Genomic DNA, 115,343 nt, shown 5'->3' on the forward strand with positions numbered 1-115,343 from the left:
CCTGCGAGTGCCCACACAGATTGTCTGATAAATTGTTAAAGAGCGGTGCGACGCGGCGCTCGGCCTGCTGTCGCGAGGTGGCGTATATTACGCTTTCCTCCTTCAGAGTCAAACACTTTTTTCAGCGTTTTTCTCCGGCGGGGTGAATCACTTCACGCCCTGCTGAGCCGTCTGCGTTGCCGCTTTGCCGTCTCAGTGGTGGCGCATTATAGGGAGTTAATTCTGGCTGACAAGGGTTTATTGCAAAAAAATGATCGTTCGGCCTAAATTTCACCACTACGCGTTATTTTGCGGCAATTTGCCTGGTAACTGTGCGAAATCCTGGGCAAAACGCGTGACTTTCTCCCAGTCGGTGTATTCAACTTCCTTCGATGTATCCGTTTCGCCGCCGGTCATACGCATAATGAACTGAATCATGATGCGATCGAACCAGCGATAGCGTGGATAGCGCAGCGCACCGGCAAACACCGCACAGCGATCCGGCTGCCACGGTGACTGCGCCAGGAACTTACGCGTATAGGCATTGGTTTCCGGCGTGCACTTATCGGCTTTGCGCGCAGTAAGATTGACGCTGAAAAAGCCGCTGACGCGCTGCTGCAGTGCCGCTTTATGTTGCGTGACGAATTTCATCAGCTCGGGCTGGAAATGACCATAGCGGATCGAGGCGCCAATCAGCACGCGATCATACTGTGCCCACTCCACCTGCGGTGCCTGCGCCAGATCCAGCACATCGCACAGCTGCTGCGGTGTCAGCGTGCGGGCAATACGCGCCGCGATTTCACGGGTTTGCCCGTCACGGCTGGAATAAAGAATTAACGCTTTCATCACTCATTCCTGTTTTATTATTCGCGCCAGAAGGTGGGCGTGAACAGCACCAGCAGCGTGAACACTTCAAGGCGTCCAAACAGCATGGTGGAGATTAAAATCCACTTGGCGACATCATTCATCGACGTGAAGTTATCTGCCACCACACCCAGACCCGGGCCAAGGTTATTCAGCGTCGCCGCCACCGCGGCGAAGGCCGAGAAGTCATCCACGCCGGTGGCGATAATCGCCAGCATGCTGACCAGAAACACCAGCGCGTAAGCCGAGAAAAAGCCCCACACCGCTTCGAGAATACGTTCCGGCAGCGCACGGTTCCCCAGTTTAATGGTATAGACCGCATTGGGATGCACCAGGCGTTTCAGTTCGCGCGACCCCTGCTTGCACAGCAGCAGAATACGAATCACCTTCAGACCACCGCCGGTCGAACCCGCCATACCGCCGATAAAGGCTGAACACAGCAGCAGTACCGGCAGGAACAGCGGCCAGCGCGCAATACTGTCGGTGGTAAAGCCCGCCGTCGTCGCCATCGATACCACCTGGAAAAACGCCTGATTGAGGGTTTGCCAGCCGCTGGAATAGACATTATGGAACCACAGCACCAGGGTACAAATCAGCACCAGCGTCAGCTGCACGCCAATGAACATGCGGAATTCCGGATCGCGCCAGTAAACTTTCAGGTTTCGCCCGCTGAGCAACGAGAAGTGCAGGCCGTAGTTACAGCCGGAGATCAGCAGGAAAATCGCCACGATGGTATTAATAGTCGGGCTATTGAAGTAGCCGATGCTGGCATCATGGGTTGAAAAACCGCCGATAGCGATGGTCGAGAAGCTGTGGCCGATAGCATCAAACATCGGCATGCCCGCCAGCCACAGCGCCAGCGCACAGGCCACCGTTAGCAGCACATAAATCAGCCACAGGGTTTTAGCCGTTTCGGCAATACGCGGGCGCATTTTGTTATCTTTCAGCGGTCCCGGCATCTCGGCGCGGTACAGCTGCATGCCGCCGACGCCGAGAATCGGCAGAATGGCCACCGCCAGCACGATGATCCCCATACCGCCGAGCCACTGCAGCATCTGACGATAGAACAGAATCGCTTTGGGCAGCGAGTCGAGCCCTACTAACGTAGTGGCACCGGTGGTGGTTAAGCCAGAGAACGATTCGAAGAAGGCGTCGGTCACTGACAGATGTGGCTGCTCGGCGAAGATAAACGGCATTGCCCCCACGCTGCCCAGCACGGTCCAGAACAGCACTACAATCAGAAAGCCTTCACGCGGTTTCAGCTCACTTTTTTGTTTGCGGTTGGGCCACCACAGCAGCGAACCGATGACGATCGCCATCATAAACGTCTGACTGAACGCGCGCCCGGCACCGTCGCGATAAATCAGGGCCACTAAGCCAGGCAGGATCATGGTTACCGAGAACAGAATCACCAGCAGGCCCACGATGCGGGTAATGGCGCGAAAATGCATTCAGCCGTTTCCTTTAAACAGATGCGGTTAGTTGTCCAGCGGGATCAGCGCCAAAGCGCCCCGGCTGTAATCAGAAAGGTTTTGCCTGAAGCCATCAATCTGCGGATGGGGCAACGCCAGACGTAGCGTAATGCGATCCTGATAATGGCTCTGTTCAATGCTGCCGTCAAAACGCTGCAGCAGGCGCTCTATATCGCTCAGCTGCGCATAGTCACACTGTAGGGTAAAACGTTGCATCGGCACTTTGCGCTGGCGCGCCAGCAGCTTCAGCCCCTGCTGCACGCCGCCACCGTAGGCTTTCACTAGCCCGCCGGTGCCCAGCATGATACCGCCATAATAGCGCACCACCACGGCGGTGATCTCGCCCACGCCGCTGCCCATCAGCTGCGCCAGCATCGGCTTACCGGCCGTGCCGGAGGGTTCGCCATCGTCAGAAAACCCCAGCTGTTGTGAATCATCGGGCGCGCCCGCCACCCAGGCCCAGCAGTGATGCCGCGCGGTCGGGTGTTCGTGCTTTACCTGCTGCACAAAGGCGCGCGCAGCGGCCACCCCATCGGTATGCGCCAGCAGGGTAATAAAGCGGCTCTTTTTGATGGTCTCCTCGCTGAGACTGACGGCCTCAGCGGGAATGTCGTAAGCGTCCATCAGGCCAGATGCAAGTCACGCGTCATGTTTTCGATGCGGCTGGCGTGAATCACCACATTATCCTCGATACGAATGCCCCCGTACGGCTTCAGGGCATCAATCGCCTGCCAGTCAAAGTGCTGACTGAACTTACCGCTGCGCAGCGGCGCCAGCAGTGAATCGATAATATAGAAGCCCGGTTCAATGGTCAGCACCATGCCCGGCTGCAGCACCCGCGTACAGCGCAGGTAAGGATACTGTGATGGCGCCGCCAGATGCGTGCCGCTGTCGTCCTGCATAAACCCGGCAACGTCGTGCACCTGCAGGCCCAGCGGATGGCCGAGACCGTGCGGCATGAAGGGGCCGGTGAGGTTTTCCGCCACCAGCGTCTCTTCGCTCAGCCCCTGCACCAGTTCAAACTTCAGCAGCAGACGCGCGATACGCTGATGCATTTGCAGATGGTAATCGGTATAGCGCACGCCGGCTTTCAGCGTGGCAATCAGCGCCAGCTCTTCTTTATTCATCGCAGCAACCATTTCCGCGTAGCGCGTTTTGCTCTGCGCCGCGTAGCTGCGCGTCAGGTCTGCCGCATAGCCAAGATACTCTGCGCCGGCATCTATCAGGAAGCTGTGACGTTTCGCCGGCGGCTGATGGTCAAGCCGGGTGTAGTGCAACACCGCAGCATGTTCATTCAGCGCGATGATATTGCCATACGGTACATCAATGTCACGGTGGCCGGTGGCGGTCAGATAGGCAAGATTGATATCAAACTCGCTCATGCCGGAGAAGAACGCCTCTTTCGCTGCGCGATGGCCTGCCACCGCCAGCTTCTGCGCTTCGCGCATACAGGCCAGCTCGTAATCGGTTTTGATGCTGCGATGATAATGCAGGAAGTCGATGACGCCCTGAGGATTGATCCCCTCGCTGCGGATGCCCAGCTGGGTGGCGCGGGACGGTACCGGCCCGATATAGGCCACATTGTCGCGCTGTGCCGGCAAAAGCTGAGCGATATCGTCAGCGTTTTTCAGGCCGATGACCTCGACATCCTGGGTCCAGAAGCTGTCCGGCAGTGGCTCGACGTTGTGCCAGTAATCGACCGGCGAGTAGAACCACAGTTTGGGTTTATTCACGCCATCGATCCACAGCCAGCAGTTGGGCACCTGGGTCACTGGCACCCAGGCTTTAAACTGGGGATTCACCTTAAATGGATAGTCATGATCGTCAAGAAATACGGTCAGCAACTCGCCTGAATGAATCAGCATGGCGTCCAGCTTAAAGCGCGCCAGCACCTGTTGCGCACGCTGCTGCAGCGTTGAGATATGCGCGTGATACAGGGTTTTCAGTGAATCCATGGACTTGTCTCCGATGTCGCGAAAGTGGCGGCAGTGTAGCACAGCCGCGCGGGGGATGCCGTGCTGCGCGCGCTGTGATCGCCGTATCAAATAAGCAAACTCTCGTTTGCAAAAAATTAACATGACACCCACACTCCTGATCATCTGGTATGACCAGATCACCTTTCGCGTTTCAGGAGACGGACATGCTCTACCAAGGCGATACCCTTTCAGTGCACTGGCTTGACGATGGCATCGCCGAGCTGGTTTTTGATGCGCCCGGTTCGGTGAACAAACTTGATACCAAAACCGTCGCCGCCTTAGGCGAGGCGCTGAGCGTACTGGAGCAGCAAAGCACGCTGCGCGGCCTGCTGCTCTCTTCCGCCAAACCGGCGTTTATTGTCGGGGCGGATATCACAGAATTCCTGTCGCTGTTTGATGCGCCCGCTGAGCAGCTCAGCCAGTGGCTGACATTCGCCAACAGCATCTTTAATCGTCTGGAAGATTTGCCGGTGCCAACCATCGCCGCCATTGACGGCTACGCGCTGGGCGGGGGCTGCGAGTGTGTGCTGGCGACCGACTTCCGCGTGGCAACGCCCACCGCGCGCATTGGCCTGCCGGAAACCAAACTCGGCATTATGCCGGGCTTCGGCGGCAGCGTGCGTCTGCCGCGCCTGCTCGGTGCCGACAGCGCGCTGGAGATCATCGCCGCCGGCAAAGATATTGATGGCCCGGGCGCGCTGAAGCTCGGTCTGGTGGATGCGGTGGTCAGCAGCGAGAAGCTGCGCAGCGCGGCGCTGACCATGCTGCAGGATGCCATAGCACAGGGCAGCTGGCAGGCGCGTCGTGCGCCGAAGCTGGCACCGCTTAAGCTCAGTCCGATTGAAGCCGCGATGAGTTTTACCCTCGCCAAAAGCATGGTGCAGCAAACCGCCGGTAAACACTATCCGGCTCCGATCGCCGCGGTGCGAACCATCGAAGCGGCAGCGGGCTTAGGTCGTGATGATGCGCTGAAGCTGGAAACCGCTGCCTTTGTGCCGCTGGCGCAGAGCGATGTGGCACGTGCGCTGGTCGGCATCTTCCTCAATGACCAGTACGTAAAAGGCCTGGCGAAGAAACACAGCAGCGCGGCCGGCACGCCAGAGCAGGCGGCGGTACTGGGCGCAGGCATCATGGGCGGCGGCATCGCCTGGCAGTCGGCCTGGAAAGGCGTGCCGGTGAAGATGAAAGATATTAATCCGCAGGCGCTGACGCTGGGCATGAATGAAGCCAGCAAGCTGCTTAACAAGCAGCTGGAGCGCGGCAAAATCGACGGCACGAAGCTGGCGAGTGTGCTGGCGAGCATTCAGCCGACGCTGGATTACAGCGGCTTTGATCGCGCCGATGTGGTGGTCGAAGCGGTGGTCGAGAATCCGCAAATCAAAGCTAAAGTGCTGGCTGAAACCGAGCAGCAGCTGCGGGATGATGCCGTGCTGGCCTCGAATACCTCCACCATTCCAATCAGCCAGCTGGCGCAGGCACTGCAGCGTCCGCAAAATTTCTGCGGCATGCACTTCTTTAATCCGGTGCCGCGTATGCCGCTGGTCGAAGTGATTCGCGGTGCGCAAACCTCTGAAGCCACCATCAGCAAAGTGGTGGCGTGGGCCAGCAAGATGGGCAAAACGCCGATTGTGGTGAATGACTGCCCCGGCTTCTTTGTGAACCGCGTGCTGTTCCCCTACTTTGCCGCCTTCAGCCTGCTACTGCGCGACGGCGCGGACTTCCGCCAGATCGATAAAGTGATGGAGAAGCAGTTTGGCTGGCCGATGGGGCCGGCGTGGCTGCTGGACGTGGTGGGCATTGATACCGCGCATCATGCACAACAGGTGATGGCGCAGGGCTTCCCGTCGCGGATGCAGAAAGATTACCGCGATGCCATTGATGTGCTGTTTGAAGCCAAACGCTACGGCCAGAAAAATGGCCAGGGCTTTTACCGCTGGGAACAGGATAAAAAAGGCAAAGCGCAGAAGCGCGCCGATGTGGAGGTCGATGCGCTGCTGGAGCCGGTATGTGAACCGAAGCGGGTATTCAGTGATGAAGAGATCGCCAACCGCATGATGCTGCCGATGCTCAACGAAGTGGTGCGCTGCCTCGAAGAAAACATCATCGCTTCCCCCGCCGAGGCAGATATGGCGCTGGTATATGGCTTAGGCTTCCCGCCGTTCCGCGGTGGCGCGTTCCGCTATATGGACACGCTGGGCATCAGCAATGTCGTCGATCAGGCTAAACGCTACCTCGCGCTCGGCCCACTGTACGCGCTGCCTGAGCTGCTGGTTCAGAAAGCCCACCAGCATCAGAGCTGGTATCCCGTCGCTCAACCGATTGACGCAGCGGCGCTGCAAACTGCCTGAGGTAATGAACATGGAAAACGTAGTGATTGTTGATGCCGTGCGCACGCCGATGGGCCGTTCCAAAGGCGGCGCCTTTCGCCAGGTGCGCGCTGAGGATCTCTCCGCCCATCTGATGCGCGAACTCCTCAGCCGCAATCCGGCCGTCGATGCCGCCGCGCTGGATGACATTATCTGGGGCTGCGTGCAGCAGACGCTGGAACAGGGCTTTAATATCGCCCGCAACGCCGCGCTGCTGGCGGAGATCCCGCATCGCGTGCCGGCCAGCACCGTCAATCGCCTGTGCGGCTCGTCCATGCAGGCGCTGCACGACGCGGCGCGCGCGATTATGGTCGGCGATGCCCACAGCTGTCTGATTGGCGGTGTGGAACATATGGGCCACGTACCGATGAACCACGGCGTGGATTTTCATCCCGGCCTGGGGCGCACCGTGGCGAAAGCGGCGGGCATGATGGGGCTGACCGCCGAGATGCTGGCGCGCATGCACCACATCAGCCGTGAACAGCAGGACGCCTTCGCGCTGCGTTCACACCAGCGCGCTGCGGCCGCCACTCAGCGCGGTGATTTCAAACGCGAAATCGTGCCGACCTACGGCCACGATGCCGATGGTGTGCTGAAACGCTATGACAGCGACGAAGTGATTCGCGAGGACACCAGCTTTGAAGGCTTAGCCGCGCTGCGTCCGGCGTTCGATCCGGTCAACGGCACGGTTACCGCCGGCAGTTCGTCGGCGCTGTCCGACGGCGCGGCCGCCATGCTGATCATGAGCGAAAGCCGCGCGCGCGAACTGGGGCTGTCGCCGCGCGCACGCATCCGCAGCATGGCGGTGGTTGGCTGCGATCCGTCGATCATGGGTTACGGTCCGGTACCGGCCAGTAAGCTGGCGCTGAAGCGCGCCGGGCTGAGCGTGCAGGATATCGATCTGTTCGAACTCAATGAAGCCTTCGCCGCGCAGACGCTGCCGTGCCTGAAAGATTTAGGGCTGCTGGAGCAGCTGGATGAGAAAGTGAACCTTAACGGCGGCGCAATCGCACTCGGGCATCCGCTGGGATGTTCCGGCGCGCGTATCAGCACCACGTTGCTGAATCTGATGGAGCGTCGCGATGCACAGTTTGGTCTGGCAACCATGTGCATTGGCTTAGGCCAGGGCATCGCGACGGTATTTGAACGGGTTTAATACGTTGACCACTACACTTGCACGTGTTCCCGCCCAACCGGGCGGGCTTTTTTTTGCAGCGGCACGTGCATGCGCACCGTGTCACGCATCAGATAAAGGCAAACGCATCGCCATACATCTGCGCTTCTAACGCACCACGCTCGGCACAGAAGCGCTCGCGGGCAATTTTTGCCATCTCAAACCGGCCGGCAATGTAGATATCGTGTCCGCTCAGGCTGGCATAATCCTGCATCACCGCGGTCAGCACCGTGCCGCTGCGCCCCTGCCAGTCCTCCGCCGGCTGCTCCACCACCGGAATCACTTTCAGGTTCGGATGCTTCACCGCCAGCGCATTGAGCTCATCCAGATCGTACAGATGTCTCAGCTCGCGGCCGCCCCAGTAGATAGCGATATCGCGATCCGGCTGCTGCGCCAGCGCGGTCAGCAGAATCGAACGCGCATAGGAGAAGCCGGTGCCGCCGGCAATCAGCACAATCGGCCGCGCGCTGTCTTCACGCAGCCAGGCGTCGCCGTGCGGCATATCCACGGTGATCTGCCGATCGTTTTTGATGCGATCCATCACCGCCATGGCGTACAGGTTCAGCTCTGAGGCACCAATGTGCAGCTCAATGATGTCCTTTTCCATTGGCGTCGATGCCAGCGAAAACGGGCGCTTGTCGCGCTCATCCATCACCACCATCAGATACTGGCCGGCGCGGAAGCTAAAATCTGCCGCCGGAATTAACCGCACGCGGTAAACCGTGTCCGTAATTGCTTCAACCGAAGTCACTTTGCAGCTTAACGTCGTCATAGGTGCCCTTTTTTATGGTTCTCAGCCGCCATCAGCGCTTCGGCGGCTCGGCAAAGATCGCTAACTCATCCCAGATTGCATCAATACGCGCCGTAACCGCAGGATCTTTCACAATCGGCGTCCCCCATTCACGCTGGGTTTCACCCGGCCACTTGTTGGTGGCATCCAGTCCCATCTTCGAGCCAAGTCCGGAAACCGGCGAAGCGAAGTCGAGATAGTCAATTGGCGTGTTTTCTACCAGTACCGTATCGCGCGCCGGATCCATCCGCGTGGTGATGGCCCAAATCACGTCGTTCCAGTCACGCGCGTTGACGTCATCGTCACACACAATCACAAACTTGGTGTACATAAACTGGCGCAGGAACGACCACACGCCGAACATCACGCGCTTGGCGTGACCGGCATACTGTTTTTTAATCGTCACTACCGCGAGGCGATAAGAGCAGCCTTCCGGCGGCAGATAGAAATCCACAATCTCCGGGAACTGTTTGATCAGAATCGGCACCAGCACTTCGTTCAGCGCCACGCCCAGTACCGCGGGCTCATCCGGCGGACGGCCGGTGTAGGTGGAGTGGTAAATCGGGTTGCGCCGCTGGGTTACGTGCGTCACGGTAAATACCGGGAAGCTGTCTACTTCATTGTAGTAGCCGGTGTGATCGCCGTACGGCCCTTCTGGCGCCATGTCGCCCGGTTCGATGTAGCCTTCCAGCACGATTTCGGCGCTGGCCGGCACTTCCAGATCGTTCGAGACGCACTTCACCACCTCGGTTTTGTTGCCGCGCAGCAGACCGGCAAACGCATATTCCGATAGCGTATCCGGCACCGGCGTCACCGCGCCAAGAATGGTGGCCGGATCGGCGCCCAGCGCTACCGCCACCGGGAAGCGTTCACCGGGATGCGCTTTGCACCACTCCTGGAAATCCAGCGCGCCACCGCGATGCGACAGCCAGCGCATGATCACCCGATTTTTACCAATCACCTGCTGACGATAAATGCCGAGGTTCTGCCGCTCTTTGTGCGGTCCACGCGAGACGGTTAATCCCCAGGTAATCAGCGGCGCCGCATCGCCCGGCCAGCATTTCATGACCGGGATGCGCGCCAGGTCGACCTCGTCACCGCTGAAAATCTCTTCCTGACACGGCGCATTACGCAGCCGTTTGGTCGGCATGTTCAGCACCTGTTTGAACTGCGGCATCTTATCGAACAGATCGCGAAACCCTTTCGGCGGCTCCGGCTCTTTCAGAAACGCCAGCAGCTTACCCACCTCGCGCAGCGCGCTGACCTCTTCCTGGCCCATACCCATTGCCACGCGCTTCGGCGTGCCAAACAGGTTGCACAGCACCGGCATGCTGTAGCCCTTCGGGTTTTCGAACAGCAGCGCCGGGCCACCGGCCCGCAGCGTGCGGTCGGCGATTTCGGTCATCTCGAGGACAGGATCGATCTCCTGAGTGATGCGCTTTAACTCGCCGCGCTGTTCCAGCAGCGCGAGAAAGTCTCGTAAATCCTGATATTTCATGCGGCGTTAGTCTTCCGGCCAGAGTGAAGCGTCATTATAAGTTTGTTCACGCCAGCGTGTTTGAGTTTCTGCGTCAGGCGGGCTGACAGGAAAACGGCACCAGCGACTGCAGGGCCAGCACATCGTGATAAGCGGCAATCGCTTCACCGTGACGGAACACTTTGAAATCTTCACCGCGCGCGCTGTAGTAGCGCAGACGGTTCTCACTGACGTGCAGGAAGCTGGCTTCCCGCAGCGCAATCACCGACTCCTGCGGATTCACCGCGCAGAATTCGGCCAGACGCTCATCACGGGTTTCGCCCATGTGGCCGCTGACGTGCGCATCAAGATAGTGAGGATTGATTTGCACCGGGAACAGCCCCAGCGCAGGCAGCACCACGCTGCTGCGTACCGGCATATCATTGGTGGTGCGAATCGACGGCGTCGCCACGTTGCAGCCCGCGCTCCAGCCAACGTAAGGGACGTCGCGCTCGCGCACTGCGCGCTGAATCGCCACGATCAGCCCCTGCTCGTGCAGCATCTGGTTCAGCAGCCAGGTATTGCCGCCGCTCACCAGAATCAGCTCCGCCTGCTCAATGGCCGCAACTGGTGTCTCGAACTCATGTACCGTGCGCACCGGAATGCCCAGTGACTGAGACAACGCCTGCGCACGCTGGGCGTGATCGTCACGAATAATGGCGTAGGGCACCAGCACCGCCGAGGTGATACCGCGCTGGGCAATCATCGCGTGAAGTTGCGGATGCGCATAGCTCAGCAGCGGCGCATCGTCGGCCACTTTGCCATTACTCAGTAAAAACAGTTCCATCAGCCCGTCCTTTTTCTTCGTCTAATGGGTTGGCAGTCTGATACAGATGATCGCCAGACGTCAATTTTCTTGCTGAAAAGCGTTAGTTCGCCGCACCAATCGGAAAATTCGTAGAGATTTTTCTTGTGTGACCGGGTTTCCGGCCGCCGATGCGCTATAACTCTGACAACAGGTTTGTTATTCTTAGCGTCCATTATTTGGGAGCAGTTATGGAATCCTGGTACTTACTCTATTGCAAACGTGGTCAGCTGTTGCGCGCGAAGGAGCATCTTGAGCGGCAGGAGGTGAATTGCCTCAGCCCGATGATCGCTCTGGAGAAGATTGTGCGCGGCAAACGCACCACCGTGAGTGAGCCGCTGTTTCCCAACTATCTGTTTATTGAGTTCGATCCGGAAGCGATTCACACCACCACCATCAGCAGCACGCGCGGCGTCAGCCACTTTGTGCGCTTTGGTGCCATGCCCGCGACGGTGCCGTATGAAGTGATCGAAGCGCTGCAAACTGATGCGCCGCAGATCCTGCTGGATCCGGAAACGCCGCAGGTCGGTGATGAAGTGCTGATCACCGACGGCACCTTTGAAGGGCTGCGCGCTATTTTTGCCGAGCCCGATGGTGAAACCCGCTCAATCCTGCTGCTTAACCTGCTGAATAAACAGGTGATGCGCAGCGTGGACAACAAGCAGTTCCGTAAGGTTTAAGCCAGCATGAATAGCTGACGTGCGTTGTGGTCGACGCGTGCCGCCAGTGCGTCTGGCTGTTCACCACGCCAGTGCGCCACCTGCTGAACGATATGCGGCAGAAAGCAGGGTTCGTTACGGCGCGAGGTCGGACGCGGACGCATATCGCGCGGCAGCAGATAGGGCGCGTCCGTCTCCAGCAGCAGACGATCTGCCGGAATCAGCGGCAGCATGTCACGCAGTGCCATTCCGCGCCGTTCATCGCACACCCAGCCGGTAATGCCCACCGATAAACCCAGCGCCAGGCAGGCTTCCAGCTCGTCACGCGTGCCGGTAAAACAGTGCACCACCGCGCCTACCAGTTTCGGCAGCCACGGCTGCAGCACCGCCAGAAAACGTTCGTGCGCCTCACGACAGTGTAAAAACACCGGCAGCTGCAGTTCCGCCGCCAGCTGGAGCTGCGCATCAAACGCGTACTCCTGCTGCTCGTGCGCGGAAAGATTCCGGTTGAAGTCGAGTCCGCATTCACCAATCGCGACCACCTGCTCGCTGTCAGCCAGGCGGCGCAGCGTACTGGCAGTTTCCGCCGACCACTCGCTGGCATGATGCGGGTGCACGCCGGCGGTCGACCAGCAGTAGCCCGCGTGCCGGGTCGCCAGCTGACGCGCCTGCTGGCTCTCCAGGGCATTGGTGCCGGTGATTAACAGGCCGGTGACGCCTGCTTCGCGCGCGCGTTTTACCACCTGATCGCGATCTTTTGCGAATTGCGTGCTGGTCAGGTTTACACCGATATCAAACATGTTTGCTCCCCATTCCGTCTTAAAGCGACGGATAGAAAAACCGCCCGGCAGGCGGGCGGTTAAGATTCATCATCACCCCATCAGCGGGATGCCCTGCATAAAAGACATCAGGCGTCGGGGTTCTGTTCCTCATCGTCTGCCGCCTGACGTCCTTTACCCACATAGTAGCGGGAGAAGAATACGCCGACTTCAAACAGGCAGTACATCGGAATAGCGAGCAAAGTTTGCGAGAAAACGTCCGGCGGTGTGAGCAACATCCCAACCACGAACGCGCCGACCAGAATATACGGCCGTTTCTTTTTCAGATCGTCCGGGCTGGTAATGCCGGTCCAGCACAGCAGCACGATGGCAATCGGCACCTCAAACGCCACGCCAAACGCCATGAACAGCGTCATGACAAAGTCGAGGTAGTTGGTGATGTCCGTGGCGATGGTGACGCCCTGCGGCGCGGTTTTGGCGAAGAAGCCAAATGCCAGCGGGAACACAATAAAGTAGGCAAAGGCCACGCCGACATAAAACAGCAGCGTACTGGAGAACAGCAGCGGCATCACCAGACGGCGCTCATGGCGATACAGCGCGGGGGCGACAAACGCCCAGACCTGATAAAGAATCACCGGCACCGCAAGAAACACCGACACAATGATGGTCAGTTTGATCGGCGTAAAGAACGGTGAGGCCACGTCGGTGGCGATCATGCTGGCGCCGGCGGGCATCTGGCTAATCAGCGGCGCTGCCACCGCGTGATAGATGTCGTTGGCGAAGTAAACCAGACACAGGAAGATAACAAACACCGCGATGATGCAGTTCAGCAGACGCTTGCGCAGCTCAATCAGATGGCTGATGAGCGGTTGGGTATCTTCAACGGCCATGTTTATCGTTCATCTTTTACGGGAGGAGTGGTCGTGGTCGCAGGCGCGACGGAATCGCTGTGGCTGGTGGCTGGTGCAGGCTGCGGCGCCTGCGCCGGGGCGCTGGCCTGATGTGCCGCGCTGGCCGGCGTCACAACGCTGTGCGGCTCAGCGGGCTGCGGTGCGGCAGCGGGCTGTGGCGCAGCAGCGGGCGGCTGATGAATGGTGTTGGCTTCATCTTCCGCTTTTTCGATATCGATGCTCTGCTGCACCGAGCGCTTCATGGAGTCCGCGGTTTTACGCAGCTCTTCCATGGATTGCTTCAGCTCCGGCGACAGCGTGCCGCGTCCTGCCTCTTCGACCTTTTTCAGGCTGTCCTGCAGCTCCTGCAGTTTCAGCTCCTGCGCCAGTTCGTTCTGCACATTAGCAGCCAGCGAGCGAATGGCTCGGATCCAGCCAACGACGGTTTTCACCGCAACCGGTAAGCGCTGCGGGCCCAGAACAATCAGCCCGATCACGAACACCAATACCAGTTCACTAAAACCAATATCGAACACAGTTTTACCTTACTTGTCCCGGGCGTCGTCTTTGCTCGCCGGGGTGTGCTGTTTGTCTGCCAGTTTGGCGTTGAAGTCAGCGTCCTGCTCTTTCGGTTGATCCTTTTTCTCGTCTTCATCGCTCATGGCTTTTTTGAAGCCGCGAATGGAAGAGCCTAAATCCGAACCCAGGTTACGAAGCTTATTGGTACCGAACAGAAGTACAACAATGACGGCAATGATTAACAATTGCCAAATACTGATACCGCCCATGAGATATGCCTCTAATATTCTGTGAAAAACGGTTAACTGTAACGCACAGAAAGTCCGTTTTTACCCGGACTTAAGCCTGCGACATTACGCGATTTGCACCAGGCAGACAATCAGTTTGTCTTGCGCCAGCCGATGAGCCAGGTGACGATGCCGGCGGCCATTAACAGCGCCGGGAAGAAGTCCCAGTCAGGCCGGCTCAACAGCACGGCGGTGCCACTTAATAACAGTGTAGCCCCGACGCCAAACAGATAACGTGCCTGATGATGACGGGTGCGCTGCGCGTTCAAATCGGTGACGAGTTTATCGACACTGTGCTGCAATAACTTGTGCTGGCGCATACTGTCGTAAAAAAGCTCCGGCAGCTCCGGCAGTTTCTCCGCCCAGAACGGCGCCTTCTCTTTCACCGCCCGCAGGATGGCCGGAATGCCGATCTGATCCTTAATCCAGTCCTCCAGGAACGGCTTGGCGGTTTTCCACAGATCGAGCTGCGGATAGAGCTGACGACCAATGCCCTCGATGTACAGCAGGGTTTTCTGCAGCAGCACCAGCTGCGGCTGCACTTCCATATTGAAACGGCGCGCGGTGTTGAACAGATTGAGCAGCACGTGACCAAAGGAGATTTCCGCCAGCGGCTTTTCGAAAATCGGCTCGCACACGGTGCGAATCGCGAACTCAAAATCTTCCACGTTGGTATCCGGCGGTACCCAGCCCGAGTCGACGTGCAGCTCGGCCACTTTGCGGTAGTCGCGGTTGAAGAAGGCGATGAAGTTTTCCGCCAGGTAGCGCTTATCTTCTTTGTTCAGCGAGCCAACGATGCCGCAGTCAATGCCGATATACTGCGGATCTTCCGGATGCTCGTAGCTGACGAAGATGTTGCCGGGATGCATATCGGCGTGGAAGAAGCTGTCGCGGAACACTTGGGTGAAGAACACCTGCACGCCGCGTTCGGCCAGCAGCTTCATGTTGACGCCGTGCTGCTCCAGCGTGGCGACGTCGGAGATAGGAATGCCGTAAATGCGCTCCATCACCAGCATGGTTTCGCTGCAGTAGTCGGAAAACACTTCCGGCACGTACAGCATGCGGCTCTGGTCAAAGTTGCGGCGCAGCTGAATCGCATTGGCAGCTTCACGCAGCAGATTGAGTTCATCAATCAGCGTTTTTTCGTAGTCGCGCACCACTTCCATCGGACGCAGACGGCGACCGTCCGGCAGCAGACGTGGCACCCAGCGCGCCAGGCGGTAAATCAGCTTCATGTCAGCTTTGATCACCGGCAGGATATCCGGGCGAATCACTTTGATCACCACTTCGCGGCCGTTGGATTTCAGCGTCGCGGTATGCACCTGGGCGATCGAAGCCGATGCCAGCGGTTTGATATCAAAGTCGTCGAACCAGGTTTCCACCGGGCCGCCAATCGAACGCTCAATCTGCGCTTTGGCTTTCACGCCGTCGAACGGCGCCACGCGGTCCTGCAGAATCGCCAGCTCATCGGCAATTTTCGGCGGGAACAGGTCGCGCCGCGTCGAGAGCATCTGACCGAACTTGATCCAAACCGGACCGAGCTGCTCCATGGCCAGACGCAGACGGATGCCCATCTCGGCTTCTTTGTGCCGGTTGGGGATCCAGAAAACACAGCGCCGCCACAGCCGCAGCGGCAGCGTAATGCGCATATGCGGAATCAGTTCATCCAGCCCGTAGGTCAGAAAAACTTTGATAATGAAGTATAAGCGCCGAATTTCTCCCAGCGTCATTTCGCCTCCAGCTGTGCCAAACGCGCCTCAAACGCATTAAGCGCACGTTCCATCGCTTCTACCTCCTCACAAAACCACGCCTGCTCCAGCGCCCCCGGTGCCACGCGCCACTCTTCGGTCAGCACCTGCCCCAGATAATCCTGACGGCGGGTGACCTGCTGTTTAAGCTGGGCCAGCGCACGCTGAGCGGCCTGGCTGATGCCCTGTGCCGCAATGTCGCCCACCCACGGCGCGAGATATTCGGCCGGATCGAGTTCAGCCAGATCCATCAGCGCGGAGAATTGCTGTACCACCTGCAGATCGCCTTCCACGTCCAGCTCACCGCTGCGAATCAGGCTGGTCAGCTGCTGACGATCGCGCAGCTTAGGCAGCGTGCTGAAACGCAGGCTGACGCTGCAGTCGCTGCGGTCCTGCCAGTCACTCAGCACATCCAGCTGGTTTTCACTGAACACCAGCACCAGCGGAAAATCCAGCTCCTGCAGGCGCAGCAGCAGGACTTTCCCGGCCAGACGCTGGCGTGCGGTTTTCAGGCTGCGATCGCGGTACAACACACGGTTCAGGGCGGTCTCAAGACCGCCGGTGATGAGAGGGGTAAAAGTCATGATTAATCAGAACTTAAAGCCACGATGCAGCGCCACAATGCCGCCGGTCATGTTGTAGTAGCTGGTATTTTCAAAGCCAGCGTCGTTCATCATCGCCTTCAGGGTTTCCTGATCCGGATGCATACGAATCGACTCCGCCAGGTAGCGATAGCTCTCCGCGTCTTTTGCCACCAGCTGGCCGATGCGCGGCAGAATGTGGAAAGAGTAAGTGTCGTAGGCTTTGCTCAGCGGATCGAAAACCGGTTTAGAGAACTCCAGCACCAGCAGACGGCCGCCCGGCTTGAGCACGCGGAACATCGACGCCAGCGCCTTCTCTTTTTCGGTCACGTTACGCAGGCCGAAGGAGATGGTGATGCAGTCGAAATAGTTATCCGGGAACGGCAGCGCTTCTGCGTTAGCCTGCACGTAGCTGACGTTGCCGGTTACGCCGAGGTTGCGCAGCTTTTCGCGTCCCATCTTCAGCATTGAGCTGTTGATGTCCGCCAGCACCACCTGACCGGTTTCACCGACCAGGCGCGAGAATTTTGCCGTCAGATCGCCGGTACCGCCAGCCAGATCCAGGACGCGCTGACCGCGGCGCACGCCGCTGCTGTCGATGGTAAAACGCTTCCAGACGCGATGGATGCCGAACGACATCAGATCGTTCATCAGGTCATATTTCGCCGCGACGGAGTGAAACACGTCCGCGACTTTATCGGCCTTTTCACTTTTGGCGACGGTCTGAAAGCCAAAATGGGTAGTTTCCTGCTGTGATTCATCTGCCATCGGTTTTACCTGTTCCACAAACAATACTTCCCGAAGTGTATCAGAGTCGGGCGATCCGAGCACGCCACCGGCGTGTTATTCGTTGATGCGGCGCAGGGATGCGGCGGAAGAATCTGCCGCATTTTCAGCGGGCTCGCTGTCATCGGCCCATGTATCATCCGCCGCGTCGGGCTGCGCCTGCTCTGCCAGCTGGGGGTTGATGGGCCGTTTGATCTCCACGCCAAGCGCACGAAACGACTCGCTTTGAGCGATCAGGTTGCCGCGCCCCTGCGCCAGCTTTTTCATCGCCAGCTGATAACTCTGCTGCGCTTTGTCGAGGCTATGCCCGATGCCGCTCATGTCATCGACAAACAGCCGCATCTTGTCGTACAAGCGCGCAGCGCGGTCGGCGATGCGCTGGGCATTACGGCTCTGATGCTCATAGCGCCACAGGTTGTTGATGGTGCGCAGCGCCACCAGCAGCGTGGTCGGGCTGACCAGCATAATGTTTTGCTGCAGCGCTTCGCTGATCAGCTCCGGCTGGCGGTCGATCGCCAGCAGAAACGCCGGTTCGACCGGAATAAACATCAGCACATAATCCAGCGAGCGTAAACCGGGCAATTGTTGATAATCTTTACGCCCCAGCAGCCGGATATGGCCGCGCACCGCGTTGATGTGCTCCTGAATCGCCTGTTCGCGCATCAGCTCATCGTCGGCGTTGAAGTAGCGCTCATAGGCAATCAGCGTCATTTTGGCGTCAATCACCACATCTTTACCCTGCGGCAGACGCACAATCACATCCGGTTGCATACGGCCCTGCTGCTCCAGCTGCACGCTGACCTGGGTCTGGTACTCGTATCCTTCGCGCAGGCCCGACGCCTCCAGCACCCGGCTGAGCACCACTTCGCCCCAGTTGCCCTGAATTTTATTGTCGCCCTTCAGCGCTTTGGTGAGGTTGATCGCTTCCTGCGCCATCTGCGCGTTGAGCTGCTGCAACTGACGAATCTCGTGCGCCAGCGTGTGGCGTTCACGCGCTTCCTGGCCGAAGCTGTCGTTGACCTGGCGGCGGAAGCCGTCCAGCTGTTCGCGCAACGGGCCGATCAGGCTGTTGAGGCTCTGCCGGTTCTGCTCGTCGACGCGTTTTCCGCTGTTTTCGAAGATTCGGTTGGCGAGGTTTTCAAACTGCGCACTCAGGCGCTGTTCGCTGTTGGTCAGCAGACGCTGCTTCTCCTCAGCGGCGAAACGCGTCTCTTCTAATCGAATGGTGACTTCCCGCAGTTCGGCTTCCTGCGCGCTGTTAACTTCCAGCTGATTGCGCAGCTCGCGGCTGAGCTGTTCACTCTCGGCCCGCCAGTAATCCAGCTGCTGCAGGCGCTCCTGCGCGCCGCTTAGCGTGCCGTGAAGCTGGCGCAGCTCCTGTTCGCGCTGTTGCAGTTGCTGTTGCAGCTGTTCCAGCTGCTGCTGCTGACGCTGCTGCGCCTGTTCCAGCAGGCGGCGTTCGGTGGTGAAGCTGGCGTGCTGATGGCCGGCGCGCAGCTGGGCAATAATCCAGCCAATGCCCAAACCGGCCAGCGCCAGCGCGCCGCTGATGATAAGTTGCTGATCCATAATCCCCCCGCGGATCGTCTCGCTGAGGAGAAGGTAGAGCGCCACTGTATGAATGTCCAGAACATTCATGGCAACCCGCGGATTTTATCGCGGGCGCGATAGGCACCGTCCGGGCAACTACAGGGCGCGTACGGTCAGGTCGCCCGCTTTCCAGGCGTCAATCAGGAAAAACGGCATCGGCAGCACCCATTCGCTGTCGCTTTTCACCTTCGCCGGATAGCACCAGCTGTTGCCGCCGTAAGTCAGCTCCACCTGCTGCTGGCCATTTTCGGCGTTGGCCACTTTGCCGGCCATGCTGGCGAAACCGGCATTGCTGCCGACGTGGAAGCTGTCGGTCTGCCAGCGAATCGGCGCATGCGCCGGCCACGGCTGCGCGTGGTGGAAGTGAAAGATATCGTCGTGATTGAGGATGCTGTCGCGCACCGTCGGCCACAGCGCTACCTTGAGGAAGTACTGGTCGGTAAAGCGCTCGCTGCCGTCATACTGCGCGATAAAGTCGCGCATCTGCTGCTCCACGTTGTGAAACACGCCGTGACAGCCGCCCCACATGCCGGCCAGTAACAGCTCGGTGTGCGAATAATAATCGCGCATGTGGTGGAACCAGAATGGCGAAGCCAGCCAGGCATCGACGGCCGCGACTTCGCGCTCTGACAGCAGCGAATCCGCATCCCGCACGATGTAGCGTTTTACGCTGGCATCGTCCATCACCAGAAAGCGCCACAGCGTAGGGAAAATGGTTTTCTCCTGCGACATATCCACCAGTTGGGTGTTTGGCTGGGTCAGGCGCTGCCACACGTGCTGCGGCACACTGTCGTCGAGATAGATGCGGCACATCCAGTCCGGATAGAGCTCGCGCGCCACCTCAACGTTTTTAATCAGGGTTTCGCAGTAGCGCGGCTGACCGCCATACAGGCTGAAGGAGATGATATTTTCTGCCGGATTGCTGCGGTTAATCGGCGCAGGTGCCGGTGCGGGAAAAGTCGCTTTCGCGCCCTGACTGAAACGCATGTCGGATTGGGTGAGCGATTCCAGGCCATAACGCGCCACTTCATCTTTCTTATCTAGCCAGCCACACACTTCCGTCAGGCCATCCAGCCAGGTTTCCGACGCCTGCGCGCGCTGCGCCGCCGGTGCCTGATAGATTTTCTGGTAAATCTTGTAGGATTTTTTATGTTCGCCGACGCGCATCAGCGTCAGCGCGTAGTCGCTGAGCACCTGCATCTGGTTAGGCATGACGCGCAGCACTTCTTCGCAGCACTGGCGCGCCAGAGGATAATCTGACGCGGCCATTGCCTGACGAAACCGCGCGGCGGCACTCTCAACGCGGGCCTGCATTGCAGCAGGGCGGCTGGTAAAACCCGGACGTGGGACAGAGATCGTTTTGCGCATAGGAAATTTCTCAGAATCGGCTGAAATTGCGCGCATTCTAATCAGGCAATTGCTGAGCTCCCTATAAGCCTGGTCTCGAAATCATTCCCTGACTGGCGCGCTAAAGTAAGCGACGCGCGGCATCCACCACAATTTTCACCGCATCGCTTTCTGTCTGCTTCATGGTGGCCGCATCCGGGATCTCTTTTTGCGTGCGATTCACGATGACGCCAGCCACCATGCCGGCACGCAGTCCCTGACTGGCGCACATGGTTAACAGTGTAGCGGATTCCATTTCATAGTTAAGTACGCCCATTTGCTGCCACTCTTTCATCGAGCCCTGGAAGCGGCTCACTACGCGTCCGGAGAAGGTGTCGTAGCGCTCCTGGCCAGGATAGAAGGTGTCTGACGAGGCGGTGACACCAATATGCGTGGTCGCACCGCAGGCTTCTGCCGCGGCCACCAGCGCGGTGGTGCAGGCGAAGTCAGCCACCGCCGGGAATTCCATCGGCGCAAAGTGCAGGCTGGCACCGTCCAGACGGACCGAGGCGGTGGTCACCAGCACATCGCCCACGTTGATGTGTGGCTGAATCGCGCCGGTGGTACCCACACGCAGGAAGGTACGCACGCCCAGCTGCGCCAGCTCTTCAACGGCGATAGAGGTGGACGGACCGCCAATACCGGTGGAACAGACAACCACCGGTTTGCCGTCGATCTCCGCCAGCCAGGTGGTGAATTCACGATGCGATGCGAGGTGCTGTGGATTCTCCATCAGCGCCGCGATTTTCTTCACGCGCTCCGGATCGCCAGGAACAATCGCCAGCGTGGCTCCTTTCAAATCGGCTTTGGTGATGCCAAGGTGGAAAACGTCAGACTGGGCCATATCAGACTCCTGGAAGATAAGGGGGAATAAGCGCGCCACTTTACGTCAGCGGCCCGGATAAATATGTGACTGAATTCACTATCAATAATGAAAGTTACATTGAACTAAAGATATTGTGTGACTCTAATCACATATTAACGGTCTGCTGCGCTGAATTGCTACAAGCGGTGCTGTGTAACCGTAAAAGGCAGTGTTAATAGAGAAGCAGACCAGGTTAACCATCCCCCGTACCCTACGCCAGCCTTGCCGTAAGGCCAGGCTATAGTTACGTGATTGCGCACTTGCTAGCACGGAGAGAACCATGAAAACCGAAGACAATATGGCACAAAAATCCGCCACCGACGGCTTTGCGCCAGCGGTGCAGCCCACCGCAGCCAGCACCATCATTACCGCCAGCGACGCCATTCACGCGGGCGAGACGTCCGTGCCGAGCCAGGGTGAGAACCTGCCGGCTTATTATGCTCGTCCGCAACAGTTTAGCGGCACGCTGCCGGTCGTGCTGGTGGTGCAGGAAATTTTCGGCGTGCACGAGCACATCCGCGATCTGTGCCGCCGTCTGGCACTGGAGGGCTATCTCGCCGTGGCGCCGGAGCTCTATTTCCGCGAAGGCGATCCCAACGATTACAACGATATCCCTACCCTGTTCAAAGAGCTGGTGAGCAAAGTGCCGGATTCGCAGGTACTGTCGGATCTCGACCACGTGGCCAACTGGGCGGCGCGCCACGGCGGCGATATCCGTCGTCTGGCGATCACTGGTTTCTGCTGGGGCGGTCGCATCAGCTGGCTGTTTGCCGCCCATAATCCGCAGGTGCGCGCCGCCGCCGCCTGGTACGGTCGTCTGGAGGGCGAGAAAACGCTGAAGCAGCAGAAACATCCTATTGATATTGCAGTGGATTTGAATGCACCGGTGCTGGGCCTGTACGGTGGCCAGGATGAAAGCATTCCACTGGAAAGTATCGATAAGATGCGCCAGGCCCTGCACGCGGCCAATGCCAAAGCCGAGATTGTGGTGTATCCGGAAGCTGGCCACGCCTTCAACGCCGACTATCGTCCGAGCTACCACGCCGATTCCGCACAGGATGGCTGGCAGCGCATGCTGGCGTGGTTTAAGCAGTATGGCGTCGCGCCGAACGCGGAATAAAAAAAGGGGCGCCAGCGCGCCCCAACTCAACAACACAACGTATTATCCTGTCATCCAACGGTTTCGGCGCGCAGCTTCTGCGCCGCTTTTACCATGTTGGCCAGCGCCTGACGCGTTTCACTCCAGCCGCGTGTTTTCAGGCCACAGTCCGGGTTCACCCACAGGCGCTGCTGCGGAATACTCTGTGCCGCTTTGCGCAGCAGATCTTCCATCCACTCCACGCTCGGTACGTTGGGTGAGTGGATGTCATACACGCCCGGCCCGATTTCATTGGGATATTCGAACGCTTTAAACGCATCCAGCAGATCCATATCAGAACGTGAGGTTTCGATAGTGATCACGTCGGCGTCCAGCGCGGCAATCGAATCCATGATGTCGTTGAACTCGCAATAACACATGTGGGTGTGAATCTGCGTCTCGTCCTGCGCCACCGCAGCGTTGAGGCGGAACGCGTCCACCGCCCAGCGCAGGTAGGCTGCCCAGTCAGACTGATGCAGCGGCAAGCCTTCACGCAGCGCCGGTTCGTCAATCTGAATGATGCCGATACCGGCTTTTTCCAGGTCCTGCACTTCGTCGCGCAGCGCCAGCGCAATCTGTTTTGCGATGGTTTCGCGCGTCACGTCTTCCCGCGGGAACGACCAGCACAGGATGGTGACCGGTCCGGTCAGCATGCCCTTCACCGGTTTGTCGGTCAGCGACTGCGCATACTTTGCCCACTCGACGGTAATCGGCTGCGGGCGGCTGACGTCACCAATGATCACCGGCGGCTTAACACAGCGCGAGCCGTAACTCTGTACCCAGCCGTTCTGCGTGAAAACAAAGCCGTCGAGGTTTTCGCCGAAGTACTCCACCATGTCGTTACGCTCGGCTTCGCCATGCACCAGCACGTCGAGCCCCAGACGCTCCTGCTCCGCAATCGCCTGCCGGATGTGTTCCGCGATACCGGTGCGGTAGTGGCCGCCGTCAATGTTGCCTTTTTTGAAGTCAAGGCGCAGGCCGCGGATCTCGGTGGTCTGCGGGAAAGAACCGATGGTGGTGGTAGGCCACGCCGGCAGGTTAAAGCGCTGACGCTGCGCCTGAGCACGCACGGTGTAGCTGCTGTTGCGCTCAGTGTCTCTGGCCTGGATTTGCGCCAGACGCTGCGCCACGGCGGGGTTGTGCACGCGAGCAGAGTTTGCCCGGGCGCGAATCGGCGCGCTCCAGGCGTGCAGCGCAGCGGCATCGTGCTGGTTCAGCGCCTTGCTCAGCAGCGACAGCTCCGTGCACTTCTGTAACGCAAAGGCGAACCAGCTTTTGACCTCGTCGTCGAGGCGGGTTTCGACGCTCAGGTCAATGGGGCTGTGCAGCAGCGAGCAGGAGGAACCGATCCACAGCTGCTGACGCTGGCCGGTCAGCGGCTGCAGGCGCTCAAACCAGCGGGTGAGATCGGCGCGCCAGACGTTACGGCCATTGATCACCCCCAGCGACAGCAGCCAGTCCGCCGGGATCTGCTGGTTGAGCTGCTGGAGATCGTCTTTGCCGTGCACCAGGTCAACATGCAGGCCCTGCACCGGCAGCGTTTTGATGACATCAAGATTCTGACCAATGCTGTCAAAGTAGGTGGTCAGCAGCAGTTTTACTTCGCCCTGTAGCGCGTCGTACGCCGGTTTAAACGCCTCGCGCCACGCCTGCGGCAGTTCCAGCGCCAGCGCCGGCTCATCAATCTGCACCCATTCGATGCCGCGCTGACGCAGTTCAGCCAGCACCTGACGGTACACCGGCAGAATGGCCTGCAGCAGCGACAGGCGGTCAAAGGCGTCACCTTTCACCTTACCCAGCCACAAATACGTCACCGGCCCCAGCAGCACCGGTTTGATGGTGTGGCCGAGCGCCAGCGCTTCATCCACCTCGTCCAGCAGCTGCGTCCAGCTGAGACGGAACTGCTGACCCTGGGTAAATTCCGGCACGATGTAGTGATAATTGGTGTTAAACCATTTGGTCATCTCTGCCGCCGCCGCGGGCTCACCGCTGGGCGCCCGACCGCGACCGATACGGAACAGGGTGTCGAGGTCAATCGAGCCGTCTTTATTCTGGTGCCGTGCCGGTACGTTACCGAGCAGCAGACTGGTGGTCAGCACGTGATCGTACCAGGCAAAATCGCCGACCGGCAGCAGATCAACACCGGCGTCTTTCTGCTGCTGCCAGTGACGGGCGCGCAGTTCACGACCCACTGCCAGCAGTTCGTCCTGTGAGCTGTTCCCGGCCCAGTAGCTTTCCTGCGCTTTTTTCAGTTCGCGGCGCAGTCCGACGCGAGGGAAACCGAGAGTATGGTTCAGAATGGTCATGTGAGATTCTCCAGAAGTTGTTCGCTGTGCGACAGTCGCAGCAACCGATTTACGTTCATCCAGCGGGCAATCCTGCCGTGCGCTGAGCGTGTTAGCTGGACAAAGGTAAAGTGGCCGTCGCGTCTGACTGAGATGTTTAGCCGTCCAGATGTTTACACCGCTATAATCTGCGGGTACTGTATGTGTCTCAAGCGCAATTTGTTCAATCTCGATGTGAAGGACTCTCATGATCGAACTCAAACACCTGCGGACGCTGCAGGCGTTACGGCACACCGGCTCGCTGGCTGCCGCCGCCGCCCAGCTTCATCAGACGCAATCGGCGTTGTCTCACCAGTTCAGCGACCTGGAACAGCGGCTGGGCTTTCGGCTGTTCGTGCGTAAGAGCCAGCCGCTCCGTTTTACGCCGCAGGGAGAGATTCTGTTGCAGCTGGCGGAGCAGATTCTGCCGCAGATCCAGCAGGCGCTGCAGGCCTGTCATGAGCCGCATCAGACCACGTTGCGCATCGCTATCGAATGCCACAGCTGCATCCAGTGGCTGACGCCGGCCCTGAACAATTTCCGTCAGAGCTGGCCGCAGGTGGTGATGGACTTCAAATCCGGCGTGACCTTTGATCCGCAGCCGGCGCTGCAGCAGGGTGAACTGGACGTGGTGCTGACGTCCGATATTCTGCCGCGCAGCGGTTTGTTCTATGCGCCGATGTTTGATTTTGAGGTGCGGCTGGTACTGGCGCCGGATCACCGTCTGGCGCAGCTGGCCCACATCACGCCGGAAGATTTGGCCGATGAGGTGCTGATGATCTATCCGGTACAGCGTCAGCGGCTGGACGTGTGGCGTAACTTCTTACAGCCAGCCGGCGTCAGCCCGGCGCTGAAGAGCGTGGATAATACGCTGCTGCTGATCCAGATGGTGTCGGCCGGCATGGGGATTGCCGCGCTGCCGCACTGGGTGGTAGAGAGCTTTGAGCACCAGGGGCTGGTGGTGACACGCACGCTGGGCGACGGATTGTGGAGCCGTTTATACGCGGCGATGCGCGACGGCGAGCAGCGGCAGCCGGTGCTGGAGGCCTTTGTGCGCTTTGCCCGTCAGCACGCCTGCGAGCACCTGCCTTACGTGCGCGATGCCTCGCGCCCCGGTTCACTGCAGCCGGTCTCGTCCTGATGCCGCGGGCGGCCAATGTCGCCCGTGCTGTTATCCCTGCCCTGCCTGCTCTATAATGCGCCGCCTTAACCGCTACCGGAGAGTTTCACCATGACCAATAACGATGTGCTGCGCAGCGTGCGCTATATGCTGGATTTGAGCGACAGCAAAGTGGTGGAGATTTTTGCGCTGGCGGGCAGTGAAGTACCGCGTGAAGATGTGCAGGCGTGGCTGAAGAAAGATGACGATGAGGCGTTTCGTAAACTGCCGGATGTGCTGATGGGTTACTTCCTCAACGGTCTGATTTTCTACCGTCGCGGCAAAAGCGAAGACGCGCCGGCCCCGTCGATTGAGCGCCGCATGAACAATAATATCTTTCTCAAGAAGTTACGCATCGCCTTCGCGCTGAAAACCACCGATATCCCGGATATCTTATTGAAGGCTAACTTCAAGGTGTCACAGGCCGAGATCGGCGCGATTTTCCGTAACCCGGATCATAAAAATTATCGCGAGTGCGGTGACCAGATTCTGCGTAACTTCCTGAAAGGCTTAACGCTGATTCAGCGGCCATCGACACCCGCGAAAAAAAGCTAAGCGCCTGAACTGCCGCTTTTGGCCGTGTGTCCCAGTACCCAGCGTTTATGCACGTACAGGGACGCAAAAATCACTATCGCCCCGGCGATAAAGCTTGGCCAGTGCGGTTTCTCCTGCCAGATTGCCAGGTTCACCAGTAATCCTGCCGGCACGTGCATGTTGTTCATAATGCCCAGCGTCCCGGCATCGACCTGGGTCGCGCCGTAGTTCCACATGAAGTAACCCAGTCCGGAAGCGACCACGCCCAGCCACACCAGCACGCCCCACTGCAGCGTGGTGGTTGGCAGCTTGTGCGGATTGCCCCAGATGCACCAGGCGATCACCGCGATCAGCACTGCGCCGAGATAGAACCACGAGAACGCGGTGTGCTGCGGCATCGGGCGGACTTCCTGCAGGCGCTTATAGCCCACCATGCCAATCGCAAAGCAGATGTTGGCCGCCTGCACCAGCAGCAGTCCGAACCAGAAATCATCGCTGACTTTGTCGTAGCGGATAATGGCCGCACCGAGCACCGCCAGCAGCGCGCTAAAGGCATAGCCAATGCGCAGCGGGCGCTTGCTGAGCAGGTCATAAATCAGCGTGACATACAGCGGCGTCATCACCGTAAACAGCAGAAATTCCGGCACGCTGAGATAGAGATAAGCCTCGAAGCTGATCAGATACATGATGCCTAATTGCAGCATGCCCACCAGCATATAGAGCAGCAACGTTGAGGCGCGGTAACCGCGCCAGCGCAGAAACGGCAGAAAGACCAGCGCCGCCAGGCCTAAACGCATCAGCACCGAGAACCAGGTATCCACCTGCCCCGCCAGATACTCCCCGATTAAACTAAAAGAAAAAGCCCACAGAATGGTGGTAACGATCAGCAACAGCACGGTTATGCATCCTAAAGTTCAACACTGGCGCTAGTGTAAACAAACTACAGCGCGCTGGCGGGATAATCTGGTTGACATGTGATGAAAATAAACACGATCGCATCTTCGCTGCCCGGTCAGCAGGCACGCGTCCGCATGGCCGGTTGACCGGCGGGCGGCGATTTTTATGAGGCAGCGCGCCGTTTTCTCTGGCACAAATGCGCGAAATCCAACATTTACTGGTTTATATCGCTCTTTATTGTCATAAAACTGTAACATATGCGTCACACGTCACAGTAACTGCGCGTAACCATCACTATTCTGTGCGCGAAATGGAAAGGTTGCTTTCTGTTCGCTGTCGTACTTTTTTTTGCCCCAACCTGCTGGGAATCGATAACTATATTGCGCCCTGGAGGGCCATTCTGATGTTGAGTATTTTTAAACCTGCACCACACCAGCCCCAGGTGGCGGACGATCGCGTCGATCCGCTCTATCGTCGTCTGCGCTGGCAGATCTTCTTCGGCATTTTCTTTGGCTACGCCGCCTATTATCTGGTGCGCAAAAACTTTGCGCTGGCGATGCCTTACCTGGTCGAACAGGGCTTTTCCCGCGGCGACCTTGGCTTTGCCCTCTCCGGCATCTCCATCGCCTACGGTTTTTCCAAATTCATTATGGGATCGGTCTCGGATCGCTCCAACCCGCGGGTCTTTTTGCCCGCCGGCCTGATTCTCGCCGCCGCCGTGATGCTGGTGATGGGCTTCGTGCCGTGGGCAACCTCGAGCATCATGGTGATGTTCGTGCTGCTGTTTCTGTGTGGCTGGTTCCAGGGCATGGGCTGGCCACCGTGCGGACGCACCATGGTGCACTGGTGGTCGCAGAAAGAGCGCGGCGGCATTGTGTCGGTATGGAACTGCGCGCACAACGTGGGTGGCGGCATTCCTCCGCTGCTGTTCCTGCTCGGCATGGCGTGGTTTAACGACTGGAAAGCCGCGCTCTATATGCCAGCGTTTGGTGCCATCCTCGTCGCCATCATCGCTTTTGCGCTGATGCGCGATACGCCGCAGTCGTGCGGTCTGCCGCCGATTGAGGCATGGAAGAATGACTATCCGCCGGATTACAGCGAGAACCACGAACAGGAGCTGACGGCGAAGCAGATTTTCATGCAGTACGTGTTGCCGAATAAGCTGCTGTGGTACATCGCACTGGCTAACGTGTTCGTTTATCTGCTGCGCTACGGCATCCTCGACTGGTCACCGACCTATCTGAAAGAGGTGAAGCACTTCACGCTGGATAAATCTTCGTGGGCCTATTTCCTGTATGAATACGCCGGGATTCCGGGCACGCTGCTGTGCGGCTGGATGTCGGACAAGGTATTCCGCGGCAATCGCGGTGCCACCGGGGTGTTTTTCATGACGCTGGTGACCATCGCCACCATCATTTACTGGCTGAACCCGCCGGGCAATCCGGGCGTGGATATGATCTGCATGATCGTCATTGGCTTCCTGATCTACGGTCCGGTGATGCTGATTGGTCTGCACGCGCTGGAGCTGGCACCGAAAAAAGCGGCCGGCACTGCGGCAGGCTTTACCGGTCTGTTCGGCTATCTCGGCGGATCGGTGGCGGCCAGTGCGATTGTCGGTTACACCGTGGATTTCTTCGGCTGGGACGGCGGTTTCTTAGTAATGATTGTCGGATCGGTGCTGGCGGTGGTGTTACTGCTGCTGACCATGGTCAGCGAGCATCGCCACAAGCAGCAGCAGGCATAATCTGAGCGGGCCGGTGAATACCGGCCCGTTTTTATTCAGGCCAGGAACAACTTACGCAGCGTCTGCGGCACCGCGTCATCGGCGTTGCTGCCAATCACTTCCAGCGTCGGCAGGGTATCTTTCAGGCGCTGATGGGCGTTACGCATGATGCAGCCTTTGCCCGCCATACTCAGCATCTCGACATCATTCATGCCGTCGCCAAACGCGATGCACTCTTTTAGCGAATAGCCAAGCTGTTTCGCCACCGCTTCCAGCGCGTGCCCTTTCGAGACGCCGCCAGCCATCACTTCCAGACAGGTGGGCAGCGAGAAACTGACGTTAACCCGGTCACCCCAGCGCGCTTCAATCGCCTGTTCCAGCGGAACCAGATGCTCCGGATCGTCGCAGGTGAAGAACACTTTGCTGATGCCGTCGGTGGCCAGCATGCCGGGCTGATACACCTGATAGGTAAACACCGATTCCTGGAAAAACTCCGCTTCCTGCGGATTATGGCGGCTGATGTGCCACTCATCGTCGCGGTAAACGTGCGTCAGGATTTTCTCATCGTGATACTTCAGGCCATACAGCTCGCTGGCGATATCGCTGTCCAGATTGTGGCTGAACACCAGTTCGCCGTCGGCATTATGCACGCGCGCGCCGTTTGAGGTGATCATATACGCCGGAATGCCGAGCTTATCGCGCATCTGACCGACGTCGATGTAGTGGCGTCCGGTGGCAAAGATAAAATGCACATCGCGCGCCACCAGTTCCTGCAGCGTGGTGCGGGCAAACGGCGTCAGACGATGTTGCGGAGAAAGCAGCGTGCCATCCAGGTCGGATGCAACGATGTGGTACATGTAGGCCTCTGGTATTGATGTCTAAGAATACATTAGTCACGGTGGCGCTGATAAAAGTTGACCACCGCATTAAGCGCTTCGGCGCGCATGGCGTCTGTTTCAAACAGGATCTCGTGACGCGCGCCCTGAATGATGTAAGGCGTGGTGCCTTCCACCGCATGTCCCGCTGCCGCCATGGCCTCACAGAACAGATCCTGCGCGCGGTTATCCACCACGTCGTCTTCACTGGCCTGCAGCAGCAGAATCGGTGTCGTAATCTGCGCCACCTGATTAAGGATATGGCGTCCGGCCTGAATTCCTTCCCGCACCCAGTGATAGGTCGGGCCGCCGACGCGAATCGCCGGATCGTCAGCGTAAAAGCGCAGATTGCGACGATAGCGTTCGCGACTGTGCGTCAGCCGGTTAATGCCAAACGGGCTGGCGCGCCAGCGTCCGGTGCCCAGCGCGTAGCCGTCGCGCAGCGCGGGCAGCTTTTCCGCCCAGTCGAGAATGCGGTGCGCCAGAAACGGCGGCAGCGGCAGCACGATACCAAACATCGGCGCACAAAACACCGCCGCGTGGAAGGCCTGCGGCTGACGCGCCAGAAACAGCGCCACAATTGCGCCGCCCATCGAGTGCGCCAGCACGTAGCGCTGCTGATAGTGATGGCTGACCATCTCTTTCAGATACAGCGTTTCCAGATCGTCGACATAATCGCTGAACTCCACCACGTGTCCGCGATGCGAATCGGCCAGCAGCCGGTCTGAACGCCCCTGACCGCGATGGTCGATAATCACCACATCGTAGCCGCAGTGGAACAGGTCATAGGCCAGCTCGGGGTATTTGATGTAGCTTTCAATGCGTCCGGGCACAATCAGGATGACACGCCGGTGTTGCGGTGAGGTGAAGCGCACATAGCGAATGGTCAGATTGCCCACGCCGCTGAATTCACACTCTTCACGCTGACGCCAGAAGTCGAGCAGCGGACCGGTAGCAAAGGCTGAAAAAGCGTGCTCACGTCCGAGCCAACTCTGTTTATGCTGCTGCATCCGTCCCCCTGAAAAAACGTCAAACGCGGCTCTGCACTTAATAGCGCAGCGCGATTTTCTGGCGTATTGTGTCACACTTCACTCTCTTCAGGGAATGTCACCCATGACCATTGAATGGTGGTTAACCTACCTGTTAACCACGACCATCCTCAGCCTCTCGCCCGGTTCCGGCGCGATCAACACCATGAGCACCGGCATCAGCCACGGCTATCGCGGTGCGGCAGCCTCAATTACCGGATTACAGCTGGGTCTCGCCGTGCATATTGTGCTGGTGGGCGCCGGTCTGGGCGCGCTGTTTTCGCAGTCGGTGCTGGCGTTTGAGGTACTGAAATGGGCGGGCGCGGCCTATCTGGTGTGGCTTGGCATTCAGCAGTGGCGCTCAGCGGGCGGAATCGATCTCAATGCGGTGGCCAAAGCGATGCCGCGTCGTCGTCTGTTTCAGCGCGCGCTGCTGGTGAATCTCACCAATCCGAAGAGCATTGTGTTTCTCGCCGCGCTGTTTCCGCAGTTTATCGTGCCGCACCAGCCGCAGCTGATGCAGTATCTGGTACTCGGCGTGACCACCATCGTGGTCGACATCATTGTGATGATTGGTTACGCCACGCTGGCGACGCGCATTGCTGGCTGGATCAAAGGTCCGAAGCAGATGAAGCTGCTGAACCGGGTGTTTGGTGGCTTGTTTATGGCGGTCGGCGCACTGCTGGCCAGCGCACGTAAAATGGCGTAACGATTGGCACTGATCGTAGCGGCACGCTTTATCGCGCCCAGTTGAAACGCGCAATAAATTGCGCCGCTACGGTTCGGGATCTTATCGGGAGATGATGAGGTGAATACCAAACCCGGCAAACAGCACGCCCGCCATACCGTCCACCCACTTCGCCATCCGCTGATACTTATCGCGCATCCACGGCAGGGCAAAAATCGCCGCCACCAGGGTAAACCAGGCAAAGGTTTCACCGACGATCAACAGGAACAGGCCCCAGCGCTCAATCGCGCCCACATCGTTGCCCACGAACAGTGAAAACACACTGCCGAAGTAGATGATGGCTTTCGGGTTAGACAGGTTGGTGAGAAACCCTTTGAGGAAGCTCATACCACGCTTTGGCAGCTCAACCACCGTCGCTTCCGTATGAGGTTGCTTGTGACGCTGACGCGCCGAGCGCAGCAGCTGCCAGCCCATCCACAGCAGATACAGCCCGCCACCGACCATAATGATTTCATGCAGCCACGCCATTTTCTCCAGAATCAGATGCAGGCCCATCAGCGCGACACCGGCCCAAATCACAATCCCCAGCGTAATGCCGAGCACGCCCATCATCGCCTCTTTGCGCGAGCGGCTGGCGGCGGTCTGTGAGACAAAAAAGAAGTCCGGTCCCGGACTCATCAGCGCAACCAGATGCACCAGCGCGACGGTGGCAAATAACATCAGCATGGTTTATTTCCCTTATTCTTCATCAAGATGTTCTTTGATCATCAGCAGGAACGGCTTACCGAAGCGCTCCAGTTTGCGATGACCGACCCCGTTCACGCTCAGCATCTCTGAAGCGCTGACCGGCATTTGTTCTGCCATTTCAATCAGCGTGGCGTCGTTAAACACCACGTAAGGCGGAATATTCTCTTCGTCGGCGATGGCTTTACGCAGCTTACGCAACTTGGCGAACAGCTTGCGATCGTAATTGCCGCCGTAGACTTTTGGCGCGCTGCTGCGGCTTTTCACCGTCACGGTACGCGGTACCGCCAGCATCAGCGGCACTTCAGCGCGCAGCACCGGGCGCGCGGCCTCGGTGAGCTGCAGCGCCGAGTGCATGGCGATGTTTTGCGTCACCATGCCCAGATGGATCAGCTGGCGCAGCACACTGACCCAGTGCTCCTGACTCTGCTCGCGCCCGAGGCCGTACACCGGCAGTTTGTCGTGGCCGTTATCGCGGATGCGCTGGTTGGTTGAGCCGCGCAAAACTTCAACAATATAGCTCATCCCAAAACGCTGCCCGGTACGATAAATGCCCGACAGCGCTTTTTGCGCTTCGACCAGGCCGTCATAGCGACGCGGCGGATCGAGGCAGATATCGCAGTTGCCGCACGGCTGCTGGCGACCTTCACCAAAGTAGTTAAGCAGCACCAGACGACGGCAGGTTTGCGCCTCGGCAAACGCGCCCATGGCGTTGAGTTTGTGGCGTTCAATATCCTGCAGCGGCCCGGGCGCTTTCTCTTCCAGACATTTACGCAGCCACGCCATGTCAGCCGGGTCGTACAGCATCATCGCTTCGGCCGGCAGGCCATCACGCCCGGCGCGGCCGGTCTCCTGATAGTAGGATTCGATATTGCGCGGAATGTCGAAGTGCACCACAAAACGCACGTTGGGCTTGTTGATGCCCATGCCGAACGCCACGGTCGCGACCACGATTTGCAAATCGTCACGCTGAAAGGCTTCCTGCACGCGTGCGCGCTGCTCGCTGTCAATGCCGGCATGATAAGCGCCAACGCTGATGCCGCGACTCTGCAGACGCGCAGCGGTGTCTTCCACTTTGGCGCGGCTGTTACAGTAGATGATGCCGCTTTTGCCGCGCTGATCCTGCACATAGCGCAGCAGCTGCTCGGTAGGCTTGAACTTCTCCACCAGCGTGTAGCGAATGTTGGGACGGTCAAAACTGCTGATCTGAATCAGCGGATCGTGCATCTGCAGCAGATGCACGATGTCGTTACGCGTGGCTTCATCGGCGGTGGCGGTCAGCGCCATCACCGGCAGCTGCGGAATGCGCTGGCGCAGCTGACCGAGCGCGCCATATTCCGGACGGAAATCGTGGCCCCACTGCGAAATGCAGTGTGCTTCATCAACGGCCAGCATCACCGGATTCCAGTGCTGCAGGGTGTCGAGGAAGTTATCCATCATCAGACGTTCCGGCGCGATGTACAGCAGCCGCAGTTTGCCGCTGCGGCAGTCCGCAAACACCTGCTGCTGCTGCTCACGCGTCTGCGTCGAGTTAAGGCACGCCGCCGCCACGCCGTTCGCCAGCAGCTGATCAACCTGATCTTTCATCAGTGAAATCAGCGGCGAAACCACCAGCGTCAGCCCTTCGCGCACCAGCGCCGGGATTTGATAGCACAGCGATTTGCCGCCGCCGGTCGGCATCACCACCAGGCAGTCGCGCCCTGACAGCGCGGTTTCGATGATGGTTTGCTGACCCGGACGGAACTGCTGATAGCCGAAGGTATCCTGTAATACCTGCTGCGCCAGCATTTCCTGATTAAGCACTGCCGATGTTGCCACGGTAATCCTGTTTTGACTGGTTAGAACAGATCGTTAAGCGTTACGCCGACGCCAAGACGCGTCTGGCGATGGTTATAGTCAATAAGGGATTCACCATAACCGCTGAACAGCTGCGTGTAAAAGCGCACGTGTTCAGAAATCGGATAGCTCCACGCGAAGGTTGCACCGCCGTAGCCGCTATTCCAGTTGTAGTTGCCTTCCACGCTGAAAATACTGTCGCCGAGCATATAGCCCAGCTTCGCGCGGTAGTAGCCCATGTACTTGGTGATGTCCGGGTTATCGTCGTTGCTGGCACTTTCCGGCAGACGATACCAGGGTTTGATTTCCGCCAGGAAGTTGCCATTCTCCGCCATCAGACGGGCGTAAGCGCGGTTCCAGCTGCGTGACGTGGGATCGCTGCGGCCGTTTGACTGATGATTCAGACCCAGCTCGACGTCGCGTAATGTCCAGCCACCCAGCGAATAGTCGGTGGCCCAGCCGAGAAAAATCTGCGGCTCATAGTTGGTTTCACGAAACGGTGATGAAGCCCCCCGGTTCGACAGCTGCCACCAGGAGCGCTGAGTATACGACGCGGCCAGCACCGAGTTGTCACCCAAAATGCCGCGCCACAGCGGAAACGCCAGGCTGAGCTGGAATTTTACTTCATCCTTTTTCGCTTTGTCTGCCCAGTTGTAAGAGGAAATCGCCTCTTTATTCATGTCGCTGGTGTAGGTGTAAAGCAGATAGTTATTTTCATAGGGATAAAGCACGAATGGGTTATCGTGTTTTTCCAGCAGGTTAGCGATAATACTGCCCTTCACCGCTGGTGCGTCATGAACCTCTTTCACGGTGGCTTCATCGGCCTGCGCCAGCGCAGGAACCATAAATGCCGCGGCCAGCAAGGCGTACTGCTTACGCATAGAATTCTCCAGAGCGCTGCAAAAGTTATCGTCGGGCGACGGTTCAAAAAGCACGCCATTCTACACGCAAACCCGGTGGTTGATTAGCGCGGATTTCTGAAACTGGAAAGCGGCGCGAACGCGGCATAATATACACAATTCTTTAACATCTTAAGGCAGGAAAAATGTCATCCCCGATGCTGACACAGCAGGAAGCGCGCCGGCTGATTGGCGAAATTTTTGTCTATCACATGCCGTTTAATCAGGCACTGGGCCTTGAGCTGGATCGCCTTGAAGCCGATTACGCCGAACTCGGCTTTGCCAATAAAACCATGCTGGTGGGTAACGCCGCGCAGCAGATTCTGCACGGTGGCGTGATAGCCTCAGTGCTGGATGTTGCCGCCGGGCTGGTGTGCGTCAGCCATGCGCTGTCGCGCCAGCAGAGCATCAGCGAAGAGGAGCTGCGTCAGCGTCTGTCGCGCATGGGCACCATTGATATGCGCGTCGATTACCTGCGCCCGGGCCGCGGCGAGCGCTTTGTCGCCACCAGCAGCCTGCTGCGCGCCGGGAATAAAGTCGCGGTAGCGCGCGTCGAATTGCACAATCAGCAGGGCGATTACATCGCCACTGCGACTGCGACCTATCTTATTGGTTAACTTCGCGCGGCCTGCCACACTCGCCGCTTTTCTGGAAAAGATGATGGATACGCAACAAACGCGTCAGGGCATTTTTTATGCGCTGGGCGCTTACTTTATCTGGGGCATCGCGCCGGCCTATTTCAAGCTGGTCAAAGAGGTGCCACCGACGGAAATTATGACCCACCGTGTGATTTGGTCGGCCCTGTTTATGCTGGGGCTGATTACCCTGAGCCGCAGCTGGCGTCAGGTGCGCAGCGTGCTGGCCCAGCCGAAAAAAGTGCTGCTGCTGGCGCTGACCGCACTGACCATCGGCGGCAACTGGCTGCTGTTTATCTGGGCGGTGAATAATCAGCATATGCTGGAGGCCAGCCTTGGCTACTTTATCAATCCGCTGATTAACGTGGTGTTTGGCATGCTGTTTCTGCGTGAGCGCTTCCGCCGTCTGCAGTGGCTGGCGGTGCTGCTGGCGGCCACCGGCGTGCTGGTGCAGCTGTGGCAGTTCGGTTCGCTGCCGATCATCGGCCTCGGCCTGGCGCTGAGCTTCGCGCTGTACGGGCTGGTGCGCAAGAAGATTCAGGTTGATGCACAGAGCGGTATGCTGATTGAAACCGCGTGGCTGTTCCCGCTGGCGGCCATCTATCTGTTTGGCTTTGCTGACAGCGCCACCAGCCACCTCAGCGCTAATCCACTCAGCCTGAACCTCAAGCTGATCGCCGCCGGCATCATTACCACCATTCCGCTGATGCTGTTCGCCGCCGCCTGCGCGCGCCTGCGCCTGTCGACGGTCGGTTTCTTTCAATATCTGGGGCCGACGCTGATGTTCCTGCTGGCGGTGCTGTTTTACGGTGAGAGCCTGACGCCGGATAAAATGGTGACCTTCGGCTTCATCTGGCTGGCGCTGGCGATCTTCATTCTGGACGCGCTGCTGTTTTCAGCCCGCACGCGCGTGCGCATAGCGTGAGATAAAACGGGCCATCGCCGGGCCGGTGAGCAGAATGGTAAACAGACGCAGCGTCTGCAGCGCCATGACAAACGCGATATCGACCCGGCTGCCAGCAGCAATAATCGCCACCGTATCCAGCCCGCCCGGGCTGGTTGCCAGATAAGCGGTCATCAGATCGACGTGCAGCACGCGCGTCAGCATCCACGCCAGCCCCCCGCACAGCAGCATCAGGCCGATAATCGAGGCGATCATTTGCGGCAGCGTGCGCAGCGCCAGCAAAAAAATCGGCCGGGTAAAGCGCAGGCCAACGCTCCAGCCGATCAGCGCATAGGCCAGTGCCAGCAGCCACTCCGGCACCTGCAGCGTCGCGACCCCCGTTCCGTGCAGCGTGGCACCCATCAGCGCCGGCAGCAGCAGCGCGCCGGATGGGATACGCAGTTTCTGCCCCAGCCACGCGCCCGCCACCATCACCAGCAGCGTCAGCACGAAGCCACTGTGCAGCGGCGGCAGCCAGACAATGTGGGCGGCAGCACCGCTGCTGCCGAGGCCGATGCGAGCCACCACGGCCGCGGCGGTAGCAACAAACAGTACGCGCAGATATTGCATAAACGCCACCAGCCGCACGTCGGCGCCGAAATCGCCCGCCATCGCCACCATTGCGGACGCGCCGCCCGGCGACGATCCCCACGCGCCGGTCGGTCCCGGCAGCGAGCTAAAGCGCACCAGCAGAAAACCGGACAGCCCGCTGGCCGCCAGCGTCAGCAGCAGCACCGCCAGCACCACCGGCCAGTCATCGAGCAGCGGCGAGAGGATCGCAGGCGACAGGCTCTGGCCGATCATGCAGCCCAGCACCGCCTGCGCCAGCACGAACAGCCGTTTGTCGATGCGCACGGTTGCGCCGCTCAGACCCATAATGGTACCGACAATCATCGGACCGAGCAGCAGTGCAGCCGGCAGGTGCAATAGCTGCAGCAGGCAGCCCAGCACCAGCGAAGCCGTCAGCAGCAGCGCCCACTGCTGCCGCAAAGAGAAACGCGCCATAAGGTGGAAATCAGAAAGTGAGTTAAGGCAACAGGTTAGCAGATTAGCGCTGGCGCGTCAGGGGTAAGGCCACGGATAGCGATGGAGACGGTCGTCATGAATGACGACCCTACGACGGCCTGGCAGGTTGAACAGAACGTGCGGGCGTGAAGTTAACGGTATGCATAACCGGTGCGTTAACCCGTAGGGTGCGCATTAATGCGCACCATGTAAACTTACAGCCAGTTCTTCCGTTTGAAATAGAGATACGGCGCCAGCCCGGCGAGAATCATCAGGCCAATCGCGCCGGGATAACCAAAGCTCCACTTCAGCTCCGGCATAAACTCAAAGTTCATACCGTAGCTGGAGGCCACCAGCGTCGGCGGCAGGAACACCACGGACACCACCGAGAAGATTTTGATGATGCGGTTCTGCTCGATGTTAATAAAGCCCATCGCCGCCTGCATCAGGAAGTTAACCTTCTGGAACAGCGATTCGTTGTGCGGCAGCAGCGATTCGATGTCGCGCAGGATCTCGCGCGCCTGCTCCAGCTGATTGCCCGGCAGCCGCGCTTTACGCACCAGGAAGTTCAGCGCACGCTGGGTATCCATCAGACACAGGCGTACTTTCCAGCCGATATCCTCCAGCTCCGCCAGGCGCGACAGCGCGTCGTCGTACTCTTCGCCCTGCTGCCCTTCCATGATCACGCGGCTGAGTTTTTCCAGCGCGCTATAGATGTTCTCGATCTCATCCGCCAGCTGCTCGATTTTGGTCTCGAACAGATCGAGAAGCAGTTCGTAGGCGTTGCCGTCGGTCAGCTGCTGATTGCGCGCGCGCATGCGGTACAGGCGGAACGCCGGCAGCTCACGCTCGCGCAGTGTGTACAGGCGATCTTCGCGGATGGTAAACGCCACGGTGGAGTTGCCGGCGTGATCTTCAGCATCTTCAAAAAAGAAAAAGGAGTGGATGTGCAGGCCGTCTTCGTCCTCGAAGAAACGCGCCGAGGCCTCAATGTCCTCCAGTTCGGGACGCGTTGCCAGGCTCTGCCCCAGTTCTGACTGCACGCGCTCACGCTCGCTGTCGTCCGGCTCGATCAGATCGACCCACACCGAGGTGTTGAGTTTGTCGTTGTTGTCTTCCAGCTCGATGCGCGTCAGGCGATCGCGCTCCAGTTTAAATGCGCTCAGCATAGCAATACTCCCCATTGCAGACGACATGGGACAAGGCGGTGAACCGCAGTGCTGCTGGCACCACGGGCACGGCAAAGCCTGAACGCGGAAACTTTCGCTTCAAGGGTAAATCAGTGCTGACTCGTGCGACGGGATCAAAAAGGGAGGTCGCTGATAACCGCTAAGGCTACCCGCGTTAAAGAGGTAGCCTTAGAAATTGTCCCTGTTAACCAGGGTATAGAGCCAGCATCGACTGGGCGCGTCCAAGGCATTGTCCTCTCATGATAATAGTGCGCGCATGTTACGCTGAGACGAAAAAGTCGTCAAGGTAGCGCAACCGCGCTACACGGTTTCCAGCCGGGCGTAAGCCGCCACCAGCCACTTAATGCCCTGACCCTGAAAGGCCACCTGCAGACGGCTGTGCTCGCCGCTGCCTTCCAGATTGATAATGGTGCCTTCGCCGAACTTAGCGTGGCGCACGCGCTGCCCGAGCGCGAAGCCGCTGTCGCTCTTCGCCACCGGTGTGCCCATGCGCTGATGGCTCACCGGCCGGCTCACGCTGGCGCGCAGCCGCACCTCTTCCACGCACTCTTCCGGCAGTTCACCAATGAAACGCGATGGCCGGTGATACACTTCCTTACCATAAAGGCGACGGGTTTCGGCGTAGGTGAGCGTCAGCTTCTCCATCGCGCGCGTCACGCCGACATACGCCAGGCGACGCTCCTCCTCCAGCCGGCCGCCTTCGTCCAGCGACATCTGGCTCGGGAACATGCCCTCTTCCATGCCGACGATAAACACCTGACTGAACTCCAGCCCTTTCGCCGAGTGCAGCGTCATCAGCTGCACCGCATCCTGCCATTTGTCCGCCTGGCCTTCGCCAGCTTCCAGCGCCGCGTGCGACAGAAACGCCTGCAGCGGCATCAGATCTTCGTCTTCGTCCTGATAGCTGAACTGGCGCGTGGCGGTAACCAGTTCCTCTAAGTTTTCGATACGCGCCTGGCCTTTTTCGCCCTTTTCCTGCTCATACATCAGCCACAGGCCGGAGTCTTTAATCACCCGATCGGTCTGTACGTGCAGCGGCAGCTCAGCGGTTTCCGTCGCCAGCGCATCCACCAGCTCGCAGAAGCGCTGCAGTGCTGAGGCAGCACGGCCAGCCAGCGCTTTGGATTGCAGCAGTTCGCGCGTCGCCTGCCACAGCGTCAGCTGTTGCTCACGCGCGGTCTGGCGCACCACATCGAGCGTGCGATCACCAACGCCGCGCACCGGCGTGTTGACCACGCGCTCGAATGCCGCATCGTCATTGCGGTTGGCCAGCAGCCGCAGATAGGCCAGCGCATCTTTGATCTCCTGGCGCTCGAAGAAGCGCATGCCGCCGTAAATGCGGTACGGCATGCTGCCCTGCAGCAGCGCCTCTTCCAGCACGCGCGACTGGGCGTTGCTGCGGTAGAGAATGGCGCAATCCTGCAGTGCGTTGCCGTTTTCATGCCAGGTTTTGATGCGATTGACGACAAAGCGCGCTTCATCCAGCTCGTTGAACGCGCAATACAGCGAAATCTTTTCGCCATCGCTGCCGTCGGTCCACAGCTCTTTCCCCAGGCGGCCATTGTTGTTGGCAATCAGGGCGTTGGCTGCTTTCAGAATGTTATTGGTGGAGCGATAGTTCTGCTCAAGACGGATGGTTTCCGCGCCTGGGAAATCCTGCAGGAAACGCTGGATGTTCTCCACCTGCGCGCCGCGCCAGCCGTAAATGGACTGATCGTCATCGCCAACGATGATGACCCGGCCGCTGTCGCCTGCCAGCATGCGAATCCACGCGTACTGAATGTTGTTGGTGTCCTGGAATTCGTCCACCAGAATATTGCTGAAGCGCTCACGGTAGTGATTGAGAATCTGCGGCTTGTTGAGCCACAACTCATGCGCCCGCAGCAGCAGTTCGGCGAAGTCGACCAGCCCGGCGCGATCGCAGGCTTCCTGGTACGCCTGATAGATACGCAGCCACGTCTGCTCCACCGGGTTGCCGTAGCTTTCGATGTGCTTAGGCCGCAGCCCTTCGTCCTTTTTGCCGTTGATGTACCACATGCCCTGACGCGCCGGCCACTGTTTCTCGTCGAGGTTCATGGCTTTGATCAGGCGCTTGAGCAGACGCAGCTGATCTTCGCTGTCGAGGATCTGAAAATCCTGTGGCAGCCCGGCATCCAGGTGGTGCGCGCGCAGTAAACGGTGCGCCAGGCCGTGGAAAGTACCAATCCACATGCCGCCCTGGCTGGTACCGATCAGCTGGTCGATACGGTGGCGCATCTCCGCCGCCGCCTTGTTGGTGAAGGTCACCGCCATGATTGAGTAAGGCGAGCAGTTCTCTACCGACAACAGCCAGGCGATGCGATGCACCAGCACGCGGGTTTTACCGCTGCCTGCTCCGGCCAGCACCAGCAGATTGCTGCGCGGCGCGGCGACCGCTTCGCGCTGTTTGTCATTCAAGCCGTTAAGCAGATCGGAAACGTCCATAAGCACCGTTTTAAGCAAGTAGGATGCGTATCCTGCACCGTTCGCGTTGCCGCCAGGCGGCAAGGGCAGACATCTGCGAGGGCGTAATCAGCTATGCGATCAGGCTGGTGACGCACAGCCTGCACGGCCGCGCGTTGCAGAATACAGAATACGACTGGATAAATTTACAGCCATTATAGCAGCGAGGTCAGCGATGCCAACTGATGAATTTCCACGTGTGGCAGCAGGCGCGCGTCATCAATCTTCATCAGATTGCCGTCACGCAGGTTGATCCAGCACGCCTGCAGACCGGCGCGCAGCGCACCGGCGACGTCGGTGGTCAGGTCATCGCCGACGTGCAGAATATGCTGCGGCGCAATGCCCAACCGTTCGGCGGCCAGATGGTACATATCCTGCCACGGCTTGGCGCGGCCGTGCGGACCGGCGCGCAGCGCGAACTGGAAGTAGTGATCAATGCCGAGCTTTTGCGGGTCGGCGTTGCCGTTGGTGATCGCCACCAGCGGCACGCGCTCGCCGAGCCAGGCCAGCGTCTGATGCGTCTCTTCTGGCATCTCCACCGCACTGCGCCACTGATGAAACACGCTCATCACGTCGCGGGCACCTGCGCTGGCTTGCGCGGCCGGCAGTCCGGCGTTGAGCAGCGCCAGCTCTACCGAGCGGCGACGCCACTCAGAGACATCGTGATAAATTTCCGGTTCACGCAGCAGCAGTTCATCGCGCAGCGCCTGATAATCTTCCGGCGTAAACTCGCGCAGCGCCGGGTGATACGCCTGCAGTGCAGCGTGCGATTCCGCCGTGGTTTTGCGGATCACCGGATAGTTGTCATATAGCGTATCGTCGAGATCGAAGGTGATGGCTTTGATCGGGCCCAGCGGGCGATAAAACTTCATTCAGACTTTCCTCGTTTGGCACGCGGGTGTGCCGCATCGTATACCGACGCCAGATGCTGGAAATCCAGGTGGGTATAGATTTGCGTGGTCGAGAGGTTGGCGTGGCCGAGCAGCTCCTGCACTGCGCGCAGATCGCCGCTCGATTCCAGCAGATGGGTAGCAAACGAGTGGCGCAGCTTATGCGGGTGGATATGGCTGGCGACGCCCTGCTTAATGCCCCATTCGGCGAAGCGTTTCTGCACATTGCGCGCCGAAATACGGCTGCCGCGCGTCGACACAAAAACCGCATCATCCTGCGGCCCGAAGCTGTTGCGTAACGGCAGCCAGTGCTGCAGCCAGGTGACGGCGGTGCCGCCAATCGGCACGCGGCGCTCTTTGCTGCCTTTACCGCGCACCCAGACTTCACCGCTCTCCAGGTCCAGATGACGGCAGTCGATGCCCACCAGCTCAGCGAGACGTAAACCGCCGCCGTACATTGTTTCCAGCATGGCGCGGTCGCGCACCGCCAGCGGATCGTCGAGCTCGATCTCCAGCAGCTGGCTGACTTCGTCGACATCCATATTTTTTGGCAGATGCCTTGCGTTGCGCGGCGTGGCGATGCCTTTCGCCGGATTGGCGCTCAGCATGCCCTGGCTGACCTGCCAGTCGAGAAAGCTGCGCAGCGCCGACATGCGCAGGGCCAGGCTACTGGCACCGAGACCGCCGCGCCGGCTGCGCGCCGCCAGACTACGCACCTGTGCCGGTTCCAGCTGCGACCAGGCGGTAATGTGCATGTCATCCGCCATGGCGATAAGCGCCTGCAGCTGGCGCTGGTAATTCTTTTGCGTCAGCGGGCTGAGCTGGCGTTCGACTTTCAGATAGCGCAGAAAGCCCTCAACGGCCGGCAACAGCGGGCTGGTGCTGCTCATGCGCGCTCCACCCAGCGAGACAGCAGGTCGGGCAGCATTTGTGCCAGATGCTGCAGCAGCAGCGTGCCCATGCCCGCCTGATAGTGCTGGTTGTCGCGGCTGCTGAAGATCAGTACGCCGAGATCGCCCTGCTCGCCCATCAGCGACATCGCCACCGATCCGACGGCTTTTGCCTGCGGCAGCAGCAGCAGCAGCTCCGGTCCGTTCAGGCTGCCAAGGTAGTGATGCTGCTGACCAAAGCGCTGGATGCGCAGCGGCTCAAACGCCTGGCGTGACAGACCAAGCTGGGTGAAATCGGAGGGTGCGCCGATGCGCCAGCGGTCGCTGAACAGCCGCACATTAGCGCCCGCCAGGCCAAGCTCGCGCGCCCAGCGATGCAGGCGCGTCAGCATCTCCTGCAGGCTATCGGCCGCCGCGAGATGGCTCTGCAACGCCAGCAGGCGATCGAACAGCTGATGATTGGCGGTTGCCTGCTCCATCAGCAGCGTGATCTCCTCTTCCAGCTGCTGGATGTGGTTGCGCTGACGCGCCATATGCCACTCCACCAGCGATACGCTGCCGCGCACCGGATGCGGCACCATCATTTGCTCAACCTGGCGCGCATTGCGAATAAAGAAATCGGGGTTGTGACGCAGCCAGGCGCTCACCGCCTGATCGTCCAGCAAAACCGCGCTGTCGGTCTGCTCTTCGATATTTTTCATAGATGAATAAACCCATCATAGACTTGTGTGGCTGGCCCGGTCATAAACAGCGGCTGACCGGCCCCTTTCCAGGCGATATGCAGCGTGCCGCCGGGCAGCTCGACGCGCACTTTCTCCGCCAGAATGCCCTGCTGAATGCCGCAGGCCACTGCGGCGCAGGCGCCGCTGCCGCACGCCTGGGTTTCGCCCGCGCCGCGTTCATACACGCGCAGACGGATGTGTTCCGGATTGACCACTTCCATAAAGCCGACGTTCACGCGCTCGGGAAAGCGCTCATGGCTCTCCAGTGCCGGACCGAGCGTCTCCACCGCGGCGGTTTTCACGCTTTCAACCTGGATCACGCAGTGTGGATTGCCCATTGATACCGCGCCAAACATCACGGTCTGCTCGGCCACGCGCTGCAGATAGAGGTTTTCCGCCTTGTTAGCGCGCAGCGGCACCTGCTGCGGGTCAAAGTTGGGCTCGCCCATGTTAACGCGTACCAGCTCATCGCTGGTGACGCTCAGTACCATGCGGCCGGTCTGGGTGCTGACGCGAATGTCGCTTTTATTGGTCAGCCCTTTGAGGCGAACAAAGCGGGCAAAACAGCGCGCGCCGTTGCCGCACTGCGCCACTTCGCTGCCGTCAGCGTTGAAGATGCGGTAGTGGAAATCGAGATCCGGATCGTAAGGTGGCTCGACGATCAGCAACTGATCGAAGCCGATCCCCAGATGCCGATCCGCCAGGCGGCGAATCAGTTCCGGCGAAAAAAAGACGTTTTGCGTCACGGCATCGACGACCATAAAGTCGTTACCGAGACCGTGCATTTTCGAGAACTGCATTTTCTGCTCCGCCGGATGACTCATCGGGTTTAATTCGCCTGCACGCCAGCCGGTTTGCTGGTGACCAGGCCGCTGGTATCCGCATCCTGTGCCGCTTTCTGCTGCTGCTCAGTCACCGGCTGATTTTTCTGTTGCGGCCGATCGTTGGGCGGGAAATACAGCGGTCCTTTCAGCCCACAGCCTACCAGGCTGACCAGTGCCAGCGCCATACCCAGCTGGCTCATCACTCGTATCATTCTGTCTGCTCTTTTTATCCAAATCCCAGCTGCTTATCATCGCAGTTGACGTTGTAAAAGCAACAGGAAATATCCGGCAGAAGGTTCAGAAACGGGGGCAGGCCACTGCGTTCAGCACAGCGGCTTTAATGCATCTGGTAGCGCGGCTGGAAGTCGCCGTTGTCGTTGTCCGGCTGGGTGGCACACAGCTGCGTCAGCGTCTGGCTGCGGAACGGAATCACCTGGAAGCGATCGCCGGCGTGCACAATCTGATAGAACTGTGGCAGGTTGAAATTGATAAAGCTCGAGCCGTAGGTAAAGCGATCGTGCGACGACGAATAGAAGCGGCTGACGTCACGTACCAGCTCCTCTTTGCTGCCTTCGCAATGGTGATACACCTCAACCCGGTTGCTTTCATCGAGAATGTAGATATTGAAGCCGCGATCGTCACTGGTGTCTTCAAAGAAGAACTGAATGATGCCTTCGCTGGCGTAGCCGTTGACCACCGGTGGCAGCGGCGTCTGGTTCGATTCAACTTTGATCGACAAACCGTGCAGCTTGTTGTTGGAAATCGCGCCGTAAAATTCGACTGCGTTTTCCAGCTTCTGCACCGAGACGCTCATGCGCTCGAAAAACAGCCCCCAGGTCTGACCGGCCATGCGCAGCGCTTTAAAGCGGCCCGGCTCCTGACGCGTGCTCGACAGGCGCAGCTCAATGCATTCCGACACCAGCTGCTGCACACGGGTACGAATCAGGCCGCGCAGATGCTGGCTGTAGCAGAATACTTCTACCGTGTCCGGCGGTGCGGCGTCCTGATGCATTTTGCCCAGAATGGTTTTCAGCGCTTCAATCATCGCCTGCTCGCCGCTGAAGTGCAGAGTGCGCACTTCATTCCACGAGTTGCGGTACAGCAGATCGATGCTGCCGATCAGGCACTGCTGCTGCTGGCCAAAGCTAAACACATCCAGCTTGCGGAAGTCGAAGTGCACCACCTGATTGCGGAACGCCGAGGTCGGATCGTGTTCGAGGTTAACGATGATCGCCAGATGCCGGATTTCGCACGGGCTGTAAAGCGCTTTCGGCGTCGGTGCCGGCAGGCGCAGCGGGAAGTGGCTGGACACATCGTTAACCAGCTCCTGCAGGCGCGGCAGATCGCAGAACTCGTTGCCCTTAATGTGCAGACGGGTTTTGCGCGTCAGCAGTCCGTTAAACCACGCCCATGCCACTAACTTGTTGAGATAGCGGTTATATTCCAGCGGCTGATGGCTGATGATTGAACTCATGTCCGGCGACTGGTTATACAGATACCAGCCGGCACGGTTGGCGCGCCCAGCCGGCACATGAATAAAGGTCAGATTCTCTTCCGACAGATCGGGCGAGATTTGCGGGTTCACCAGCGTGACTTTGCCCGGCAGCGCTTCAAACGCGGCGTACAATTTACGCGTCAGCACGCCGATGTCCTGCGGGCTGGCGCTGACGCTTAAATTGTTGCGACGGGCAAAACGGATCAGGTTGCGATAGCTCTGCATCATCGCATCCAGCAGCTCGTTGTGCGCCTCGCGCACCCGTTCGATTTTCCACTGCGCGCGATTATCCAGCACCGCCAGTTTCTCATCGTCCCAGCCCCACTCTTTCACCAGCTGCGACAAAATTTCACGCCGCCAGCCCGCGCGCGGATGCTGCTCCTCGCTGGAGAGTTTTTCGCACACTTTGAGGTAAAAACAGCGGCGCACCAGGTCGAGGCGCGCGGTGTCATCGACGCTGGTCAGATAGCGCGTCACGCGCTCCAGCATCATGCAGTAGGGATCGAGACCGAAGCAGACAATTTCGCCGTCGTGCAGCCGCTGTTTGATATCCATCGCCAGCAGCTGCGTGTTCGGGTATTCCCAGCTGTAAGCTTCCAGCAGCAGGGTTTTCAGCACCGCTTTGTACGGCGAATCGATACTTTTATACAGCTGCCACAGGCTGGCACCGAAATACTCTTCCGCCGACAGCGTGCCGAGACCGCCGAGATCCAGCCACTCATTCGGCGTCAGCACGCCTTGTGAATAGAGCGACATCACGTAATCGTCGTAGTGATGTTCTTCTTCGCCAGGCACCATGTTCCACAGAATGCGTTTCCCCGCCATGCGCACGGCGGTACGGTAGAACTCATCCAGCAGTAAAATATGTTGGGTAGAACCGCAGTCCTCACCGCCGAGGCTGCCGCTCTCATTATGGCGGAAGCGGTTTTCGTCGATCAGGAAGAAGCTGACTTCCACACCCAGCGACACACACCATTTTTGCAGGAGCGTACACTTGCGCTGCAGATTGAGACGCTCTTCGTTATCCAGCCATGACTGATGGCATACCCAGATGTCGAGATCGGAGACGCTGTTCTGGCCGACGGACGAGGTGCTGCCCATCGAGTAGATGCCGGTGATAGGCAGTTCGCCCTTCACCGCGCTGCTGAGGTCGAGCGGATGGTCGCCCGCTAACTGTTGCAGCAGCTGCTGCTGGTTTTCATCAGGCGCAAAGAAGCTGACGCCATGGGGAACGCTACCTTCAAGGTAACCCGGCATCAGCGGATGATGATAATGCAGTAATGTTGGCAGCAGACTGTAGACGTGCTGGAAAGCAGGTCCCATGGCAGCCAGTGCGCGATCTACACGCAGCTGGTTTATCGCATCCAGTCTCTGTTTCAGTGTCTCAATGTAGAGGTACAAGACGTTTCGCCTGATTGTCCCAGTGTTAAGCACCCTGTTTCCAAAATCTGCCGCTTAATAATAAAGATGTCGGGCAAATTATTGCTGGAAACGTGATCAATCTAACACCTGGAAGATTGACCGTAAAGAAAGTTGCGCTACCTGACAGTTTAGCACGTTCCAAACGTAGCCCTGCATTTTCGGACTCCAGCCTCAGAATCTGACGCCGTAAAAAGCGGGCTCCGGTCTGAGATTGCAGCCTGGTCAATCCGTTGAAACTGACAGCATTCCCCTATCAATGATAGGATAATCGATGAACGATCAAAATGGTTAACAGCATGTTAAACAAAATTTTCAGAATTGCTACCAGGCAAAGTCCGCTTGCCTTGTGGCAGGCACAATATGTCCAACAGCGCCTGATGGCTGCGCATCCCGGCTTGCAGGTTGAGCTGGTGCCGATGGTCACCAAAGGTGATGTCATCCTTGATACGCCGCTGGCGAAAGTGGGTGGCAAGGGACTGTTTGTCAAAGAGCTTGAGCTGGCGATGCTGGAAAACCGTGCCGATATGGCGGTGCATTCCATGAAAGATGTGCCGGTCGATTTTCCCGACGGTCTGGGACTGGTGACCATCTGCGAGCGCGAAGATCCGCGCGACGCGTTCGTCTCGAATCATTATTCCTCGATCGACGCGCTGCCGCAGGGCGCGGTGGTCGGCACGTCCAGCCTGCGTCGCCAGTGCCAGATCAGCGCACGGCGCCCGGACCTGGTGATTCGCTCGCTGCGCGGTAACGTCGGTACGCGGCTCAGCAAACTGGACGCCGGCGAGTATGACGCCATCATTCTTGCTGCCGCCGGGCTGAAACGCCTTGGACTGGAAGATCGCATTCGCCAGGCGCTGCCGGCGGAGTTTTCCCTGCCGGCGGTGGGCCAGGGCGCGGTCGGCATTGAGTGCCGCCTCGACGATCAGCCGTTAATTACGCTGCTGCAGGCGCTGAACCACAGTGACACCGCCGTCTGCGTGCGCGCCGAGCGCGCCATGAATACCCGTCTCGAAGGCGGCTGTCAGGTGCCGATCGGCAGTTTTGCCGTGCTGGAAGATGACCAGCTGTGGCTGCGCGGCCTGGTCGGTGCGCCGGATGGCAGCCAGATGGTGGTGGGCGAACGCCGCGGCCCGCGTGAACAGGCCGAACAGATGGGGATCTCACTGGCCGAAGAGCTGCTGGACGGCGGTGCGCGTGACATTCTGCGTGAAGTTTATCAGGGACAGCCGCCCGCATGACTATCCTCGTGACCCGTCCGGAACCCGCCGCCAGCGAACTGGTCGCGCGCCTGCGCAGCCAGGGCAAACTGGCGTGGTCGTTTCCGCTGATTGAATTTACGCCGGGTCGCGATCTCCCCCAACTGCCGCTAAAGCTGGCCGCCCTGCAGCCCGGTGACCTGGTATTTCTGCTGTCGCAGCAGGTGGTGCACTATGCCCAGCCCGCTTTACAGCAGCAGCGCAGCGCGTGGCCGGCATTTCTCGACTATTATGCCATTGGTCGCAGCACCGCGCTGGCGCTGCACACCGTCAGTAATCTGAAAGTTGACTATCCGCATGCGCGGGAAACCAGCGAAGAGCTGGTGCGGCTGAATCGCCTGCAGCAGGTCAGCGGCAAGCGTGCGCTGATTCTGCGCGGTAGTCCGGGCCGTGAACTGCTGGCGGAGACGCTGATCGCCCGCGGCGCGGACGTGCAATACTGTGAGTGCTATCAGCGCTGTGAAAAGCAGTACGACGGCGCGATTGAAGGCCGTCGCTGGCGCGATCGCGGTATTACCACGCTGGTGGTGACCAGCGGTGAAATGTTACAACAACTGTTTGCGCTGTTTCCGCCAATCGATCGGCGGGAATGGCTGCTGCACTGTCGACTACTGGTCGTCAGTGAACGTTTGGCTACCCAGGCCGCCGAATTAGGCTGGCAGGAGATTGAGGTAGCCGATGGTGCGGATAACGACGCGCTGCTGCGTGCGTTACGCTGAACTTAACATTGGGATGAGCCACAATGACGGAACAAAAAGACTCCTCCGCCATGGTTGAAGAAACCACCCCTGCGGACACTTCCCCGACGCCAGCCAGCCAGCCGCCTCGCGCGAAAAAGAGCGACGGCAAGGTGCTGAGCGCGGTGGCAATTGTCATTGCACTGGCGATTGGCGCGGGACTTTACCTGAATGGGAAACACCAGGCCGACTTACAGGCTCAGACTAACCAGAACCTGAGCGAGCAGCTGAGCGCCCTGCAGCAGCAACTGGGCAGCGATAAACAACAGCTCTCGCAGCAGCTGGCGGACGCCAATACCGCGCTGCAGGAAGCGCGCAGCCAGCAGGATAACAGCGCCAAAGAGCTGGAGACGCTGCGTGAAAAAGTGGCCACTATTTCCGGCAACGATACCCGCACCTGGCTGCTGGCGCAGGCCGACTACCTCGTCAAACTGGCGGGTCGCAAACTGTGGAGCGATCAGGACGTCACCACCGCGGCAGCGCTGCTGAAAAGCGCGGACACCAGCCTGGCGGAGATGAACGATCCCAGCATCATGAACGTGCGCCGCGCGCTGACCCAGGACATCAGTTCACTGGCGGCGGTCAGCCAGGTGGACTACGACGGCATCATCCTCAAGCTGAACCAGTTGTCGAACGGCGTGGATAATCTGCGTCTGGCCGATAACGACAGCGATGAGTCGCCAATGGATGCCGACAGCGGTGAGCTCTCCAGCTCGCTGCACGAGTGGCGTCAGAATCTGGTGAAGAGCTGGCACAACTTCATGGATGATTTCATCACCATCCGCCGCCGCGATAACACCGCGCAGCCGCTGCTGGCACCGAATCAGGATGTTTATCTGCGCGAAAATATCCGTTCACGTCTGCTGATTGCCGCGCAGGCGGTGCCGCGCCATCAGGATGAGATCTACAAACAGTCCATCGATGCGGTATCTACCTGGGTGCGTGCCTGGTACGACACTAACGATGCGGCGACCAAAGCCTTCCTCGCCCAGCTCGACGAGCTGAGTCAGCAAAGTATTTCGATGGACGTGCCGGACACGCTGGAGAGCCAGGCGCTGCTGGAAAAACTGATGCAAACGCGCGTGCGCAATCTGCTGGCGCAGCCATCGGCTGCGGCTGATCAACAGGGAGGCTAACCATGCTGAAAGTATTGGTGCTTTTCCTGCTGCTGATTGCCGGCATTGTGCTGGGACCGATGGTTGCCGGCCATCAGGGCTACGTGCTGATCCAGACCGATAACTGGAACATTGAGACCAGCGTCACCGGTCTGGCCATCATCCTGATTCTCAGCCTGCTGGTGATTCTGCTGGTCGAATGGATTCTGCGTCGCCTGTTCCGCACCGGCGCCCGCACCCGCGGCTGGTTCACCGGGCGGAAACGTCGCAGCGCCCAGCGTCACACGCAAAGCGCGCTGATGAAGCTGGCGGAAGGCGATTACCGTCAGGTAGAAAAGCTGCTGTCAAAGAATGCCGATCACGCCGATCAGCCGGTGGCGAACTATCTGCTGGCGGCGGAAGCAGCGCAGCAGCGCGGCGATGAAATCCGTGCTAACCAGCACCTGGAGCGCGCCTCTGAGCTCTCCGAGAACGATACCATTCCGGTTGAGATCACCCGCGTGCGCCTGCAGCTGGCGCGTAACGAAGATCACGCCGCACGTCACGGTATCGATCGCCTGCTGGAAGTGGCGCCGCGCCATCCGGAAGTGTTGCGTCTGGCTGAGCAGGCTTATATCCGTACCGGCGCCTGGGGCGCACTGCTGGATATCCTGCCCTCCATGCAGAAGGCGCAGATTAACGATGAGAACCAGCGTAACGCGCTGCAGCAGCAGGCGTGGCTGGGTCTGATGAATCAGGCTATGGCCGATCAGGGCAGCGAAGGCCTGAAAAAATGGTGGCAGAACCAGAGTCGCAAAACCCGCCAGGAGACCGCGCTGCAGGTGGCGATGGCTGAGCATTTGATCGAGTGCGACGATCCGGACACCGCGCAAAGCATCGTGCTGGAAGGGCTGAAGCGTCAGTATGACGATCGGCTGGTGCTGCTGATGCCGCGCATCAAAAGCGGTGACCCGCAGGCCCTGGAGAAAGCGCTGCGTCAGCAGATTAAGCAGCACGGCGCCACGCCGCTGTTGCACAGCACGCTCGGCCAGCTGCTGATGCGCCATGGTGAATGGCAGCAGGCCGCAGAAGCCTTCCAGCAGGCGCTGGCACAGCGTCCGGATGGCTTTGACTATGCCTGGCTGGCGGACGTTTACGATCGCCTGCATCGCCCGGAAGACGCGGCTAAAATGCGTCGCGAAGGTCTGTTACTGACGCTGAAGAACAATCCTGGCGCCTGATTTTACTGTTGTTATTTTTGTGCACGCCGGGCCAGTCCCGGCTTTTTTTTGCCTCAAAGAGCGTGCAGGGAATACGGCATCAATCCGTGAACGGCAGATAAAAAAACACCTGCCAGAAGCAGGTGTAAGATCAGGTCGGTAAGACAACTGATGGTATCCGACTCAACGTAATGTCCTTCTTACTGCAGTAGCGCGTACACGTTACTGCCAGCTGGACAACGGATACCGTAAGGGGCTCTGCATCATTCCCAGGTTTATGTAGCATTAGCAAACATAAGAGGTGGAATGAGCATCTACGCTGAGATTATTGCACAAAGCGTGCCAGAATGGCATGAATCACGGAAAGTTGTTTTATATCAGTCAGTTAGATAATCCCTGCCAGCTAACAGCGGTTACGATGTCGCGAAAACGCGACAGACCGGTTTAAAGCTGTCTCCGCTGAGCGACAGGCTGTGCAAGGAAAGGTAAGGCTGTTGAAAATCAGCTGGTTATATGTCGTGTAATAGCGACAATCGCTGCGCCCGGCTCAAACCTCCTTCGGAGGTTCTCATCCTCTTTTGCTACAGACGAAAAAAAACCTGCTTTTTGCAAAGCAGGTTTCTTAAATGATGGTCGGCGAGAGAGGATTACGCTTCTCTGCGAGAAGCGCCCTGCGGGCCGTTGCTGACGCAACGTTGTCTCGCTGCGCTCGGCTCAAACCTCCTTCGGAGGTTCTCATCCTCTTTTGCTACAGACGAAAAAAAACCTGCTTTTTGCAAAGCAGGTTTCTTAAATGATGGTCGGCGAGAGAGAATTACGCTTCTCTGCGAGAAGCGCCCTGCGGGCCGTTACTGACGCAACGTTGTCTCGCTGCGCTCGGCTCAAACCTCCTTCGGAGGTTCTCATCCTCTTTTGCTACGAACGAAAAAAGCCCGCTTTTTGCAAAGCGGGCTTTTCGAATATGGTCGGCGAGAGAGGATTCGAACCTCCGACCCACTGGTCCCAAACCAGTTGCGCTACCAAGCTGCGCTACTCGCCGATTTTGTACTGCCTGTTACTGCTTACTTGTTTTGCCTGGTGCGAAGAGAGGGACTTGAACCCTCACGTCCGTAAGAACACTAACACCTGAAGCTAGCGCGTCTACCAATTCCGCCACCTTCGCATGTCCCAGCAAAATCTGGGGTGGCTAATGGGACTCGAACCCACGACAACTGGAATCACAATCCAGGGCTCTACCAACTGAGCTATAGCCACCATAATTCTGGTGCGTAAGCGTAACCGCTTACTTAATGCACTGCATAACGCGGTTAAACCAACCACCGAAGCTCTTGCGCACAAACTAAATGGCGCGCCCGACAGGATTCGAACCTGAGACCTCTGCCTCCGGAGGGCAGCGCTCTATCCAGCTGAGCTACGGGCGCGTAGCGCCGTTGCGGATGGGCATACTACGTATTTGACTCCAGGCTGTCCAGTGCTTTTTCATAAAAAAATCGCGTTTGCTTACGCTTTGTGCATTCCGTCGATAAATAACGCAATTTGCCTGCTTAACCTGCCGGAATTACAGCACTATTCCTGCCGCGTTACAGATCGCCGCGCCAGTGATAGCGTAAATATTTCAGCAGTTTTAACTGACGGCGCCAGCGTGATGGCTGACGTATCAGGCGATACAGCCACTCCAGCCCTAATTGCTGCCAGATGCGCGGCGCACGCGTGACGTGGCCGGTAAAGACGTCATAGGTGCCGCCGACGCCCATATACAGCGCGTGCGGCCAGTGTTCGCGGCAGTCGCGCATCAGCAGCTCCTGGCGCGGCGATCCCTGCGCCACGGTCACAATCTGCGCCCCGCTGGCGGCAATGCGCGCAAATAGCGCCTCGCGTTCGGCTGGAGCGAAGTAGCCGTTCTGGCTGCCCACGATGTTGACATTCCACTGACGGCGTAATTTATCGCAGGTTTCCTGCAGCACCAGCTCACGCCCGCCGATTAAAAACACCGGAATACCGCTGCGGCCCGCCTGTTCCATCAGCGCTTCCCACAGATCGGCGCCGGCGATGCGGTTCACCGTTAGCTGCGGGTATTTTTTACGCAGCGAACGCACAATGCTGATGCCGTCCGGGTATTTGATCTCCGCGGCGGCGATCAGCGCGCGCAGCTGGGCATCCTCTTCCAGCGTCAGCATCTTTTCAGCGTTGATCGCCACCAGTGTGCCGCTGCGCGGCTTGCCGTCCGGCAGCAGAAAGTGAAGAAAGCTCGCCATATCGGCGAAAGCGTGTAAATCGATGCCGCGCAGGGTATAACGCGGATGATCGGTTTCCATGGTCGGTATTTCCCGTCAGGCCCGGAGGTTAAGCAGAGCGCGATAAAACTGGCTCCGCGCGCGGACGAATCAGCCCGGCACGCGCTAACAGCCAGAAAAGTAACTTCGCCAGCCCAACGCAGGCGGCGAAAATCAGGCAAAAGAACACCACGCGCGAGCCGAATGCATCCAGCCCTTCGCGCGCCAGCACGATCATATTGAACACCGCGCCAAAGCAGAAGCTTTGCAAAATGGCACCGCTGTAGCGGTTGCCGGCTTCGCGCCCCTGCTGGTAGAGAGAATCAAACCCTTTCATCAACAGCCCGACCGCTATCGCCCCAAGGGGAATAAAACCTGCGCCGCCCATGATCAGCAGCGAACCGAGCAACGTAGGTGAAATCGCCAGCCCGGAGTGGTTATTCAGCACTTCCCAGGTGAAATAGTTAGCGCTGTTGAGCACCATCGATGGCCGATCCGGCCACAGCCAGCCCGGGATAAACACGTAGAAATCACGCCAGATCGGGGCCAGCCCCTGAAAATCGATTTTGTCGTAATTCTGCAGCAGCAGCGCAAGGTTTTCCCACGGCGAAAAGGTGTCGCGCGTCAGATAGAGAAACGTATAAAACGCTTCATCGCCTACCACGTCGAGATTGTAACGACGCAGCGCCAGCCAGAACATGCCGCCAATCGCCATCACGCCGGCCCCCACCAGCATCCACAGCGTAATCCAGCCGCGCGTAATGCCGATGAACAGGAACAGCGCAAAGGCGATGATGATATTGGCGCGCGTCCCGCCCACCAGCGCATAGGTCAGCAGACCAAACGCCACCGTGATCAGCAAAAACAGCAGCCACTGGCGCTGGGTAGGATTAAGGAAATAGCGGATCAGCATCGCCGGAATGAAGAAGTAGAAAAAACGCTTGAGCGCCACGCCGGACACTTCACTGGAGAAGATCTGGTTATAGGCCGACAGCCGGAACAGCAGCAGGCCGTTATGCATAAAGAACACCGTGACGGTTCCCACCGCCACCAGCGCCAGCAGCAGGCAGGTCAGATGGGTTTCCACCCGGTTCATCGTCAGCCAGGGTTTGCGCGGCGCCGCCTGCACAGGCCGCAGCCGCACTTTGTAGCTGATGTAATAGATGGCGTAGAAACTGGTGGCGGCCAGCAGCGCCTGCAGCAGATAGTCTGCCGGCACCACGCTGACGTTAAAGCGGAATACCAGCACGCTGGTCAGCGGGAAGCCAAAGTAAAAGGTCAGTAAAAACAGCAGAGTAAAGAACAGGTGGAAATTAAAACGCACCCGTTTAAATTCGCGCCAGGTCAGCGTCAGAATAAAGCCCAGCGAAAACAGATACACCACCAGCAGACCACTAAACTGCAGCAGGCTCATGTTGACTCCCTTTCACTCTCCGCCAGCGCGTGGCGCCATCCCGCCAGATAGCCCGGAGCAAAAAAGGCGATAGCGGAACGATCGCACTGCGCCAGCTGACGCTGCGCCTCCGCCACGCGCGTGCGATCCAGCGCATCAGCGCTAAATAACACCGGCAGCCCCTGCTCGCTCAGGTCACGCCAGAACGGATTCTTACGGTTGACCACAAACGGAATGCCGGCCTGAATCAGCAGGCACAGCGTACCAATGCCCTGCTGACGCTCGAACATAAAATAACCGAGCTGACAGCGACTCAGCAATTGCAGATAGGCAGTGAAGTCGATTTTGTCGCGCAGCAGCGTCACCTGGCCGCGCGGAAACAGGCGCTGCGCGGCAGCATCAATCTCATCGATGTACTCATAGTTGCTGGCCGGATAACCGAGCGGGATCACCACGTTAACCTGCTCACCAAACTGGCGGCGAATCGCCTGCAATCCTTCAATGTGCCGGTTGCTGCGATCGCCCGAGTTGCCGAGCAGAATGGTAAAGCTGTCGCTGGCGGCAGGTGCGGGTATCGCAGCCTCCGGCATACGCGTTGGAAAATAGAGCAGCGAAGTGGGTACGCGCGGATGGCGCTGCTGGAAAAAGTGCAGATCGCCGCGCGTGGCAAACACCTGCGCCATGCGCCCCTGGGCGATACGCCGCAGCAGATAAAACAGGCGGTACTTCAGCCCGGCGCCCTCTTCGTAGAGATCGGCGCCCCAGACGTGCCAGAACGCCTGCTGTCGCCGCAGCTTGCCGCTGAGCAGTGCCAGCCACAGGCGCGGATTGAACTGGCCGTGAAAGAAGAAGCGCTGACGGCGATCGGCGGCGCGTGCGATCACCGCCTGCGCCAGCGCGCGTTTACTGGGATACACGTCGATCTGCAGCTGAGGATAGGCCAGCAGGGTATCCGGCGCGGCCGACACCACCATAAACTGACGCGGCGCGTCGGCTGGCGCTTCAACGCTCATGACGTCGTTAAAGAAGCGCAGCAGCGTGTGATTGTGATGCGGGATATCGGAGCCCAGCACGTGAAATAGCGTCATTTTTTCCGGCAATAAATCAAGAAAGCGCCACAGCAAAGGGCAAAGTAGAGCACGTAGGTCGCCATGTAAGCCTGCGCCGCGCCCGCCGTTCCGTGCAGTGGGATCAGCCAGTGCGCAAAGGCGGCCAGCAGCACAAACTGGCTGATTTCCGTGAGAATATAAAAGCGCAGTGAGGCTTTGGCGATCACCAGGTATCCGAAAACATAGGCGCCTACTTTAAAGACGTCACCGCACAACTGCCAGACAAAAAGATCGCGCATGGCGCTGAACTGCGGGGAAAACAGCAGCCAGATGGCGACATCGCGCAGCAGCCAGACGCAAAAGCTGGCCGCCGCCACCGCCGGCAACACAAAGCGCAGCGCACGGCCAATTTCGCGCGCGATGTCAGCTTTATGCTCCAGCCGCGCCAGCGTTGGCAGCAGCCAGACGCTGAACGTGGCGGTGATAAATTGCAGATACGCATCGGAGATGCTGGTGACGCCCTGCCACAGCCCGACCTGCGCCCAGCCCTGCTGCTGCGCCAGCAAATTACGCATCATCACCCAGGCTACCGGCAGGGTCACGGCCGTCATCAGCGCCATCAGGGTAAATTTGGCCAGATTACGCGCCAGCGCCGGCTGCCACTGCGGCATCAGCCAGCGCAGCGGCAGTTCCTCGCGGTGGCGTCGCAGCATCCACAGCGCCGGCCCGACCAGCAGCGCCGGCACCAGCGCCAGCCCGACCAGCGCACCGGCATAGCCACCCAGCCACCAGCACAGCACATAACCCACCACGCCGATCAGGCTGCCGGCGATCAGCGCCAGCGCGTTACCGCGCGCATCGCGAAAACCTTTCAGCAGCGCCAGTGTCAGGTTGGCCCAGGCAATGCCCAGCTGCAAAAAGGCGACGATACGCACCACGTTTTGCCAGGCGGCGTGACCAAACAGCGCCCGGCTGATGGGCTCCGCCGCCAGCAGAAACAGCAGCGCCAGCAGCGTGGAAAACCCCAGCACCATTGCTGACGCGGTGCCGGTCACGGCGCGCAGCTGTGCCGGCTGCTGGCGGAACTGCGCGACATAGGTGGTTACGCCGTTGAAGATACCCGCGCCGGCCAGCACGCCGAGCACGGTAATCAGCTGGCGAAAGTTACCCGCCTGGCCGACGCCCTCGGGGCCGAAGCTCACCGCCAGCAGTTTCACCACCAGCAGGCCAGCGACAATTTTTACCAGCGTGGACGAGGCGGTCCACACTGAGGCTCTGGCTAACGACATCAGGCAAAGAAGCTCAGCAGCGAACTGATTACCGTACGCTGGTTGTTGTCCGACAGGTTGTAGAACAGCGGCAGCCGCAGCAGGCGCTCGCTCTCGCGCGTAGTGAACGCATCCGTACCGTGGAAGCGGCCAAAACGCGCGCCGGCCGGTGAGGAGTGCAGCGGGATATAGTGGAACACGGTGAGGATCTCCGCTTCCTTCATCCAGTTAATCAGCGCCTGGCGATCCTCGCTATCGCGCAATTTGAGATAGAACATGTGGGCGTTGTGACGGCAGCTGGCCGGCACCGCCGGTAACGCAATGCGCCCGCTGGCCGCCAGCGGCTGCAGCGCGTCGTAATAGTTTTGCCACAGGCGCAGACGCTGCTGGTTGATGCGTTCCGCCGCTTCCAGCTGCGCCCACAGATAAGCCGCCTGCAAATCCGCCATCAGGTAGCTGGAACCAATATCGCGCCAGGTATATTTATCCACCTGTCCGCGGAAGAACTGGCTGCGGTTGGTGCCTTTTTCGCGGATGATCTCCGCACGCTCGATCAGTTTCGCCTCGTTGATCAGCGTGGCGCCGCCTTCACCGCCGGCGGTGTAGTTTTTCGTCTCATGGAAACTAAAACAGCCAATATGGCCGATGGTGCCCAGCGCGCGCCCTTTGTACTGCGACATCACGCCCTGCGCCCCATCTTCAATCACATACAGCTGGTGTTTCGCCGCCAGCGCCATGATGGTATCCATCTCGCACGCCACGCCCGCGTAATGTACCGGCACGATGGCGCGCGTTTTCGGCGTGATTGCTGCTTCAATCTGCGTTTCGTCGATATTCAGCGTATCCGGACGCACGTCGACGAACACAATGGTGGCACCGCGTAGCACGAAGGCGTTGGCGGTGGAGACAAAGGTGTAGCTCGGCATGATCACTTCATCGCCGGGCTGGATATCGATCAGCAGCGCGGCCATCTCCAGCGAAGCGGTGCACGAGGGCGTCAGCAGCACTTTTTTGCTGCCAAAATGCTGCTCCATCCACTGCTGACAGCGCCGGGTAAAGCCGCCGTCGCCGCACAGCTTGCCGCTGGCCATCGCCGACTGCATATAGTCAACTTCGGTGCCCACAACCGGGGGCGCGTTAAATGGGATCATCAGGCTTTCCTGTAAAACCAGTAGGCGGTGCTTTCCAGCCGGGCACCGCTGCGTAAATAGAGGCGCATCGCCGTAAGATTGCTGAGCTGGGTTGCGACCCGCAGACGTTCGAGCTGGCGCACCCGGCCCCAGTCGGCTGCCGCCAGCAGCAAACGCTGCCCGACGCCGTTACCCTGCGCCGCCGGCAGCACCGCCAGCAGACCGATACGCGCGTCACCGGCGACTTCGCGCATGGAGACGAACCCCTGCAGCGCGCCCTGCTCGTCGCAGGCGATCAGGCACTGGTGATCAAAAGTGCCGCGCACCGCGTTCTCAATCCACTGTGCGTAGAAGCGGCCGCTGTCTTCAGCGTCAAACCAGGGAGCACGAAAACGGCTCTGGCTAAACGCCTGGGCCGCTGCCGCGCGCAGCTGCGGGATCTGCGCTTCGCGCGCGATGCGCACGCCGGTCTGCCGTTCGGTGCGTTTGATATTGATCGCCAGATCCGCTTCGCCTTCCACCAGCTGAAAACCGTGCTGGCTCAGCGCATCTATCGCCGCGCTGTCCTGCGCCGGCACCTTAACCTGCCACAGCGTGTAAGGCTGCTGCAGCGCCTCGGCCAGCGGCACATCGCCGTCCAGCGTCAGCCGCGCCGTGGCGCAGCGGAAGAAGTCGCTCTCCCACGCGAGGGGATCAATACTGACGCGGACGGGCATGCAGAATATCCAGCAGATACTGGCCGTAGCCGGTTTTGGTCAATGCCTGTGCCGCTGCCAGCAGCTGCTCGTCGCTCAGCCAGCCGTTGCGCCAGGCAATCTCTTCGAGGCAGGCAATTTTAAAGCCCTGGCGTTTCTCCACCGTTTGCACGAACACGCTGGCCTCAATCAGGCTGTCGTGGGTGCCGGTGTCCAGCCAGGCAAAGCCGCGCCCCAGCAGCTCTACCGCCAGTTCGCCCTGCTCCAGATACATCTGGTTGATGGCGGTAATTTCCAGCTCGCCGCGCGCCGAAGGCTGCACCTGCTTCGCAAAATCCACCACGCGGTTGTCGTAAAAGTAGAGGCCGGTGACTGCCCAGCGCGATTTCGGCTGCTGCGGCTTCTCTTCAATCGACAGCGCGTTGAAGTCGTCATCAAACTCCACCACGCCAAAACGTTCCGGATCCATGACCTGATAGGCAAAGACCGTGGCACCGTGGCTGCGCGCGGCCACCTTTTTCAGTTTCGGACTGAAGCCCTGGCCGAAGTAGAGATTGTCGCCCAGCACCAGACAACAGCTGTCGTCACCAATGAAGGATTCACCGATGATAAAGGCCTGCGCCAGGCCATCCGGGCTCGGCTGCTCGGCATACTGCAGCTGCAGGCCAAATTCACTGCCATCCCCCAGCAGCCGCTCAAAATGGGCGCGATCGTCCGGCGTGGTAATAATAAGAATGTCGCGAATCCCCGCCAGCATCAGCACCGACAGCGGATAGTAGATCATCGGTTTGTCGTACACCGGTAGCAGCTGCTTGGATATCGCCCGGGTTATCGGGTGCAGGCGCGTGCCCGAGCCACCGGCTAAGATGATACCTTTCATCGTTGCTCCTCCTGCATGCGCGCTTAACGCGGGGTGGCCAAGCCCAGACGCTCGCCGCGATAACTGCCGTTGAGAATCGCCTGCCACCACTGCGGATTGGCCAGATACCACTGCACGGTTTTGCGGATGCCGCTGTCGAATGTTTCCTGCGGCGTCCAGCCCAGTTCACGGGCGATTTTACTGGCATCAATGGCATAGCGCAGGTCGTGGCCAGGACGATCGTGGACAAAGGTGATCAGTTCCCGGTAGCTGCTCAGCCCGGCAGCGCGCTGTTGCGGTGCCAGCTCATCGAGCAAATCACACAGCGTCTCCACCACCTCAATATTGCGCCGCTCATTGTGGCCGCCAATGTTGTAGGTCTCGCCCACTTTGCCGCTGCTGACTACGGTGTACAGCGCACGGGCGTGATCTTCCACATACAGCCAGTCACGAATCTGGCTGCCGTTGCCGTACACCGGCAGCGGCTTACCGGCCAGCGCATTGATAATGGTGAGGGGAATCAGTTTTTCCGGAAAATGGTAAGGGCCATAGTTGTTGGAACAGTTGGTGACCACCACAGGCAGTCCGTAGGTGCGCAGCCACGCGCGCACCAGATGGTCGCTGCTGGCTTTGGTCGCCGAGTAAGGGCTGCTCGGGGCGTACGGCGTGGTTTCGGTAAAGAAATCTTCCGTGCCGTGCAGATCGCCAAACACCTCGTCAGTGGAGATATGGTGCAGGATGAAGCCTTTCTTGCGCTCATCCGTCATGCCGTTCCAGTACTGGCGCGTCGCCTCCAGCAGCTGGTAGGTGCCGACAATGTTGGTTTCGACAAAGGCGATTGGCCCGTCAATCGAGCGGTCCACGTGACTCTCTGCCGCCAGATGCATGATGCAGTCCGGCTGGTACTGCGCCAGCACGCGATCCAGCGCGGCGCGGTCGCAGATATCGACCTGCTCAAAAGCAAAGCGTGCATCCTGCTCAACCGGTGCCAGCGACGCCAGATTGCCGGCATAGCTCAGCTTATCCACCACCACCACCCGGTGGTCGGTATTGGCAATCAGGAAGCGCACCAGCGCGGAGCCAATAAAACCGGCGCCGCCGGTGACTAAAAACTGTTTCATCGCCAGACTCCTTTGGTATCCACAATCCACGGCTGCGCCACCTGTTCAGGGGTGACGGCGCGGAACTGCGCATGATCGACCAGCATCACCAGGATGTCGGCGTGTTGCAGGGCATCAGCCAGCGACACCAGCGTAGCGCGTTCGGCGAGCTGCGGCGGAATATCCGCCACATGCGGCTCGACCACCCAGGTGCGGCCGCTGTGCCAGCCCGCAATACGCTGCGCCACCGACATCGCCGGGCTTTCACGCAGGTCATCGATATTTGGTTTGAATGCCAGACCGAAGCAGGCGATGGTCACGTCCGTAGCACGCTTGCCGCTGGCCGTCAGGCACTCGGCCAGCGCCTGTTTAACCTGATCCAGCACCCAGCCCGGCTTGGCATCGTTAACCTCACGCGCGGTCCGGATCAGCCGTGCCTGCTGCGGGTTTTGCGCCACGATAAACCATGGGTCGACCGCAATGCAGTGGCCGCCAACGCCCGGTCCCGGCTGCAGGATATTGACGCGCGGATGGCGGTTCGCCAGCGCAATCAGTTCCCACACGTTGATCCCCTGTTCGGCGCAGATCAGCGACAGTTCGTTGGCAAAGGCGATGTTCACATCGCGGAAACTGTTTTCCGTCAGCTTGCACATCTCTGCGGTGCGCGCGTTAGTTTCCACACACTCGCCGCGCAGGAAAATGCGATACAGCTCGCTGGCGCGCGCCGAACAGGCCGGCGTCATGCCGCCAATCACGCGGTCATTTTCCAGCAGCTCGACCATCACTTTCCCCGGCAGTACGCGCTCCGGGCAGTAAGCGATAAACACGTCAGGCTGCTCGCCATGCTGCGGGAAGCGCAGATCCGGGCGCGCCGCCGCCAGCCATTGCGCCATCTGTTCAGTGGCACCCACCGGCGAAGTTGATTCGAGGATCACCAGATCGCCGGCCTTCAGCACCGGCGCAATCGACAGCGCAGCCGCCTGCACGTAGCTGAGATCCGGCTGATGATCGCCGACAAACGGCGTCGGCACGGCAATCAGAAAGGCGTCGGCAGCTTCAGGCTGGGTGGTGGCGCGCAGGTTGCCGTTGTGCACCGCTGCACGTACTACGTCGCCCAGCTCAGGCTCGACGATATGAATTTCGCCGCGATTAATGGTTTCCACCGCGCGCGCATTGATATCCACGCCGATGACCTGTTTCCCGTGCGACGCAAAAACGGCTGCCGTCGGCAGCCCAATGTAGCCCAGTCCGATAACGGAAATGGTTGAAAAACGCATAGTTAAACTCTGTGTTGTTTAAGTGCCTGCAGGATGCGCGCGCAGGCATGGCCGTCGCCATACGGATTGTGCGCGCGGCTCATCGCCTGCCACGCCTCGTCGTCCTGCAATAGCAGGCTGACTTCAGCAACAATTTTATTCACGTCGGTGCCGACCAGCTTCACCGTACCGGCCGCGACCGCTTCCGGCCGCTCGGTGGTTTCGCGCATCACCAGCACCGGTTTGCCCAGCGACGGCGCCTCTTCCTGGATGCCACCGGAATCGGTAAGAATCAGCCAGGCGCGATTCATCAGCCAGACAAACGGCAGGTACTCCTGCGGCTCAATCAGAATGATGTTGTTGATACCGCTCAGAATACGGTTCACCGGCTCGCTGACGTTAGGGTTGAGGTGCACCGGATAGACGATTTGCAGCTGCGGATGCTGACGCGCCAGCTGCGCCAGCGCGCTGCAGATGCGTTCAAAGCCTTCGCCAAAGCTTTCGCGCCGATGGCCGGTAACCAGAATCAGCTTTTTACCGGCCTCAAGGAACGGGTAACGCGCCGCCAGGCGAGCGTTGAGATCAGCATCATCCAGCACGCGATCGCGTACCCACAGCAGCGCATCGATCACCGTATTGCCAGTGACGAAAATGCGCGCGTCGGGCAGATTTTCGCGCAGCAGGTTTTGCCGCGAATTTTCTGTCGGCGTGAAGTGATAGCTGGCGAGATGGCCGGTCAGGGTACGGTTGGCCTCCTCCGGCCATGGCGACATCAGGTTACCGGTCCGCAGACCCGCCTCAACGTGGCCCACCGGAATCTGATGATAAAACGCGGCCAGGCTGGCGGCAAAGGTGGTAGTGGTATCGCCGTGCACCAGCACGACATCCGGCTGGAAGTCCGCCAGCACGGTTTTCATGCCCTGCAAAATGCGGCTGGTGATCTCGGTCAGCCCCTGTTCGGGCCGCATAATATTGAGGTCATAGTCGGGCTGCAGCCGGAACAGGCGCAGGACCTGGTCAAGCATTTCACGATGCTGTGCCGTCACGCACAGGCGCGATTCGAAGGCAGCATCCTGCGCCAGTGCCTGCACCAGCGGAGCCATTTTGATCGCTTCAGGGCGCGTGCCAAATACAGTCAGAACTTTCACGCGGATTCTCTTAGTGACGGTTGGCGAATGTTGCACGCGGACGACGTACCAGCGCTACGCCGGCACCCACCAGCGCACCGATCGCGCCCCACATCACCATCATAAACAGACGACGTGGGCTATCGCGGCTGACCGGCTCTTCCGGCGTGCGCAGATAACGGTAGGTCTGGAACGGTTTATCCAGGCGCGGTCCGGCCTGCAGTGTGTTGAGCATCGCCCTGTTTTGATCATAGCTTAAATCGTAAGCAGGTCCGCTGGCTTGCAGGGTATCCAGCTGCGCCTGCAGCATCTGCTGCCCCAGCAGGAAGCGATCGCTGTCCGGCAGCGCTTCACCGCTGACCGGCGCGCGGTTCTCTTTAATGCCCTGCTGGCTGGCCACTTTCAGCGCCTGCTCGATGCGCTGGCGACGGCGATCAAACACCGCCTGTGCCACTTCCTGCTGACGACTGACCTGCGCCTGCAGCTGCACGCTGCGCGCCTGCCACGCACCTTTGAGCTCATCGTTGAGATGGCGCGCGGCGCGTTCGCTGGCATAGGCAATGTACTGCCGCAGCAGATTGTTGGCGTCGCCGGCGGTCTCCGCAATCAGCTTAATGTTATCCAGCGTATTGTGAGTGGCATCGGCCGGGGTGAACTGAATGTTGGTGATCAGATCGTCGAGCAGCGCGGCATCATTGTGCGCATTACCGCTTTTGCGGCTCTTATAGTAATCAGTCTGCAGCCAGAAATCGCGACGCGTATCCCACGACGCCAGCTGCATGGTGAACTCCTGATAGACCTCATCCATCACCGTCGGCGCAGGCGTATTCAGGCTGACGGTCTCGTTGCGCACATCCAGATTATTGAGGAACTGCTGCTGCACAAAGAATGCGCCCAGCATATTCACCGTCGGCCGATCGGTCACCGCCGTGGCGCTCCAGGATTGCTTCATTAACATGGAAGCCAGCCACGCCAGCAGCGCAAACAGCAGCGCCAGGCCAATAATCCAGCCTTTGCCGCGCCACAGCGTGCAGCCGAGGCCGCGTACATCCAGTTCGTTCTCCACAACGACAGAGGTCATAACAAAAGTGTCCTTATCCGGGTACTTATCTGGGTAATTATTTTTTCTCTTCGCCGCTGCTTTGCCAGCGACGTTTGATACGACGGATTTTGCGCGCGACGCGCCATGCATGTTTCAAGCAATAACCGTAAAGGAGGAAAGCAGCGAGGAACAGCGCCAGCATGACCCACTCGGGAATAAATGCCAGATATTCGCCAAGCACACCGATCCCGGCCAGCAGCGCGGCGGCCACGGTAATCAATAAAAATGCCTGGCGGGAGGTAAAACCGGCCCGCATGATCAGGTGATGGATATGCTGACGATCGGCCGAGAACGGGCTCATGCCCTTGCGCAGGCGACGATACATGATCGCTACCATGTCCATCAGCGGAATAGCAATCAGCCACAGGGCGGTAACTGGCGTGATGGGATGGCTGAGGCCCTGCGTCGTTTCCAGCAGAATCCAGATGATGGTGAAGCCGATCATGGTACTGCCGGCATCACCCATAAACACTTTATAACGGCGGCCTAAAAAGCCGAGATTAAGCAGAATGTAGGGAATGGTGGCGGCGATCATCGCAAAGCACCACATCGCCAGGCTGGTCTGTCCGTCAAAGTAGAGGATGATGCCCATCGCAGCGAAGGTGACGCAGGATAAGCCACCCAGCAAACCATCAATACCGTCCACCATATTGAAAGCATTGATCGCTGCCCATACCGCGAACAGCGTCAGCACATAGCCGAAAGGCCCGACGATCAGCTCGACCGGACCAATGATAAACCCCAGGCTCAGTAAATAGAGTTTTGCCCCGACCATCATCACGATGGCGATCGCCGCCTGAACCACGGCACGGATTTTGACGCTGATATCAAAGCGGTCATCGAGCGCGCCGACCAGCACCAGTACCCCGGCGCAGAAGAGGTACAGTACGGCGTGCGGCAGATAATAATTTGAGATGGCAAAGGCGAAGCAAATCCCCGCATACACGGAGATACCGCCGACTAACGGAATGGCGCCATGGTGTCGTTTTCTGGAATTCGGCGTGTCCACAAGCCCAATTTTTTTAGCCGCTTTACGAGCAAAAAACAGGAACGCTAAAGAAAAAAGAAAAACTAAACCAAGCTCAGTACTCATAGTGAGTAAATTCACGTTAACGCTCTCAGCTAAAATCATGGACAACAATAAGCAATTTTCCCGCCATTGCTGTATATCCCTGGTCTGAATTCTGTCGCAGCGCGTGCGTTTGCTGAAAAAACCGCCGCTTTGCTGCCTCAGTCAATATGTCTGCTTCCTGACAGGCATAATCCTAATGCCCACAAATGAAAAACGCCACGTTAAGACGTGGCGTTAGTCATAAATCCTGGCAATTTGTGCCGTTAGCCGGCTGGCTCAGGCCGTTACCGGCGGCAACAGATTACGAGCGTTTCATCATATCGAAGAATTCGTCGTTGGTTTTGGTCATTGCCAGTTTATTGATGAGGAACTCCATTGCATCAATTTCACCCATCGGATGGATGATTTTGCGCAGGATCCACATCTTCTGCAGCTCTTCCTGAGAGGTGAGCAGCTCTTCTTTACGCGTACCGGAACGGTTGTAATCGATAGCCGGGAACACGCGCTTCTCAGCGATTTTACGTGACAGGTGCAGTTCCATGTTACCTGTACCTTTAAACTCTTCGTAAATCACTTCGTCCATCTTCGAACCGGTATCAACCAGCGCGGTGGCGATGATGGTCAGGCTGCCGCCCTCTTCCACGTTACGTGCCGCACCGAAGAAACGCTTCGGACGATGCAGGGCGTTGGCGTCAACACCACCGGTCAGGACTTTACCCGACGCCGGCACTACGGTGTTGTAGGCGCGCGCCAGACGGGTGATGGAGTCCAGCAGGATGATAACGTCTTTTTTGTGCTCGACCAGGCGTTTAGCCTTCTCGATCACCATCTCTGCAACCTGCACGTGACGCGAGGCCGGTTCGTCAAAGGTAGACGCGATAACTTCGCCTTTCACCAGACGCTGCATTTCGGTTACTTCTTCCGGACGCTCGTCAATCAGCAGCACCATCAACACGCAGTCAGGATAGTTGTACGCGATGCTCTGCGCGATGTTCTGCAGCAGCATGGTTTTACCGGCTTTCGGCGGTGCGACGATCAGACCACGCTGACCACGACCGATTGGCGATGCCAGATCCAGCACGCGCGCCGTCAGGTCTTCGGTCGAACCGTTACCACGCTCCATGCGCAGACGGTTGTTCGCGTGCAGCGGCGTCAGGTTCTCGAACAGAATCTTGCTACGGGCGTTTTCTGGCTTGTCGTAGTTAACTTCGTTAACTTTCAGCAGCGCAAAATAGCGTTCACCTTCTTTCGGTGGGCGGATTTTGCCAGAAATGGTGTCACCAGTGCGGAGGTTGAAGCGGCGGATTTGGCTGGGAGAAACGTAGATATCATCGGGACCGGCGAGGTAGGAGCTGTCTCCGGAGCGGAGGAAACCAAATCCATCCTGCAGTATCTCCAGCACACCATCACCGAAGATGTCTTCGCCGCTCTTCGCGTGTTGTTTCAGGATGGCGAAAATAATGTCCTGTTTGCGCATACGCGCCAGGTTTTCCAGCCCCATATTTTCGCCGAGAGTAATCAGCTCAGAAACCGGCGTATTCTTTAATTCGGTAAGATTCATAGTGATGGGTTCTTAAACTCGGGGTAATTCTCGAAATGTTTGTCGTGAATGGTATGGCAAAAATTCCATGCCTGTTAATGGCTCTTTTTCAACGCTGCTCGACGGTTATCGTCAGATGTGGCGATAGGAAGCGAGGAGACGGTCGAAAGGTGATGCCGAATGTGCTAGCCGTCAGATTGCCAAACCACGAAAACGTTCAATGCGAGCTGGGTCTGACAAGGGAAAACTTTAGATGCAAACTACAAGGTAAGTGCGTAATGCAGTGAGGTCAACTTAACACGCCTGAAGGGAGACGTCCAGCAGTGGCGAAAAAATTCACCACTGCCGAACAAACACCGCGCCGGGCTTAGGCCAGGTTAGCGTTCAGGAACTCTTTCAGCTGACCTTTAGACAGCGCACCCACTTTGGTCGCCGCCACTTCGCCGTTCTTGAACAGCAGCAGGGTCGGGATACCGCGAATACCGTATTTTGGCGCAGTACCTGGGTTTTCATCAATGTTCAGCTTGGCGATGGTAAGCTTACCGTCGTACTCTTCTGCGACTTCGTCGAGAATCGGGGCGATCATTTTGCAAGGACCACACCATTCAGCCCAGAAATCTACCAGCGTCACACCGTCGGCTTTCAGCACGTCAGTGTCGAAACTGTCATCGGTCAGGTGAACGATTTTATCGCTGCTCATGTTTAACTCCAAAGATTATGCCTGGCGAATTGGCGTAAAATATACCAACGTAGGTTGACTTTATTTCATCGGATACGCTTTCGTAAAGCGATAGTAAGCTGATATTCTACCACACTATGAGCAAAACACACTTAACAGAACAGAAGTTTTCCGACTTCGCCCTGCACCCACAGGTAGTGGAAGCCCTTGATAAGAAAGGCTTTCATAACTGCACGCCGATTCAGGCGCTCGCGTTGCCTTTTGCGCTTTCAGGGCGTGATGTCGCGGGTCAGGCGCAAACCGGTACCGGCAAAACGATGGCGTTCCTGACGTCAACGTTTCATTATCTTCTTTCTAACCCTGCAGCTGAAGGCCGCCAGATTAATCAGCCACGCGCGCTGATCATGGCACCGACGCGTGAGCTTGCGGTGCAGATTCATGCCGATGCCGAGCCGCTGGCGCAGGCCACCGGTCTGAAGCTGGGCCTTGCCTATGGCGGCGACGGCTATGACAAGCAACTGAAAGTGCTGGCAGACGGCGTCGATATTCTGGTGGGCACCACCGGACGCCTGATTGACTACGCCAAACAAAATCACATCAACCTCGGCGCCATTCAGGTCGTGGTACTGGATGAAGCGGATCGCATGTTCGATCTGGGCTTCATTAAAGACATTCGCTGGCTGTTCCGCCGCATGCCGCCGGCCACCCAGCGCCTGAGTATGCTGTTCTCGGCCACGCTTTCTTATCGCGTACGTGAACTGGCGTTCGAGCACATGAACAACGCCGAATACGTTGAAGTTGAGCCCGAGCAGAAAACCGGCCACCGCATTAAAGAAGAGCTGTTCTACCCTTCGAACGAAGAGAAGATGCGTCTGCTGCAGACCCTGCTGGAAGAAGAGTGGCCGGATCGCGCCATCGTCTTCGCCAACACCAAGCACCGCTGTGAAGATATCTGGGGCCACCTGGCTGCCGATGGTCACCGCGTGGGCCTGCTGACCGGCGACGTGGCGCAGAAAAAACGCCTGCGCATTCTGGACGACTTCACCAAAGGTGATGTGGATATCCTCGTTGCCACCGACGTCGCCGCGCGCGGCCTGCACATCCCGGCAGTTACGCACGTCTTCAACTACGACCTGCCGGACGATCGCGAAGATTATGTGCACCGCATTGGCCGTACCGGTCGTGCTGGCGCCAGCGGTCACTCCATCAGCCTGGCCTGTGAAGAGTACGCGCTTAACCTGCCGGCGATTGAAGAGTACATCGGTCACGGTATTCCGGTGAGCAAGTACAACAGCGACGCCCTGCTGAGCGACCTGCCGCCACCGAAACGCCTGCAGCGTAACCGCTCGGGCAACGGTCCACGTCGCGGTGGCAACAACAGCAACCGTCGCGGCGGTGCCCCGCGCAACAACAACCGTAAACGTTCGGGTTAAGCACACATGCTAAGCGCATCGTCACTTTATGCTGCGATTGATTTAGGTTCTAACAGCTTTCATATGTTGGTGGTGCGCGAAGTGTCCGGCAGTATTCAGACCGTCGCGCGAATTAAACGCAAGGTGCGTCTGGCGGCAGGTCTTGATGCGGCCAACCATCTCTCGGCTGAGGCGATGCAGCGCGGCTGGCAGTGCCTGCGTCTGTTCTCCGAACAGTTGCAGGACATTCCCCCGGAACAAATCCGCGTGGTGGCAACCGCCACGCTGCGCATTGCCAGCAACGCGCAGGATTTCCTGACTCAGGCGGAACAGATTCTCGGCTGCGCGGTGAACGTCATCAGCGGCGAGGAAGAAGCGCGCCTGATCTATCAGGGTGTTGCGCACACCACCGGCGGCTCTGACCAGCGGCTGGTGGTCGATATCGGCGGCGGCAGCACCGAGCTGGTGACCGGCGAAGGTGCGCATGCCACTACGCTGTTTAGCCTGTCGATGGGCTGTGTGACCTGGCTGGAGCGCTTCTTCAGCGATCGTCATCTCGCCAAAGAGAACTTCGCCCAGGCCGAACAGGCCGCACGTGAAATGATCCGTCCGATTGCGCCGGCACTGCGAGAGAAAGGCTGGCAGATTTGCGTGGGCGCGTCCGGCACCGTCCAGGCGCTGCAGGAGATCATGGTGGCGCAGGGCATGGATGAGCGCATCACCCTGAGCAAACTGCAGCAGCTTAAGCAGCGTGCCATTCAGTGCGGCAAGCTGGAGGAGCTGGAGATTGAAGGGCTGACGCTGGAGCGTGCGCTGGTGTTTCCCAGCGGCCTGTCGATTCTGATCGCCATTTTCCACGAGCTGAGCATTGAGAGCATGACGCTGGCCGGCGGCGCACTGCGCGAAGGGCTGGTGTACGGCATGCTGCATCTGCCGATTGACCGCGATATTCGCAGCCGCACGCTGCAGAACGTTCAGCGTCGTTTCGCCATTGATATTGAGCAGGCGGGCCGCGTGCGCCAGCTGGCAGAGAGCTTTTTCCGTCAGGTGAGCAGCAGCTGGAAGCTGGATCAGCGATGTCGCGATTTACTCCTCAGCGCCTGTTCAATCCACGAAATCGGCCTGAGCGTCGATTTCCGCCAGGCACCGCAGCACGCCGCGTATCTGATTCGCCATCTCGATCTTCCTGGTTTCACCCCCGCACAGAAAAAAATGCTGGCCTGCCTGCTGCAGAACCAGAGCGGCAGCATTGATCTGGCGCTGCTGACGCAGCAAAACGCCGTGCCACCGCGCATGGCAGAGCGGCTGAGCCGTCTGCTGCGGCTGGCCATTATCTTCTCCAGCCGGCGGCGCGACGACACGCTGCCGGCGGTGCGTCTGCAGGCGGATGATGATGCGCTGCATCTGACGCTGCCCGCAGGCTGGCTGGCTGCGCATCCGCTGCGCGCCGAGCTGCTGGAGCAGGAGAGCCATTACCAGTCGTATGTGCACTGGCTGCTGACGATTTCCTGATCGAACCTGCTGCTGCATTGAAAAACGCCCGGCAACTGCGCTTTTACGCGAGTGAAGTTTGCTTTGCCGGGCGCTTTGCCTCTGCGGCGCGCGCAACGATTTTCGCCAGAGGCCAGGCTTGCCGGCTGTGACGAAACCATTACCCCTTCTTCGCATTCTCCAGCATCGCACGTAAGCCGGCGACGCGCGTTTGCCCGGTTTTTACCCGCTCTTCGGCGCTGATCACCTTTTTCTCACGCTCCCACGCCACATCATCCTGCGGCAATTCCAGCAGGAAGCGGCTTGGTTCCGGACGTACCAGCTCGCCGTACTGACGGCGCTCGCGGCACAGGGTAAAAGTCAGCTCTTTCTGCGCGCGGGTGATGCCCACGTAGGCCAGGCGACGCTCCTCTTCGATGTTGTTCTCATCGATACTGCTCTGATGCGGCAGCAGCCCCTCTTCCATGCCCACCAGATAGACATAGGGGAACTCCAGGCCTTTCGAGGCGTGCAGCGTCATCAGCTGGACCTGATCGAGCTCTTCATCGCTCTCGCCGCGCTCCATCATGTCGCGCAGGGTAAAACGCGTCACCACCTGCGCCAGCGTCATCGGCTCGTTAAGTTCGTCGCCCTCCAGCATTTCGGTCATCCACTGAAACAGCGTATTGACGTTCTTCATGCGCATTTCCGCCGCTTTCGGGCTGGGGGAGGTTTCGAACAGCCAGCTTTCGTAGTCGATGCCGCGAATCAGGTCGCGCACCGCATTCACCGGTTCACGCTCGGTGAGCTGAACGATTTCATTCAGCCAGTGGGTAAAGCGCTGCAGATGCTCCAGCCCGCGCCCGGAAAGCGTCTGTTCCAGCCCCATATCAAAGCTGGCGTTAAACAGGCTTTTGTTGCGCAGATTGGCCCACTCACCCAGCTTCTGCAGCGTCGCGGGGCCGATCTCGCGGCGTGGCGTGTTCACGATGCGCAGAAACGCGCTGTCATCTTCCGGATTGGTCAGCACGCGCAGATAGGCCAGCAAGTCTTTGATTTCCGGCCGCGAGAAAAACGACGTGCCGCCGGAGATGCGATAAGGAATACGGTTTTGCATCAGCAGCTTTTCAAACACGCGCGACTGATGGTTACCGCGATAAAGAATCGCGTAATCTTTGTACTGGGTTTTATTAATAAAGTGATGGGCAATCAGCTCGCCCGCCACGCGCTCAGCTTCGTGATCTTCGTTGTTGGCGCTCAGCACTTTCAGCTCGCTGCCCTCGCCCAGCTCAGAGAACAGTCGCTTTTCAAACACGTGCGGATTGTTGGCGATGAGGATATTGGCGCATTTAAGAATACGCTGCGTCGAGCGGTAGTTCTGCTCCAGCTTCACCACTTCCAGCGCCGGGAAATCCTCTTTCAGCAGCACCAGGTTCTGCGGCCGCGCGCCGCGCCACGAGTAGATAGACTGATCGTCATCGCCGACCACGGTAAAGCGCGCCCGGGCACCGACCAGCAACTTCACCAGCTCATACTGGCTGGTGTTGGTGTCCTGATACTCATCCACCAGCAGATAGCGGATGCGCTGTTGCCAGCGTTCGCGCACCTCCTGATTCCGCTGCAGCAGCAGGGTCGGCAGCAGAATCAGATCGTCGAAATCCAGCACGTTGCAGGCTTTCAGATGCTGATCGTACAGCGCGTAGCAGTGGGCAAAAATCTGGTCGCGCTGTGATTTGGCGAGGCCGGCCGCGCCCTGCGGATCGACGAGGTCGTTTTTCCAGTTGGAGATGGTAGAAATCAGCTGCTGCAACAGGGTTTTATCTTCTTCCAGCCACTGTTTGGTCAGGTCCTTAAGCAGCGCCAGCTGATCCTGATCGTCGAACAGCGAGAAGGTCGATTTCATGCCGAGCGCCTTGTACTCGCGCTTGATGATCTCCAGGCCCAGCGTGTGGAAGGTTGAGATCATCAGGCCGCGCGCCTCTTTGCGTCCCAGCGTTTGCGCCACACGTTCTTTCATCTCGCGCGACGCCTTGTTGGTGAAGGTCACCGCCGCGATATGGCGCGCCTGATAGCCGCATTCACGGATCAGATGGGCGATTTTATTGGTGATCACGCGGGTTTTACCGGAACCCGCACCGGCCAGCACCAGACAGGGACCGGTGACAAATTCGACAGCACGTTGTTGGCCGGGATTAAGACGCATAGAAAAACATCACTCAATTTAATCAGACAGGAAGATTTACATCGCGCCGTAGGGTGCGCATTAATGCGCACCTGAGCGCAAAGGTCGCCATCAATGGCGACCCTACAACTGAAGCGCACTACGCTATAATGCGTCGCACATTATACATAACGGGAACACCATCATGGCGAAAACCGCGGCGGCTTTACATATCCTGGTGAAACAGGAAGCTCAGGCGAAAGCGCTGCTGGCGCAGCTGGAAAAAGGCGCGAATTTTCAGCAACTGGCAAAAAAACACTCGACCTGCCCGTCCGGGCGTAACGGGGGCGATCTGGGAGAGTTTCGCAAAGGGCAGATGGTGCCGGCGTTTGATAAAGCGGTGTTCACCTGCCCGCTGCTGCAACCTTACGGACCGGTGAAAACCGCTTTTGGCTACCACATCATCAAAGTGCTGTGGCGTAACTGATCACTTTTTGCTTTTCATCTGCTGGAGCACGTTGCTGCACTGATTATCATCGGTGTCGCTTGGTGAAATCAACGCCAGCAGTGCGGCCGCCGGCGCGACCACTGCCCCCAGCGCGACGGCTGCGGCACCACGCGCCAGCAGCGGACCGGCTTTGACTCCGGCATCCGGGTTTTTGAAGGTGCCGCGCACATACAGCGGCGAACGCAGCGTAATGATACGAATGCCCTTGCTCTCCGGATTGATCGACAGATCCAGTCGCTCATTAGCAAAGTTAGCGTTGCCGGTAACGTTAATCACCGCGTTCTCGGTATCAAACACGAACAGCCGCGGCGTCGCCAGTCCCTGACGGATATTCAGGTCGGTCGCGGCACAGTTGATGCGCACCTCATCGTCGCCAAACAGTTTACCCACCACATAGTTACCGACGTTCAGCCCGGCAATCTCCATCAGGCTGCGACTGATCAGGCCATCGTTCATCAACAGTTTCAGCTCGCCATTGCTGGTGCCCAGCAGGTCGGCCACCGAATTGCCGGTGCCGGTCAGGCTGGCATCCCCGTTGAGCTGGCCGAGACTACGCTGCATGGCGGTGACATCCGGGAACAGCTGACGCAGTTGCAGCTTGCGCGCATGCAGGTCGGCGCGGCCGCGCATCGGTGAGCGATCGCCCTCCAGATGGATGGTCGAATTAATGCTGCCGCCGGCCATGCCGAAGCGCAGCGGATCCAGCAGCAGGTCGCCATTTTTCAGCTGCAGATGGGTATAGAGATCGCTGAGCGGCAGCTTGCTGCTGTGCTCGATACGCTTGCCGCTGAACTTCACGTCAGCGTCCATCACATCCCAGTTTTTGGTATCGAACTTGTCATGTGGCAACACGCGATCCGCCGGCTGGGTGCTGGCCTCACCACGCTGTGCTTTGGCCTGCGCCGTTTTTTCACTGCCCTTGCCGGAGTTAACCCCAATCAGCGGCCCAAGGTCCGCCATACGCAGCTGGTTCGACGTCAGCTCGCCGCTCAGCGTCGGGCGCGGTTTGCCCTGACGGTAGCTGAGCGAACCGTGAATATCGCTGTCACCAATATGACCGTTGAATTTTTCGTAGCGGAACAGCGGCCCTTTCTCTTCGTTGAAACGCGCAATCAGGTGGCCGTCAGTTTCATACGGTGGCGTGTCCGGCAGCAGCACGCCGGTTAAGCCGTACAGATTTGCCAGCGTGTCGCCGGAGAAGCGCAGCCGCACATCCAGCCCGCCGAGATTGAGCGGATCCTGCAGGGTGCCATCCACGCGCACACGTGTGGTGCCATTGCGTACGTCGAGCTGCAACGGGAACGGCGTGGTTTTGCTGCGCAGCGACAACATACCGCCAATCTTACCGTCGCCATCGAGTTTCTGGTTGTTGTAGGTCCCGCTCGCCTGCCAGCCAAACACAAAATCGCCGGCCCCTTTTTGCTGGTCGTTACCGCCCGCGACCTGCGCGTACGGCACCGGTTTACCCAGCGGATTGATCTTCACCGTGACATCGGCTTTGTTGATGGCGTCGCGATAGCGCAGCTGTCCTTGATCGAACAGGATATTATCAAGGCGGAATGACCATGCCGAAGGCGGCGCGTTGGGGTCGCTGTTTTCGCTGCTGGCGAGGTTGAAAGTCCAGTTATTTTTCTTATCGGCGGTCTGCACCAGTCGCGCATCCGGCTGCTGCATCTTAATCCACGGCAGGTAAATCTCTTTGTGCAGCAGCGCCAGCGGCGCCAGCGTGGCTTCCACCCGCTGCAAATGCACCATTGTCACTTCCGGCACGCTGGGCGGATTACCGAGCATAACATCGTCAGCGTGCACCTGCGGCCACGGCACCCAGCTGCGCCAGCCTGGCTCTTCGCGATTGCGCACCCAGGCAACGCCAAGATCGCCGCGAATAGCGAACGGTCGGTTCAGTTCTGCCGAGACTTTCTGGTTGATGGTTGGCTTCAGGCGGTTCCAGTCAAAGGTGGCGATAATCACCACGACCACCACAACCAGCAACAATAAAATCCCGACCACCCAGCTAATTATTTTTCCTGTACGCGACATTTTGCCTCCTCCTTGCCCTTTCACGTCTCCTTAAAGATAGTCGAGACGCGGCAGAACGGAATTACGGAAGCTCAAGTACCAGGTTTTCCAGCTGGTTAAACGGCAGCGGACGTGAAAAATAATAGCCCTGTGCGGCCATGGCGGGCGAGTTGCGTACCTGCTGCCACTCCTCCTCGTTTTCCACGCCTTCGACGATCACGCCGTTACAGTAACGGTTGATCAGCGCCAGCAGCATGGAGAACAGCGAGCGCCCTTCATCACTGGCGCGCAGCAGAATAAACAGCTCGCGCGAAAGCTTGATGTAGTCGTAGCGCAGTTCGGTCAGCGCGGAGAAGTTGGCCATGCCGGACCCAAAGTCATCCAGCCACAGCGGGCCCAGCTCCGGCATCTGCGCCACCATCTCTTCCTGCGGCAGCGCGTGATGTTCGGTCAGTTCGAAGCGCACCCACGGCAGCTGGACGATCAGCGCGCGCACGGGCGCATGCTGCTGAATGGCCAGTAACGTGGGCCCATCAATATTGACGGAGGCCACCAGCTGGCGCTGGCTGAAGAAGGAAGCCCACTGTAATAACAGTTCAAGCTGCTCCTGGACGATGTCGAGACGCTGGGCAATGGTCAGCGCCTCGAAATAGTCTTCGGGTGACACGTTTTGCTCAGGTGCGGCGGGATGCACCACGGCGGTAAGCAGTTCAATAGCCAGTAAGCGGCCAGAAACCTGGTAAATCGGCTGGAAAGTGTAGCACCGTTGGCACTGCTGCCAGTAGAGACGGGTTTCCTGTTGTTGCTCAAGTTCGGGAGAAAAAGGCAGCCGATGACTCAAATTCTTCATCACCATGGTGTTTTCCTGGTTGGTATTGAGTGCCTGCAAATAGCATCTCAGTGGCAAGTATCGGCTCTCCCCTGGATAACTTTATTGGTCTGCGCAGCCACACGAGCTGTTGAGTCTAGCAGCGTGTCTGCGGCTTAATCGGCAAAACAACCCCCGGTTTGGCCGCTAAATCGGTGCAGAAGCGCGGTTTTACGCCTTAAGGCAAATTAAAACAGCGTTTTAAAAAGCATTGACGACTGCCATACCAGACGCGAGACTAGAGCGCAGCATTCACTACAGGCCAAACACCATGACGCAGAAAACCATCGCCATTATTGGCGAATGCATGATTGAGCTGTCCGAAAAAGGTGAGAACATCAAACGCGGCTTTGGCGGCGATACGCTGAACACCGCGGTCTATCTGGCACGGCAGAGCGATTCCAGCCAGCTGCGTGTGGAGTATGTCACCGCGCTGGGCACCGACAGCTTCAGCGACCAGATGATCGCGGCCTGGCAGCAGGAGCAGGTGCACACGCAACTGGTGCAGCGCCTGCCGGACAAAATGCCCGGGCTTTACTTCATCGAAACCGATGCCCACGGCGAGCGCACCTTCTGGTACTGGCGCAGCGATGCTGCCGCGCGCTTCTGGCTGGATAGCCCGCAGGCCGGGGCCATCTGTCAGCAGCTGGCGCATTACGACTATCTCTACCTGAGCGGCATCAGCCTGGCGATCCTGCCTGAGGCCAGCCGCGAAAAGCTGATGGCGCTGCTCAGTGCCTGCCGGCAAAACGGTGGCACCGTGATTTTTGACAACAACTACCGGCCGCGTCTGTGGGCGGATAGCGCCAGTGCGCAGCAGGCGTATGCGGCGATGCTACGCCACACCGATATCGCCTTTCTGACGCTGGATGATGAACACCTGCTATGGGGCGAACAGCCGCTGGCGGACGTGATTGCGCGCACGCGCACCGCCGGCGTGCAGGAGATTGTGATTAAACGTGGTGCCGACTCCTGCCTGGTGGCGCGCGGCGACGAGCCGCTGCGTGACGTTGCGGCCATCAAACTGGCTCCGGCGCAGATTGTCGATACCACCGCCGCAGGTGACTCTTTCAGCGCCGGTTATCTGGCGGTGCGCCTCGCGGGTGGCAGCGTGGAGCAGGCCGCAGCGCGCGGCCATCTCACCGCCAGCACGGTCATTCAGCATCGCGGCGCGATTATTCCGCCCAGCGCGATGCCAAAAACCGTTTAACACCGCACACGATTGTCGCGCCACGCTGCCTGCTACGCGTCGCGACAATTTCCCCTCTGCCCTGACGGCAAATTGATTATTACGCTGAAAAATATCACCGCGAAAATTTGGCTTAATGACGCAGATTCACCGGGCAATTTTTACTAATGACGCATGCCATCCAGCCTCCTCTCTGCCTGACGCTCACCACTTAAATGCCGCTAATCAGACTGATTTAAATTCAATGCATTACGACAATAAACCCGGCCGCCAGGCATAGTCCGAAACTGGCGACGCCGGCGGTTTTCGGCTGGACGATCGCGCGAAAAAAGACCATGTTTTAATCAACCACAGCAGGAAGCTGTCAGGTCGACCGCGAACACAATAACGACAACATGACTCGCTCAGGACAGATTTATGCACACAGAAATTATCAATATCTGGCCGCACGGCGACGCGCCAGGCGCGAGTGACTCGCGCGCTCAGCCGCAGATCGTCGATTTGGCCAGAGAGTTCGAACCTTACGACCGCGCCGCCACCGGCGTGCGCTGCCCGGAGATGGCGATCTGGCATCCGGAAACCTCAAACGGTATCACCCTGCTGGTGGCACCGGGCGGCGGGTATCAGCGCGTACTGATCGACCGCGAAGGCAGCGCCCTCGCCACCTTTTTTACCTCGATGGGCTACACGCTGGCGGTAATGACCTATCGCCTGCCCTACGACGGCCATCATGAAGGGCCGGATGCGCCGCTGGCCGATGCCCAGCGTGCTGTGCGCGTGCTGCGCGAGCGCTCACAGCGCGGCCTGAACGGTAAGTACATCGTGATGATGGGCTTCTCCGCCGGCGGGCATGTGGCCGCCAGCCTCGGCACCCGCTTTGGCGAAAAAATCTATCCACTGCATGATCAGGCCGACAGCCTGTCACCGCGGCCTGATGCGATGGTGCTGCTCTATCCGGTCATCAGCATGCGCGACGGTCTGGCGCATGAAAGTTCACGCACCCGCCTGCTGGGCGCGTGGCCGGATCAGAAAAGCATTGAGGCTTATTCGCTGGAGACGCGCGTGCACGGCCAGACGCCGCCGACGCTACTGATTCACGCCGCTGACGATGAGACGGTTTCCGTTAATAACAGCATGGTGTTTTTTAGTGCCCTGCGGGAGCACAAGGTGCCGGCGGAAATTCACTTTTATCAGAAAGGCGGCCACGGCTTTGGGATTCGTGGCGTGGCGGATCTGCCGCTGGCCAGCTGGCCGATGCTGGTGACCGAATGGCTGCGCGCAAAGACCTGATGCCCCTGCTACGTTGAACCGCAGCGGCGCTGGCGGCGCGCGTTCATCCCGGTCGCTTACGTAAGCTCCTGAGGATGAACACCCGTGCCGCCTTGCTGCAGCGCACCTTATTGCGGGGACTCATGCGCCCTGTGTTATGACGAGGGTTGAGCCGGATCGGTCGCGCTCGCGCTGCCATTATTTTCGGGTTTAGCTTCGTCCGGGGTAGCAGCGGCGGCAGGCGCATCCGGAACCTTCATCACCTTGTCCCAGCTGTCCTGCAGCATCCTGACGTTGGTTTCGGGCTCACCCTGCGGCTGAATCAGCACCATGGTGAGCTCCTGCGTTAACTGCTGGCGCAGCTCCTGGTTGAGCTGGTCGCGCGTTAACTCACTGAGAAACGCCTGACGCAGTTTCTGGTACTGCTCCGGCGCGATATCCACCACGGAATTCTGCTGCGAGCGCAGACGTTGCCCCATCAGAATATCGGTGTCGGTGCGCGCGTAGGTAGCAAACAGTTTGTTCAGTTCCAGCAGCTTTTGCGCCATCAGCGCATCAAACTCCTCCTGCGGCAGACCTTTGTCACGCACGGTGGCCAGCTCACGCGCCACCTGGTTCAGGTTCTGCGCCAGCGACGCGTTAGGCGAATCCATGTTAATGGCGCACTGCGCACGCTGATATAGCACGCGACAGTCGAAGCCAACCTGCACGTTTTGCGCTTTGCTGTCGGCCAGCGCGCGCTGGACGTGCCAGAACAGCGCTTCGCGCGCCAGATCGCTCTGCCAGTAGCGCTGCAGATTCTGCGAGTCGCGGATCGGCTGCCATGGCGTATCCCACACCAGCGACAGGCGATCCTGCATCATGCCGCCGTTAACCAGGTTGATTGGCTGATGCGGCAGCGGCGACAGCGTGGGCAGCGCCGCGGGCGCCACCCGTTTGCCTTGCAGTGGCGAGAACGCTTTGTTGATCTGCTCCGCCATGCTGCGGCTATCCACGTTGCCCACCACGTACAGCGTCATGCCGTCCGGCGTGTACCACTGCTGGTAAAAAGCATTAAGCTGCGCGATATCCACCGGCGCGCGCGGCTGTTCGCCCGGATCATGCGCCAGCATGGTCGACCCTTTCAGACGATAGCGCCACCACACATCCTGCGTATTGGGCGGCCAGGTCGCGATGGGATCGGTGGCGGTCAGCGCGGTCGACACCACCTGCTCATTGATGGTCATTTTACCGGCGGTGGCCGCCAGCCAGCTGAGCGCCTCTTTCAGCAGCTCCGGCCGGTTGTTCGGCAGGCTAAGGTTGTATTGGGTGAAATCATAAGACGAGATGGCCGGCGGCAGCGGTCGCTGCGGATCCATCGCCTGTTGCCACAGTGCGCGCTGCTGATTGGTATCCAGCGCGGTGTTATGTACCATCGCCAGACGCGGTAAAAGATGGCTGAACCCGGTTTGCTGGGCGCTTTCCACCAGCGAACCGGTATTAACAATCAGGCGCAGCTCGATGCGATCGCTCGGACGTTGTGGTGTGGTCAGCAGCTGCCAGCTGAAACCATTGTCCAGTTTGCCTTCCTGCCAGGCGGGATCAGGCTGAAGTGTTTCGGCGTGGACGCCGAAGCCAGATGCCGCAAGCAGCCATCCGCCAACCAAAAGCCGAATTCTGGTGCCCTGCATGTGAACCCCTACTCAAACAGATAAACGCTCGTGCGCGCCATAGGCGGCCGCTTTTCAGCGAACCACGGCGGCAGGCTGCCGCCACGTTTATTCAACGACAGACTCTTTGACCACAGGAAGGCCAGGATGTCGCGCGACGAGGAAAAAAATCGGGAAAAAAATCAATGGGGTTATTATGCAAATGCCCGCTGTCAGGGCAAGCGACAGCGGGCATTTCACGACAAATTAACGCAAATAGAAGGTTACGCGCTGGTCTGTGAAGCGTTATTGACCTTTTTCGCTGAAGAAAGCGTCGCTTTCATCTGCGCTTCATCGAGCTGGCCGACCCACTTCGCCACTACCACAGTCGCCACACCGTTACCCACCAGGTTGGTGAGCGCACGGGCTTCCGACATGAAGCGGTCAATCCCGAGAATCAGCGCCAGACCGGCCACCGGCAGATGTCCCACCGCCGACAGCGTAGCCGCCAGCACGATAAAGCCACTGCCGGTCACCCCTGCCGCGCCTTTGGAGGAGAGCAGCAGCACCACTAACAGCGTGATCTGGTGGAAGACATCCATGTGGGCGTTGGTCGCCTGAGCGATAAACACCGCCGCCATGGTCAGGTAAATCGACGTGCCATCGAGGTTGAACGAGTAGCCAGTTGGAATCACCAGCCCGACCACCGATTTCTTACAGCCCAGCTTCTCCATCTTATCCAGCATGCGCGGCAGCGCCGACTCGGAAGAAGATGTACCCAGTACAATCAGCAGCTCTTCTTTGATGTAGGCAACAAACTTAAAGATGTTGAAGCCGGCCCAGCGGGCAATAATCCCCAGCACAATCACTACGAACAGTACGCAGGTGATGTAGAAGCAGATAATCAGCTGACCGAGCTGCACCAGCGATCCGACGCCATATTTACCGATGGTGAACGCCATGGCGCCGAACGCACCAATCGGCGCCAGACGCATGATCATGTTGATCACGCCAAAAATCACCTTCGAGAAGCTCTCGATGACGTTGAACATCATGGTGCCGGCGTTACCGAGGCGATGCAGCGCAAAGCCAAACAGGATAGCGAACAGCAACACCTGCAGGATGTTACCGCTGGCGAAGGCACCGACTACGCTGTTCGGGATCACGTCCAGCAGGAAGGCAATCACGCCCTGCTGCTCAGCCTGCTGCGCGTAGACCGCAACCGCTTTGGCATCCAGCGTCGCCGGATCGACGTTCATTCCCGCGCCCGGCTGGATCACGTTGACCACCACCAGACCGATAATCAGCGCGATGGTGCTGACAATTTCGAAATAGAGCAGCGCTACTGCGCCGGTCCGTCCAACTGCTTTCATGCTCTCCATGCCGGCAATACCGGTCACCACCGTACAGAAAATCACGGGGGCGATGATCATCTTGATCAGCTTAACGAAGCCATCGCCAAGCGGCTTCATTTGCGCGCCTAACTCAGGGTAGTAGTGGCCTAACAGGACGCCGATGCCGATGGCAACCAGTACCTGAAAGTAGAGGCTTTTGAACAGTTTCATAACAGGTGTCCAGGTATAGACGGCATTCACCGCCATTGTTATGGAGAAACGCATGCGGCAAGCCGCCTGGAAGCGTATGACCTTACCGATGGCGAGGAAAATAACACTCTGTTAACAGGATTAGTATACCCTTACATTCCTTACAAAAGTTACAAAACTCTAACTATGAACTGAAACGCTTCAGCACCCCATAACGGTGCAATTCTGCAAGGAAAATCAATAAATAAGGTGATTATTCAGACGGTGACGAGCTGGCCAGCCAGCGCTGGTTAAACACCGATAACGGCAGGGCTTCAGCATATAAGTAGCCCTGCCCAATGGTAATTCCGCGCGCCAGCAGCCAGTCGCGCTGCTCGGCGGTTTCGACGCCTTCGGCAATCACGTCGAGGTGGATGATGTCGGCAATCGCCGCCACGATGCGCACCATGGTGTCATCATCCGGCAGCGCGGCGACAAAACTGCGATCCATTTTTAGCTTATTGACCGGCAGCGCTTTGAACTGATGCAGGTAGTTGAGGTTGGAGTAGCCCATGCCGAAATCATCCAGCGCGACCGCCACCCCGGTTTGCTGCAGCGAGCGCAGCAGCGCCATCGCCTGTTCAGCATCGCCAATCTGCGCGGTTTCGGTGATCTCCAGCACGAAGTTACCCGGCGCAATGCGGTGGCGCTCCAGCAGCCCCTGCAGATGGCTCACCACGCTGGCATCGCGCAGCTGTACTGCGGAGATATTCACGCTGAGCGGCAGATTGATGCCGTGGCGCTGCCAGCCAGCGATAATGCGGCACGCCTCTTCAAATACCCAGCGGCCGAGCGCGGAGATGACGCCAATCTCTTCGGCGCTGGCGATGAACTCTTCGGATAACCCGTAGCTGCCGTCCGGCATACGCATGCGCAGCAGCGCTTCTGCGCCGGCCAGCTCGCCAGTGGCCATATTGATTTGCGGCTGCAGATAGAGCGCAAACTGGCCATCCTGCAGGCCCTGCAGGATGTCGTGCTCCTGGGTTAAGCGCTTCTGCGCCCGCTCGGTCAGCGCCGGGTCAAAGAACAGAATCTGGTTTTTACCCTGATGGCGCGCCGACATCATCGCCGACGTGGCGCGCGCCAGCTGTTCGCCAGCGGACACGGTGTTGTCATCATGCAGCGCCAGGCCAATGCTGGCGTTGGGGCGCAGCTGTAGCTGATACAGGTTCACCGGCTGGTTGATGCGTAGCATCAGGTTGCGCGCCAGCCGCATGGCGCGAAACGGGTTGTGCGCACGCTTCATCAGTAGCGCAAAATCGCTCGGTCCGGTCTGTGCCAGCAGCGTATGGTCATCAATGGTACTGCGGATTTTTTCCACCAGCGTCAGCATCAGCGTATCGCGATGCTCATCGCTCAGGACGCCATTGGCTTCCTGCAGGGTTTCGATGCGGATCACCATCAGCCCCCACGGCTGCTGGCTGTGGCGATGGCGGATGTGCTGATCAAGCAGCGCCAGAAACAGCGCGCGGTTGGGCAAATCGGTCACCGCGAAATGGGTGGTCAGCCGGCTCATCTCATCGTGAATCGACTCCAGCACCTGCTGATTGCGGTTGTAGCTGCGAATCAGCATGCCGATCTCATCGTCGCGATGATTGTGCGGCAGCGCCAGCTTATGGGTGAGAATGGCGGGCGGCGGCAGCTCCTGCAGCTCACGCGAAATATTACGCAGCGGATGCACGATCAGCCGGTTGATACACCAGCTGATCGCCACGGACAGAATCAGCGCCAGCAGCAGATAGGTGGTGATCATGGTAGACAGCGTGCTGAGCAGGAACTGATAAACGCGCGACGAATCAGCCTGCAGCACCAGATAGGCAATCGGCTTCGGCAGCCCGCTGCGCTCGACCGAATAGAGCGGCAGCGTAATCTGCACCGGCAGTTCGAACAGCCGGGCGACAAAGCGCGGCACCGGTTTCTCCGGCGCGAAGTCGGCGTGCAGCGCCTGGAAGGCGTTCGGCAGCACCACATCGGCGCGCGACAGAATGCCCGCTGGCTTAAGGGTATTCAGAATGCGTTCGGCCTGCGGGATATCGGCTTTGAGCACCGCTTCGGACAGCGGCTGACGCACGGTATGCGCGACGTTCTCCATCTGCTGGGCGTAATCCACCCTGCGCTGCTGCACAAAATGGAATAACTGGATGACGATAAAAATACAGATAGTGACCAGCGCCACGGCGGACACGGTGGCCATCTGCTTTATCGTTAACGAACGACTGACGCGCAACAAAACCTCTCCTGGCCGCCGGGGGCCGTGACAGTTGCCGGAATGCGCAGCAAGTATATCCCAGGTCAGCATTTTTTTGCGCCGGGATAAAGGCGAAAATCACGCAACTGCCCCGCTTTGCGCGCTGTTTCAGCATTTTGTCAGCCATTATCGGCGCAGAGACAAAACGATGCGCGCCAGCCCGCACCGTTTGCCGCTCAGGTTTTACTGCGGATAGGCTACCCAGTCGCCGCCGTTAAGGCGAATCCACGGTTTGCCCTGATACATCATCACGACGGCGTTATCATTTTCCGACACCACTGGCGTCTGCGGCAGGTTATCCGCCAGCACCGACATGTTGACATTCGGTGCGTTAAACACCTGACCGTCCACCACCCGCGACACCAGCTCGGAAATCGCCAGCAGGCTGACAGGCGTATCGATGGTCAGCGGCTGGCCCTGGTGCGGCGCTTTCATGCCCACAAATTTAATGCCAACCGGCACGTGGGTGATGCCCGGGCTCGGAATGTCGCGCAGCCCGGACATCTGCATTTTATCCCCCTGCAGTGCCGCACCGTGCTCCGGCACCACCAGCACCATCACCCGGCGTCCCGACTTCTCCAGATTGGTCAGGAAGCTATCGAGCTGGTCGAACAGCACCCGTGCGCGCGGCTGCCACTCGGCGGTGCGGGTGCTGCCCAGCTCGCGCGTACCGTCGTGCAGCGGAATCAGGTTGTAGAAGGTGGCGCTGCGCGCATCGCTGCTTTTGCTGCGATCATCAAGCCAGCGCTGCATCAGCTGCCCGTCGTTGTACACCGGCGAACCATCAAAAGACGTCAGCTCCGGCGCAATCCCGGCCTGCGACATCAGCGGCGCCTGCATGTTGCCGTCCTCGCGCAGCTCTTTCAGGTAGTTACCGAACACGCCGGTATGGTCCATCATCAGCTGCTGCTTAAAGCCAAGCTTCGCCAGATTATCAAACAGATAGCAGCGCTGATCGGTAGCTTTATACAAGTTACTGTGTGAGGTCTGGCCGCAGCTGGCGCGCAGCAGGCGAATACCGGCCGGGCCGCTGTAGCCGGTGGCGGAGTTATAGTTGTTCAGCACGATATCAAAGTGCTTCCACAGCGGATGGTCACGCAGCTGCGCCACATCAATGTCCGACCACGCCAGCGAACAGATGTTGATCACCAGAATATCGAACGGCTGTGAATCGGCGGGCAGCGCATCCGGGAAGTGCGTGACGCGCTGGCGTTCGCTGTCGTAAAAGCGATTCAGCCACGCGGTAAGGTTGGCGCTGGTGGGCGGCGCGCTTTGATCGAGTCCCGCCGCGGCCGGGCTGGCGGCCGGTTTGTCATTCAGCGCCACCGGCGGTGCGGCGGCTTTGCTGGGCAGCAGGCTGACCGCCGGGCCGGCGAGCGTCAGCACGTTCAGCCAGATCAGCGCCAGTGACACCAGCACGGTGACGCGAATCCACTGCGCCACGAACAGGTAAATCACCAGCAGCACAAAGGCCGCGCCGATCATCTCCCAGTTAATAAAGCGCTGCAGCAAATCCAGCAGATAGGCCGGCGAGAATCCCGCCACCTGGCTGCCCTGGCTGAGCAGCGAGTTCAGACCCGGCAGCCAGGTATCGTGCCAGAACAACGCGAAGCCAATCGGCAGCGACACCCACTGGCGCAGACGATGCAGCCGCGCTGACGGCAGCGGAAACAGCAGCCACGCCAGAAACACCAGATTACTCAGCGCATGGAAGTTGAGATAGCCGTACCACAACAGACCAAATTTGATCAGAAAGTAAAAGTTCCAGCCGCCGAGGCCGCGCCAGCGCGCCGCGTGCAGCGTCGAAGGTGTGTTATCCATGTTTATCCGTTTTGGTCGATTGGCGTTGCCACTGCCCTTCCGATTTGAGGGCGCGGGCAGGTAACAGGCGCATCAGCAGGCTGGTGCTGCGCTGCGGCAGCCAGCGTCGCCACAGCGATTTCAGGAACAGTAAAATCAGTAACAGCAGGATCGCCACCTGCACACCATCCATCAGCGTCATACGTGCGGCTCCCCGAGGTCGATGATGATCGGCTGCGGCGTCTGAGGGCCGCGCGGCGCGGCCGCTGCCGGTGCGGCTGGTTGCGCAGCGGCCGGTACCGTGAGCGGCTCGAACTGCGCCACCGGCGTCAGCTGCCGCACTTTATTCACCTCCGACAAAATCTGGTTGTCGGCAAACCACACCATGCGGTTACTAAACAGCTCGTCGTGCGGCAGGGAAAATATCGATTTCAGGGCAATGTCCAGGTCGTTAAAGCGGCAGGAAGAGAGGAATAAATAGAGCCGATCGTCGACCAGCGTCACCAGGTCGCCAAAACGACGCGGTTTACATAGCGTCAGCACCTGCGGCGGCGACAACTGCGGCACCGGGCGCAGCGCCACCATCAGCCCTTTGTCGTTTTCCGGCAGCAGCGTATTGTTCATCAACTGCTGTACCGCCGCACAGAAACGCTCCAGCGGCAAATAGCCTTTCTGCTGCAGCGGCTGTAGCGCCTGCACCAGCGCCGGCAGATCGGCCGGCACGTGGCGGGTGAACTGCTGGCCCTGCACGCCTTCCAGTGCAGTCAGCAAGCGCGACAGCGGCGCCGCCGTTGGGACAATGCTGTTAACGCCGCACGCCAGCAGCAAACGTTCATCGCTGTAGCGCAGGCTGGTACCGAGTTCCCGCACCACGATTTTCAGCGCGTTGCCGCGCGAGCGCCGCAAACCATGGACCATGCTCGCCAGAGTCGGCACATCCTGATTATGGGCCAGGCTAAAGATGACCGTGGCGGCGTTGGCCTGCTGCCCGCGCGCATACACGCTCTCGTTATCGCTGAACAGTTGCCACTGCGCGGAAAGCGGCGGCGCCCCTTCCAGCACATCCTGCTGGGCCAGAAACTGGTTGTCATCATTGAGGCTCAGCGGCTGTGACGCGGCGGCTTCAGCCTGCGCAATAAACTGATTATCAATACAGTTCAGGCGGATAGCGCGGTCGGCCAGCAATTTATCGGCGGAATACCACCAGTTAATTCGATATTGCCAGCTATCCTGCTGAAATTCTAAATGAGCGACACCATCAAGCTGACGAAAATAACGCTGCAGATGATTGCGCAGGGGAATAATTGCGGTTCCGCAGGTGATCATTAGCAGCGTCATTTGTTTTTTTAACAGAACCCGGCGCAAGCCTTTTATCCACACGGTCAGTTCATCCGGGGATAATTTGCTCCACAGCGCCGCCTGACTATAAAACATGACCAGACCGCTACGTTTATTCATTACGCGCGCCATATCGCTGGCCAGATGTTGCAGGCTGGCTTTATTGGCAGGCAGCGAAAATAAGGGAATACGCGCCGGACCGCCGGGCGGATCGGGCGTTAACAGCGCCTGCGGGGGTTCATCCGCGCTCACCAGCGTGGCCGCCTTTTGCTGGCTAACCACCTGACGTAACAGCGTTCGTGCGTCTTCGGGCCGCTGGCAGGTTATCCAGTAAAATCCCGGCGACTGCAGGGCGATTAATTCCTGTTGTACCTGCTGCAGGCCAAGCGTATAAAGATTTTTCATATTAGCGTCGCGATCTGTACAATCCAGGCTAGTTTAATATAGACGGCAACGATTGGAACTGCTGAAATAAAAAAAGCTGCGCACGCGCCAGACTGTTTGACTTTGCCGGGCCAGAAATCGCTGGCTGCGGTTTTATACGCGACAAAAAATATCACCCCTCTTTATCCGTTGTCGTTTCTTTGGTGGCAAAAAAGTAATGAAAACTGAAAATGCTTTTTCACTGATCGCTGTCGGCAGCGAAGATCAGGATGATATTAACGCCCTGAGTGACGCCTTTTCACTGAAGGCGTTTCGCTATATTGATATTGCCCGTGAAGCGCGTCTGCAACAGTTGCTGTCGCGCTGGCCGTTGTTGCAGGAATGCACGCAGGGACCGGAGTCACCACGCTAATGCCGGTTCTCGCCTTACAGGGGCTGCGTGGCGGGTGTGGCGCGACGGCACTCAGTGCCGCGCTGGGCTGGGCGCTAAACGCGCTGCAGCAGTCGGTGCTGCTTATCGACCTTTCGCCAGCCAACCAACTGGCGGCCCACTTTAATCTGCCGCTCGACACGCCGCACGGCTGGCTGCGTGCGCAGCTGGATAACCAGCCGTGGCAGCACAGCGCGCTGCGCTATCAGCCGGGGCTGGATTTCCTGCCGTCTGGCACGCTCACGCATCAGCAGACCTTATCCTTAACCGCAGCGACAGCGGAAATTGCACAACCGCTGCTTAAGGCTTTGCCGGCCCTGAAACAGCGCTATCAGTGGATTATTTTCGACCTTCCGGCGGATCTGCTGCCGTGGCAGCAGGCGTTCATCCCGGCCGCCGATCGGCTGCTTCAGCTGTTAACGCTGGATGCCAACTGCCAGCTGCGCCTGCACCGCGCGCACTTTTCGCCGCAGACGCTGTTTCTGATTAACCAGTTCAACGCCAATAGCCAACTGCAGCAGGATCTGCATCAGCTGTGGCTGCGCTCGCTTAAAAACCTGATTCCACAGGTGATTCATCGCGATGAAGCGCTGGCGGAAGCGCTGATGATGAAACAGCCGGTGGGCGCCTGGCGTCCGCATGCGCTGGCCAGCGAAGAGATCAATACCCTGGCCAACTGGCTGCTGCTGCATGTCGCCGGAGGTGGCGCATGAATGCGCTGCGCTGGCTGCTGGTGCCGCAGGCCTCGCAGGCATTGCAGCAGCGCGCGCACCTGGCGCGTCAGCACGGCGCCGGGCGGTTAACGGTCGCGCTGCATCTGCTGTGGTGCGTGCTCGCCTGGTCGCTGCTGCGGCTGGAAACGCCGGCGTGGCGGCGCGTGCTGCAACAGCGTCAGCGCTACTTCCCCCATATCTCTCCGCTGCGTCCGCGTCCGCTCGATATTGTGCGCTATGCACTCCAGAGCCTGTGGCTGCTTATCATGCTGCCGCTGGACGGCAGCGCGCGCAGCGAGCGTAAACGTTTTAACGCCTTTGGCTCGCTGTTCCGCTGGCGCCAGCAGCTGTATCAATGGCTGGCGCAGCTGCCGGCGCGGCTGGAACACAGCGGCGTGCCGCAGCGCAGCGAACGCTGGCTGCAGCGCTTGCCACGGCGCGTGCGTCAGTTGCTGTTCATCGTAGTGGCGATCGCCGCCAGCCTGCTGGCGCTGCTGTGCATCTCGCAGCCGTTTGATATCACCACGCAGTTTGTGTTTGTGCTGCTGCTGTGGGCGCTGGCCATGCTGGTACGCCGTATGCCGGGCCGGCTGGTGACCATCATGCTGATTGTGCTGTCGCTCACCATCTCCTGCCGCTATCTGTGGTGGCGCTATACGGAAACCCTCAACTGGGACGATCCGCTCAGCCTGACGTTTGGCCTGCTGCTGATTGGCGCGGAAACCTACGCGTGGACGGTACTGGTGCTGGGCTATTTCCAGACGCTGTGGCCGCTCAACCGCCAGCCGGTCTCCATGCCGCCGGAGATCGCCAGCTGGCCCAGCGTCGATATTCTGGTGCCGACCTACAACGAGCCGCTCAGCGTGGTCAAACCCACCATCTATGCTGCGCTGGGCATCGACTGGCCGCAGGATAAACTCAACATTTATATTCTTGATGACGGCACGCGCGAGGAGTTCCGCGAGTTTGCTGCCAGCGTGGGCGTCAATTACGTGGTGCGCCCCAGCCACGAACACGCCAAGGCCGGCAACATCAACCATGCGCTGAAAACCACCTGCCGCAGCGAATACGTGGCGATTTTTGACTGCGACCACGTGCCGACGCGCTCGTTCCTGCAGCTCACCATGGGCTGGTTCCTGAAAGATCACCGGCTGGGCATGCTGCAGACGCCGCACCACTTCTTCTCGCCAGACCCGTTTGAGCGCAACCTCGGCCGTTTCCGCCAGACGCCGAATGAAGGCTCGCTGTTTTACGGTCTGGTGCAGGATGGTAACGACACCTGGGATGCCGCCTTTTTCTGCGGCTCCTGCGCAGTGCTGCGCCGCAGCGCGCTGGATGAGATTGGCGGCATCGCGGTAGAGACCGTTACCGAAGATGCGCACACCTCGCTGCGACTGCACCGCCGCGGATACACCTCGGCCTACATCCGCATTCCACAGGCCGCCGGGCTGGCGACCGAAAGTCTGTCAGCGCATATTGGCCAGCGCATCCGCTGGGCACGCGGCATGGTGCAGATCTTCCGTCTCGATAATCCGCTGTTTGGCAAAGGACTGAAGCTGGTACAGCGGCTGTGTTACGCCAACGCCATGCTGCACTTTCTTGCCGGTATCCCCCGGCTGATCTTTCTGCTGGCGCCGCTGGCGTTCCTGCTGTGCCATGCCTACATCATCTATGCGCCCGCGCTGGCCATCGCCATCTACGTGCTGCCGCACATGGTACATACCAGCCTGACCAACTCGCGCATCCAGGGGCGCTGGCGCCACTCGTTCTGGAGCGAGGTGTATGAAACCGTGCTCGCCTGGTATATCGCCCGCCCCACCACCGTCGCGCTGTTTAATCCGCACAAAGGCAAATTCAACGTGACCGCCAAAGGGGGCCTGGTAGAAGAGCGCCATCTCGACTGGGTGATCACCAAACCCTATATGCTGCTGGTGCTGCTGAACATTGCCGGTATCGGCATGGGCTTCTGGCGCATGGCGCACGGCCCGGCCAATGAGCTGCTCACCATCTGGGTCAGTCTGGTGTGGGTGGTTTACAACATGATTATTCTCGGCGGCGCGGTGGCGGTGTCGGTGGAAGCGCGTCAAATCCGTGAAGCGCACCGCGTGGAGATCGCCATGCCGGCGGCGCTGGCACGCGCCGATGGTCATATGCTGCCGTGCACGCTGCGCGACTACTCTGACGGCGGCGTGGGCGTCGAACTGCGCGAGCCGGATGCACTGCGCGAGAACGAAAGCGTCTCGCTGCTGCTGCGGCGCGGACAGCAGGAGTTCAGTTTTCCGTGCCAGGTGCAGCGCGTATTTGGCCGCCGCGCAGGTATCCGCCTGCACCAGCTCTCCACCCGCCAGCACATCGAATTTATTCAGTGCACCTTTGCGCGCGCCGATACCTGGGCGCTGTGGCAGGACGGTTTTCCGGAGGATAAACCGGTGCAGAGCCTGGCGGACATCATGCTGCTCGGCTTCAAAGGCTATTTGCGGCTGGCGGAGTATGGTCCGGCACCGCTGCGCCGCCTGTTCCGTGGCCTGACCGCCGGACTGCACTGGCTGGCAACGCTGTTGCCGCATAACGTCCGTCCGCGACCGGCAACGCTCAACACTGATTTTACCTAAGCTGATGATATGACCATGACGAGAAAACTGAGTTGGTTCACCGCCCTGCTGCTGGGCACGGCGTCTCTGGCGCAGGCGGCACTTCCGGCGGCGCTTCCTGCTGCACCGCCTGCGGCAACCTCTGCGCCGCTGTCTGACGTGAACCAACCGCTCGATGCCAGCGCCCCGCTGCGCGATAGCCAGCTGCTGTTTACCCAGGTGGCACCGCCGCCGGGTAGCATGACGCTGCGCGGCACCGTCCCCACCAGCCAGATTGAGTTCGGCGTGCGCAGCGATGAAGTGGTCACGCGCGCGCTGCTGACGCTCAACTACCGGCCTTCGCCGGCGCTGCTGCCGACGCAGTCGCAGCTCAAGGTGTATCTCAACGATGAACTGGTGGGACTGGTCACCGTCACCGCCGATCAGCTCGGCAAAGAGAACCAGACGCAGCTGGCGATCGACCCGCGCTACATTAGCGATTTCAACCGCATCCGCCTGGAACTGGTCGGCCACTACGCCAACGTATGTGAAAATCCGGCCAACAGCACCATCTGGCTGGATATCGGTAAAGCGAGCAAACTGGACCTGACGCTGCAGAAGCTGCCGCTGAAAAACGATCTCTCTCATTTCCCGGAGCCATTCTTTGACGCGCGCGACAACCGGCCGCTGCAGCTGCCGATGGTCTTCAGCGGCCAGCCGGATGTGCAGCAACAGCGTGCGGCAGGCCTGCTGGCCTCGTGGTTCGGTAGCCAGGCGCAGTGGCGCGGCCAGTCCTTCCCGGTGCTGTATAACCAGCTGCCGGAAGGACAGCATGCGGTGGTGTTCGCCACCAACGATCGCCGGCCTGACTTCCTGCAAACGCTGCCGCCGGTGGACAAACCCACCGTGGAAATGGTCAGCCAGCCGGACAATCCCTATCAGAAGATGCTGCTGATTCTCGGCCGCGACGATAACGATCTGATCACTGCAGTAGAGGGCATTGCGCAGGGTGAACTGCTGCTGCGCGGCGAGCGCGCCACCATCGACAGCGTGAAACTGCTGGCCCCGCGCCAGCCGTACGATGCGCCAAACTGGGTACGCACCGATCGCCGCACCACCTTTGGTGAACTGACGCAGTATCAGAACCAGCTGCAGGCCGATGGCCTGCAACCCAACCCGATTAGCCTGACGCTCAACCTGCCGCCGGATCTGTTCCTGGTGCGCGCACGCGGCATTGATATGGACCTGATCTATCGCTACACCTCACCGGTGCAGCAGGACGGCTCACGGCTGGCGGTGCATCTCAATAACCAGTTCATGCAGGATTATCCGCTGACCAGTAAAGATGGCGCGGGCCAGCAGCTGATGCGCATTCCGCTGATGCAGGGCCTGCAGGACAACAGCCGTCAGCTGACCATTCCGGCACTGCGTCTCGGTGTGGTGAACCAGCTGCGCTTTGATTTTGACTACGCCAATACCTTTATCGGCGGCACTGCCGATGGCCGCTGTGAAACCGTCACCCCCGTCGCGCATCATGCGGTGATCGACGATCGCTCCAGCATCGATTTCTCCGGCTATCGTCACTACATCGAAATGCCTTCGCTCGGCGCGTTTGCCAGCGCTGGCTTCCCGTTCAGCCGCTACGCCGATCTGGCGCAAACCCTGGTGCTGGTGCCGGCAAAACCGGAGAGCGGCGAAGTCAGTACGCTGCTTGACGCGCTGGGGGCGATCGGCGCCCAGACCGGCTATCCGGCACTTCGCGTGCAGATGAGCGATGACTGGCGCAACGCCAAAGACCACGATGCCGATCTGCTGTTGATCGGCAGCATTCCGCCGGATCTGCAGGCGGACACGGCGATCAATCTGCTGGTGGATCGCACGCGCAGCACCCTCAAAATGCCATCGCGCCCGGGCAGCGCGCCCAACGTGCCACTGTCAGCCAGCGAGCGCACTGCCGAAAGCCAGACCGGCATCAGTTCGCGCGGTCCGCTCGGCGCCCTGGTTGGCTTCCAGTCGCCGTTTCACGATCAGCGCAGCGTGGTGGCGCTACTGGCTGACAGCCCGCGCGGCTGGGATTTGCTGAATGCAGCGCTGCGCGACAGCGGTAAGCGCGCGGCGATGTTCGGTTCTGTCAGCATCGTCCGGGAGTCCGGCGTCAACAGCGTGCGCGTAGGTGATACCTACTTTGTCGGGCATCTGCCGTGGTGGGAGCGGTTGTGGAATCTGCTGGCCACCCATCCGGTATGGCTGGCGATATGTGCCGTGCTGGTGGTGATCCTGTTCGCCCTGATGGCCTGGCGCCTGATGCGCATGGTGAGCCGTCGCCGCCTGGCTGAGCTGGATGACGATGAATAAGTTACCGCTTGCGCTGCTGATCGCCAGTGCGCTGGTCGGCAGCGTGGCGGCCGCGTCCGGTCCGCAGGTGGCACCGGTAGCGTGGCTGCTGATGCAGATTCGTACCGGCGAATCCACCAACAAATACGATTTGGTGCAGCAGTCGCTGTACCGGCTGGAAAAAATCGATCCGGATAACCCGCAGGTGCTGGCGGCGCGCATTCGTATGGCGCTGCGTCAGGGCGATCAGGCCAAAGCGCAGCAGCTGTTCGATGCGCTGCAAAAGGCTGCGCCGGATGACGCCGCCACGCGTGAATCCGCGGCAGGTTTGCGCCTGATGAGCCCCGAAGGACGTCAGCAGCTGCAGCAGGCGCGGCTGCTGGCCACCGCCGGACGGCTGCCGGAGGCCAAAGTAGCGTGGGATGCGCTGTTTCACGGCGTCTTTCCCGATGTAAACACCGAACCGGAGTACTGGCGACTGGTGGCGCGCCTGCCGGGCCAGCAGCCGCTCGCCTGGCGTCAGTTGCAGGCGCTGGAGCAGCGTTATCCGGGCAATATCGGCGTCGAGCTACAGCTGGCGCGCATGGCGTTTGATAATAATCAGCCGGATCAGGCGGTAACCCAGCTGCGTCAGCTGGCCAACCGCGACGGCGGCCGCGATGCCGCGTCTGAACTGTGGCTGCAGCAGATCCAGAACCAGCCGGTAAGCGAGCGCAGCGTTGCCAGCCTGCAGCAGTATCTGCAGGTGTTCACCAGCGGCGATGCGCAACAGCGCGGAGCGGATGAGCTGGCGCGTCAGCAAAAAATGCTGGCCGATCCGGCCTTCCGCCAGCGCATGCGCGGCCTGGCGCTGGTCGAGGCTGGCGGCGGCGCAGCGGCAATCGGCGCATTACAGGCGGCGCTGAAGGCCAATCCGGACGACGCCGAACTGCTCGGTGCTATGGGCCAGGCACAGGCGCGTGCCGGTCACCGCGCCGCCGCCATCAGCTGGCTACAGAAAGCGATTCAGGCGGGCCAGGCCAGCACGCAAATCGGCAAGTGGCAGTCCCTGTTACAGACCAATCGTTACTGGCTGGCCATCGACAGCGGCGACGCGGCGCTGAAGCAGGGTGATTTATCCGGCGCTGAACGGCAGTACCGCAGCGCGCAGGCCATCGACAGCAATGATAGCTGGGCGCTCATCGGCCTCGGTGATGTGGCGCAGGCGCGTAAAAACAGCGCGTTAGCCCGGCAGTACTGGCAGCAGGCGCTGCGCCTTGACCGCAGTAACGGCACGGCGCAGCAGCGCCTGAGCAATTTACGTATTGAGAGCCTGCTGGCCGACGCAGACGCGCTGGCGCAGCAGCAGCAATGGCCGCAGGCGGTAGCGAAATACCGTGAGGCGGCTCAGGCGCGACCGGATGATGTCTGGCTGGCCTGGCGGCTGGCCAATGCGCTACGCAGCAGCGGTGACAACCAGGCAGGCGCGGCGGTAATGGCCGCGATGGTGCGCCAGCAGCCGCAGCAGCCAGCCGCGCTGTATGCCACGGCACTGTGGCTGTCATCCGGCGACGACGATGCCGGCGCGCTGGCCACGCTGCACCGTTTACCCACCGCCCGCTGGGACAGCAACATGCATGAACTGGCGGACCGCCTGGCGCAAAACCAGGCGTTCGGGCGTGCCGGGGAGCTACGCGCCCGCGGTGATGAAGCCGCCGCCATCCGCTTGCTGCAACAGCAGCCGGCCTCGTCGCGCCGTGACATTACGCTGGCCGACTGGGCGCTGGAGCGGGGCGATGCCACAACAGCGCTGGCCGGATATCAGCAGGTGCTGCAGCAGGACGCCAGCAACAACGATGCCGCGCTCGGCCGCATCGAGGCGCTGCTGGCGCTGCAGCGCACCACCGAAGCGCGCGCAGCGCTGCACAGCCTGCCGGACAGCGTGGCGCAGCAGAGCCTGAACAGCGGCCGGCGTGTGGCGCTCGCCTGGCAAAACAGCGGCGATCTCCTCAAAGCGCAGCAGCTGTTCAGCGCGCTGAAAACCCGCGCCGCCGCTGTCGCGCCGTCACAGGAAAAAGCGCTGGTGCTGCGTGATGCCGCGCGGCTGGAGAGACAGCAGCGCCAGCCCGCGCTGGCACAGCAGGATTACCGCGCGGCGATGGTCGCCAGCGGCATTACCCCTGCGCTGCCAGACGATAACGCCCGCTATACCCGGCTGACGCGCACGCAGGCCCAGGACGACTGGCTGAAGCGCAGCATCCGCAGCGACGCCGCTGACCTGTATCGCCAGCAGGACACTACTGTGACGCTGGAACAGGACTACTCGCGCGATAAGGGCAACGGTGGCACCTCTGACTTTACCGCCCATACCACCATGCTGCAGGCGGAAACCCCGCTGGCCGATGGCCGCAGCTTTGTGCGCGTCGATCACGTACAGGTGTCTGCCGGAACGTTTTCCACCACTGATGGCAGCCACAGTGAACAGTTCGGCAGCTGTAACGATGCCAACGCCGGGGGCTGCCGGCGCGATTTCACCCAGCGGGACGAAGGCACCGCGCTGGGCGTCGGCTGGCACAACGATCGCTGGTCAGCCGATATCGGCACCACGCCGCTCGGTTTTACCGTCACTAACTGGGTCGGCGGCGTAAGCTGGAAAACTGACATCGACGATCTCGGGGTGACCTTTACCGCTTCACGTCGCCCGATCTCCAGTTCGCTGCTGGCTTACGCCGGCGCGCGCGATCCGGCCACTAACGGCGGCAAAAACTGGGGCGGCGTCGTCGCGACCGGCGGCGGCATCGGCCTGAGTTACGATCGGGGCGGCGCGCACGGGGTGTGGGCCGATCTCAGCGCCCATCAAATCAGCGGTGAAAACGTGGCGGATAACAGCCGCGAACGGCTGATGGCAGGCTATTACTACAAGCTGATCAATAGCGACAACCAGCGCGCCACCATCGGCCTGAACAGTATGCTGTGGCACTATCAGAAAGATTTGAGCGACTACACCTTTGGCCAGGGCGGCTATTACAGCCCGCAGCGCTACTTCTCGCTGGCGGTGCCGCTGACCTGGCGTCAGCGCACGGAAAACTGGTCGTATGAACTCGGTGGCTCGGTGTCGTGGTCACAGTCAACCACCGACGCTCAGGCGCGCTACCCGGTGAATCCAGGCTTTACGCTGGCCAGCAATCCGTCATCGGACAGCAGTTCCGGACGCGGTTTCGGCTATACCGTGCAGGCGTTGATAGAGCGGCGCATCACGCCGCACTGGTCGCTGGGTTTGGCCATGGACATTCAGCAGGCGAAAGATTACACCCCAAGCCACGGGCTGCTGTATGTGCGCTACTCAATGGCCGGCTGGAACGGCGACATGGATATGCCACCACAGCCACTGGAACCGTATGCGGATTTTAAATAAGCACACGAAAATGAAAAGGTCGCCATAAATGGCGACCCTACAAGATAGTTGCGTGGTTTTTACAGGGTGCGCTTTGATGCGCTCCGGTATAAATCCCGACGGGTGCAGGTAGCGTTCGGCTATCGCTTCTCCTGATAAGCCAGCCAGGTCAGCAGTTGCAGGCTGGCGGAGAAATAGTTTTGCTCCGGCGCCAGGCGGTCGCTGAGGTAGCCGGTTTGGTTGAGCGTCAGGTCGCGCACCGCGGTCAGGCCACCTTCCATATTGTAAGGTGCCGGGGTATTGGCCAGCACATCAAACCACGCTGGCGTGGTGTCGCGCGCGTAGCCCTGCCAGACGCGCTGGAAGGGCACCAGCCGCAGGCTTTGCGGATCGTACCACCAGATATTCAGCGGAATACGAATCGCGTCATAGCTGAAGCGGTTGGAATAGCCGACCGCCGGCGCGACGGAGCCATCGGCGTTCAGCGCCACCCAGTCCAGCGGCAGGCCGGTTTTGCCAAACTGCATGTCGCCCAGCAGCGCAAGACCATCATCAATCAGCGTGTTCCACACGCGCAGATGGCTGTGCTGCGCAAACTCCTGCCATGCGGCGAACAGGAAATAGGAAGGGTTAAGCACCACATAGCTGGTTTTATTGAAGCCCTGCGCGCCCGGCAGCATGACCTTGCGGCCGGCGTAGTCGATCACCGTTAGCTTGATGACCGCGCGCTGAATGCGATCCGACGCCTGCTGATAATCACCGCCCCACTTCTGTGCCGCGCGCTGTAGCGCCCAGGCGATCAGCACATCCCCGTCCGAGGCATCATTTTTATCGGCGATGGGATCGGCTGCACCCGGCGTATAGCGCCAGTAGAACAGGTCATTCTGCGGATTGCGCAGATGGGTACGCGTCCACTGCCACAGCAAATCAAAGGTGGCGCGATCGTTATACGCCACCGCCAGCAGCATGCCGTAGCCCTGACCTTCGGTGTGGCTGACGTTGTTATTGGCCGTATCGCTGATGCGGCCGTCGCTGCTCATAAAGCGGCTTTTGTAACTGCTCCAGCCATCGGCGGCCGCCTGAGCACTGAAAAATATCACCATGAAACACAGCATCCACTGACGCCAGAACCGCATCACTCTCATCACAGCTTCCTATTGGTATCGATAATGCAGCGTGCCGCCGTCGATTTTTTCCAGCGTCAGCGGTACCGCCGCGCTACCACCCTGCGCACGTAGCCACTGCGCGTACACGCCGGCCAGCACTGCACTCAGCGCCAGCTGCCAGCGTTCTGCATCAAGCTGGCTGTCGCCCTGCGGCAGGGCATGGTGCTCAAGCATAATCGCGTTCTGCTGCGGCTGCAGCTGAACAAAGCCCCAGTTAAAGCGCGCCAGCTGGAGATTAATTTCGCGCTCCAGATCCTGCACGGTGCGCGCCTCCGGCAAAGGATAGCGCGTTGCCAGCAATTCGCCCACGCCGTTGAGGAAGGCTTCCGCCTCCGCGCCAGCATTGTTCAGCATGCTCTCAATCATCACGCTGACCAGATCAAACCAGCCCGGCTGATACGGATGGCTGATGCGTGCGCCCGGTTGCTCACTCATTAGTTGTCTCCAAACAGATAACGGAAGTACAGATTGGCTGTGCTTTCGTTGTAATCGCCAAAGGTGTCATAGCCGAGCTGGCCGCCGATGGTGACATCTTTATTAATCTTATAATCGGCACCGGCGTGCAGGTTATAGCCGATGCCGTTTTTGCTCTCACCGCTGTAGTAGGCGCTTTTGACAAAGCCCTGATCGGCGAGGCTTTGCAGCTGGGACTGCAGCGACGGATCGTTGGGGAAATACGCGCTCTTGTCCTGGCTGTATGACTGATAGCCGACCGAACCGCCAACGTTGACTTTCAGGTCATCAAACTTGCGGCTGAAGTCGACAGGGAACGACACCGCGGCATAATTCTGCGGACTGAAATAGCCGCCCTGACCGTAGCTGAAGTAACTCAGGTTTTTGGAGAAATCCATCCACGACAGGCTCATGCCGACCTTCAGCTCGCGATCGTCGTAGTGGTAAGGCCGCACGTAAGCGCCCGCCGTGGCCTGCACGCTGTTATTGCTCGCCACATTCTCGCCCAGATAGCTGTACGCGCCACCGCCGACGTAGAAACCCGCGTCGCCGTTATCGAAGCTCAGCATGGCGTTGCCGCCGTTTTTGGTGACGCGCCCCCAGCGCTTGCCGCTGGTCTTGTCCTCCACGCCAACGTACGACAGCAGGCTGTCGGTCATGGCGCGGCGTTCACCGGTGAGGATCAGCGTCAGGAAATCGGTCAGCTTCGGCGACCACTGCACGCCGCCCACCAGCGTACTGAGATCCTGGCCGAGCGGCGTGCTGCCGAGGTCGATTTTGTAGCTGTCCCCCTTCAGCGCCATATTCAGTTCCACGCCGGTGGCCTTTTGCGAATCGGTCGACGAAGACGGCGTGTCGTCTATTTTGGCCGCGCCGGATGCCACCACATTGCCCTGCACCAGCGCGTTGCTGCCGAAGCGACGCCACGCATCACCGGCCGCACTGCCAGCGGTGAGCGACACCGGCGTCATAGTAAAGTCGAAGCGTGACTCGCCGAACGGCACGGTCGAGAAGGTCAGCGGCGCTTTGGCTTCGGTCAGCTTGCTGAGCCCCGATTCGCCGTCGCGTCCGCGCACCTGCATTTGTCCCTGTACCCAGGTGCCGGTTTTCTCCTGCAGATTGTCCATCATCTCGTCAATCTGGCGCAGCGTCTGGCTCTGCCGGACCTCCGGCGTGGTGCTCGCCAGCGTGACGTCCTGCGCGCTGCTGCTGGTGGCCGGTGCCGTTTGCCACGGCATCACTGTGCCATAACTGGAAGGCGAACCGGACACCGGCGAGGTGCTGCGGTTGATAAACGGATTGTCCGCCAGCGCCAGGCCGCCAACGGTCGGCACGCTGCCGCTCTGTGCGCCCTGCAGACCAATCAGCTGGCCGCGCGCGCTGCGCAGGTAGCTCATCGCCTGGCTGTGCTCGCCGTTGGCTTCCGCCACGCGCGCCAGCAGTAACAGGCGATCCGGCGTCTGCTCATTGCGCAGGCCGCGGGTTAAGGTGTTCGCTTTGTCGACGTCGTTTTGCGCCAGCGCCACATCAATAGCGCCGGTGCGCGCATCCTGAGTGGGCGTATCCTGCGTCAGCAGATAGTCATACACCACGCCCGCTTCTTTGTTCATCTTGCCGGACTGATACAGACGCGCCATGGCAAACATCAGATCGCGGTTCTGCGGATCGTGCTGCAGCGCGCCCACCAGCTTGTCATAGGCGGCGGCGTACTGCTTCTGCTCGCGCAGGCGATCAACTTCATTGATGAGATAACCGTTGCGGATACCGGCCAGCTGCGTGGGCGTACTGCGCGCCTGCAGCTCCGGACTGCTGAGGAAGCTCTGCGCTTCGGTCGTCAGTCCCGCCTGATTCAGTACCGCCACCTGCGCGGCGTAATCACCGGCGTTGCCCTGCACGCCGCGCTGCATGTTGCCGCGCACCACCGTCACCGCCGTGGTGAGGTCGCCGGCTTTGGCCAGTTTCTGCGCCAGATTACCGGCATCGACCGGATTGGCTGGCGGCGTAGCGGCCAGCGCGCGCAGCGTATTGGCCGCCGCCGCGTCAGAGCCCTGTGCCAGATAGCGATCGGCGGTGGCCATTTGCAGATTGAAATTCACGCGCTGCGCCAGTTCGCGCATCTCGCTGTTCTTGCTGCCGTTGGGAATGCGCGCCAGTAACTGGCTGGCCTGCTGCCAGGCACCGCTCTCGCTGGCGTTGAGCGCACCGGCATACAGCTCGCTGGTGCTGGCACCGCTGCGCAGGGTCGGCTGCATGACGTTGGCGGCCAGTAAATTATCGCCCTGCGCGCGGTAGATGCGCGCCAGATCGAGTCGCAGCCAGCCGTCGCTGGGATAGCGCTGAATGGCGCTGTTCAGCGTGGCAATAGCCGCACTGCGGTTGCCTGCCGCCAGCTCGCGTTTTGCCTGCGCACGCAGCGGATCGCTGCTGTTACCGCGCGGTGCCACGCTCTGGCGCACGCTGTCGGGCAATGATGCCAGCAGGGTATTGGCTTCGGCGCTGCGGTTTTGCTGGCGCAGCACGTAAAACAGTCCCTCTTTGGCGCTGCGGTTATCGGCATCGCTCTGCAGAATGGCCCGGTAGGTTTGCTCCGCCTGCTGCAGCTGATTGCTGCGGCGCAGCACATCAGCGCGGAACAGCTTCGCCGATATGCCTTTTTCGCCCTCGGCCTGCGTCAGCGGCTCACTCAGCGCCAGCGCCTGCGCGCTGTCACTGTTTTTCAGCGCCTGCTGGGCATTCGCCAGCTGCGCGTAAAAGCGGGCGTCGGCCGCCTGCTGCTGACGCTGCTGGCTCTGATCGCCGCCCAGCTGTGCGGCACGCGTCAGATAATCGGCGGCTTCGGCGTAGCGTCCGGCGCGCTGCGCCACGTAACCCATACCGGCCAGCGCATCGGCATCCTGCGGGTTGGCCTGCAGCACTTTTTCAAAGTTGTTCTGCGCACCACTGACGTCGCCGCTGTTCAGCGCGCTAAAGCCCGCGCCCTTCTCCGCGCCACCGACGTTTTTGCGGTAGTAATCCACCACTACACTGTCCTGCGGATGGCGCTGCTGCCAGGTCTGGTACAGCGCGGCGTCCGACGCCTGTGGCGCCAGCCACAGCAGCGCCTGACGCAGCGAGCGATCGGCCTCTTTATTACCGTCCGCCATGCTGGCCAGCACATCAATGCCCTGGCGGCGCGTCGCTTCCTGATAGGTCAGCGCTTTGCCCAGCGCCAGCTGAGCGCCGGTATCCTGCGGATGATCAGCGGCAAACTGCCGCAGCGCCTCCACCGCCTGGGGCAGCAGCGTGCGGTCGCCGGCCATGGTCAGATAATATTCTGCCGCCACGCTCGGTGGCGGCTCGTTGCCGCTGAAGGTGTTGCGCCAGGTTTGCAGCGCGGCGGCGATGTTACCGCTGCGCGCCTGCTGACGCGCCAGCGACAGCTGCGCCTGCGGAATGCTCTGCAGCTGCCGCGCGTTGTCCAGCTCCGTCAGATGCGGATCGTTGGGCGATACCGCACTCAGGCGGGCGCGCCACTGTGCCGCATCGGCCGCGCTGCCGCTTTGCTGTGAATAGAGCGCCAGCAGATACAGCGCCTGGGTATTGTTCGGCTCCACCATCAGGATTTTTTGCAGCGAGGCTTTCGCCAGATCGTCATGCGCTTTCTGATGCCAGTAGGCCGCCTGGTCGAACAGTGCCTGTAACGCCGGATTGGTGCTCTCCGCCGCCAGCAGCGGCTGTGAGAACGTCAGCGCGCCGCCCAGCAGGAACGCCTGACGAATACCGGCACTTATCAGCTGTTTTTTCATTATTTTTATCCTTACTTCCGGCCGGAGTGGCTATCGTCTTTCGGGTGGAGACGGCGCCACGCGTGGCGCTTCAGCATCACCCAGGCCGCACTGCCGATCAGCGCCGACAGCAGCAGCGCCGCCAGCGCCATCAGTACCGAGTGCTGGTTGGCATACCACACCACCATCATATACCACGGCATTTCACCGCTCGGGAACTGCGGCCCGACGCGGAAGCTGCGGATGCCGTTCTCATCGGTGATGATGGCGGTATCACCGCGAATGCCGGCGTTGATGCGCGCCGAATTCAAATCATCGTGCAAACGCAGCAGCTGCTGATCGCTGGTGGCGACCGTCATCACCACCAGACGATCGGCGCTCCACGGTGAGCGATAGCTGACAAAGCCGCGCCACGCTTCATTTGAGGAGAAGTAGCGATCGGCATCCAGCTGCTGGCGAGACCAGTCACCGGTCAGCCAGCCGCGCAGCTTATCGACGGTGGTCGGCTCTTTGACGCCCAGCGTGTTGCCGCTGGTCTGGTAAGCGGTGCCGGCCAGCATCTGCTGCGTGAAGGCGCTGTGCTGCATGGTGCTCACTGCCAGCACATCGCTGTGCTGCAGGCGCGTCAGATTGGTGCCGCCGTTCGGCAGACCAAACAACACCTGATTCTGCACCAGCGGCACGCCGGTGGCGTTACCGGCGCGCGCGGCCATGTCCAGCAGCGTAGCGATCTCGGCATCACCCGGCGCCTCCGGCAGCAGCAGCGTGGTCTGCGAAAAATCCGCCAGCCGCGAGAACGGGAACGAGGCACCGACGAAGTACGACAGGTTTGGCAGCATGGTGAAGTGGCGCGTGTGGCTCAGATCGATCCACGAATCCTCTTCGATACGGCTCTTGATATTGTTGTTGAGCAGCACGCCGCACGGCGCATCCGCCTTTGGCTTGATATTGAAGTAGAGCGCCAGCTGGTTGTCGCCGTAAATCAGGTATGGCTCCAGCTTCAGCGTGTACTGCTCCTGGCGTGCATCCCCGCCCAGCCGGTGCCAGGCGCTCTCCAGCAGCCCGACTTTGTTCACCGTCAGGTTGCGCAGGAAAGTACCGTTCAGCGTGACGTTGAGGAACGAATTGTTTTCATCGATCCAGCTTTCCGACGGGAAACGGTAGTGCAGATTGACCGGAATCGCGTCGCCGTCCCACAAGAACAGATCCGGCGCCGCGCGGAAGTTAACCCGCAGCGCATCGTGCCAGATACCGGTGGTGGTCAGGCTCTGATCTTTACGTAGCAGCTCGCTGAGACGCACCGGGCGGCTGGTGTTGATCCAGCGCGGCGCGTCGTACGGTTTGCGCGTGCCAATCGGCTGCGGCGGTACGTTCAGGCTGCTGGCATCGGTGGCCAGCGGCTGCGTGGTCAGGCGGTTGGCCGCCTGGCGCAGCTGGGTATCATCCGCACCGACCACCAGCAGCAGTTTGTACACCGGATTGTTGGGGTTATCGATCACCTGCAGCAGCGGACCACGGGCTGCGGGCAGCGTCACGCTGCCGATTTTGTCACCCGGATGGCCGATCAGGATACCGTTGTGCTCGGGCAGATCGCCGCGCACCACCGGGAAACGGATGCCACGGTAATCCGACTGAATGCCGAGCCAGGAAGCCACCAGCGCGGCGGCGCTGACGCTATCCGGCGAAACGTTAGCGGCAAAACCAAAGGTCACGCTGGCGGGCGTCATGCGCTGCACATCAATAAACGGACGCGGGAAGTTGCGCAGGCTGGTGCCAATGTTGAGCTGCTGGCCTTCAAGGCTCAGCGTGGTTTTCGGCAGAATGGTGACCTGATACTGCTGCGCGCTCTCTTTTTCGCACAGCAACTTGTCGGCATCGTTAATTTTAAAGCTGAGGTTATTACTGGAAACCACCATCGCCGCCGGAATATCCAGCTGATAGTCGCTGACATCGCTGTCGCTGGCACCCAGCGGCAGGGTGCCGAGCGGCTGGCCGTTGAGCATCAGCTGCAGCGACGTGTTGCGCGCCGCCAGCGCGGCAGAGACGCGCAGCGACAGGTTGAGCCGCGCATTAGTGATCACCTCATCGCCCGGCAGGGTAAACAGAATACCGGACTGCAGCTGGCCGCCGGTCAGGGTGATGCCGCGCGGCTGCCCCATCTGCGCCACCGAAATGGTGCTGCTCACCGGCTGGTTTAACAGCGCGCCAGCGGGATCAGCGGCAGCCGGTGCCTCCGCAGCCACCGGCGGTATGACGATGTCAGGCGCAGCCGATGCTGCTGGCGTTGCTGCCTCTGCCGGCGGTGCTGACTCTGCCGGCTGTGCGGGTGCTGTATTTTCCTGCAGCGGCGCTGCATCGCCCGGCGTGTACGGCGCGTCGCCCGCGGCCTGCTTCAGCTGCGGATCGGCACTGCCATCCAGCCCCTGCGGCGGCGGTACGTCAGAGAGCGCGGCGCTGTCCTGGGTTACCGCCGGCGTCTCTGCCCAGGCCGGGGCGAGCAGCAGCGTGGTGGTCAGCGCGCTGGCCAGCAGCGTGTACGTCAATGTTTTCATGCTGCGCTGTCCTCTTTGGCCGTTGCCTGGCCATCACGCTTGCGCGCCTCACGGCGATCTTTCCAGCTCAGCCAGAACAGCTCAAAGACGGTACGGATGATGGTGCCGAGCGACACCAGCGGATTGTCCTGCTTATATTCCGGCTGGATCCACGCATCGGCCCGCGCCAGCACCACGCGCACCAGTTCACGGCGGCGCGCCAGCGGCATCGCGCCAAAGCGCAGGCGAATGGTCTCCTCATCACCGGAGATCTTGCTCACCGGAATGGTGATGGCACCCGATTTCAGCAGCAGATCGATCTCTTCGATTTCATCGTGCTCATGCCGGTTGTCTGGCGCATCCAGCTGCGCGCCGCCCATCGACAGATCGCTGGTTTGCGTGCGCGAAGAGATGCCGCTGGCATAGTGAATCACCGCCGGGATCTGCACCTCGATACGAATGGTTTTACGCACCTGTTTGGTTTCACGCGCCACGGCAATCGCCGCCATCAGGATGATCAGGCTGAACACCGCCCAGCCGACGTTGAGCGCAATCACATACGGGTCCACCCCGAAGTAATCATGCGCCACGGCGCGCACCACGCCGGCCACGATGCCAATCGACAGCAGCGCGGCAACGATGACGTGAGGCCGCACGATGTGGAAGTCAAAGAAGCCCTGGTCCAGCAGACCGCCTTTATCCGTCACGTTGAATTTGCCGTGCTTTGGCGACAGCAGGGTCAGCAGCGTCGGAATCACCAGGTGGAAGCACATCACGGTTTCGTAGATTTCACCCCAGAAGGTGTAGCGGAATTTGCCGTTCATGCGTGAGTTAACGTACAGCGACATCACCAGATGCGGTAGTACGTAAGCGAAGATGAGTGACGCCGACGAGTGGATAATATTCAGGTTAAACAGCAGGTAAGCCAGCGGCGCAGTGAGGAACGCCACGCGCGGCAGGCCAAACTGGAAGTGCAGCATGGCGTTGAGATAGCACAGACGCTGCTGCCACTTAAGCCCACGGCCCAGCAGCGGATTGTCGACGCGGAAAATCTGCGTCATGCCGCGCGCCCAGCGGGTACGCTGAATCACGTGCAGGCCCAGACGTTCGGTCGCCAGTCCCGCCGCCAGCGGAATTGCCAGGAACGCCGAGCCCCAGCCGAGACGCTGCATTTTCAGCGCGGTATGCGCATCCTCGGTGACGGTTTCCACCGCGAAGCCGCCAATCTGTTCCAGCGCGCTGCGGCGAATCACCGCACAGGAGCCGCAGAAGAACGTGGCGTTCCAGTTGTCGTTGCCCTGCTGCACCGGGCCGTAAAACAGCGAGCCCTCATTCGGGATGCTGCGCGCGGCGCGCAGGTTACGTTCGAACGGATCCGGCGAGTAAAAGTAGTGCGGCGTTTGCAGCAGCGCCAGCTTCGGATCTTTCAGAAACGGACCGACGGTGGCCTGCAGGAACGTGCGCGTCGCCACGTGGTCGCAGTCAAATACACAAATCAGCTCGCCTTTGGTAATTTTCATGGCGTGATTGAGGTTACCGGCTTTGGCGTGGCGGTTATCGTCACGGGTGATATAGCCGACGCCAACGTCGGCGGCAAATACCGCGAACTCGCTGCGTTTGCCATCATCCAGCAGGTAAACTTTGATCTTATCGCGCGGGTAGTCGATACACTGAGCCGCCAGCACGGTATCCCGCACCACGTCGAGGCTTTCGTTATAGGTCGGCACGTAGACATCGACCGTCGGCCACAAGCGGGTATCATCCGGCAGCGGTTCGATGGTGCGTTTTAATGGCCAGCTGGTTTGCAGGAAGCCGAGAATTAAGATCAGCCAGACATACAGCTCGGCCAGATATAAGCCGATACCGAGAATCGCTTCAATCTCGGAATTAAACTGCAGCGTCTCCGTGGTGCGCCACCAGATATATCGGGTCGACATCAGCGCGGAAAGAAAAACCATCACAATGGTTATTTTACGGCTTTTACTGAAGCCCAGTAAAAACATCATGCCAATACTGATCAAACCAAAAATATACTGTTTCTGGCTGTCCATAGGCGTGATGACGATTACCGCAGCGACCGGTGCAAGCACCAGCAGCAGCAGGTAAAACCCGAGTTTACTCATGATTCACCCTGAAGAAGCTGTGTTGTTATTATTTGAACCAGGCCGCTGGCGGCCGGGCTTGTTAATAATGACTGCGGATCGGTGCCTGAACTTCGCCGTTGCCTACGTTGATATTCAGGATATTCGCCACCCGTTTTGCCACCAGTTCAATATCAAACGCCGCTGCTGAAGCCGGGCTGAAATCATAGATTGACTGCTGCGAGGCATTGGCCTCAGCCACGCTTTCATCGCGGTGCACCACGCCAAGTAAATTATCGCCCAGCCGCTGCTGCATAAATGCGGTTACTTCACGGCTGATATTCCGACGATTATCACTTTGGTTGAGCACGAAATAATGACCGTGCTGATTATTTAATGGCTGGCCAATCATGCGATGGTTTTCAATTTGCGGCAGCAGCGCCACCGAGGCAGTATCCGCCAGCATCACCACTAAATGCATATCGGCCAGCGCCTGCATGGCTTTCAGCGCCGGACCGGGTCCTGGCGGAAAATCTGCAATAATCACCAGACCCGGATAATTCAGAACGGTATCCAGGCCGCGTTTTAAGAAATGGGCATCGTGCGCCAGGTTGTGTTCGAAGCGCTCACGCTGCGCTTCGGTCACTTCACCGTAAGGCATGACAAAGATGTTGCTGCCGGTGGTAAGGATCGACTGACTCCAGTCAGCCTGCTCTTCCGAGCGCGCCACAAAGCCGCGGCTGTCGTGCAGCGGTACGCCAAAATGCAGGCGCAGCGCATTTTGTACGTCAAAATCGATCGCCAGCACTTTGCTGCCGGCACGCGCCAGACTCCAGGCCAGGTTGGCCGCCATGGTGGTTTTTCCTACTCCCCCTTTTGGCGAGCACACACAAACTAATGGCATAGCGCGATCTTCTCCAGTAACGGTTTGAGCAGTGTTTCTTTAGATAAATGAACCGGTTCCGCCGCACGCGAGCGGAACAGTGCGCCAAAGCGCGAGGGCGTAGCAGGCTCCGGCTGCGCCACGGCGGGCGCAGTGGCCGGTGCAGCAGCAGCAGGGGCAACCGCCTGTTCAGCGACCGGCGCGCTGACCGGCGGCGGTGGGAACAGTGAAGTGGCCGCCTGACGCGCTACGTGCGTGGCTGCCGGTGCCAGCGACGACACGGATGCGGCAGTAGGCGCGCTGCTTGCCGGTGGAAACAGCGCGCTGCGCGGTGTTTCTGTGTCGGGTGCCGGCGCGCTGGCGGCGAGGCTCTGCAGCAGCGATGCCTTTTCACTGAGGGCGACGGGCGCCGGATTGAGAGCCTGCGGCGGCGCGACAAACTCATCGCCGCGAATCGGCTGCGGCTGCGGCAGATCGACGCGCTGGCCGCTACCCAGCTCCGGCTCATCATCCGTCGCCAGCTGACGGATGATCGCCCACTGGCTGTGATCGGCTTCCAGCGATTGCCCGGACATATCCTTAAAAGCAATGTCCAGCGTTTGCGTTTTTTCCTGGAAACGCTGCAGATCGTCGTAGTTCTTCATGATCAGAGCCTGTTAAAGCGGAGGGGTAATTTCCGCGAATATAACACACACGTTAAGACACGGTGAGAGAATTCTGATTATTAAAACCGCAGATTCGACAAAAGAGTTTTATCTGAAAGATTGAAAATATGCAGATGCAAAAAGCATGCACTGATTAATTGAGCAGGATTAATAAAAATCGATTAACGGAAATAGCAGCCGGAAGATAATTAAGCTAATTCACTGATAGTAAACAACATATCATTGAGATGTGCAGTTATCTCTGGCCGTGACGGCGCTCACACAATGCGGCACGGATTCAGAATTTGCCTTAACCTTTTCGCTGTGGTTCAGGACCAGCGATTTAAAGATTCAGTCGCGTAATACATTTCTGCCATCGCAGGCGATTAAGACACGTCAGGTTAATTTTACTCATGTATCAGGCCACCAATAACAAAGGCTCCCGCAGGAGCCTTTCGCACTGGCTGGCCGTAATTACGGCGTCGCCACCGGCTGATTCTCATCCTGGTCGACGGCGAAGCAGGCGATTTGCTGCTCACCATACTGCTTCAGTTTCGGCTGCAGCTGCACGCAGGTACCGAAACGACGGCGGCAGCGTGCGTTGAACGCACAGCCCGGCGGCGGATTTAGCGGGCTCGGCAGCTCACCGGTCAGTTTGATGCGCTCGCGGCGTTCGTCCGGATTGAGGCGTGGCGTGGCCGACAGCAGCGCCTGAGTATACGGATGGCGAGGGTTGCTGAAGATCGCCTCTTTGCTGCCCTTCTCCACACAGCGTCCGAGGTACATCACCATGACTTCGTCGGCGATGTGCTCCACCACCGACAGGTCATGCGAGATGAACACATAGGACAGGCCGAGATCCTGCTGTAAATCCATCATCAGGTTGAGCACCTGAGCGCGCACCGAGACGTCGAGCGCCGAGACCGGCTCATCGGCAATCAGCACGTCGGGATCGAGCATCAGGCCGCGTGCAATAGCGATACGCTGGCGCTGACCGCCGGAGAACATGTGCGGATATCGATCGTAGTGCTCAGTTTTCAGGCCCACTTTGGCCATCATCTCCAGCGTTTTTTCCCGCCGTTCCGCTTTGCTCAGCGCGGTATTGATCACCAGCGGCTCTTCCAGAATCTGGCTGATTTTCTTACGCGGATTGAGCGAGCCATACGGGTTCTGGAACACAATCTGGATTTTCTGCCGGCGCAGCTTTTGCGCCTGCGGATCGTGTTTCAGCAGATCCTGCCCGTGCCAGTACAACTCGCCGGCAGTCGGCGTTTCAATCATCGTCAGCAGGCGTCCGAGCGTGGATTTACCGCAGCCGGATTCGCCCACCACCGCCAGCGTTTTGCCACGCTCAAGGTTAAAGGAGACGCCGTCCAGCGCCTTCACCAGGCGCTCCTGGCCGAACAGACCCTTTTTCACCGGATAGTGTTTTTTCAGGTCAATCGCCTGCAGCAGGTAATCCTGCTTCGTGTTATCAAGACTCATAAGTCGGTCTCCCGGCATCATCCAGTGGGAAGTGACATTTGGACTGGCGGCCCGGAATATCGCGCAGCTCAGGTTCTTCAGTACGGCAGCGGTCGGTCACGTACGGGCAGCGCGGATTGAGCAGACAGCCGTTAGGGCGGTCATACTTGCCCGGCACCACGCCCGGCAGCGACGCCAGCCGCGCTTTGTCGGCGGCAAACTCCGGCAGCGCACGCAGCAGCGCCTGCGTATACGGGTGACGCGGCGCTTTAAAGATATCCACCGCTTTGCCGCTCTCCACCACCTGACCGGCGTACATCACGATGATGTGCTGCGCCGCTTCGGCCACCAGCGCCAGATCGTGCGTGATCAGGATCAGCGCCATGTTCTCCTGCTTCTGTAACTCCAGCAGCAGTTCGATGATTTGCGCCTGAATAGTTACGTCGAGCGCCGTGGTTGGCTCATCGGCAATCAGCAGCTTCGGCTTACAGGCAATGGCCATGGCGATCATCACGCGCTGGCTCATGCCGCCAGACAGCTGATGCGGATAGACATCAAGCCGCGACGCCGGATCGGGAATGCCCACCTGCTCCAGCAGGTCGATGGCACGCTGACGCCGTGTGCGCTTGCTGCCGCCCTGATGCACCTTCAGCGCTTCCATGATCTGGTAGCCCACGGTATAGCACGGGTTGAGGCTGGTCATCGGGTCCTGGAAGATCATCGCCACTTCTGCGCCCACCAGCTGGCGGCGCTCTTTTTCGGAGATGCGCTGCAGGTCGCGCTGATTGAACTCCAGCTTCTCCGCTTTCACGCGACCGGGATAGTCAATCAGCCCCATGATCGCCAGCGAGCTGACCGATTTACCGGAGCCGGACTCGCCGACAATCCCGACGACCTGGCCCTGTTCTACCTGGTAGCTGATACGGTCAACCGCACGGAACGGTGCCTTTTCGTCGCCGAAATGCACCGACAGTTTTTCTACATTTAATAACGCCATCTCGGTGCCTCTTTACTGCTTGAGTTTCGGGTCGAGTGCATCACGCAAACCATCGCCCATGAGGTTAAAGGCCAGAACCGTCAGCAGGATGACCACTCCGGGGAAGGTCACGACCCACCAGGCACTCTGCGCATACTGCAACACGTCGGAGAGCATGGTGCCCCACTCCGGCGTCGGCGGCTGCGCCCCCATACCGAGAAAGCCCAACGCGGCCATATCCAGGATGGCGTTGGAGAAACCTAACGACGCCTGCACGATCAGCGGTGCCAGGCAGTTAGGCAGAATATTGATGAACATCTGGCGCAGCGTACCGGCACCGGCCACGCTGGAGGCGGTTACGTAGTCGCGATTGACTTCCACCAGCACCGCCGCGCGCGTCAGGCGAATGTAGTGCGGCAGCGCAACGAAGGTGATCGCCAGTGAGGCGTTGACAATCGACGGGCCAAAGATGGCCACCAGCACCAGCGCCAGCAGCAGGCTTGGCAGCGCCAGCATGATATCGACGAGGCGCATGATTACTGCATCCACCACGCCGCCGAGATAACCGGCCATCAGGCCGAAAATCACGCCCAGAATCAGCGACAGCACCACCACCATGCAGCCCACCAGCAGCGACAGGCGCGCACCAAACATCAGGCGCGACAGGATGTCACGGCCGACGTCATCGGTGCCCAGAATAAATTTCCAGCTGCCGCCCTCCTGCCACACCGGCGGGTGCAACAGCGCATCGCGGAACTGCTCAGCCGGGGCATGCGGTGCCAGCACATCGGCGAAGATGGCGATCAGCAGCATCAGAATGATGTAAACCAGGCCGATAACCGCGCCTTTGTTACGTTTAAAATAGTGCCAGAATTCCTGAATCGGGGTCATCGGCTTCGGTGCAGCGGTGACGCTTGCGGGATCAACAGCAGACATGATTCCCCCTTATTTCTTATGACGGATGCGCGGATTCACCACGCCGTACAACAGATCAACCAGCAGGTTGACCAGAATGATCAGGATTGCCACCAGCAGCACGCCGCCCTGCACCACCGGATAATCACGGCGCTGCAGTGCTTCGATCAGCCAGCGGCCGAGTCCCGGCCAGGAGAAGATGGTTTCGGTGAGGATGGCGCCCGCCAGCAGCGTGCCCACCTGCAGACCGATCACCGTGACCACCGGCAGCATGGCGTTACGCAGCGCATGCACCACGATCACGCGCATGCGCGTCAGGCCTTTGGCGCGCGCGGTGCGGATGTAATCTTCACCCAGCACTTCCAGCATCGAAGAGCGCGTCATACGCACAATCACCGCCAGCGGAATGGTGCCCAGTACGATGGCCGGCAGGATCATGTGCATCACCGCATCTTTGAAGTCGCCCTCTTCGCCCCACAGCAGCGTATCAATCAGCATAAAGCCGGTGAGCGGATGGCTGTCGTCAAGGAAGATGGTGTCGCTGACGCGGCCGGAGACCGGCGTCAGGTTGAGCTGCACCGACACCAGCATGATCAGCATGATGCCCCACCAGAAGATCGGCATTGAGTAGCCGGTCAGCGAGATGCCCACGGCGGTGTGATCGAAAATTGAGCCGCGTTTCACCGCCGCCAGCACGCCGACCGGAATACCCACGGCAACGGCGAAGATCATGGCGCAGATACCCAGCTCGAGCGTGGCTTTAAAGCGCGGCACGAACTCATCCCACACCGGGATGCGGCTTTTCAGCGAGATGCCGAGATCGCCATGCAGCACGCCGTTGATGTAAGTGATGTACTGTTTCCACATCGGCTGATCGAGACCAAACTGGGCCATCAGCTGCGCATGACGTTCGGGGGAGATGCCGCGTTCACCGGCCATGATCAGCACCGGGTCGCCGGGGATCAGGTGAACGAAGGCAAAGGTCAATAATGTAATACCGATGAACGTCGGGATGACAAGGCCCAGACGTCGGAGTATGAATTGCAGCATAAGCCGGATTCTCAGTCATTTTCCGTGGCGCTAACGCCATGGACTACATTGCTCACAATCCGCAGCCGGCATAGCCGGACGCGACGCAAGAAGCGCTTCAAAATCCCCGTCATACTTCACGCTGCATCAGCGCAAGGTAGTGAGGGTTTATAAGAAATTAGCCGGAAATAAAGTGCGGAGCACGGGCGGCGAAGGTGCCGCCCGAGGGCCAGCCATGCTGGCCCTGACCGCGATAATCCGAAAGGTTATTCCTGGATGTCGACGTTTTCGAAGTGATGTTTACCTAATGGATCAACCACATAGCCACTCACTTTCTTGCTCACTGGCTCGTACACGGTTGAGTGCGCGATGATCAGTGCTGGCGCCTGGTCGTGCATTACCACCTGCGCCTGCTTGTAGAGCTCAATACGTTTGTTGTGATCGGCTTCAGCACGCGCTGGCTGAATCAGATCTTCAAACGGCTTGTAGCACCAGCGTGAGTAGTTGGAACCGTCTTTCGCTGCCGCGCAACTGAACAGGGTGGCGAAGAAGTTATCCGGATCCCCGTTATCACCGGTCCAGCCCATCATCACGGTCTGGTGTTCACCGGCTTTAGCACGCTTCAGGTACTCGCCCCACTCGAAGGTAACGATTTTGGCTTTCACGCCGATTTTCGCCCAGTCAGCCTGAACCATTTCCGCCATGCGACGGGCGTTCGGGTTGTACGGACGCTGTACCGGCATCGCCCACAGGTCAATGCTGAAGCCATCCGGCATGCCCGCTTCTTTCAGCAGCTCTTTGGCTTTGGCCGGATCGTAAGCGTAGTCTTTGACGTCATTGTTGTAGCCCCACATGGTTGGTGGGATCAGGTTTTTCGCTGCCTGACCGGCGCCCTGATAGACCGCATCAATGATCGCTTGTTTGTTCACCGCCATGGTCAGTGCCTGACGCACTTTGACGTTATCCAGCGGTTTTTTCTCGGTGTTGAAAGACAGGTAACCGACGTTCAGCCCTGGCTGTTCCATCAGGTTGATTTTGGTGTCTTTCTTCATGCTGGCGATATCAGCCGGGTTGGGATACGGCATCACCTGACACTCGCCTTTCTGCAGTTTGGCGTAGCGCACCGAAGCATCTGGCGTGATGGAGAATACCAGACGATCGATTTTTGGCTTGGTGCCCCAGAAGTCCGGGTTGGCTTTGTACAGAATACGTGAGTCTTTCTGGTACTGCTGCAGCACGAACGGACCGGTACCCACCGGGTTGAGGTCCAGTTTTTCTGGCGTGCCGGCTTTCAGCATGTTGTCGGCGTACTCTTTCGACAGGATTGACGCGAAGTCCATGCCAAGGTCGGCGAGGAACGGCGCTTCCGGACGGGTCAACGTGAAGCGTACGGTGTAGTCATCCACTTTTTCGATTTTGGCGATCAGCTTCGGCATGTCCATGCCTTCGAAGTATTCGTAGCTGCCGCCGGAGACACCGTGGTACTTGTTGTTTTTATCGAGCTGGCGCTCGAAGGAGAACACGACGTCATCAGCGTTGAAGGTGCGGGTCGGCTTGAAGTCTTTGGTGGTTTGCCACTTCACGCCCTGACGCAGATGGAAGGTATAGGTTTTACCATCTTCGCTGACGTCCCATTTTTCTGCCAGGCCCGGCTGCAGCTCGGTGGTACCGGTTTTGAACTCAACCAGACGGTTGTAGATCGGTACTGAGCTGGCATCGTAAGTGGTGCCGGATGTGAACAGCTGCGGGTTGAAGCCTTCCGGCGAACCTTCTGAACAGTAAACGAGGGTTTTCGCCTGAACGCCCGCGGCCACGGTCATAGCAATCAGGCTAAGACCGACCTTCAGCATCCTGGATTTGGCCAGGGAGTAGATCATGTTTTGCTCCATTGTGATGTGATGTTGTGTGCGTCGCCC

General features: G+C 59.4%; 92 protein-coding genes, 4 tRNA genes and 2 other RNA genes. 24 read left to right on the forward strand and 74 right to left on the reverse strand.

Annotated features, from left to right (window positions below):
* Positions 1-276: 276 nt before the first annotated feature.
* The 4 genes from hemG to pepQ are packed head-to-tail and all read right to left on the reverse strand — an operon-like array spanning position 277 to position 4,270.
* Positions 277-825, reverse strand: a complete 549-nt coding sequence (gene hemG / locus F3J36_RS18075; protein ID WP_058781596.1) for a menaquinone-dependent protoporphyrinogen IX dehydrogenase — start codon at positions 823-825, stop codon at positions 277-279.
* A 17-nt stretch (positions 826-842) separates the two neighbouring features.
* Positions 843-2,294, reverse strand: coding sequence for a Trk system potassium transporter TrkH (gene trkH, locus F3J36_RS18080; protein WP_021506935.1), 1,452 nt, complete (start codon positions 2,292-2,294; stop codon positions 843-845).
* 27 nt (positions 2,295-2,321) lie between these two features.
* On the reverse strand, positions 2,322-2,939 hold the full coding sequence (locus tag F3J36_RS18085; RefSeq protein ID WP_021506936.1) for an IMPACT family protein: 618 nt from the start codon (positions 2,937-2,939) through the stop codon (positions 2,322-2,324).
* Complete coding sequence (gene pepQ, locus F3J36_RS18090; protein ID WP_058758128.1) at positions 2,939-4,270, reverse strand: Xaa-Pro dipeptidase; 1,332 nt, start codon at positions 4,268-4,270, stop codon at positions 2,939-2,941. Before pepQ ends, F3J36_RS18085 begins: the two co-directional genes overlap by 1 nt.
* Before the next feature lie 185 nt (positions 4,271-4,455).
* On the opposite strand from pepQ, the gene fadB reads away from it, so the two are divergent.
* On the forward strand, positions 4,456-6,639 hold the full coding sequence (gene fadB / locus F3J36_RS18095; protein ID WP_058771080.1) for a fatty acid oxidation complex subunit alpha FadB: 2,184 nt from the start codon (positions 4,456-4,458) through the stop codon (positions 6,637-6,639).
* 10 nt (positions 6,640-6,649) lie between these two features.
* Positions 6,650-7,813 carry an acetyl-CoA C-acyltransferase FadA gene (gene fadA, locus F3J36_RS18100; protein WP_166720196.1) on the forward strand — a complete coding sequence of 388 codons (1,164 nt, stop codon included), beginning with the start codon at positions 6,650-6,652 and terminating at the stop codon, positions 7,811-7,813.
* An 88-nt stretch (positions 7,814-7,901) separates the two neighbouring features.
* Here the strand turns inward: fadA and fre are convergent, their stop codons facing one another.
* From fre to pepE, 3 genes are all read right to left on the reverse strand, one after another.
* Positions 7,902-8,603, reverse strand: coding sequence for an NAD(P)H-flavin reductase (gene fre / locus F3J36_RS18105; protein ID WP_021506940.1), 702 nt, complete (start codon positions 8,601-8,603; stop codon positions 7,902-7,904).
* A gap of 31 nt (positions 8,604-8,634) precedes the next feature.
* The gene (ubiD, locus tag F3J36_RS18110) at positions 8,635-10,119 is read right to left on the reverse strand and encodes a 4-hydroxy-3-polyprenylbenzoate decarboxylase (protein WP_166720197.1); all 1,485 of its coding nucleotides are present in this window, start codon (positions 10,117-10,119) and stop codon (positions 8,635-8,637) included.
* A 73-nt stretch (positions 10,120-10,192) separates the two neighbouring features.
* Positions 10,193-10,924: a dipeptidase PepE gene (gene pepE, locus F3J36_RS18115; RefSeq protein ID WP_058758126.1), complete on the reverse strand. Its 732-nt coding sequence runs from the start codon at positions 10,922-10,924 to the stop codon at positions 10,193-10,195.
* Positions 10,925-11,133: 209 nt separating this feature from the next.
* Between pepE and rfaH the strand changes: the two genes are divergently transcribed.
* Positions 11,134-11,622, forward strand: coding sequence for a transcription/translation regulatory transformer protein RfaH (gene rfaH, locus F3J36_RS18120; protein ID WP_031279607.1), 489 nt, complete (start codon positions 11,134-11,136; stop codon positions 11,620-11,622).
* Here rfaH and tatD read toward each other — a convergent pair.
* The 10 genes from tatD to udp form a co-directional block, all read right to left on the reverse strand.
* Positions 11,619-12,401 (reverse strand): 3'-5' ssDNA/RNA exonuclease TatD, encoded by a 783-nt coding sequence (tatD, locus tag F3J36_RS18125; protein WP_166720198.1) that lies wholly within the window; start codon positions 12,399-12,401, stop codon positions 11,619-11,621. The genes rfaH and tatD overlap by 4 nt on opposite strands.
* 107 nt (positions 12,402-12,508) lie before the next feature.
* Positions 12,509-13,270, reverse strand: coding sequence for a Sec-independent protein translocase subunit TatC (gene tatC / locus F3J36_RS18130; protein WP_021506945.1), 762 nt, complete (start codon positions 13,268-13,270; stop codon positions 12,509-12,511).
* 2 nt (positions 13,271-13,272) lie between these two features.
* Complete coding sequence (gene tatB / locus F3J36_RS18135) at positions 13,273-13,806, reverse strand: Sec-independent protein translocase protein TatB (protein WP_166720199.1); 534 nt, start codon at positions 13,804-13,806, stop codon at positions 13,273-13,275.
* Between the two features lie 9 nt (positions 13,807-13,815).
* On the reverse strand, positions 13,816-14,058 hold the full coding sequence (gene tatA, locus F3J36_RS18140; RefSeq protein ID WP_010618194.1) for a Sec-independent protein translocase subunit TatA: 243 nt from the start codon (positions 14,056-14,058) through the stop codon (positions 13,816-13,818).
* A 110-nt stretch (positions 14,059-14,168) separates the two neighbouring features.
* Positions 14,169-15,806, reverse strand: a complete 1,638-nt coding sequence (ubiB, locus tag F3J36_RS18145; protein ID WP_021506947.1) for a ubiquinone biosynthesis regulatory protein kinase UbiB — start codon at positions 15,804-15,806, stop codon at positions 14,169-14,171.
* Entirely contained in the window at positions 15,803-16,408 is a 606-nt protein-coding gene (locus F3J36_RS18150; RefSeq protein WP_058771077.1) for an SCP2 domain-containing protein, read from the reverse strand. The genes ubiB and F3J36_RS18150 overlap by 4 nt, the downstream gene beginning before the upstream one ends.
* Before the next feature lie 6 nt (positions 16,409-16,414).
* Positions 16,415-17,173: a bifunctional demethylmenaquinone methyltransferase/2-methoxy-6-polyprenyl-1,4-benzoquinol methylase UbiE gene (gene ubiE / locus F3J36_RS18155; protein WP_021506949.1), complete on the reverse strand. Its 759-nt coding sequence runs from the start codon at positions 17,171-17,173 to the stop codon at positions 16,415-16,417.
* Between the two features lie 75 nt (positions 17,174-17,248).
* A complete protein-coding gene (gene rmuC, locus F3J36_RS18160; protein WP_166720200.1) occupies positions 17,249-18,760 on the reverse strand; it encodes a DNA recombination protein RmuC in 1,512 nt (503 codons plus the stop codon).
* 117 nt (positions 18,761-18,877) lie between these two features.
* On the reverse strand, positions 18,878-20,149 hold the full coding sequence (locus F3J36_RS18165; RefSeq protein ID WP_166720201.1) for a tetratricopeptide repeat protein: 1,272 nt from the start codon (positions 20,147-20,149) through the stop codon (positions 18,878-18,880).
* 100 nt (positions 20,150-20,249) lie between these two features.
* Positions 20,250-21,011 (reverse strand): uridine phosphorylase, encoded by a 762-nt coding sequence (udp, locus tag F3J36_RS18170; RefSeq protein ID WP_021506952.1) that lies wholly within the window; start codon positions 21,009-21,011, stop codon positions 20,250-20,252.
* A 301-nt stretch (positions 21,012-21,312) separates the two neighbouring features.
* Between udp and F3J36_RS18175 the strand changes: the two genes are divergently transcribed.
* Positions 21,313-22,152 (forward strand): dienelactone hydrolase family protein, encoded by an 840-nt coding sequence (locus tag F3J36_RS18175; protein ID WP_021506953.1) that lies wholly within the window; start codon positions 21,313-21,315, stop codon positions 22,150-22,152.
* A 50-nt stretch (positions 22,153-22,202) separates the two neighbouring features.
* Here the strand turns inward: F3J36_RS18175 and metE are convergent, their stop codons facing one another.
* The gene (gene metE / locus F3J36_RS18180) at positions 22,203-24,476 is read right to left on the reverse strand and encodes a 5-methyltetrahydropteroyltriglutamate--homocysteine S-methyltransferase (protein ID WP_166720202.1); all 2,274 of its coding nucleotides are present in this window, start codon (positions 24,474-24,476) and stop codon (positions 22,203-22,205) included.
* A 226-nt stretch (positions 24,477-24,702) separates the two neighbouring features.
* Between metE and metR the strand changes: the two genes are divergently transcribed.
* Together metR and F3J36_RS18190 are read left to right on the forward strand one after the other, a co-directional pair.
* Positions 24,703-25,635 carry an HTH-type transcriptional regulator MetR gene (gene metR / locus F3J36_RS18185; RefSeq protein ID WP_021506955.1) on the forward strand — a complete coding sequence of 311 codons (933 nt, stop codon included), beginning with the start codon at positions 24,703-24,705 and terminating at the stop codon, positions 25,633-25,635.
* A gap of 90 nt (positions 25,636-25,725) precedes the next feature.
* A complete protein-coding gene (locus F3J36_RS18190; protein WP_058775519.1) occupies positions 25,726-26,208 on the forward strand; it encodes a DUF1456 family protein in 483 nt (160 codons plus the stop codon).
* Here F3J36_RS18190 and F3J36_RS18195 read toward each other — a convergent pair.
* Positions 26,205-27,083, reverse strand: a complete 879-nt coding sequence (locus tag F3J36_RS18195; protein ID WP_021506957.1) for a carboxylate/amino acid/amine transporter — start codon at positions 27,081-27,083, stop codon at positions 26,205-26,207. The two genes, F3J36_RS18190 and F3J36_RS18195, sit on opposite strands and share 4 nt — an antisense overlap.
* A 404-nt stretch (positions 27,084-27,487) precedes the next feature.
* Here F3J36_RS18195 and glpT point away from each other — a divergent pair, with 404 nt between their 5' ends.
* Positions 27,488-28,828 carry a glycerol-3-phosphate transporter gene (gene glpT, locus F3J36_RS18200; protein ID WP_058758118.1) on the forward strand — a complete coding sequence of 447 codons (1,341 nt, stop codon included), beginning with the start codon at positions 27,488-27,490 and terminating at the stop codon, positions 28,826-28,828.
* A gap of 35 nt (positions 28,829-28,863) precedes the next feature.
* Here glpT and yigL read toward each other — a convergent pair whose 3' ends face one another.
* Together yigL and pldB are read right to left on the reverse strand one after the other, a co-directional pair.
* Positions 28,864-29,664 (reverse strand): sugar/pyridoxal phosphate phosphatase YigL, encoded by an 801-nt coding sequence (yigL, locus tag F3J36_RS18205; protein WP_058758117.1) that lies wholly within the window; start codon positions 29,662-29,664, stop codon positions 28,864-28,866.
* 32 nt (positions 29,665-29,696) lie between these two features.
* Positions 29,697-30,692: a lysophospholipase L2 gene (pldB, locus tag F3J36_RS18210; RefSeq protein ID WP_166720203.1), complete on the reverse strand. Its 996-nt coding sequence runs from the start codon at positions 30,690-30,692 to the stop codon at positions 29,697-29,699.
* A gap of 103 nt (positions 30,693-30,795) precedes the next feature.
* Between pldB and rhtB the strand changes: the two genes are divergently transcribed.
* The gene (gene rhtB / locus F3J36_RS18215; RefSeq protein ID WP_021506962.1) at positions 30,796-31,419 is read left to right on the forward strand and encodes a homoserine/homoserine lactone efflux protein; all 624 of its coding nucleotides are present in this window, start codon (positions 30,796-30,798) and stop codon (positions 31,417-31,419) included.
* 81 nt (positions 31,420-31,500) lie between these two features.
* Here the strand turns inward: rhtB and rhtC are convergent, their stop codons facing one another.
* Genes rhtC through pldA form a run of 3 tightly spaced genes read right to left on the reverse strand, consistent with a single transcriptional unit; the run spans position 31,501 to position 34,859 of the window.
* Complete coding sequence (gene rhtC / locus F3J36_RS18220; RefSeq protein WP_166720204.1) at positions 31,501-32,124, reverse strand: threonine export protein RhtC; 624 nt, start codon at positions 32,122-32,124, stop codon at positions 31,501-31,503.
* Between the two features lie 12 nt (positions 32,125-32,136).
* Complete coding sequence (gene recQ, locus F3J36_RS18225) at positions 32,137-33,960, reverse strand: ATP-dependent DNA helicase RecQ (protein ID WP_058758115.1); 1,824 nt, start codon at positions 33,958-33,960, stop codon at positions 32,137-32,139.
* A 20-nt stretch (positions 33,961-33,980) separates the two neighbouring features.
* Positions 33,981-34,859 carry a phospholipase A gene (gene pldA / locus F3J36_RS18230; RefSeq protein WP_021506965.1) on the reverse strand — a complete coding sequence of 293 codons (879 nt, stop codon included), beginning with the start codon at positions 34,857-34,859 and terminating at the stop codon, positions 33,981-33,983.
* 164 nt (positions 34,860-35,023) lie between these two features.
* Here pldA and F3J36_RS18235 point away from each other — a divergent pair, with 164 nt between their 5' ends.
* Together F3J36_RS18235 and rarD are read left to right on the forward strand one after the other, a co-directional pair.
* The gene (locus F3J36_RS18235; RefSeq protein WP_031279610.1) at positions 35,024-35,494 is read left to right on the forward strand and encodes a thioesterase family protein; all 471 of its coding nucleotides are present in this window, start codon (positions 35,024-35,026) and stop codon (positions 35,492-35,494) included.
* Between the two features lie 43 nt (positions 35,495-35,537).
* Entirely contained in the window at positions 35,538-36,437 is a 900-nt protein-coding gene (gene rarD, locus F3J36_RS18240) for an EamA family transporter RarD (protein WP_058771068.1), read from the forward strand.
* Here the strand turns inward: rarD and F3J36_RS18245 are convergent.
* The 9 genes from F3J36_RS18245 to F3J36_RS18285 all read right to left on the reverse strand — a co-directional run bounded on the left by F3J36_RS18245 (position 36,408) and on the right by F3J36_RS18285 (position 47,353).
* Positions 36,408-37,460, reverse strand: a complete 1,053-nt coding sequence (locus F3J36_RS18245) for an AbrB family transcriptional regulator (protein ID WP_058775517.1) — start codon at positions 37,458-37,460, stop codon at positions 36,408-36,410. The two genes, rarD and F3J36_RS18245, sit on opposite strands and share 30 nt — an antisense overlap.
* 215 nt (positions 37,461-37,675) lie before the next feature.
* Entirely contained in the window at positions 37,676-38,629 is a 954-nt protein-coding gene (corA, locus tag F3J36_RS18250; RefSeq protein WP_010617090.1) for a magnesium/cobalt transporter CorA, read from the reverse strand.
* Between the two features lie 321 nt (positions 38,630-38,950).
* Positions 38,951-41,113, reverse strand: a complete 2,163-nt coding sequence (gene uvrD / locus F3J36_RS18255; protein WP_166720205.1) for a DNA helicase II — start codon at positions 41,111-41,113, stop codon at positions 38,951-38,953.
* 173 nt (positions 41,114-41,286) lie between these two features.
* Entirely contained in the window at positions 41,287-42,003 is a 717-nt protein-coding gene (gene yigB / locus F3J36_RS18260; RefSeq protein WP_021506970.1) for a 5-amino-6-(5-phospho-D-ribitylamino)uracil phosphatase YigB, read from the reverse strand.
* Positions 42,000-42,911, reverse strand: coding sequence for a tyrosine recombinase XerC (gene xerC / locus F3J36_RS18265; RefSeq protein WP_166720206.1), 912 nt, complete (start codon positions 42,909-42,911; stop codon positions 42,000-42,002). Before xerC ends, yigB begins: the two co-directional genes overlap by 4 nt.
* The gene (locus F3J36_RS18270; RefSeq protein WP_021506972.1) at positions 42,908-43,612 is read right to left on the reverse strand and encodes a DUF484 domain-containing protein; all 705 of its coding nucleotides are present in this window, start codon (positions 43,610-43,612) and stop codon (positions 42,908-42,910) included. The genes xerC and F3J36_RS18270 overlap by 4 nt, the downstream gene beginning before the upstream one ends.
* Positions 43,609-44,433, reverse strand: a complete 825-nt coding sequence (dapF, locus tag F3J36_RS18275; RefSeq protein ID WP_166720264.1) for a diaminopimelate epimerase — start codon at positions 44,431-44,433, stop codon at positions 43,609-43,611. Before dapF ends, F3J36_RS18270 begins: the two co-directional genes overlap by 4 nt.
* Positions 44,434-44,462: 29 nt before the next feature.
* Positions 44,463-44,669 carry a lipoprotein gene (locus F3J36_RS18280; RefSeq protein ID WP_022548017.1) on the reverse strand — a complete coding sequence of 69 codons (207 nt, stop codon included), beginning with the start codon at positions 44,667-44,669 and terminating at the stop codon, positions 44,463-44,465.
* Between the two features lie 125 nt (positions 44,670-44,794).
* Positions 44,795-47,353 carry a class I adenylate cyclase gene (locus F3J36_RS18285; protein WP_021506974.1) on the reverse strand — a complete coding sequence of 853 codons (2,559 nt, stop codon included), beginning with the start codon at positions 47,351-47,353 and terminating at the stop codon, positions 44,795-44,797.
* Positions 47,354-47,670: 317 nt separating this feature from the next.
* On the opposite strand from F3J36_RS18285, the gene hemC reads away from it, so the two are divergent.
* From hemC to hemY, 4 genes are read left to right on the forward strand one after another with little or no spacing between them, the layout of a single operon-like run.
* Positions 47,671-48,612, forward strand: coding sequence for a hydroxymethylbilane synthase (gene hemC, locus F3J36_RS18290; protein ID WP_031279613.1), 942 nt, complete (start codon positions 47,671-47,673; stop codon positions 48,610-48,612).
* Entirely contained in the window at positions 48,609-49,349 is a 741-nt protein-coding gene (gene hemD, locus F3J36_RS18295; protein WP_166720207.1) for a uroporphyrinogen-III synthase, read from the forward strand. Before hemC ends, hemD begins: the two co-directional genes overlap by 4 nt.
* Positions 49,350-49,372: 23 nt before the next feature.
* Positions 49,373-50,503, forward strand: a complete 1,131-nt coding sequence (gene hemX, locus F3J36_RS18300; RefSeq protein ID WP_058758109.1) for a uroporphyrinogen-III C-methyltransferase — start codon at positions 49,373-49,375, stop codon at positions 50,501-50,503.
* Between the two features lie 2 nt (positions 50,504-50,505).
* Positions 50,506-51,702: a protoheme IX biogenesis protein HemY gene (hemY, locus tag F3J36_RS18305; protein WP_058775512.1), complete on the forward strand. Its 1,197-nt coding sequence runs from the start codon at positions 50,506-50,508 to the stop codon at positions 51,700-51,702.
* Positions 51,703-52,311: 609 nt separating this feature from the next.
* Here hemY and F3J36_RS18310 read toward each other — a convergent pair.
* From F3J36_RS18310 to trxA, 20 genes are all read right to left on the reverse strand, one after another.
* Positions 52,312-52,441: non-coding RNA, RtT sRNA (locus F3J36_RS18310), on the reverse strand.
* A gap of 37 nt (positions 52,442-52,478) precedes the next feature.
* Positions 52,479-52,608: non-coding RNA, RtT sRNA (locus F3J36_RS18315), on the reverse strand.
* 35 nt (positions 52,609-52,643) lie between these two features.
* Positions 52,644-52,720: transfer RNA gene (locus F3J36_RS18320), tRNA-Pro, on the reverse strand.
* Between the two features lie 36 nt (positions 52,721-52,756).
* A tRNA-Leu gene (locus F3J36_RS18325) sits at positions 52,757-52,843 on the reverse strand.
* A 16-nt stretch (positions 52,844-52,859) separates the two neighbouring features.
* A tRNA-His gene (locus F3J36_RS18330) sits at positions 52,860-52,935 on the reverse strand.
* A 90-nt stretch (positions 52,936-53,025) separates the two neighbouring features.
* Positions 53,026-53,102 (reverse strand) — tRNA-Arg (locus tag F3J36_RS18335).
* A 159-nt stretch (positions 53,103-53,261) separates the two neighbouring features.
* Positions 53,262-53,996 carry a lipopolysaccharide N-acetylmannosaminouronosyltransferase gene (wecG, locus tag F3J36_RS18340; protein ID WP_166720208.1) on the reverse strand — a complete coding sequence of 245 codons (735 nt, stop codon included), beginning with the start codon at positions 53,994-53,996 and terminating at the stop codon, positions 53,262-53,264.
* Positions 53,997-54,024: 28 nt separating this feature from the next.
* Positions 54,025-55,368, reverse strand: a complete 1,344-nt coding sequence (wzyE, locus tag F3J36_RS18345) for an ECA oligosaccharide polymerase (RefSeq protein ID WP_166720209.1) — start codon at positions 55,366-55,368, stop codon at positions 54,025-54,027.
* Positions 55,365-56,435, reverse strand: coding sequence for a TDP-N-acetylfucosamine:lipid II N-acetylfucosaminyltransferase (locus F3J36_RS18350; protein WP_058758105.1), 1,071 nt, complete (start codon positions 56,433-56,435; stop codon positions 55,365-55,367). Before F3J36_RS18350 ends, wzyE begins: the two co-directional genes overlap by 4 nt.
* The gene (wzxE, locus tag F3J36_RS18355; protein WP_166720210.1) at positions 56,432-57,685 is read right to left on the reverse strand and encodes a lipid III flippase WzxE; all 1,254 of its coding nucleotides are present in this window, start codon (positions 57,683-57,685) and stop codon (positions 56,432-56,434) included. Before wzxE ends, F3J36_RS18350 begins: the two co-directional genes overlap by 4 nt.
* Positions 57,685-58,815, reverse strand: coding sequence for a dTDP-4-amino-4,6-dideoxygalactose transaminase (gene rffA / locus F3J36_RS18360; protein WP_166720211.1), 1,131 nt, complete (start codon positions 58,813-58,815; stop codon positions 57,685-57,687). Before rffA ends, wzxE begins: the two co-directional genes overlap by 1 nt.
* On the reverse strand, positions 58,815-59,510 hold the full coding sequence (gene rffC / locus F3J36_RS18365; protein ID WP_058758102.1) for a dTDP-4-amino-4,6-dideoxy-D-galactose acyltransferase: 696 nt from the start codon (positions 59,508-59,510) through the stop codon (positions 58,815-58,817). The genes rffA and rffC overlap by 1 nt, the downstream gene beginning before the upstream one ends.
* On the reverse strand, positions 59,488-60,369 hold the full coding sequence (gene rfbA, locus F3J36_RS18370; protein ID WP_166720212.1) for a glucose-1-phosphate thymidylyltransferase RfbA: 882 nt from the start codon (positions 60,367-60,369) through the stop codon (positions 59,488-59,490). Before rfbA ends, rffC begins: the two co-directional genes overlap by 23 nt.
* A gap of 23 nt (positions 60,370-60,392) precedes the next feature.
* Positions 60,393-61,469: a dTDP-glucose 4,6-dehydratase gene (gene rffG, locus F3J36_RS18375; RefSeq protein WP_166720213.1), complete on the reverse strand. Its 1,077-nt coding sequence runs from the start codon at positions 61,467-61,469 to the stop codon at positions 60,393-60,395.
* Complete coding sequence (wecC, locus tag F3J36_RS18380; protein ID WP_166720214.1) at positions 61,466-62,725, reverse strand: UDP-N-acetyl-D-mannosamine dehydrogenase; 1,260 nt, start codon at positions 62,723-62,725, stop codon at positions 61,466-61,468. The genes rffG and wecC overlap by 4 nt, the downstream gene beginning before the upstream one ends.
* 2 nt (positions 62,726-62,727) lie before the next feature.
* On the reverse strand, positions 62,728-63,852 hold the full coding sequence (gene wecB, locus F3J36_RS18385; protein ID WP_058758100.1) for a non-hydrolyzing UDP-N-acetylglucosamine 2-epimerase: 1,125 nt from the start codon (positions 63,850-63,852) through the stop codon (positions 62,728-62,730).
* A gap of 10 nt (positions 63,853-63,862) precedes the next feature.
* Complete coding sequence (gene wzzE / locus F3J36_RS18390) at positions 63,863-64,912, reverse strand: ECA polysaccharide chain length modulation protein (protein ID WP_021506989.1); 1,050 nt, start codon at positions 64,910-64,912, stop codon at positions 63,863-63,865.
* A 37-nt stretch (positions 64,913-64,949) separates the two neighbouring features.
* Positions 64,950-66,026, reverse strand: a complete 1,077-nt coding sequence (gene wecA / locus F3J36_RS18395; protein ID WP_021506990.1) for a UDP-N-acetylglucosamine--undecaprenyl-phosphate N-acetylglucosaminephosphotransferase — start codon at positions 66,024-66,026, stop codon at positions 64,950-64,952.
* Between the two features lie 280 nt (positions 66,027-66,306).
* Complete coding sequence (rho, locus tag F3J36_RS18400; RefSeq protein ID WP_021506991.1) at positions 66,307-67,566, reverse strand: transcription termination factor Rho; 1,260 nt, start codon at positions 67,564-67,566, stop codon at positions 66,307-66,309.
* Positions 67,567-67,912: 346 nt separating this feature from the next.
* The gene (trxA, locus tag F3J36_RS18405; protein ID WP_021313352.1) at positions 67,913-68,245 is read right to left on the reverse strand and encodes a thioredoxin TrxA; all 333 of its coding nucleotides are present in this window, start codon (positions 68,243-68,245) and stop codon (positions 67,913-67,915) included.
* Positions 68,246-68,361: 116 nt separating this feature from the next.
* On the opposite strand from trxA, the gene rhlB reads away from it, so the two are divergent.
* Both rhlB and ppx read left to right on the forward strand, forming a co-directional pair.
* Positions 68,362-69,657, forward strand: a complete 1,296-nt coding sequence (gene rhlB, locus F3J36_RS18410; protein ID WP_166720215.1) for an ATP-dependent RNA helicase RhlB — start codon at positions 68,362-68,364, stop codon at positions 69,655-69,657.
* Between the two features lie 6 nt (positions 69,658-69,663).
* The gene (gene ppx / locus F3J36_RS18415; protein ID WP_088516567.1) at positions 69,664-71,148 is read left to right on the forward strand and encodes an exopolyphosphatase; all 1,485 of its coding nucleotides are present in this window, start codon (positions 69,664-69,666) and stop codon (positions 71,146-71,148) included.
* Positions 71,149-71,287: 139 nt separating this feature from the next.
* Here the strand turns inward: ppx and rep are convergent, their stop codons facing one another.
* Positions 71,288-73,309 carry a DNA helicase Rep gene (rep, locus tag F3J36_RS18420; protein WP_058758096.1) on the reverse strand — a complete coding sequence of 674 codons (2,022 nt, stop codon included), beginning with the start codon at positions 73,307-73,309 and terminating at the stop codon, positions 71,288-71,290.
* A gap of 163 nt (positions 73,310-73,472) precedes the next feature.
* On the opposite strand from rep, the gene ppiC reads away from it, so the two are divergent.
* Positions 73,473-73,754 (forward strand): peptidylprolyl isomerase PpiC, encoded by a 282-nt coding sequence (gene ppiC, locus F3J36_RS18425; RefSeq protein ID WP_058758095.1) that lies wholly within the window; start codon positions 73,473-73,475, stop codon positions 73,752-73,754.
* Here the strand turns inward: ppiC and F3J36_RS18430 are convergent, their stop codons facing one another.
* Both F3J36_RS18430 and pdeH read right to left on the reverse strand, forming a co-directional pair.
* Positions 73,755-75,815 carry an AsmA family protein gene (locus tag F3J36_RS18430; protein WP_058775505.1) on the reverse strand — a complete coding sequence of 687 codons (2,061 nt, stop codon included), beginning with the start codon at positions 75,813-75,815 and terminating at the stop codon, positions 73,755-73,757.
* Between the two features lie 61 nt (positions 75,816-75,876).
* Entirely contained in the window at positions 75,877-76,650 is a 774-nt protein-coding gene (gene pdeH, locus F3J36_RS18435) for a cyclic-guanylate-specific phosphodiesterase (RefSeq protein ID WP_166720216.1), read from the reverse strand.
* Positions 76,651-76,933: 283 nt separating this feature from the next.
* Here pdeH and F3J36_RS18440 point away from each other — a divergent pair, with 283 nt between their 5' ends.
* Both F3J36_RS18440 and F3J36_RS18445 read left to right on the forward strand, forming a co-directional pair.
* Positions 76,934-77,872 (forward strand): sugar kinase, encoded by a 939-nt coding sequence (locus tag F3J36_RS18440; RefSeq protein ID WP_166720217.1) that lies wholly within the window; start codon positions 76,934-76,936, stop codon positions 77,870-77,872.
* Between the two features lie 396 nt (positions 77,873-78,268).
* Positions 78,269-79,141: an alpha/beta hydrolase gene (locus tag F3J36_RS18445; protein ID WP_166720218.1), complete on the forward strand. Its 873-nt coding sequence runs from the start codon at positions 78,269-78,271 to the stop codon at positions 79,139-79,141.
* A 134-nt stretch (positions 79,142-79,275) separates the two neighbouring features.
* On the opposite strand, the gene F3J36_RS18450 is transcribed toward F3J36_RS18445, so the two are convergent.
* The 6 genes from F3J36_RS18450 to bcsE all read right to left on the reverse strand — a co-directional run bounded on the left by F3J36_RS18450 (position 79,276) and on the right by bcsE (position 88,122).
* A complete protein-coding gene (locus F3J36_RS18450) occupies positions 79,276-80,790 on the reverse strand; it encodes a pitrilysin family protein (RefSeq protein ID WP_058771050.1) in 1,515 nt (504 codons plus the stop codon).
* A 242-nt stretch (positions 80,791-81,032) separates the two neighbouring features.
* Positions 81,033-82,313, reverse strand: a complete 1,281-nt coding sequence (locus tag F3J36_RS18455; RefSeq protein WP_166720219.1) for a dicarboxylate/amino acid:cation symporter — start codon at positions 82,311-82,313, stop codon at positions 81,033-81,035.
* A 232-nt stretch (positions 82,314-82,545) separates the two neighbouring features.
* The gene (hmsP, locus tag F3J36_RS18460; RefSeq protein ID WP_211073209.1) at positions 82,546-84,558 is read right to left on the reverse strand and encodes a biofilm formation regulator HmsP; all 2,013 of its coding nucleotides are present in this window, start codon (positions 84,556-84,558) and stop codon (positions 82,546-82,548) included.
* A 204-nt stretch (positions 84,559-84,762) separates the two neighbouring features.
* A complete protein-coding gene (gene bcsG, locus F3J36_RS18465) occupies positions 84,763-86,400 on the reverse strand; it encodes a cellulose biosynthesis protein BcsG (protein ID WP_125309552.1) in 1,638 nt (545 codons plus the stop codon).
* Positions 86,393-86,581 carry a cellulose biosynthesis protein BcsF gene (gene bcsF / locus F3J36_RS18470; RefSeq protein WP_010617915.1) on the reverse strand — a complete coding sequence of 63 codons (189 nt, stop codon included), beginning with the start codon at positions 86,579-86,581 and terminating at the stop codon, positions 86,393-86,395. The genes bcsG and bcsF overlap by 8 nt, the downstream gene beginning before the upstream one ends.
* Entirely contained in the window at positions 86,578-88,122 is a 1,545-nt protein-coding gene (bcsE, locus tag F3J36_RS18475) for a cellulose biosynthesis protein BcsE (RefSeq protein WP_166720221.1), read from the reverse strand. The genes bcsF and bcsE overlap by 4 nt, the downstream gene beginning before the upstream one ends.
* Before the next feature lie 196 nt (positions 88,123-88,318).
* On the opposite strand from bcsE, the gene bcsR reads away from it, so the two are divergent.
* From bcsR to bcsC, 5 genes are read left to right on the forward strand one after another with little or no spacing between them, the layout of a single operon-like run.
* A complete protein-coding gene (gene bcsR, locus F3J36_RS18480; protein ID WP_021507005.1) occupies positions 88,319-88,513 on the forward strand; it encodes a cellulose biosynthesis protein BcsR in 195 nt (64 codons plus the stop codon).
* Positions 88,513-89,244 carry a cellulose biosynthesis protein BcsQ gene (bcsQ, locus tag F3J36_RS18485; RefSeq protein ID WP_088516562.1) on the forward strand — a complete coding sequence of 244 codons (732 nt, stop codon included), beginning with the start codon at positions 88,513-88,515 and terminating at the stop codon, positions 89,242-89,244. The genes bcsR and bcsQ (F3J36_RS18485) overlap by 1 nt, the downstream gene beginning before the upstream one ends.
* Entirely contained in the window at positions 89,241-91,856 is a 2,616-nt protein-coding gene (gene bcsA, locus F3J36_RS18490) for a UDP-forming cellulose synthase catalytic subunit (RefSeq protein ID WP_058758087.1), read from the forward strand. The genes bcsQ (F3J36_RS18485) and bcsA (F3J36_RS18490) overlap by 4 nt, the downstream gene beginning before the upstream one ends.
* Before the next feature lie 15 nt (positions 91,857-91,871).
* Entirely contained in the window at positions 91,872-94,169 is a 2,298-nt protein-coding gene (gene bcsB, locus F3J36_RS18495) for a cellulose biosynthesis cyclic di-GMP-binding regulatory protein BcsB (RefSeq protein WP_166720222.1), read from the forward strand.
* Complete coding sequence (bcsC, locus tag F3J36_RS18500; protein WP_166720223.1) at positions 94,162-97,542, forward strand: cellulose synthase complex outer membrane protein BcsC; 3,381 nt, start codon at positions 94,162-94,164, stop codon at positions 97,540-97,542. The genes bcsB (F3J36_RS18495) and bcsC overlap by 8 nt, the downstream gene beginning before the upstream one ends.
* A gap of 119 nt (positions 97,543-97,661) precedes the next feature.
* On the opposite strand, the gene F3J36_RS18505 is transcribed toward bcsC, so the two are convergent.
* From F3J36_RS18505 to dppA, 12 genes are all read right to left on the reverse strand, one after another.
* Positions 97,662-98,666 carry a glycosyl hydrolase family 8 gene (locus F3J36_RS18505; protein WP_031279620.1) on the reverse strand — a complete coding sequence of 335 codons (1,005 nt, stop codon included), beginning with the start codon at positions 98,664-98,666 and terminating at the stop codon, positions 97,662-97,664.
* Positions 98,667-98,675: 9 nt separating this feature from the next.
* Entirely contained in the window at positions 98,676-99,122 is a 447-nt protein-coding gene (gene bcsD / locus F3J36_RS18510; protein ID WP_166720224.1) for a cellulose biosynthesis protein BcsD, read from the reverse strand.
* Entirely contained in the window at positions 99,122-102,925 is a 3,804-nt protein-coding gene (locus F3J36_RS18515) for a cellulose biosynthesis protein BcsC (RefSeq protein ID WP_166720225.1), read from the reverse strand. The genes bcsD and F3J36_RS18515 overlap by 1 nt, the downstream gene beginning before the upstream one ends.
* 11 nt (positions 102,926-102,936) lie before the next feature.
* Positions 102,937-105,456, reverse strand: a complete 2,520-nt coding sequence (gene bcsB / locus F3J36_RS18520) for a cellulose biosynthesis cyclic di-GMP-binding regulatory protein BcsB (protein WP_166720226.1) — start codon at positions 105,454-105,456, stop codon at positions 102,937-102,939.
* On the reverse strand, positions 105,453-107,558 hold the full coding sequence (gene bcsA / locus F3J36_RS18525; protein WP_021507015.1) for a UDP-forming cellulose synthase catalytic subunit: 2,106 nt from the start codon (positions 107,556-107,558) through the stop codon (positions 105,453-105,455). Before bcsA (F3J36_RS18525) ends, bcsB (F3J36_RS18520) begins: the two co-directional genes overlap by 4 nt.
* Before the next feature lie 61 nt (positions 107,559-107,619).
* Entirely contained in the window at positions 107,620-108,420 is an 801-nt protein-coding gene (gene bcsQ, locus F3J36_RS18530; RefSeq protein WP_031279622.1) for a cellulose biosynthesis protein BcsQ, read from the reverse strand.
* Positions 108,411-109,043 (reverse strand): cellulose biosynthesis protein BcsO, encoded by a 633-nt coding sequence (gene bcsO / locus F3J36_RS18535; protein WP_166720227.1) that lies wholly within the window; start codon positions 109,041-109,043, stop codon positions 108,411-108,413. The genes bcsQ (F3J36_RS18530) and bcsO overlap by 10 nt, the downstream gene beginning before the upstream one ends.
* Before the next feature lie 474 nt (positions 109,044-109,517).
* Complete coding sequence (gene dppF, locus F3J36_RS18540) at positions 109,518-110,528, reverse strand: dipeptide ABC transporter ATP-binding subunit DppF (protein ID WP_021507018.1); 1,011 nt, start codon at positions 110,526-110,528, stop codon at positions 109,518-109,520.
* Entirely contained in the window at positions 110,518-111,504 is a 987-nt protein-coding gene (gene dppD, locus F3J36_RS18545) for a dipeptide ABC transporter ATP-binding protein (protein WP_021507019.1), read from the reverse strand. The genes dppF and dppD overlap by 11 nt, the downstream gene beginning before the upstream one ends.
* A gap of 12 nt (positions 111,505-111,516) precedes the next feature.
* The gene (dppC, locus tag F3J36_RS18550; RefSeq protein WP_021507020.1) at positions 111,517-112,419 is read right to left on the reverse strand and encodes a dipeptide ABC transporter permease DppC; all 903 of its coding nucleotides are present in this window, start codon (positions 112,417-112,419) and stop codon (positions 111,517-111,519) included.
* A gap of 9 nt (positions 112,420-112,428) precedes the next feature.
* Complete coding sequence (gene dppB / locus F3J36_RS18555; protein WP_021507021.1) at positions 112,429-113,448, reverse strand: dipeptide ABC transporter permease DppB; 1,020 nt, start codon at positions 113,446-113,448, stop codon at positions 112,429-112,431.
* Positions 113,449-113,693: 245 nt separating this feature from the next.
* The gene (gene dppA, locus F3J36_RS18560; RefSeq protein WP_166720228.1) at positions 113,694-115,304 is read right to left on the reverse strand and encodes a dipeptide ABC transporter periplasmic-binding protein DppA; all 1,611 of its coding nucleotides are present in this window, start codon (positions 115,302-115,304) and stop codon (positions 113,694-113,696) included.
* Positions 115,305-115,343 lie beyond the last annotated feature (39 nt).

It is taken from the genome of Pantoea sp. Cy-640, assembly GCF_011752635.1.
Taxonomy (GTDB): Bacteria; Pseudomonadota; Gammaproteobacteria; order Enterobacterales; family Enterobacteriaceae; genus Pantoea; species Pantoea dispersa.

Coding starts and splice junctions, on each gene's coding strand:
- F3J36_RS18455 (WP_166720219.1), bottom strand. CDS start 82,313: ATGAAACTGTTCAAAAGCCTCTACTTTCAGGTACTGGTTGCCATCGGC.
- hemY (WP_058775512.1), top strand. CDS start 50,506: ATGCTGAAAGTATTGGTGCTTTTCCTGCTGCTGATTGCCGGCATTGTG.
- udp (WP_021506952.1), bottom strand. CDS start 21,011: ATGGCCCAGTCTGACGTTTTCCACCTTGGCATCACCAAAGCCGATTTG.
- yigL (WP_058758117.1), bottom strand. CDS start 29,664: ATGTACCACATCGTTGCATCCGACCTGGATGGCACGCTGCTTTCTCCG.
- F3J36_RS18430 (WP_058775505.1), bottom strand. CDS start 75,815: ATGTCGCGTACAGGAAAAATAATTAGCTGGGTGGTCGGGATTTTATTG.
- rfaH (WP_031279607.1), top strand. CDS start 11,134: ATGGAATCCTGGTACTTACTCTATTGCAAACGTGGTCAGCTGTTGCGC.
- fadA (WP_166720196.1), top strand. CDS start 6,650: ATGGAAAACGTAGTGATTGTTGATGCCGTGCGCACGCCGATGGGCCGT.
- pepE (WP_058758126.1), bottom strand. CDS start 10,924: ATGGAACTGTTTTTACTGAGTAATGGCAAAGTGGCCGACGATGCGCCG.
- trkH (WP_021506935.1), bottom strand. CDS start 2,294: ATGCATTTTCGCGCCATTACCCGCATCGTGGGCCTGCTGGTGATTCTG.
- F3J36_RS18190 (WP_058775519.1), top strand. CDS start 25,726: ATGACCAATAACGATGTGCTGCGCAGCGTGCGCTATATGCTGGATTTG.
- rho (WP_021506991.1), bottom strand. CDS start 67,566: ATGAATCTTACCGAATTAAAGAATACGCCGGTTTCTGAGCTGATTACT.
- ubiB (WP_021506947.1), bottom strand. CDS start 15,806: ATGACGCTGGGAGAAATTCGGCGCTTATACTTCATTATCAAAGTTTTT.
- bcsQ (WP_031279622.1), bottom strand. CDS start 108,420: ATGCCATTAGTTTGTGTGTGCTCGCCAAAAGGGGGAGTAGGAAAAACC.
- rmuC (WP_166720200.1), bottom strand. CDS start 18,760: ATGGATCAGCAACTTATCATCAGCGGCGCGCTGGCGCTGGCCGGTTTG.
- wecG (WP_166720208.1), bottom strand. CDS start 53,996: ATGGAAACCGATCATCCGCGTTATACCCTGCGCGGCATCGATTTACAC.
- wecC (WP_166720214.1), bottom strand. CDS start 62,725: ATGCGTTTTTCAACCATTTCCGTTATCGGACTGGGCTACATTGGGCTG.
- rhtC (WP_166720204.1), bottom strand. CDS start 32,124: ATGCTGATGTTATTTGCCACCGTCGCGCTGGTGCATCTGGTTGCGCTG.
- F3J36_RS18350 (WP_058758105.1), bottom strand. CDS start 56,435: ATGACGCTATTTCACGTGCTGGGCTCCGATATCCCGCATCACAATCAC.
- tatC (WP_021506945.1), bottom strand. CDS start 13,270: ATGGCCGTTGAAGATACCCAACCGCTCATCAGCCATCTGATTGAGCTG.
- uvrD (WP_166720205.1), bottom strand. CDS start 41,113: ATGGACGTTTCCGATCTGCTTAACGGCTTGAATGACAAACAGCGCGAA.
- yigB (WP_021506970.1), bottom strand. CDS start 42,003: ATGAAGTTTTATCGCCCGCTGGGCCCGATCAAAGCCATCACCTTCGAT.
- tatD (WP_166720198.1), bottom strand. CDS start 12,401: ATGTTTGATATCGGTGTAAACCTGACCAGCACGCAATTCGCAAAAGAT.
- F3J36_RS18150 (WP_058771077.1), bottom strand. CDS start 16,408: ATGACTTTTACCCCTCTCATCACCGGCGGTCTTGAGACCGCCCTGAAC.
- bcsB (WP_166720222.1), top strand. CDS start 91,872: ATGACGAGAAAACTGAGTTGGTTCACCGCCCTGCTGCTGGGCACGGCG.
- ppiC (WP_058758095.1), top strand. CDS start 73,473: ATGGCGAAAACCGCGGCGGCTTTACATATCCTGGTGAAACAGGAAGCT.
- dppA (WP_166720228.1), bottom strand. CDS start 115,304: ATGATCTACTCCCTGGCCAAATCCAGGATGCTGAAGGTCGGTCTTAGC.
- F3J36_RS18445 (WP_166720218.1), top strand. CDS start 78,269: ATGCACACAGAAATTATCAATATCTGGCCGCACGGCGACGCGCCAGGC.
- dppD (WP_021507019.1), bottom strand. CDS start 111,504: ATGGCGTTATTAAATGTAGAAAAACTGTCGGTGCATTTCGGCGACGAA.
- metE (WP_166720202.1), bottom strand. CDS start 24,476: ATGACCATTCTGAACCATACTCTCGGTTTCCCTCGCGTCGGACTGCGC.
- F3J36_RS18085 (WP_021506936.1), bottom strand. CDS start 2,939: ATGGACGCTTACGACATTCCCGCTGAGGCCGTCAGTCTCAGCGAGGAG.
- dppC (WP_021507020.1), bottom strand. CDS start 112,419: ATGTCTGCTGTTGATCCCGCAAGCGTCACCGCTGCACCGAAGCCGATG.
- bcsF (WP_010617915.1), bottom strand. CDS start 86,581: ATGACGCTGATGGATGGTGTGCAGGTGGCGATCCTGCTGTTACTGATT.
- hemC (WP_031279613.1), top strand. CDS start 47,671: ATGTTAAACAAAATTTTCAGAATTGCTACCAGGCAAAGTCCGCTTGCC.
- bcsO (WP_166720227.1), bottom strand. CDS start 109,043: ATGAAGAACTACGACGATCTGCAGCGTTTCCAGGAAAAAACGCAAACG.
- corA (WP_010617090.1), bottom strand. CDS start 38,629: ATGCTGAGCGCATTTAAACTGGAGCGCGATCGCCTGACGCGCATCGAG.
- dppB (WP_021507021.1), bottom strand. CDS start 113,448: ATGCTGCAATTCATACTCCGACGTCTGGGCCTTGTCATCCCGACGTTC.
- tatA (WP_010618194.1), bottom strand. CDS start 14,058: ATGGGCGGTATCAGTATTTGGCAATTGTTAATCATTGCCGTCATTGTT.
- wzxE (WP_166720210.1), bottom strand. CDS start 57,685: ATGTCGTTAGCCAGAGCCTCAGTGTGGACCGCCTCGTCCACGCTGGTA.
- xerC (WP_166720206.1), bottom strand. CDS start 42,911: ATGAGCAGCACCAGCCCGCTGTTGCCGGCCGTTGAGGGCTTTCTGCGC.
- bcsR (WP_021507005.1), top strand. CDS start 88,319: ATGAAAACTGAAAATGCTTTTTCACTGATCGCTGTCGGCAGCGAAGAT.
- trxA (WP_021313352.1), bottom strand. CDS start 68,245: ATGAGCAGCGATAAAATCGTTCACCTGACCGATGACAGTTTCGACACT.
- bcsB (WP_166720226.1), bottom strand. CDS start 105,456: ATGAAAACATTGACGTACACGCTGCTGGCCAGCGCGCTGACCACCACG.
- ppx (WP_088516567.1), top strand. CDS start 69,664: ATGCTAAGCGCATCGTCACTTTATGCTGCGATTGATTTAGGTTCTAAC.
- pepQ (WP_058758128.1), bottom strand. CDS start 4,270: ATGGATTCACTGAAAACCCTGTATCACGCGCATATCTCAACGCTGCAG.
- bcsC (WP_166720223.1), top strand. CDS start 94,162: ATGAATAAGTTACCGCTTGCGCTGCTGATCGCCAGTGCGCTGGTCGGC.
- pldB (WP_166720203.1), bottom strand. CDS start 30,692: ATGCAGCAGCATAAACAGAGTTGGCTCGGACGTGAGCACGCTTTTTCA.
- F3J36_RS18165 (WP_166720201.1), bottom strand. CDS start 20,149: ATGCGCAAAACGATCTCTGTCCCACGTCCGGGTTTTACCAGCCGCCCT.
- pdeH (WP_166720216.1), bottom strand. CDS start 76,650: ATGGTGATGAAGAATTTGAGTCATCGGCTGCCTTTTTCTCCCGAACTT.
- bcsQ (WP_088516562.1), top strand. CDS start 88,513: ATGCCGGTTCTCGCCTTACAGGGGCTGCGTGGCGGGTGTGGCGCGACG.
- hemD (WP_166720207.1), top strand. CDS start 48,609: ATGACTATCCTCGTGACCCGTCCGGAACCCGCCGCCAGCGAACTGGTC.
- dapF (WP_166720264.1), bottom strand. CDS start 44,433: ATGCAGTTCTCGAAAATGCACGGTCTCGGTAACGACTTTATGGTCGTC.
- hemX (WP_058758109.1), top strand. CDS start 49,373: ATGACGGAACAAAAAGACTCCTCCGCCATGGTTGAAGAAACCACCCCT.
- wzzE (WP_021506989.1), bottom strand. CDS start 64,912: ATGACCTCTGTCGTTGTGGAGAACGAACTGGATGTACGCGGCCTCGGC.
- F3J36_RS18280 (WP_022548017.1), bottom strand. CDS start 44,669: ATGATACGAGTGATGAGCCAGCTGGGTATGGCGCTGGCACTGGTCAGC.
- rep (WP_058758096.1), bottom strand. CDS start 73,309: ATGCGTCTTAATCCCGGCCAACAACGTGCTGTCGAATTTGTCACCGGT.
- hemG (WP_058781596.1), bottom strand. CDS start 825: ATGAAAGCGTTAATTCTTTATTCCAGCCGTGACGGGCAAACCCGTGAA.
- wzyE (WP_166720209.1), bottom strand. CDS start 55,368: ATGAGCCTGCTGCAGTTTAGTGGTCTGCTGGTGGTGTATCTGTTTTCG.
- F3J36_RS18235 (WP_031279610.1), top strand. CDS start 35,024: ATGTCATCCCCGATGCTGACACAGCAGGAAGCGCGCCGGCTGATTGGC.
- F3J36_RS18175 (WP_021506953.1), top strand. CDS start 21,313: ATGAAAACCGAAGACAATATGGCACAAAAATCCGCCACCGACGGCTTT.
- F3J36_RS18440 (WP_166720217.1), top strand. CDS start 76,934: ATGACGCAGAAAACCATCGCCATTATTGGCGAATGCATGATTGAGCTG.
- metR (WP_021506955.1), top strand. CDS start 24,703: ATGATCGAACTCAAACACCTGCGGACGCTGCAGGCGTTACGGCACACC.
- bcsE (WP_166720221.1), bottom strand. CDS start 88,122: ATGAAAAATCTTTATACGCTTGGCCTGCAGCAGGTACAACAGGAATTA.
- bcsD (WP_166720224.1), bottom strand. CDS start 99,122: ATGAGTGAGCAACCGGGCGCACGCATCAGCCATCCGTATCAGCCGGGC.
- pldA (WP_021506965.1), bottom strand. CDS start 34,859: ATGCGTAAGCAGTACGCCTTGCTGGCCGCGGCATTTATGGTTCCTGCG.
- glpT (WP_058758118.1), top strand. CDS start 27,488: ATGTTGAGTATTTTTAAACCTGCACCACACCAGCCCCAGGTGGCGGAC.
- rarD (WP_058771068.1), top strand. CDS start 35,538: ATGGATACGCAACAAACGCGTCAGGGCATTTTTTATGCGCTGGGCGCT.
- bcsA (WP_021507015.1), bottom strand. CDS start 107,558: ATGAGTAAACTCGGGTTTTACCTGCTGCTGCTGGTGCTTGCACCGGTC.
- rffC (WP_058758102.1), bottom strand. CDS start 59,510: ATGCCCGTCCGCGTCAGTATTGATCCCCTCGCGTGGGAGAGCGACTTC.
- bcsG (WP_125309552.1), bottom strand. CDS start 86,400: ATGGATAACACACCTTCGACGCTGCACGCGGCGCGCTGGCGCGGCCTC.
- F3J36_RS18450 (WP_058771050.1), bottom strand. CDS start 80,790: ATGCAGGGCACCAGAATTCGGCTTTTGGTTGGCGGATGGCTGCTTGCG.
- fadB (WP_058771080.1), top strand. CDS start 4,456: ATGCTCTACCAAGGCGATACCCTTTCAGTGCACTGGCTTGACGATGGC.
- bcsA (WP_058758087.1), top strand. CDS start 89,241: ATGAATGCGCTGCGCTGGCTGCTGGTGCCGCAGGCCTCGCAGGCATTG.
- rffA (WP_166720211.1), bottom strand. CDS start 58,815: ATGATCCCATTTAACGCGCCCCCGGTTGTGGGCACCGAAGTTGACTAT.
- fre (WP_021506940.1), bottom strand. CDS start 8,603: ATGACGACGTTAAGCTGCAAAGTGACTTCGGTTGAAGCAATTACGGAC.
- F3J36_RS18270 (WP_021506972.1), bottom strand. CDS start 43,612: ATGAAAAATATCGAAGAGCAGACCGACAGCGCGGTTTTGCTGGACGAT.
- rfbA (WP_166720212.1), bottom strand. CDS start 60,369: ATGAAAGGTATCATCTTAGCCGGTGGCTCGGGCACGCGCCTGCACCCG.
- wecA (WP_021506990.1), bottom strand. CDS start 66,026: ATGAGTACTGAGCTTGGTTTAGTTTTTCTTTTTTCTTTAGCGTTCCTG.
- F3J36_RS18505 (WP_031279620.1), bottom strand. CDS start 98,666: ATGAGAGTGATGCGGTTCTGGCGTCAGTGGATGCTGTGTTTCATGGTG.
- ubiE (WP_021506949.1), bottom strand. CDS start 17,173: ATGGCAGATGAATCACAGCAGGAAACTACCCATTTTGGCTTTCAGACC.
- rffG (WP_166720213.1), bottom strand. CDS start 61,469: ATGAAACAGTTTTTAGTCACCGGCGGCGCCGGTTTTATTGGCTCCGCG.
- ubiD (WP_166720197.1), bottom strand. CDS start 10,119: ATGAAATATCAGGATTTACGAGACTTTCTCGCGCTGCTGGAACAGCGC.
- rhtB (WP_021506962.1), top strand. CDS start 30,796: ATGACCATTGAATGGTGGTTAACCTACCTGTTAACCACGACCATCCTC.
- F3J36_RS18245 (WP_058775517.1), bottom strand. CDS start 37,460: ATGGCGCGTTTCTCTTTGCGGCAGCAGTGGGCGCTGCTGCTGACGGCT.
- F3J36_RS18515 (WP_166720225.1), bottom strand. CDS start 102,925: ATGAAAAAACAGCTGATAAGTGCCGGTATTCGTCAGGCGTTCCTGCTG.
- rhlB (WP_166720215.1), top strand. CDS start 68,362: ATGAGCAAAACACACTTAACAGAACAGAAGTTTTCCGACTTCGCCCTG.
- dppF (WP_021507018.1), bottom strand. CDS start 110,528: ATGAGTCTTGATAACACGAAGCAGGATTACCTGCTGCAGGCGATTGAC.